Origin of the sequence: Prosthecobacter sp. (assembly GCF_044222565.1) — a bacterium.
Classification (GTDB): Bacteria; Verrucomicrobiota; Verrucomicrobiia; order Verrucomicrobiales; family Verrucomicrobiaceae; genus Prosthecobacter.
In genome coordinates this window covers 1-115,343 of sequence record NZ_JBGANA010000002.1, presented here as the reverse complement: position 1 = coordinate 115,343, position 115,343 = coordinate 1, and the positions used below count along the sequence as shown (strand labels likewise).

Below are 115,343 nucleotides of genomic sequence, written 5' to 3'. Positions count from 1 at the left end.
ACACGCTTCCAGAGGCGGTTGGCGATCACGGTGGTGAAGCGCGGATTCGCCGGACTGGTCATCCAGCGCGCGTAAGCCTGCAGCGGCGTCTCACCCGGCTGGGTGATGCACTCGTGTCCCATCATCGTCTTCGGCTCCACGAGGGACTTCGGCTTGGCGTCCGTGTACTGGTAGTCATGCGGCAGAGAGGGCTTGCGGTCACGGCTGCTCACCGAGGTGTAGCGCAGGTTGTCACGCACATCATTCATCGCTTCCTGATAGCCACGCTGCTCCTTGCGGAGGCTTTGGCGTGCTTCTTCGCGCTTTTTGTTCACTTCCTTCATCTCCGCCTCGTAGCTCTTGTAGGCGGCGGCGTACTCTTTCTGCAGCTTTTCACGCTCCTCGGCAGGCATCTTGCCGTTGACGTTCGGACGCTGAGGCTTCTGCGGCTCCTTGATGGAGGCACGCACTGCGTTTTCCTTTTCGCGCAGCAAATCGCTCACGCCTGACATGGTGTCGCCGCCGTAATCCTGCGTCTGCACACCATAGGTGTAGGCCGCCATTTGGTAGAATTGCATCTGCGACCATTTGTCGAACGGATGGTTGTGGCACTGCGCGCACTCGATGCGCGTGCCAAGAAACACACGCACCGTGTTGGCCATGTTGTCCAGCGGCATGCCGCGGTCACGCATGTAGTAGCCGATGGCGCCGTTGTCCCAGGCCTTCCCCTGCGCGGCGACCATTTCCCGCACGAACTGGTCGTAGGGCTGGTTTTTGCGAAGACTGTCTTTGACGAAGTTTGCGTACGCCGCCCCCGTGATGCCACCCGTCTGGTTGCCGTTTGAGGTCACGCGCAGCACATCCGCCCAGTAGTTGAAGAAATGCTGCACATAGGCTTCCGAGCCAAGCAGCTTGTCGATCAGCCTGGCGCGCTTGTCTGCATCTTTGGAATTCAGGAAGTCCTCGGTTTCACGCGTGGTTGGAATGCGTCCGATGATGTCCAGGTAAATGCGACGGACAAAGGTGTTGTCGTCGGTCTGTGGGTTGCCCTGAAGTTTGTTAGCCGCCCAGTCTTTGGCCAGAAGCGCATCGATCTGCCTGGCGGCAGCAGTGGTGGTTATTTTGCCCTCTGCCAGTGCAGAAGATTGCAAAACCAACGCGAGGAGGGGGAAGGCGTAGAGTTTCTTCATGATCGAATAAACGCGCCAGAAAAAGCTAGTTTTTCACAATCTCCGCATAATCATGCAGATTTCCCGCCTAGATGGCACGATTTAAGCCCTTTTCTGCTGGCAAGGTGAAAGGACTAATAAGCGCAATGCGCCCGGCTCAAGCCCGCCTTCTGCTCCATCAGGCAGGCTCCCGCCTCTTCAGCGTGACCTGGGCGATTCCTTTTCGCAGGGTACCCACGTTGAAGTTCACCATCAGCCCTGACTTGAAATGCCCCAGCCTCACCTTTGACTCCAGTTCCTGCTCTTCCAGCTTCGTGATCTCGTTTTGTGAACGAACCAGCAGCAGCAGAGAGTCTCCCACCACAAAGTCCAGCCGCGTGGCGGTCTGAATGCTGCGCCCATGGTAGGTGAACTCGAGCGGCACGTTGCGGCTGAAATCAAACTCCAGCTCCCGCAGTTCGACGGCCAGGCATTCTTCATACGCATCGCGAGTCAGTCCCGGACCCAGGGCGCGGTGCACATTCATGCAGGCGCCAATGACCAGATGGGGCAGATCAACGGCATTCATGGCGCGGTGGGCTGCAGCGTGTCTTCCCCCAGGATGCCGTAGATCTCCGCCGTGGTGCTCTGGTGGTGGGTGGTGAGCCAGCGGTCCATCGCTGCGGCCAGACGCGCCTTCACCTCAGGGAAGCGCAGCTTCACATCACGCTCGCAGTGCGGATCTTCCCGCAGGTCAAACAGGCGCTCGATCGAGTGCTTCACTCCAGGCGTCCGGACGTACTTGAAGCGTTCCGTGCGTACGCAGTGCTCTTTGGTCTGCAGCACCGCATCCTGAAACTTGTCCTTGAGGACAAAGTGAAAATCAAAGTCGGGATCGATGAACGTGGTTTCATCCATGGGCGGGATAAAGAGCGGCTCCTCGCCGGGAATGGTGCGGCGGAAGAAGAGATAGCTGGTCTCCCCAAAGTAGGCCAGATCCAGGCTCTTCTTTTCCCCGCGGATGAGCGGGGCCAGGCTGGTGCCTTCAAAGCGCGGTTGCGCCGGCGCTCCGATGAGGTCCAGCAATGTTGGCGCAAAATCCAGCGTGCGCGCGAGCTGCGGATGACGCTGCGGCTTGTCCAGTCCGGGCACATGCAGGATCGCCGGCACGTGGTTGGCCTGGTCCCCACCATTGAAGGTGGTGCCATGTCCAAAGGTGCAGTTAGGCTCAAAGAGATCGTCTCCATGATCTCCGGTGATCAGGATGATCGTGTCATCCATCAGCCCCTGCTTTTCCAGTTCAGCCACCACGCGCCCCACGGAATCATCAAACATCCGCACACAGCCGTCATAAAGCGCGGTGATCTGCTCCACCTCATGGCGCGGCAGCTTGCTCCATTTTTCATTGATGTCCGTCCCCCCGATGAACTGGTCCACGTTCAGCGCCAGTTCATGCTTGTGCTGGCCGTCATACTTGGGGTCCGTCCACAGCTTTGCGTAATGCGTAGGCGTCTTGTACGGCAGATGCGTGCAGGAGTAGTAGCCGAAGAGCAGGAACGGCTTGCGGTCCGCCGCCCGTTGTTTGAGCCGGTCGATGACCTGATCGGTGACCACCTCCGGCGTCATGTAGTTGGCAAAAGACTTGAGCTTCGGAAACAGCATGTGGCCCACGCGGTTGTCAAAAAACAGCGGCAGTATCTGGTGATGCAGAAAGACCACCTCGCTCATGTACACGCGGAAGTTGTCGAAATCGGAGACAATGATGCTCTGGAAGCCCATCGGCAGCTCATTGAAGCCGCAGGCGCACCAGTCCCCGATCACGGCCGTGTCATAGCCCTGGCGCAGAAGTTCAGTTCCGAGCGCAGGCGCCTCCTGATTGGCCTGGTTCACCATCGCACGGTTGGGAAACATGTGCCGAACGCCATGCGTGTGCGGATACTGCGAGGAATACATGCTGGTGAGCGACTCCAGCGTCGAGGCGATGGGTGTCAGGCAGCGCTCAAAATTCACTCCTTTTGCTGCGATACGGTCGATGTTGGGAGAAGTCGGGCGGTGGTACCCGTTGCAGGACAGGTGGTCCGCACGCAGCGAGTCCGAGCCCAGGATAACAATGTTTTTGGGCCTCTTTCTGCCACCTGCAAGCGCCTCCACATCCGGCGAACGGTTCACCCCGTAGCCGCTTACGGCCAGCAGCACCAGCATGCTCACCGCCGCCACACTGAACAACAGCGGCCGCGCCGCATGGGCAAACCAGCGCCGGAGCTCAAAAAGGTAAAAGCCGGAGGCCGCGACAACGGCCGTCAGCGGAAACACCTGCGTGATCACCGCATGCACCACATCCTGCACGCCCGTGCCGCATACGCGGCCCAGCGCATCATACCAGCCTAGCAGATAGCTGTAGTCGCCGAAATACGGCTTCTCCAGCATCAGCTTGAAAATGAAAAAGCCATAGAGCAGCCCCGCAAACAACAGCGTGCGCCACACCACCCCCCAGCGCTCAAAGCTCCGCACCTTGCCCCACAGACGCACCAGCGGGTAGATCAGCACGACATAACCTGCCGCCACCAGCAGGTAGCCCTTCAGCACCACGAGATTGCTCCACACCAGGTACCACCAGTGGTGCTGCATCGCCACCTCGGAGAACCGGTTGTTAAACCCGTCCGAACTGGCTGCAAAGCTCAGCAGCGCACTGAGATACCACGCCAGCAGCGTGCCGAAAACGGTCAGCGCGACTATCTTAAGTATGTGGCGGCGTTTCAGAACGGGTGTTGGCATGAAAGTTGAGGGCACAGCATACGCTGCATCTGCCGCTACTCCAACCACTTATCTGATCAGCTCCGATTCCTTGAAACGCCCCCTTGCTCCCTGGATCATGGCGGCAGTTGCTCCGGTGCGGGCAGCTTGCCGCTCATGACGTCCACCCGCGCACCCACCTTCACCCACTTGCAAAGCTCAATGATGTCCGCCGAAGCCATGCGGATGCAGCCGTAGGATGCCGGCGTCATCAGCCTGGACTCCTCCGGCGTGCCGTGAATGTAGATCGCCCGCTCCAGCGCGTGTTCATTCCGCCGCTCCATGCCGCGCAGCCGCAGCACCCGCGTCACGATGGGGTCCCTCCCGGGCGCATTCACCGGAACAATCTCTCCCGTGGCCTCACAAGATTTCAGCTTTGCCCCAGCGGGCAGCCCCTGCCCCGCAATCTCCACAATTTCCAGCCTGCCCAACGGAGTCATGTGGGTTCCTCGCTTGTCGCCCGTCCCAAATCGCGAAGTGCTCACGGGATACTGCCGCCTGGGTTGACCGCCTTCAAAGGTCACCATCATCTGCTGTGCCACGCTGACCACCAGCCGCTGTGTCACAGGCGGTATGCCTGGTGCCGCCGCAGTGGCTGACGATTTCCTGCCATGCCCGCACGCCACCAGCGCGAATGCCAGCCATGCCAGGCACCAGGGCGCGAAGTGTCGTTTCACAGCGGCAGCCTCTTCCATCAAGGTTTTGGCAGCCGCATACCCGTAGTCCGTTCGTGGGGGTAATAGCGCTCGGTGTGAGATCGCCTGTGCCCTATGGGATCGATCGTGCGCCAGAAATCGTCCATGTGGGTCCGTGACTCCGCTCCACACCCCGGCAGCAGCAGGCAGCTCCCCAGCAAAAGTTTCCATCGACGCATCATGTTCATTCCCAAGCACTCTGAGGCAGGCCCCGCAGAGTTCAAGCCATTGGTTCTTCCAGCGTCTTCAAAGCGACACCCCGCGCTTCCAGGGCAGAAAGTCATCCTGCCCCAGCGCGACCGCTTTCGGCACATACTCGCCGCTTGCCGTTGCGATGACCATTTCAAGCATCTCCTCGCCCATCTGCTCCACGGTCTTTGCCCCCGTGATGATCGGCCCGGTGTCGAAGTCGATGATGTCCGGCATGCGTTTCGCAAGGTTACTGTTGGTGGAGATCTTCAATGTGGGGCAGACAGGGTTGCCAGTGGGGGTGCCCAGGCCGGTGGTGAAGAGCATCATATTGCAGCCGCCACCCGCCAGAGCGGTGGTGCTTTCCACATCATTCCCAGGTGTGCAGTACAGCGTGAGTCCGCCGTGTTTGCGAATCGGCTCGGCGTAGTCCAGCACATCCACAATAGGGCTGGTGCCGCCTTTCTTGGCTGCGCCAGCGGACTTGATGCCATCGGTCACCAGGCCGTCGCGGATGTTTCCCGGGCTGGGATTGGCATCGAAGCCGGAGCCGCAGGCCTGCGCCGCACCTTCATAGGCACGCATGAGGCCTACAAATTTATCCGCCAGCGCGGCGCTGACGCAGCGGTCGCTGAGGCTTTGCTCCACACCGCAGAGCTCGGGAAATTCGCTGAGCACAGGGGCACCGCCGAGCGCAGCCAGGAGATCGGCCGTGTGGCCGATGGCAGGATTGGCCGAGATGCCAGAAAAGCCGTCGCTTCCCCCGCACTCCACGGCCATGATGAGATTGCTCAGCGCGCAGGGTTCACGCGTCTGCTCATTGGCTGCGGCCAGATGCAGGAAAGTGTCGCGGATGGCATTCGCCATCATGTCGCGTTCGGATTTGCTCTTTTGCTGTTCGTAAATGAGGAGGGGCTTTTCCAATTTGGGATAGAGCGCCGCCATCTCACTTTCCAGCAGACTGACCTGGGCGTGCTGGCAGCCGAGGCTGAGCACCGTGGCACCGGCGACGTTTGAACTGTGGATGTAGCCAGCCAGCAGGCGGCACAGTGCCTGCGCATCCTGCCGCGTGCCGCCGCAGCCCAGTCCATGCTCCAGGAACTTCACACCATCGATGTTCTTAAACACCCGCGCCGCAGTTGCAGAAGTCTCCTCCTCCAACATGGCGGCCTCGATTTGTGCACGAGAAGCCCCTTCGCGGTGCAGCTGCACCAGCCGGTGCGCGAAACGCTCATAGGGCGAAGTCTTGCCATAGCCGAGGCTGCGCGTCAGGGCCTCGCGCATGAAAGCGAGGTTGCGATTTTCGCAGAAAACGAGAGGGATGACGAGCCAGTAGTTCGCCGTGCCGGCGGGGCCCTGTGCGCGTTTGAAGCCGTTAAACGTGCGCCCCTGCCACTTCGAGACGTCCGGGGGCGTCCACACATACTCACTCTGCTTGCCGCTGAACGCCGAGGTGGCGTGCACAATGTTGTGCGTATGAATCAGCGCTCCCTCGGCAATCGGCTGTGTGGCCCGCCCCACGGTGACTCCATACATCGTGACGAGATCTCCCACCGCAAAGGAATGCGCGGCAAACTTCTGCTTGGCAGGGATCTTTTCCCGCAGGGTCCAGGTGTGCCCGTTCAAGGAAAGTGCGGTGCCTGCGGAGAGATCTGCGAGGGCGACGATGGCGTCGTCAGCAGGATGAACTTGGAGGATGGAGGCCATGGTTGGGCAGGGATAAAGCGGACGGGAAGGAAGGGAAGGCAGAATTTTGAACTTTGCTCTTTCCTTCAGACCGGGTTAGATCGGAAATATGCTCGAAATCAACAATCTCTCCCACGTCGTTCCCGGAAAAGGCAAGGAACCTCTGCGCGTGCTGGAACAAGTCAGCTTCATGGCGCCCGGTGGTCATGTGCTGGCGGTGATCGGGCCCTCCGGCAGTGGCAAGACCACACTGCTGCGCATCCTTGCAGGCCTCACCGAGCCTGAGGCGGGCACCATCACCTACGGCAAGCGGGACCTCATCAAACAGCCGCTTTATGCCAACCAGCTCGGCTGGGTCCCGGCCGGAGACGACAATCTCATTGAACACCTGACCGTGCGCGAAAACCTCATCAGCGCCGCCATGCTGCGCGGCGCCGGACGCACGCGCGACGAAGTGCTCTCCCGCGTGTCCCATGTGCTGGTCACCGTGGGTCTGGAGAACATCGCCACCGAGCGCACCTCCGCTCTCGCGCTGCCTCAGCGCCGCCGCCTGAAGCTGGGGCTTGCACTCGTGGCCGATCCCGTGGTCGTGCTGTGCGATGACTTTACCGTGGGGCTGGATGTGCGCAGCGAGCGGGAATTTGAAGCTCTGCTCAAGATGGTGTCCACCGACCGCCCCGACCGCATCGTGATCCACGCCACCGACTCGCTGGCCAATCTGGGGGCCTATGACACCGTGGTGGTGATGCATGAAGGCTACGTCACCTTCCATGGTCCCGCACGTGCCGTTCCTCACTACTTCACCGTGCCGACGTATGATGAGGTGTATGCCCGGCTTGCCAAGCGCCCGGCACAGCGCTGGGGCGACTCCTGGATGAAGCACCGGGACGCTTACTACGCCGCTTTCAAGCTCGGCGGCGGCACCGCCGAAAAACTTTCCGCCGCTGAGGAAGACCCCGGCGATGAAGACCGCACCATCATCATGAAGCAAAAAGGCGGTGCTGACGAAGAGGCCAATAAAGTGGTCGAAGCCGAAGCACGCCCCATCATACCGCTGCCGGGCGTCTTCAGCCAGGCCCAGCATCTTGTGAAACGCCGCTGGTCCCTGCTGCGCCGCACGCCGCGCGAGTGGATCGTGCATGCCTCGCTTCTCGTGGGTGGTCCCGGGGTGACCGCCCTGCTGCTGCTGCCCAATTTGAAAACACTCAAGGAAATGCGCTCCGCCGGCGCTGCAGCGGACGTGCTCTGGCCGGCGTCCTACACCGTCTCAATGGTCGTGCTCATCCAGATTCTGCTGGTGATGTTCATGGCGCTGCGCCTCGGTGCACGTGAGATCGCCGCATGGCGCGCCGTGTATGAACGCGAGCGCATCGGCGGAGTCAGACCGGCCGCATGGTTGATCGGCACCCTTCTTTTCATGCTGCCCATCATTCTGGTGCAAAGTGTGTCGATGGAGATGTTCCTCGACATCATCTCCGGCGGACTCCCTGGCACAGGCCCCGCCAAGCTGCTGCTCCCCGCTCTTTCCGGTGCCGCATTTGCCTCCATCTGCCTGGGCATTTCCGCCAACTCCGGCAGCAAGGAGCGCGCCCACAGCCTCTCCCTCACCGTTCTCTGCGCCAACGTACTTCTCTGCGGCGCTCTGCTCGGCTTCCCGAAGATCCTGGGCCAGGTGGTTCACCCTTTCATCACGGCACATTACGGCTGGTCCGGCATCATCGACTCGATGGAAAAGACCGCCTACTTCGCCCCGATCGACAAGCTGGTGAAAACCTGGTTCGCCACCCCCGACCTCGCGATGATCATGCTCGCAGTGCACTTCTTCGTCGGCCTGCTGATGGCCTTCGTGGGCCTGCGCCGGAGGGTGTAATGTGATGCGGGCGCTCCTGCCCGCAACGAACGACCCACAACACTCGTATTGCGGGCAGGAGTGCCCCCATCACTGATAGCCCCAGCACCATGCTCAATTTCGTCCGTTTCAAGCACGCCCGCTTTTCCGCACGCTTTCCCGACACCTTCCGCTACTCCCGTTCCCATTACTGGATGGCTCCCGTGGAAGGAGAGACAAATCTGTGGCGTGTCGGCTTCACCAAATTCGCCACCCGCATGCTGGGCGAGCTCGTCGATTGCGAATGGAAGCCCGGCGATGGCGGCAAGGTGTCCCCCGGCGACAACATCGGCTGGGTCGAAGGCTTCAAGGCCGCATCCGACGTCTATTGCGTGATGAACGGCGCCTTTGCCGGCGGAAATCCTGAACTGAAGGTGGATGCCTGCGTCGTGCGGAGTGATCCTTATGAACAGGGCTGGCTGTACGCCGTGCGCGGAGAGCCCGAGCCCGAAAGCATGGACGTTCACGGCTACATCGAACTCCTCAGCGGCACCATCCAGCGCATGGCGGAAGAGGGGCATGGGGAAGAGGGAGCGGGAGAAGAATGAAGAGATACTCACCTTTAACGGTCGGACTTCAGGGCGATGAAGTCGGTGGTGTCAGGAAGGCGGTATGATTATGGAACCGCCGGTGAAACCACGGGAGAGTTATAGCTCACCACCTTGACAGTTACCTAATCGCTTCCATTATCCGGAGCACCATGAGACTCCGGAACCTTTTTCTCCTGGCGGCAATTTTCTTTGTGGGAATGCTCGTATGGCACTTTGCTTCCCACGAAAACCACCTCCTCCGTCAGAGGTCCCCCGGAGAACCTGATAAACACGCCCGCCCCCGGAGCCGTCCTTCTGCACCATCAGCTTCGGATGCATTGGCGGCCGCACCTGCAGCGACACCAGATCGCCGGTTTCCCATCGAACGAAGGGACTCGCAAGATGTCGTGGAGAGAACGCTGGCGGATGCGCAGCTGCTGCAGGAACGGGTGCTTCCTGGAAGTGCTCCAGGCCGCTGGAAAAGAGAGCGACTCATGCGCTCCAATGCGCAGACAAGACTGCTCCACATTAAAGAAGAGTGGGAGAACCCAGCCGCCGGAGGAGGACAATGGGTGAACCGAGGCAGGGACATCTACCTGGCCGACCAGCTCATCATCAAAGTCAGGCCAGGAACGAGCACCGAGCACCTCAACTCCGCGCTTGCGGAGAGAGGCATCTCGGTTCTACAGCCGGTTTCCACCGAACTCTTTACCGTGCGCCTCTCTGCGAGTGATTTGGACGCTCTGCAAAAGGGCATGGACACCCTGAATGCCATGGCTCCTCTGGTGGAAAGCGCCGAACCCGACGGCGTGGGTTTCGGCTCGGGAATTCCGAATGATCCGAGCTTCTCCACCCAGTGGGGAAATCACAACACCGGCCAGTCAGGCGGAACGGTTGACGCCGATTTGGATGCCCCGGAGTTCTGGGACATTCTGGAGGGCACGCCAGGAAGGGTGATCGCCGTATTGGACTCGGGACTTAACATGACCCATCCGGACCTTCTCAACGTAGCCTGGACCAATCCAGGCGAAATTGCTGGTGATGGCATTGACAATGATTCGAGCGGGCGGGTCGATGACGTGACCGGCTGGGATTTCGTAAACAACGACAATGATCCGACGGATGACCACGGGCACGGCTCCAATGTCTCGGGAATCATCGCCGCGAAACGCAACAATTCCGTCGGTATAGCAGGCATGCTCAGTGGCGTGAAGATCATCGTCTGCAAGATACTCAATTCGAGCAACAGCGGTCTGACATCCAACTTGATCGCCGCCACCACCTACGCCCGCCTGCGTGGGGTGCCAGTGATGAACATGTCACTGCAAAACTATCCGTTTAGCTCTTCGCTGAACACGGAGTTCACCACATGCCAGAACGCCGGAATCCTGCTGTGCATTTGCGCGGGCAATCAGGGCGTGAACAATGACACCACTCCAAACTATCCCAGCAGCTACGCGCATGCTAACATCATTGCCGTTGGCAATCATGACAGGACGGATGTCAGATGGTCAGGGACTTCCAACCCCTCCAACTATGGCGCCGCGAGCGTGGATCTTTTCGCTCCGGGTCGTGAGATCAACGGACCCATTCTCGGCACGTCCTACTCTCTTTACACCGGCACATCCCAGGCAACGCCTTATGTGACGGCCGTTGCCACGGCGATCAAGCACCTGAACCCTTCTTGGAATGCCACTGAAATCAAAAATTGCATCCTTTCGTCTGCCGTCGCTCTACCGGCCTACAATGGCATTTGTACGACCGGAGCCCGGTTGAACGCTGTGGCAGCCGTCTCCTATGCAGTGCGGCAGCTGCCTCTGGCAGACACTGATGGAGACGGCTTTTCCAATTTGATCGAATATGCCGCAGGCACGCGCATGGACTCGGCCGTCGTTCGTCCGCAGATTTCGGTGACCACCACGGGAGGCTATTTCAAAGCAGGGATCGCCTTCACTCAGCGGCCGGATGTTTCTTTTGAGATCCAGCGGTCCACGGACCTCAGTTCCTGGCTGACAAGCGGCATCTCAAGCTTCAGCACAAGCACCACTATATCTGGCGGGGTCCCCGCCGATGGCTCACTCGGAACATTTCTCCGAGTGAGAGCGGTGCCTTCTCCGTGAACGCAGACTCACCTACTTCCCAAGAAGAAACGCCAGCAAATCCGCCATCTGCTCCTTATTGATCGCAGCCTCAAGCCCCACCGGCATCAGTGTGTGGTCCAGAGATTTCATTTCTTTGATCGCACTGCGCTGGATCGTCTCCTTCGCTCCGCCCATCATGGCGAGCACGACGGCATCGCCGGTTTCGCTTTGGACCAGCCCGGAGAGCGTGCGGCCGTCCTTGGTTTCGACGGTGTAGGCGCTCCAACGGGCTTCAAACATGCGGTTGGGATCAAGGATGTCGGAGAGCAGGCCTTCCGGGGGCTTCACCTTCACATCGGACAGCGGCGGCCCCACATCCACACCAAGGCTGCCGTGCTTGTGGCAGGTGACACAGATGGTGGCAAAGACCTGCTGACCTTTCTTGGAATTCCCCTTCATCGTGGTGGCCACCATGTAATCCTGCACGACCTTCGCGCGGTCGCTGCTGGCCTCGCCAAAGAGTTTCTTGGCAAGCGCAGGCATCTCGCCCGTGCCGCGCTGATAGCGCCAGCGCGTCTCCACGTCCACCCAGGCGGTGGGAAACTCACCCTTCTCCATGCGCTTGAAAAGTTCCAGCGCACTGGTCGCATTGCCGGTAAGGATGGGCACAAGGTCGCGCTTCAACGCAGGACCTGCTTTGGGCAGCATTTCATAGATGAACGGAGCCGTGGTGGTCACGGGATATTTTTTCAGCAGTGCGAGCGCTGAGAGTGCCAGCTCCGGAGGTTGGTTGGTACTGAGCAGGGACTTGATGACGGGCTGCACGGCATCCCATTTGCGGCTGGCCAGCAGAGGCATCACCGAAAGCCGCTGCTCGAGCGGCGCCTTGGCATCGGCGATGATTTCGTCGATCTCAGACTGAAGCGTGGCGATTTCTTTGGCGGCGTCTTCGTGGCCTTTCGGCAGCTTGGCCAGCCCCTGCAGCAGAGCGGGCTTCCACCAAAGCAGTTTGCCAGGTTCTTTTTGCAGAAGGGTGAGAAGCGCGGTCACGTCGTCAGCCTCCGCATCGGCCACCGCACCCAGCGTGAAGCTGCGAATGGTCGTGGTACGCGTTTCAGAAAACGTTTTGAAATAATCCCCGCCAAGGGAGCTGAGGACGCGCCCCATCTGTTTGCTCGCGGATGAAGCGGCCATTTTCGCCATCCAGGGGTCTTCCGGATTCTTGGTGATGAGTGCGGCGAGTTCCTTGGCATCTGAGATATTTTGAGCTTTGAGAAAGGCCACACGCTCGGGGTGCTCCGCCGGAACCTCGCCCCAGCCGGTCTCGGGAATGGCGTGATATTTTCCCGGAGTCTTGGCGACGAGCTTCTTCGTCCCCTTCGGAACCACCCGCCAGATGCGCCCCTCGTTCTCCCCCTGCCGCATGTCATGGGTCTTCACAAACTCTTCCGGGAAGAAACGTGCGTGATCGATCCAGCGGCGGTAGATATCACAAACGTAAATTGCCCCATCAGGCCCCGTGGTAAAGTTCACCGGGCGGGACCATTCATCACTGCTGCGGAAGAATTCCGTGCGATCCCCCACACGCGTGGCCTTCAGGCTCGCACCGTTGGGAGCGATCTTGTAACGCGTGACAAGCTGACCCGTCGGGTCCGGCACGAAGACATTGTTTTTCAGCTCCGGCATGAGATCCCCACGATACACACCCAGACCGGAACAAGCGGTGTTGGTGCCGGCATGGGCGTCCGCGGTGGTGTGGGTGATCTGCAGAGGAAAGACACGTGTGTCCGCACCAAAGGGGGCGATGTCTTCGTAGTTCTGCGTGATGCCCGCGTGCGGATTGCGCAGCATGGCCTCGTGGGGCATGACAGTAAACATGAGCGGATTGCGGTTGGAGCAGTAGAAGTGGTGCCCCCAGTCATCAAAGGCACCGCCATACTGCCCCTTGCCGCCCGTGGGCGTGATCTTGTCCGTCTTCGGGTCCCATTTGAAATTGCTGCCCGGGATGTTCACCACATCGGCGGGCTTGTCGGCGGGATAGATTTCACGCGCATCAAGGCCATTGTTGAAATGCACACAGCCATCAAGGCCCCAGCGCGGAGCACTCACCTGAAGCTGGGCATGCTTGGGATTGAAGCCTTTGATGAGGGACTTGATCTCATCGGCCTTGCCATCGCCATCCGTGTCTTTGAGAAACAGAATCTGCGAGCGGGTGGTGGCGATAAGGCCGCCATTGTATGGCAACAGGCCTTGGACGTTGTCCATGTGATCGGCAAAGGTCACCGCCTTGTCCATGCGCCCGTCGCCATCTACATCGGTGAGCAGTTGAATGCGGGAGAGCCATGGATCCCCAGCTACAGGGGGGCCGAGCGGATAGTCGCGCATGTCCGCCACATACATGCGGCCCTGCGCGTCCCAGGTGCATTCCACGGGATCGAGCACAAGGGGCTCAGCCGCGACGAGCTGCACCTCATAGTTTCCATCGAGCTGGATTCGCTTCAGCGACTCCTCAGGAGACAGTGCTTTGTCCTGGCCATCTCGCACAGCTCCGATGTCGCTGCCGCCGCTCGCCTGGATGGCGCTCCACTTTTCCTTGAACTCACCCAGCGGATACAATTCATACCGCCGCACAAGCATCTCTGCGCCTTCGGTCTGCAGCAGGATTTTGCCTTCGGCGGGCTTGCAGTCGAAGGCCTCGTTCACCATCGCCCCATTCACAAAATATTGCAGCGTGTCTCCTTTGGCGATGACCTCCAGGCGGTTCCACTCGCCGGAGGGAGACTCCACATCTTCCCTGCCCCGGAAACCCACCTTGTCCGCCCAGTCCACATCACGGTGTTTCCAGTTGATGCGCCCCTTGGTCACCGTCTGCCGCGGCTCGCCCTTCTTCCAGATCTTCTCCTTGTCGCGGTCAAGAGTGTACTCTGAGGACAGTGAAGTGGTCAGCTCCGTGCCATCAGCCAGCTTCGGAGAAAGCACGAGGATATCGCCCACACCGCCCTCGATGATCTGCGCCTCGATGCTGGCCATCCAGGTGTCGCTGTATGCGCCATGCGGTCCGTAGGCATGCAGCAGGATGCCGTTGTCCTTGGCAGCTTTTTCGCGTTTGCCCCAGGTCTTGGTGCCCCACTTGAACTCGATCACAAGATGGTAGTCCCGGAAGTTCTCCTTCGTGGCCACATAGCCGTACCCGCGGCCGCTGATGTGAAAGGTGCCGTCTTTGTCAAAGGTCCAGATGTCCTTGGGCTCGTCATGAAAGTCCGCCTTGGGATTGACGTGATACTCCACATTGCCGGATTTGATGACGTCCAGCAGGTTGATCTTCTCTTTGACGGATTCTGCAGCTGGAAGCAGGCCGGCAGAACAGATCGAGAGCACGGACAGTAGGGACAGGATGCGCATAAAATGGATACGGCGAAAGTGAGACAACCATTACGGCACCTCCGAGCACGATGCAGACACGAATGAGCCCAAACGTGGTGCTTTTGTGACCCCTGTCTCCGCTGCCCCCTCAGGAAAGCTTGTTGCGGAAATCCGCATACCCAAACCGCCGCACCACGCGATACTCTTTCGACGCCGGATCGTAGATGGCGATGTCCGGATGCGGCACGCCGTTGAATGTGGTCGTCTTCACCATGGTGTAGTGCGCCATGTCGGCAAACACGAGGCGCTTCCCGACGTGCAGCGGCTCAGGAAAGGAAAAGCCCTGCAGCACATCCCCCGCCAGACAGGAGGTGCCGCCCATCTTGTACTCATACGGATGCTCGCCCGGCATGCCTGCTCCAAAAATATAGGGCCGGTACGGCATCTCCAGCGTGTCCGGCATGTGCGCCGTGGCGGAGATGTCCAGAATGGCCGTGGGCACCGGTGCCTCGATGATGTCCTGCACCTCCGCGATGAGGTAGCCAGTGTTCAGGCCCGCAGCCTCGCCAGGCTCAATGTAAACGTCCTTGCCCCATTTCTCACGGAAGGTGCGCAGCACACGGATCAGAAGATCCACATCGTAGTCTTTGCGGGTAATGTGGTGGCCTCCGCCCATGTTCACCCACTGCACCTGTTTGAGCAGCTTGGGGAAACGCCGCTCCACCGCGGCCACGGTGCGCTCCAGCACATCGCTGTCCTGTTCGCACAAGGCATGAAAATGCAGCCCCTCGATGCCCGTGAGGTCTTCATCATCCAGAAGCTCAGAGCGAATACCCAGACGGCAGCCCGGCGAGCAGGGATCATACAAAGACACCTCCACCTCTGAATGCTCCGGATTCACGCGAATCCCCGGACTCGGCGCATGCCCCGTGGCCGCCTTTGCAGCATCCAGCATGGGCTTGAACTTCCGAAACTGCGCCAGCGAATTAAAGCTCAGGTGGTGCGAGATCGGGATGATCTGCTCCATCTCGTGCGCCTTGAAGGCCGGAGAGTACACATGCACCTCCTTGCCAAATTCCTGCGCCAGCAGCGCCTCGTTCAGCCCGCTCGCGCAGCAGCCGCTGAGGTACTCCTTCATGATCGGAAACACGCTGAACATGGAAAACCCCTTCAGCGCCAGCAGCACGCGTGCGCCGGACTCGCTCTGCACGTGCGCCAGCTTTTCCATGTTCCTCCGCAGCAGTGCCACATCCACCACATAGGCGGGCGTCTCGATGGCGTAGATGTCGAACGCCGGAAACGGCTGCTCGTAAACGTGGGGAGGAGTGAAGTCAGTGGATGCCATGTAGGACGGAAAAAAGGGGTCAAAAACTCAGCGCTGTACCTTGGCGTCTCCGCCCTCAGCCAGTTTCTGCACTTCCGGGAAAGTCGCCATGCTGGTGTCTCCCGGCGTCGTCATCGCCAGCGCCCCATGAGCGGCGCCGTAGTCCACCGCTTTCTGCGCATCGTTTTCCACCAGCAGGCCGTGGATGAGGCCGGCCACAAAGCTGTCTCCCGCGCCGATGCGGTCCATGATGTCAAAGCGCGGGTAGTTGCGGCTGCGATGAAAGCTGCCCTTGTGCCAGCAGAGCGCGCCCCAGTCGTTCACGTTCGCCGTATGCACCCGGCGCAGCGTCGCGGCGATCGTGTGCAGATTCGGATACTGCGCCGCCAGCTTTTCCATCATTGGCCTCAGCTTGGCGTCCTCAGCGGCAAAGATGTCATTCGGGTCCGTGGACGTTGAGGAGGAGACGGGCGGCTCATCACTCAGCACGCCGATCATCACATTCACATACGGCGCCAGCTGCCTGTTCAGCGCCTGCGATCCCGCAAAGCCGCCGCGCTCCTGCCACAGCGAGGGCCGGTAGTTCAGGTCGTAGCTAACCGTCACACCATGCTTTTTCGCAGCCTCGCAGGCCTGGATGGTCACTTCTGCGGTGGATTCGGAGAGGCCCGCAAAGATGCCGCCCGTGTGCAGCCATTTGCAGCCAAGGGTGCCAAAGAGGTAGTCGAAATCAAAATCTCCCGGCTTGATCTGCGAAGCCGCGCTGTGGCCGCGGTCCACGCTGCCCTTCGCCCCGCGCACGCCAAAGCCGCGCTCCGTGAAGTTGATGGGATTGCGCACGCGCTTGCCCATGCCGTCATACGGCACCCATTTGATGAGGGAGCTGTCCACCCCGCCCTGCAAAATGAGGTCTTCAATGAGACGGCCGATTTCGTTGTCGGCAAAGGCGGTGAGAATGCCCGCTTTCAGGCCAAAGCAGCGCCGCGCACCGCGTGCCACATTGTATTCTCCGCCGCCCTCCCAGGCGGTGAACTGGCGGGAGGTGCGCACGCGTCCCTCACCGGGATCAAGGCGCAGAAGGACTTCACCGAGGGACAGCAGATCGTAGGCGGGATTGGCAGGCATGGGGCGCTAGATATGAAGCGCGACAGCGCAGTGGCAAACAACTCCTCACTGGAAAATGCGACGGCGGCAGATAAGCATGCGCACCACCATGAGCTCTCGCATCCTGACCACCCTCGCTCTTCTATCTGCCTCTCTTCACTCCGCAGACACCTACTTCCCTCCCCCGGACAGCGCGGGCGGCTGGCGCGAGGCCAAAACGGAAAAGGAATGCCGCGACCTCGCCGGCATGGACCTCAGCAAGATCGAGCCCGCCTATACGCTCTCCGAGCGCGCCACCGCCCACGGCGGCCTCCTCGTGGTGCACAAGGGCTACCTCGTTTTCGAAAAATATTTCGGCCGCGCCAGTCGCAACTGCAATCCCGACATGGCCTCCACCGGCAAGGCCTTCTGCAGCATCGCCTGCGGCATCATGCTGCACGAGTTCAAAGACAAGATCCCCCAGGGCCTCGACACCAAGGTCTTCACCGAGCAGTACCTGCCCGAGGCCTTTCCCCTCAATGATCCGCGCAAGGCGGACATCACCCTCGGCCAGCTCCTCTGCATGACCGGCGGCTACTGGGGCGAAGGCCAGACCCCCAGCGGCTATGTGAAAGGCGATCCCAAAACCCGCCCGCTGAAGCCGGTGCCCGGCCAGAACATCAAGGACCTCGACAAGTCCTCCCTCAATGTCCCGCTGTGGATCGAGCCGGGTGGGGGCTACTCCTACTCCTCCCCTTCCCCGCACATCGCCAGCATCGTGCTCCGTCACGTCACCGGCATGGAGCTGAAGGACTACATCGACGCACGCCTCGCCAAGCCCCAGGGCTGGGGCGCCTGGGACTACTGCCTGCACCGCGGCGACTTCGTGATGCCCCACGCCAACGGCGCCGGCAGCACCGCCCTGCATGCCACAGACGCCCTGCGCATGGGCTACTGCCTCGCCCACGGCGGCAAGTGGAAGGACCAGCAGCTCGTGCCTGCCGACTACATCAAAAAATGCCAGACCTGGAGCCCCTACAATGCGCACACGCCCTTCTCCCTCCAGTTTGAGCACAACGAAGACGGCCACGTCGCTGGTGTGCCCAAGGACGCCTTCTGGAAATCCGGCGCCGGCGGCTTCTGTCTCTACATCGTCCCCTCCCTCGATCTCGTCATCTACAAGCTCGGCGGCAAAGACGGCCAGTACGACCCCAAGCTCACCCTCATCCCCCAGCCCGAGCAAAACCACGACCGCGACACCTGGCAGCCCAAGCTCGGCAACGGCTTCGACGAACCCGGCGGCGTCGCCAATCTGAGCCGCGTACTGTCCGCCGTGTGCGCAGCGGTGCGCCTCGAATAACCCAGCGCGAAGTGGTCCGCACTCTCCGAGTGCGGTTCCGGTTCCCCTCACAGCCCCCAAACCGCATATGGAATGGGCGCACCACTCCACGCTGGATTTGCTACGCCTCCTCAGCTTTTCGATCTTGATGCCGGATGAAAAAACAAAACCAACTCGCTGGTATCACCCGCCCAAAGCCTCCAGCGCGGCGTGGTCCGCACTCTCCGAGTGCGGAGTCCGGCACCCCAGGCCACGTTTGGAATGTCCCAATCGCTCCACGCTGAAACAGCCATGCCACCTCAGTTCTTCGATCCTCATGCAGGAGTGACGATCACCCATGGTCATCTCCCACACTGGGATCAGGCAGGAGCGACATACTTCATCACCTGGCGCACAGCAGATTCCCTTCCCAAGGCCGTCTGGGAGCAGTGGAGAACTGAGCGCGATGCCTGGCTGCTGGAGCATGGCATTGATCCCAGGCAGAAAGACTGGCGGCGCCTCGTTGAGGATCTGCCCGAAACTGCCCGCCATGATTTCCGCCAGTTCACCACCCGTCTTGAAGCCGAGGCCGACGCCTGTCACGGCGCTTGCGTCCTGCGCCGTCCAGACCTGCGCCAGATCGTCACCGATGCCCTGCAATTCTTCGACGGCCAGCGTTACACACTGGGTGCCTTCGTGGTGATGCCGAATCACATTCACCTCCTCGTCAGCGGCATGGCCCGGGATGCCATGCTCGCCCAGGTGGAATCCTGGAAACGCTGGACCTCCAGACACATCAATGCAGCCCTGCGTCAACGCGGCCGATTCTGGCAGGATGAAAGCTTTGACCACCTCGTGCGCAACGAGGCTGCCTTCATGAAATTTCGCCGCTACATCGCCGAAAACCCGTGCAAGGCCGGCCTGAAGGACACAGAGTTCACGCATGGGCAAAAAACCGCCTGAAACCCATCGCGGCGTGGTCCGCACTCTCCGAGTGCGGCCTCCGGACTCTAGACCGCACATGGAATGTGCGGACCACTCCATGATTGACAGATTCGAGCCGCCACGCCTGTTCTCTGTCTCCCGCCCATGAAGTCCCGCTCGCTCCTCGTGCTCCTCTCCCTCGCCACCTGCGCACTTGCCGCCGACAAGCCCTCCAAGCCCAAGGCACCCGAGGCCCCCGCCACGCCCTCCCCCTGGGGTGACTTCGTCGAAAAGGACTTCCCCTTCTTCAGCAGCGTCCTCGATGCCCGCGAAGTCGGCGAAGGCTTCCCCAAGGACAACCTCACGCCCCGCGGCATCATCCTCAATCTCGGCCACAATCTCTGGGCCTGCTTTGACACCGACCTTCTCCGCATCGCCTGCATCTGGGAAGGCGAAGCCAGCAAGCCACCCGTCACGCCCGAGGCACTCGCTCCGGGTTCGTACCATGTGGCAGGGCAGAAGACAAAGGACGGGCAAGATTTCCTGCCAAAGCCGGTGGGCAAGGTGTGGCTGGCGAATGGAATCTATCCCGGCTGGCAGGTGGGGGAGAAGCCGAGCTTTACGGATCCGCGTGAGGCGACACCGAGTGCGGAGGAGGTGGGGAGAGGGCCGCTGCAGCCGAGCGCCAGCACACATTTCGATAGTATAGATTACAGCAAAGCCAACTTGCTCACTAGTGTGGGGCTGAACTACACCATTGATGACGTAAAAATCACCGAATCATTCGCAACAGCTGGAGGAGAGAGGATCTTGCCTTGGCTACATGCAAGAGAATTTGAGGTATCTCCTCATGACAAGCCATTGCTACTGCTGTTGGGACATACCAGGGAGACTACCGAAAAGGAACTGGCCACTTCTTGTATTAGCGTCTCCATGCCAAAACTGAAGGTGGTCCGGGATAAAGACGGCAGTTTGTATCTTCCGATACCAGCTTCGTCGACCAAGCAGAGCTTCTATGTGAGCACTTTTGTAAAAGACGAATCCACGTCTGTTCTTCCCTTGCAATTGACATCGGGCCCTGACTTGAAGCCAGTCCTCACCACCACCGCCACCCTCTCCACCAAACCCGACGCCTACGTCATCGACGAAATCCCGCTCCCTCTCGACAACCCATGGAAGCGCAACGTCCGCCTTGCCGATCTCGCTTTCTTCAATGACCAGGGCGATGCCGCAGGCGTCACCTTCGATGGCGATGTGTGGCTCATCTCCGGCCTCAAAGGCGACTTGGAAAAGGTGACTTGGAAGCGCTTTGCCAGCGGCCTGCACGAGCCCATGAGCATCGTCGTGCGCGGCAGCGACATTCTTGTTTTTGACCGCAACGGCATCTGGAAGCTCGTCGATACGAACAACGACAAGGAGTGCGACCGCTATGAGATGTTCTGCAATCTCTTCGCGCAGACCGCCGAGACGCGCGAGTTCCCCAACTCCATGAAGCTCGGCCCCAAAGGCGAACTCTACATCTCCAAAGGCGGCCAGGAAGGCACCACCTATGGCAAGCACAACGGCACCGTCATCAAAGTGGCACCCGACGGCAAATCCATCGAGGTCATTGGCTACGGCCTGCGCCAGCCCTTCATCGGCGTCAATCCGAAAACCGGCCTCGTCACCGCCAGCGACCAGCAGGGCAACTACGTCCCCTCCACCCCGCTGCACATCATCTCAGACCACCACTTCTACGGCCACCTCCCCACCATCGCGCCCAAGGAGAAGTACCCCGAGACCATCACGGAGCCCCTCACCTGGCTGCCGCATCCGGTGAACCCCAGTGGCGTCACCCAGACCTGGCTCATCGGCGCCAAAATGGGCCCCGTGAACGACGAGCTCATCCACATCGGCTACAACCGTCCCGAGCTCTTCCGCGTGCTCATGAACTCCCACTTTGAAAAGCCGCAGGCCGCCGTGGTCAGCTTCAGCCGCAACTTCGACTTCCCCACGCTCAATGCCGTTGTCAATCCCGCCGATGGCCAGCTCTACGTGGTCGGCTTCCAGGTCTGGGGCACTGTCGTCAAAAAAATCAGCGGCCTCGCTCGCGTGCGCTACACCGACAAGCCCCGCGTCCTTATCAAAGAAATCACCCCAACCGACAAAGGCCTGCTCCTGCGCTTCAATGCAAAGCTCGACCCCGCACTGGCCACCAACCCCGACAGCTTCAACGGCGAGCGCTGGAACTACAAACGCACCTTCGACTACGGCTCCCCGCATCTGAAACTCGACGGCAGCAGCGGCCAGGAGTGGATGACGCCCAGCAGCGCCTACCTCAGCAAGGATGGCATGAGCGTGCTCGTCGGCTTCCCCGAGATGAAAGCTGGCGTACACCAGATGCGCATCGGCTGGGGCCTGAAAAGCGCCGACGGCCTTAAAGCCGAAAACACCGCCTACTTCACCCCCTGGGAGCTGCTGACCTTTGATGCGAAGAAAGAAGGCTTCGATGAAAACCTCAAGGTGGACCTCACGCCACGCAAAGCCGCCGCCGTGGCCACCACCAAAGCCACCGCCGAAGAAGGCGAACGCCTCTACCAGATGTTTGGCTGCATGGCCTGCCACAGCACTGACGGCACCCTCGTCGGCAAAGTCGGCCCCAGCTGGAAAGGCCTCTACGGCAGCGAGCGAGAAATCGCCAAAGGCGAGAAAGGCAAGTTCAAGGCCGACGAAGCCTACATCCGCGAATCCATCCTCACCCCCAGCGCCAAAGTCGTGAAAGGCTTCGAAAAATTCGACACCGGCATGCCCATCTACTCCGGCATCTTGAATGATGGCCAAATCGAGAGCCTGATCTTGTACATCAAGAGCCTGAGGTAATTCCACGATCTGTGGAAAACAGGTCTATAACCAACCACCCGAACTTCAAACAGACTGCGCATGCTGGATCGTCGGATGGTTGTGGCGACAGCCCGCCCGTCTGCGAGCGTGCCGCAAGCACTTTGGCGTGAGAACATCCTCGCAGTCGGCCGGTTTGGCGAATGGATCATTGAAGCTTTGGAGCGCCCTCGACGCCAAACACAGCCAACCTACGGCCGGAACGGTTGATCACAACAACAGACCCGTTTTCAAGGGCACGTGGCATAAGCCCCGTAGCACAAACGTCCCGATTGCTGCCCTCTCCTCTCACTTCGGCCGCTTCATCTCAAACATGTCCTGCGTGCGGCAGTACCAGTTCGGACTCTGCATTCGGCCGATCGGATGGTAGTTCCCCGGCTTCACGAGCCAACTCTCAGGATCCAGAATGCCATCGCGCACATGCACGCGCAGTACTTCGCCGATGATGAGCCGGTTGTCGCCGATCTCGATAATGCTGTGGCTACGGCACTCGAAGCTAGCAGGCGCTTCCGCGATGCGCGGCGGCTTGACCACACTGCTCGGCAGCGCAGTCAGCCCGGCATGCAGCAGTTCGTTTTCACCCGGCGGCAGCGTGGCCGCGCAAAGGTTCATCTTTTCGGCCAGCGCTTCGTCCACCAAGTTCACGACAAACTCATGGGTCAGGCGGATGTTTCGCGCCGTGTCCTTCGGCACTCCTGGGGCGCGGTCTCCAGGACACAGACCGACGATGGGCGGCGAATCCCCCAGCACGTTGAAGAAGCTGAACGGCGCCGCATTCACGCGCCCTTCGGGATCAACGGTGGTCGTCAGCGCAATCGGGCGCGGTGTGACGAGTCCGGCGAGGATCATGTAGGCGTCTTCGCGCAGGGGGCCTGTGAGATCGAGTTCCATGGGACTAAAGAATGGTTACGACGCAGCCTCCGCGCGGTATGCCTTTGCCAGCAACGTCACCGGCTGGGTAACCTCCTGGCAGGGATGATCGCCACATGAGCGAAGCCCGTTGACGATTTGCAAATGACATCCCGGATTGCTCGTGGCCACGACAGGGGCGTTCGCCTGCCGCAGATTTGCCACTTTGCGGTCCAGCAGCTTCTTGCTCTGCTCCGGCTGCGTGATGTTGTAGATGCCCGCGCTGCCGCAGCACCAGTTCGACTCCGGCAGTTCCTTGAACTTAAGCCCCGGAATGCTGGCGAGGATTTGACGCGGTTGGGACACAACCTTCTGGCCGTGGCACAGATGGCAGCTTTCGTGATACGTCACCTCCTCCACTCCGGCACCCACCGTGGGTTTGCGGAAGCGGATCTGCACCAGCCATTCGTGGATGTCCTTCACCTTGCTGTCCCACTGCCTCGCCTTGGCTGCGTAGAAAGGATCGTCATGCAGCAGATGGCCGTAGGTCTTCAAATGCGAGCCACAGCCGCCCGCGTTGGTGATAATCGCATCCAGCGACTCCAGATCAAAGCTGTCGATCTGCCTACGCGCCAGTTCACGCGCCAGTTCGAGTTCCCCATTGTGAGCATGCAGCGAGCCGCAGCAGCTCTGCGCACGCGGCGTGATGACCTCACAGCCATTCGCCAGCAGCACATCCGCAGTATCACGGTTGATGTTCGAGAACGCGAGATCCTGGATGCACCCTGTCAGCAGTCCGACGCGGTAGCCCCGGTCCACCTTGGGGCGCTCATCCGGCAGGATGAGATCGTCCGAAAACTGCTCCGCAATCTGCGGCGTCTGCGGTTCCAGCTTCGCCAGAGAGGGCGGCATGAGACCAAAGAAGCGCATCTTGCGCATCAGCCTGTCCAGCCCGGTGCTTTGATACACCCGCAGCACATGCCCGATCGCACGCAGCAGCCACGGCCGCATGAAGATTACATTGAGCGAAAGCCAGCGCCAAAAGCCCCTCTGCATGCCGTCATTCACCTGCGCCTGCTCCACTTCAGCACGCGCTGTTTCAAACAGCTCCGCATAATTCACACCCGCCGGGCAGGCCGTCTGGCAGGCCAGGCAGCCGAGGCAGTAGTACATCTCGTCCGAGAGCGCCTTGGAAACTTCCAACTCACCATCCGCCACGGCCCGCATGAGCGAGATGCGGCCACGCGGGCTGTTGCGCTCCATTTTAGTCTCCACGTAGGTGGGGCAAGTGGGCAGGCACATGCCGCAGTGCATGCACTGCTGCAGCACGGAGTAGTCGAGGGATTGAAGAAGATTGGCAGATGACATGATCAGTTCCTCGCGTCAAAAATCTTCCCCGGATTCAGCAGTCCCTGCGGATCCAGCGCCTGCTTGATGCTGCGCATCAGTTCATAGCTTCCCTCGCCAAGCTGGCGTTTGAGAAAGGCCTTTTTCGCCAGCCCCACGCCATGCTCTCCGGTCACGGTGCCGCCGAGGCGGATGGTCTCATCCACAATCTCCTCCAGCGCCACCTCAATGCGGTGCATCTCTTCGTGGTCACGTTCATTCGTGAGAAAGGTCGGATGCAGATTGCCATCGCCCAGATGGCCGAAGGTGCCGATCTGCAGCTTGTGTTTCTTAGCCACGTTGTCGATGAAGGCCACCATCGCCGCGAGTTCGCTGCGCGGCACGGTCACGTCTTCGAGGATCGTGGTCGGGCGCACACGGGCCAGCGCGGAGAAGGCATTGCGACGTGCAGCTGCGAGCTTGGCACCTTCAGCCTCATCCGCAGCAGCACGCACATCGCGCGCACCGTTGGCCTTCGCCAGTGCCATCATCTGCGCGGCTTCTTCCTCGACCACCACGGGGTGCCCGTCCGTCTCCATCAGGACCAGCGCCTCCACATCCGTGGGCAGGCCGATCTTCGCGTAATCCTCCACACACTGCACCGTCACACGGTCCAGAAACTCCAGCGTGCAGGGAATGATCTTCGCCGCGATGATCGCGGAAATCGTCTTTGCCGCAGCGTCCATCGAATCATACAGCGCCAGCATCGTCTTGCGAGCCTTCGGCCGCGGCAGCACTTTCAGAATGACTTCGGTGATGATGCCCAGCGTGCCCTCGCTGCCGATGAAGAGGTCCTTCATCGAATAACCTGCCACATCTTTGACGCACTTGTTGCCAAGGAAGGTCAGGGTGCCGTCTGGCAGCACCACTTCGAGGCCCATCACATAATCGCGCGTGACGCCATACTTCAGCCCGCGCAGGCCGCCGGAATTTTCCGCCACATTGCCACCGATGGTGGAGATCTTCATCGAGCCCGGATCAGGCGGATAAAACAGGCCGACCTTCGCACAGGCATCGTCAATTTCCTTCGTGATCACCCCGCTTTGCGCCCGCAGCGTGAGATTTTTCTCATCCACTTCCACGAGCTTGTCCATCTTCACCAGACAGATCACCAGGCAGCCATCCAGCGGCACGCTGCCGCCGCTCAATCCAGTGCCCGAGCCTCGCGTCACGACGGGGATGTTGTTCCTGCGGGCAAGCTGCACGCACTCAGAAACCTCCTCGGCCGTCAGCGGAAAAACAACCGCGCCGGGACGCTGCTTGAGGGCGGCAGTCCCATCGAAACTGTAGGGCACAATATCCTCTGCTGCGGTAAGCACCCTATCAGGCGATAAGATTTGGTTCAGAGACTGAATAAGATTGGCTTCAATTTTGTTCACAAAGCGCATTCTGGCGAGATCGTGCTAGAGCGTCAACGCGGGCTGTGGTTCATTATCACCTCATGAAATTCAATCAGCTCATTCGTTTCACCCCCCTTTACCAAAGCCGCGTCTGGGGTGGCCGCCGCATGGAGACGCTGCTGGGCGCCATGCTGCCAGATGCCACCACCCCCTTTGGTGAGGCCTGGGCCGTGTCTGACCGTCCTGAGGCCCAGAGCGTGACAGCAGACGGCCTTTCCCTTCATGATCTGTGGACGAACCATCGTGAGGAAGTCTTTGGCAAGGCACTGGTCCCATCCGCCAGCCCCACCTTTCCGTTGCTGATGAAAATCCTCGATGCCTGTGACGATCTTTCCATCCAGGTGCATCCGCCGGCTTCCATGGCGGAGGCGCTGAACGGTGAACCCAAGACCGAAATGTGGTTCATCGCCCATGCCGATCCAGGCGCGAAGATCTATGCCGGCTTGAAGGCAGGCAAGACGGAGGCGGACTTCGAAGCCGCGCTGCAAAACGGCACCGTGGCCGATGTGGTCCACGTCATCGAAGCACGCACCGGCGACTGCCTCTTCATCCCCAGCGGCCGCGTGCATGCCATCGGCGCAGGCCTGCTGATCTATGAGATCCAGCAGAACAGCGACACCACCTACCGCGTCTTTGACTGGAACCGTGTGGGTCTGGATGGCAAACCCCGCGCGCTGCACGTGCAGGAGTCCATGCAGAGCATCGATTTCAGCGACTTTACCCCAGGCGTGCAGAAGATCGAGAACAACGGCACCCTGGTGAAATGCGATTACTTCGACGTCCGGCTGCTCAGCGGCTCAAAGCAGGCCGGAGTTCCAGGAGAAAGCCTCACCATTGCCGTCGTCAGTGGCAAGATCACCCTCGGCGGCACCACCCTCAAAGCGGGAGACTTCGCCCTGGTGCCTGCCTGTCTGGGCACCGCAGCACGGCTCGTAAAGCCAGCCGACGCCACCTGCCAGTGGCTCGAGGTCCGCGTGCCCGCCGTGAAACCCCCAGGCGTTTCCGCCCGCCCTCTGACTACTGCTGTGCTGCAGGCGCAGCTTTTTTAACCTCCGGAGCAGGCTCTGCTGCCTTATCGGTTTCAGCTCCAGGCGCCGCAGCCTTTTTCACTTCAGCCGCAGGCACCTCGGCTTTTTTCGTCTCGGCAGCAGGTGCCGGGGCCTTCTTCTCCTCTGGCGTTGTCGCATTCGGCTTCGTCGCAGGCTTTTCCACCTTTTTCCCTTCTGGATCCTTCGGAGTGTTCGGAATGGCAATGTACTTGGCCTTCTCTGGGTCCATCCGCTCCAGCTCGCCTTGCGGAGCGACTGGCAGCTTCTTCTCCGGCACCACAGGCTTAGGACTTACTTCAGCCGCTGGGGACACAGCCTTCGGCTCAGCCTTTGGTTCTTCTTTACCGCAGGCGACGAGCAGCAGGGCGAGGAGGCAGAGGGATTTTTTCATACACTGCGAATGGACACCGAACGCGCGTGCGCATCAAGCCCCTCAACTGCGCTGATTGCGCTGACGACGGGATCAGACTTGGCGCAGCTTTCGCGATCCAGACGAATGATGCTCGTCCGGCGCTGAAACATGTCTGCCGTGATGCCTGGGAAGGATTTTCCAGAGCCGCCCGTGGGCAGCGTGTGGCTCGGTCCCGCCAGGAAATCACCCACGGCCACCGGGGAGTGATTTCCCAGGAAAATCGCGCCCGCCGTGCGGATCAGCGGCAAAATGGCCTCCTCCCGCGTGGTGATCAGCGTGAGATGCTCCGGCGCGAAGTCATTGGCCAGTCGGGCCCCCTCTTCCAGGCTCGGCACCTGCATGAGGAAGACGCCTTTTTCCAGCACCGGAGCCAGCTGCGCCTGGCGGCTGAGCGTGGCGGACTGCTCTTTGACTTGCGCGATCACGGCATCCAGCAGCGCCTCGTCATCGGTGATGAACCCTGCCATGCTGTCCTTCCCGTGCTCAGCCTGCGCCAAAATATCGGCAGCAATGAAGGCCGGATTCCCCGACTTGTCCGCGAGTATCAGCACCTCGCTCGGCCCGGGCAGCAGATCAATCGACACCACGCCAAAGCTCTGGCGCTTGGCCTCCACCACATAGCTGTTCCCAGGACCGAAAATCTTCACCACCGGACGAATCGTTTCCGTTCCAAACGCAAGCGCCGCAATCGCCTGCGATCCACCGATTTTATAAACCTCAGTGGCCCCCGCCAGCTTCAGCGCCGCCAGCAGCCCTGGATTGACCGTGCCATCCCTCCCACACGGCGTGCAAACGACGATCTCCGGCACACCTGCCGCCGCAGCGATGGCCACGGTCATGATGGAGGTGGAAACCAGCGGTGCCGTGCCCCCAGGCACATAGCAGCCCACGCGCTCGAACGGGTGATACACCTCCCCGACCTCTGCCCCTTGCTCATTTTGAAAAGTCCACCCCTGCCGCATGCTGCGCTGAGCAAAGGCCGTCACATTCCGATGGGAAGCTTCCAGCGCGCTCTTAAAGGTGGCATCAGCCGTCTCCCAGGCAGCATCCAGCTCCGCCTGCGGCACGCGCATCTGAGAGGCGCTGAGCCTGGCTCCGTCAAACTTCTCCGTGAGCTCCAGCACCGCCGCATCCCCAAGCTCACGCACCGCCTTGATCACACCCGACACAACCTCCCGCACAGCATCGCTGGCCTCGGCACGGCGGTTCAGGGCGGCAGATGCGGCAGGGTAGTCGGAATCAGTGTGGCGGATGATTTTCATCGAGTTTGGGGGAGGGAGACATGCAGTCAAGAGGTCAAGCAGTCAAGAGGTGCACGCACGCCCAAATCGTTCGCGTCCGCCTTTTCGCACTCAGCTTGCCCTTCGTAGCTTTAGCGGAGAATGGGGCATGCATCCAAACTCTCCGCTCCACAAAAAAACCCCACCTCAGTCCCCATCACCATCACCCCCGCCATCAGAATCCCAGCTCTCCTCACCATGGAATTCCTCGGACCGCCCGTCACCATAGGCATCATCCGGCTCATTGCATGGGCGATTGCTGCGGCTGGCCCGCGAACTCGCATTCCGCTGCTCATGCCAGTACGCGGCGGCGGCAATCACCGCCATGAAGCCGATGACAACGAGCAGAGACATAAGGCGATCCGCCTCCGCGATTACGGCACAACTTCACCCGAGCCTGTGTACACCCACTTCGCCACACGACCGTTTTTAATGCGGGCCTGGGCTTCCGTTTCAAACTTTCCGAACATCGTCTGGGTCTCGTACTTCACGTTCACCGTCCAGTACTCGGTGCCGTCGATTTTCTCCTGCGCAGGATCGCCCCAGGACTTGACGTTGTCGGGCTTGATCTCGGTGACTTCGCCGGCCTTCATGCTGGCAAGCAGCATGGGGTAGGTGCCGTCGGCATCCTTCACAGGCTTGTCATTGCTGCTGCCGCCACCACCACCCGTCGTGCCGGCCGGAGAGTTTGCCCGACGCTCAGCCGCAGCCAGACGATACTCATGCGCTTTGCGGGCATTCTCCGTCTGCACCACTTTGACCTGTTCATACGCAGCAGAAAAGACCTCTTTGAAGTCCGTGTCATCCATAGCGACCTGCCCGCGCATGGGGGAGCCTGCCGAGGCTCCCACCACGAGGTTCGGCCCCTCCTGCCCCATCACAAACACCTTCGCTCCCGACTTGAACGTGGAGGCCGCTGTGGCTTTGCCCATCTGCATCTTGATCTCGAGATCCTTCTTGATGGTCACCTGCTTCGGGGTGTTGAAGAATCCCTTCGGCACCGCCGCCCAATTCTGCGTGAGTTCGTCCACGGGCGGGAAAACCGGGGCTACAAACGCGTTCGGGTCCACGGGCGGGGGCTCCGGAAGCTTCGGCATCTCGGGTTTGGGCTCCTCAGGCTTCATTTCCGGCTTCGGCTCTGGTTTGGGCTCCGCCATCACCACCACAGGCTCTTTCTTCTCCACGGGCTTTGGCTTCGGCGGCGGAGCTACCACCACTTCAGGCTTCGGCTCCTCCACTTTCGGCACATGCTTGGTGTACTTCATGGCATCGGCGAGAGGCGGGTACACATACTCGTAGGAGATGTAACCGACAGCGAGGGCCAGGACGATGACGATGAGGGGTTTCATGGTAGATGGAGTGTAGGATACGGGGCGGCGATAATCAACCGCCCTCATGCACCATTCTGGAAACGGCCCAGCCGGGATTTTCTTGGGCTTGATCTCCCCCCTCCCACGCGGTCTCTGTAAAGCATGCCTGAAGACGTGATCCGCGTGCGTGGCGCACGGCAGCACAACCTCCAAAACATCGACGTGGACATCCCGCGCCACCAGCTCGTCGTCCTCACCGGCGTCAGCGGCAGCGGCAAGTCCTCCCTCGCCTTTGACACCCTCTTTGCCGAGGGCCAGCGCCGCTACGTACAGAGCCTTTCCGCCTACGCCCGCCAGTTTCTCGGCCAGATGGAAAAGCCGGACGTCGATTTCATCGAAGGCCTCTCCCCTGCGGTGGCAATTGAACAGGTTCATTCGAACCCCAATCCCCGCAGCACCATCGCCACCGTCACGGAGATTTACGACTACCTCCGCGTCCTCTATGCCGTGGCCGGCCAGCCCTACGACCCCGGCACCGGCGAAAAACTCCACCGCAGCACCCCGCCGGAGATCGCCGACAAAGTCCTCGCCCTCGGCGAAGGCACCCGCGTCGTCGTCCTCTCCCCCCAGCCCCCCGCCACCGGCGCGGACACCCGCACCCTCTTTGAAAAACTCAAGCGCCAAGGCTTCGTCCGCGTCCGCCTGAACGGCACCGTCGTCGAACTCGAAGACACCCTCAAACTGGAAGAAGCAGAGCAGCACCAGGTGCAGATCGTCATCGACCGACTCGTCGTCCGCTCCGACTCCCGCCAGCGCCTCATGGAGGCCATCGAAAGCTCCCTCCACTGGAACGACCGCGAGGTGCAGTTCCTCGTGAACCTCGACGGCAGCGAGGAGATCCTCAGCTACACCACCGCCTTTGCCAATCCCCGCACCGGCTACACCATCGAGCGCCTCACCCCGCAGCACTTCTCTTTCAATACCCATCTCGGCGCCTGTCCCGCCTGCGAAGGTACCGGCACCACCCCCACGCCCGACGCCACCCTCCTCGTCCCCGACGAAACTAAATCGCTCAAAGACGGCGCCATCAAAGCCTGGTGGGCACGCCACCCCAAGGTGAAGATGATCTTCAATCAAAGCGTCGAGGCCCTGGCCAAACATTTCGGCGCTGCGCTGGACCTCCCCTTTCAGGACCTCCCGTCCGACTTCAAGCACGCCCTCTTCCACGGCACAGGCAGCGAGGCCATCAGCACCGGCTGGCAAAAAGCAGGCAACAAACGCAGCCTCGCCAAGCCCTTCGAAGGCCTCCTCCCCGAGATCGCCCGCCTCTACGCCAGCGCCGAAAGCGATGCCCTCCGCTCCGCCCTCTCCCGCCTCATGAACGCGCAACCCTGCGCGGTCTGCTCCGGCATGCGCCTCAAGCCCGAATCGCTGGCGGTCAAACTCAGTTCCAACTTTAAACTTCAAACTTTAAACTTGGAACTTGGCTCCGATTTAAACATCCACGACTTCACGGCCCTCCAGGTACGCGACGCCCTCCAATGGATCCGCGACCTCGAAGTTACCGAGCAGCAAAAAATCTACGTCGGCGAACTCCAGCGCGAGATCGGCAAGCGCATCGAATTCCTCGAGCAAGTCGGCCTCGGCTACCTCGCGCTCAATCGCGAGAGCGGTACCCTCTCCGGCGGTGAAATGCAGCGCATCCGCCTCGCCTCACAAATCGGTGCCGGGTTGGCAGGCGTCCTCTACGTCCTCGACGAGCCCAGCATCGGCCTCCACCCGCGCGACAACGAGCGCCTCATCCAAACCCTCCTCCGCCTGCGCGATTTGGGCAACACCGTCCTCGTCGTGGAGCATGACGAAGCCACCATGCGCGCCGCCGATCACATCATCGAGCTCGGCCCAGGCGCAGGCACCCACGGTGGAAAAATCACCGCCCAAGGCACGCCCGCAGAAATCGCTGCAAACCCAAACTCCATCACCGGCGGCTACCTCAGCGGCAAAAAACGCATCGAAGCCAAGGCGCTTCCGCAAACACTTCTCACCGAGACCCGCGCTCCCACCACCGGCCACTCTTTGACGATCCACGGCGCGACGGAACACAACCTGCGCAATGTCACCGCCGCCTTCCCCCTCGGCGCCTTCACCTGCGTCACCGGCCCTTCCGGCAGTGGCAAATCGACCCTCGTCGATGACATCCTCATGCGCGCCCTACGCCGCCATTTCTACGACGCCAAGGAGATCCCCGGCGCTCACGAAAAAATCACCGGCCTGGAGCACATCGACAAAGTCGTCGTCATCGACCAGTCCCCCATCGGCCGCAGTCCACGCTCCAATCCCGCCACCTACACCGGCGCCTTCGGCCCCATCCGCGATCTCTTCGCGCAGCTCCCGCTTGCCCGCATGCGCGGCTACGACTCCGGCCGCTTCAGCTTCAACACCCCCGGCGGCCGCTGCGAAAAATGCGAAGGAGACGGCCTCATCAAGATCGACATGCACTTCCTCGCCGATGTCTATGTCACCTGCGAATCCTGCAAAGGCCGCCGCTATGGCGCGGAGACCTTGGAGATCACCTTCAAAGGCAAAAACATCGCCGATGTCCTCGATATGACCGTCAGTGAAGCCGTACGCTTCTTTGACCGCAGCACCACCATCGGCCCCAAGCTCCGCACCCTCGAAGAAACCGGCCTCGGCTACATCAAGCTTGGCCAGAGCGGTGCCTCTCTTTCCGGCGGCGAGGCGCAGCGCATCAAGCTCAGCGCCGAACTCGCCAAGCGCAGCACCGGCCGCACCCTCTACGTCCTCGACGAGCCCACCACCGGCCTCCACAGCGCCGACATCCAGACCCTCCTCGGCGTCCTCCTCCGCCTCCGCGATGCCGGCAACACCCTCATCGTCATCGAGCACCACACCGACGTCATCCGCTGCGCCGACTGGATCATCGACCTCGGCCCCGGCGGCGGCACAGAAGGCGGCTACATCCTCGCCACAGGAACGCCAAAGCAGATCGCGTCGAATGAAAAGAGTGTCACCGGGAGATTTCTCCGCCAGGAGCATTCAAGATGAACAGATAGTTTTCACTACCATGGCCAACTCCCCCTATTTGCTAGCCAGTCACGATTCTCAACCCGCCGGATACACGTCCGATGGCGAAACCAACTATGACTTTGCGAAGGAAGTCATATCCGACGGGGGCAAATATCAACTGCCTATCTTTTGGTTAAGCCTTTTTACACTCGAGGATGTTCGCGTTCATCACATCGACGACAACACCACGGTTTTAACGCTGGTCTGCCGCAAAAACATTGCTCTTCAAAACCTCGAAAAACACCGGCCTGGAATTCTCGAAATGTTTCCCGGCTATACGGCTCACTGGGACTCCTGGGAACAGTTCGCACAGAATGCATCGGCCTCCTATTTCAAGGTAGATGCCACCGAACTTTGGGACCTTGATCCCGAATCCTTCGACTCCATGCTTTCTTCTGCTGTGCGTTGGTTTGAGTCCCGTGAGGACTCCGACTTCGAACAGTTGCTCTCGCTTGGCGCTCTAAACTACAACGCAGAGCTTCGTTCTGCGACCTTGGGAAACTCTCCTGTCACAGGCGAAAACCTCTACGGCTACCGCATCCGCACATCACCGCCTCCGCTGCCGGGGCAGCTCCCACCGCCACTGCCGCAGCAGCCCCCAAAACCGTAAGCGGAAACACACGCGGGTTTCCCGCGGACAGCCTTTGCACAGAATTCGTCGATTCGACCGCCTCTACTTCAGCACCCTCACCGCCGGTTTCCCCATGCACATCGGCGGCTCCTCAATCCCCAGCCCCGCCGAAAGCGTCGGCGCGAGATCCGTAATCGAAAACTCATCCGCATACCTTCCCGCCTTAAACGGTGCGCCATAGAAGATGATCGGGATGTGCGTGTCATACGAAAACGGCGAGCCATGTGTCGTCCCCGTCGCTGCCTTGCCCGTCCCCGAAATCATCCACGGCTTCAGGATCAGCACCGCGTCGCCGCTGCGCTCTCCATTGAACCCATTGGCGATCCGCTGGCCGATCACGCCCGGCGCGCGGCCTTCCAGCAACTGGTCGCGGCCATACACCGCGTGAAACACTTCCTTCGATAGCGCCCACTCGCGGATGAAGGCCGTTAGTGCCTCTGGCTGCACCTTGTTCGTCTCCAGCACCGCGTGATCATAATAGAGATTCCCCTCCACCAGCTTCGGCTTCAGGCTTCCCTTCGCAGATAGAAAGTACCGCCCCGCGCCGAAGCGCTCCGCCACCTTCCCCTGCAGTTCCACCAGCATGTCCGAAACATTGGGGCGGCTGCCGTCCAGGCCCTGCTCCTTCGCATTTTCAGGATTAGGCGCCACACCATGATCCGCCGTCAGCACCATCACCATATTCGCCAGCCCAATCTTCTTGTCCAGATACGCAAACAGCTCCTTGAGCTGCCGGTCCAGCCGTAGCGTGATGTCCTGCACCTCCTGCGAATACGGCCCAAATTTGTGCCCGCAGTAGTCGATGGATGAAAAAGACACGCACAGCAGATCCGGCCTGTCTCCCTGCCCCAGCCCTTCCCCCTCGATCGCCGCCTTCGCAAACTCCGCCAGCAACTGATTGCCAAACGGCGTCGAAAGAATCGGCTCATATCCATCCGCCTCCTCCTTGATCACCTTGTGCGGAAAGGTGCTGCCATTCTCGCCCGCGAGGTGGCCCTCTCCCGCCGCCTCATCCGGCACCGGGTACTGCTTCTCATCCAGCAGCCGCTCCCACGTCTGCCCCACAAACGCATCGGGCCGCTTGCTGTCATTAAAAGCCTTCACCCACGCCGGCAGTTCGCTCCGATAATAAGTGCTAGTGATGAAATTCCCCGTAGCCGCCTCAAACCAGTACGCCCCCGTGGGCTTTTTCCCCGCGGGCAAAATCGCACCTCGATCCTTCACCGAAATACCCACCACCTTGCTGCCCCAGTGCAGCCGCATCTGATCCGCCACCGTGGCCCCGATAAAGTTGCGTGGCGACCTCTGCCCTTCCTTTGCATCCGTTCCCACGCCCTTCACGTCATCATCTTCGACGCAGTACATCATCTCGCCCGTGCGCTTGTCGAACCAGTCATTGGCGATGACGCCGTGCATCATCGGCGAGCTGCCGCTGAAAAAGCTCGCATGCCCCGGTGCCGTGATGGTGGGATAATAATTGTACTGCGCATACGTCATGAAAGCGCCCTTGTCCGTCAGCTCGCGGAATCCGCCCTCCACAAACTGCGAATGAAAGCGGTCCAGGTAGTCATAGCGCAGCTGGTCCACCAAGATCGCCACAACCAGCTTCGGAGCCTTCGGCGGCGCAGCCTGCAGGCCAGCGGCGCACATCATGACAAAAGCAGCTAGAAAAGTCGGTGTGGAAAACTTCATGGTGAAAAGAGAACCACCTCAACGCCCGCTACGCCACCGGAGTTTCAGCCATATCCCATCTCCCTGTCTCTCCTTCTCTTTGTCTGAATGTCTGATTGTCTGATTGTCTCCCCTACTCCCCGCTTGAACTCCCGCACAACCACCGCCATTCAAGCCGCGTAAATTCACCTCGAATGCCCCCTCCCGTCCCCACCCAGCTCGCAGCCCTTGTGCGCGGTATCTCCAAAAGCTTTGGCGATGGTGGATCGCGACTCCAGGTGCTCAAGGAGATCGACCTCGAAGTACGCCGTGGAGACATCACCATGCTCGTCGGCCCCTCGGGCTGTGGCAAGACCACACTCATCAGCATCATCGCCGGCACCCTGCATGCGGATGCAGGCGAGCTCCACGTCTTCGGCCATGACCTGCGCAAGATGTCCGCCGCAGCCATCACGCGCTTTCGCGCCAAACACATCGGCTTCATCTTCCAGTCTTTCAATCTCATCCCCACCCTCACCTGCGCGGAGAATGTCAGCGTCCCCCTTCTCATCCAGGGAGTCTCCGCCTCAAAGGCTGAAAAGCGCGCCCGCGAAGTCCTCGATCAAGTCGGCCTCGCAGATCGCTTCAAGCACCGCCCCTCTCAGCTATCCGGCGGCCAGCAGCAGCGCGTCGCCATCGCCCGCGCCCTCGTTCACGACCCCCAGCTCATCATCTGCGACGAACCCACCGCCGCGCTCGATGCCAAAAACGGCCACGTCGTCATGGAACTCTTCGAAAACGTCGCCCGCGGCAAGGACCGCGCCGTCCTCATTGTCACCCACGACAACCGCATTTTCCACCACGCCAACCGCATCGCCAGCATGGACGACGGCCGTGTCGTCGAAATTCACGACGTCGATGCTGACAATCCGCCGCCCGAGCATCTCAAACACGTCGAGCGTCTCTAAAAGTTGCCCAGTTGCGCCGCAACTGGACCCTTCTTCAATCGGGCCACACCACAACCTGACCACCTTCCCTCCCGCGAAAACGATCGCGCCACCCTGCCTGGAAATTTTCAATTCCAAGTTTTCAGTTCTCAGTTTTCAGTTTTCAGATCCTTCCGATTTCGTTTCCTCCCCCGGCGTCCCCTCCTCCTTCGCAGCCTTCATGTCCGGCAGTGAATCCAGGTACAGCGCCTCCACCTTCTCCCGCGCCCACGGCGTCCTTCTCAAAAACGTCAGGCTCGACTTGATGCTTGGGTGCCAGTTAAAGCAGTTGATCGGGATCATTCGTCCCAGCATCTCCCACCCGTAATGTTCGACGAGCTGCGTCACCATCATCTGGAGCGTGATGCCATGGAGCGGATTCTTGGGGCCTGCGGCGTGCATGATGAAGTTGATGTGAATTTACTTTTCCTTCACTTTGCCCGCTTTCGCGTCTTTGACCATCTCAGACTGCGCTTTCGCATCCAGGGCCTTCACTTTCACATAGGTGCCGTCGAAATAGGCGCGTGCTCCATGATAATAGCTGGTGTTCGCCCCGGTGATTTCGAGCTTCCTGTTGCGGTAAATGAAACTGAGGTTCGTCTCATCAGTCTTGTCCTTGTCTTCCCCTTTGTCGCTGTACCATCCGATGGGGGCATTCCAAACGGCGTCACCCGATATCTCTCCACCATGTGAAGTCGGCCCACGCACGACCGAGATCGAGAAATACAGATGCCCGTCTTTCTCCTCCAGTTCCACTCGCCCGCCTCTGCTGTCAGAATAAACACCGCTGATGGTGTCATCCTTCCAATCGTGGATCAGCCCCTTCAGCCACTCGGTGCGCTCATCTTCCAAACCCGCCGCCGCCTGCAGATACTCCGGCGCATCCAGAGGCAGATCATCCTGCCCATCTGCACCGGTAAACATAGGCGAGCGTGCCAGATAATCCCGATATTCCACCCACGCCCGCTGGTCATCCTTGAGCTTGCTAAACTCCGCCTCCGGCAGCTTTTGCTTCGCCGCCGCCCACGCCTCGTTCAGTGCACGGTCCGCCCTTTCATACAGGGCTTTCGCCTTCTTGGCGCTCAGCTGCTTCTCCTGCGCCTGCGCGGTACAGCAGACCACGGCGGCCAGCATCACGGTGAAAAATGAAATCGCGCTTTTCATGTGGCATCAGACTAGCTGCGGGCACCGGGCATGTCCACGGCCCGCCATCTCTAATTTTGACATCTTGACCATCAGCATGCCCCGAGTTTTTGCCTCAGTCTTCACATCTTGCCAAGCAAGTTTTCACCTCTAGCCTCCGCCCTTTTTCATCTTCATGAATCTCTACGATCAATTCACCCAGTGGATCGGCAGCTTGAACGCGCAGCAGGTCGCCGACTGGCTGCGCCATTTGGACTGGAACCGCGTCGTACCGGAAGTCATCGGCAAGTCCATTGGCTTCCTTCTCGGCTTCTTCGCCAGTTGGTTCCTCCTCTTTCGCCGCCATCTCAAGGCCCTCGACCGGCTCCGCCGTGGCGACTCGGATGACGTCCTCTTCCAGGCCCATTTCCTCGTCCCCGTACCCGGCTCGGACAAATACACCCTCATCTTCCGCAACTTGGTGCCCAGCACCACCGTGAACGATCTCTATGACAACCCTGCCGCGCGCAAGATCGTGCGCGAGCTCGCGGACATCACCACCCTGCGCAAGCCCGTGCTCCGCACCGAAGGCGTCCTCGGCTTCGAGATCCTCAACGACGCCTTCAACCACATCTCCGGCCACCTCGCCATCACACCCTTCCCGCGCGAGACCTGGTTCTTTGCCATGACCTGCGAGGACCGCCAGGTCGTCCGCCGCAAATGCATCCGCTGCTTCCTCGTCCGCCCCGCCGAGCTCGAGCGCTTCGCCAGCTGGCGCTGGTGCCGTGACAACATCGTCTGCGAGCAGCCCTGGCACTGGTACCGCATCGTGGCCCTCCATCAGCTTGCCACTGTCTGGCAGGAGGAGGAAAAAGCTGCGCAAAACCCCAATCCAAAAACGCAGGGAATGCCGCTCGTGGACAAGCATGCCACCCACCGCCGCATCCGTCCTATGTCCGTCGGTATCTACACCAATGAAAAGCCGGTGGGCACCACCGTTCACATCAACTGGTCCGCTCAGGAGTGGGAACTCAAAAAGCTCGGCCTCGATCTCAACGCCGCTGGCTCTTGAGCCGCCGGAGCCCCACGGCCAGTGCCGCGGCCAGCCCTAGCCCGCCGCCCCAGTACAAACGAGACTTGTCAGACAGAGCCACCGGCTGCGGTGCGCTCTGTCCTTCAATTTTCACCGTCTGCGGCAGAAGATCAGCGATCTGGCTCAGCTCTGGCAGTTGCTGTCCGGGCATCGCCTGCGCCTTCACCATCGCTTTCCAGTCCGTCGCCATCACCAGATCCACGCCCGGATTCTGCTCCTTCACCTGGCACGAGCAGGAGCCGATGAGGAACTGTGCGGCGCGGTCCACCGTCTCCACCTTGATGCCCTTGCCCACCAGCGCATAAAGCACCCGCCCCTGCCCGAAAATCGGAAACGCCATCGGCTCCTTCAGGCTGCGCAGATCAGGCTCGCTCGCCAGCAGCATGGCAATGAAGGCGCTCTCTGCCGCGTCATCGCGTTTCACATGCAATGTCGAAAACTCCAGGCGCAGCCCTTCATCAGGGAGGGACACCAGGCCGTTCTTCACGTCCTGCTGGTCCAGCTTTGGCAGTTCCATCACGCTGCTCAGGTATTCCAGGCGCTCCTCCAGAAATCGCGCCGCCTCCGCGTCCTTCGCCGCATCGCCGCACTCTAGCAGCACCCACACGGCGCTCTCGCCATTGCCCAGCCGCTCCGCGATCTGCTGCCGCGCCGGCGAATCCACCAGCAGCTTTGCATTCGCCTCGCTGTAATCAGCCGACCAGATCACCTCATCATTCCGCATTGTCAGCGGCTGCCGCAGCTCGATCCGCTTCTCCGCGCCCACCGTGACCTTGAAGTTCCCCTCCAGCGTCACCCCATGCGGAAGGGTTACCCGGTACGGATCCGCCGCCCAATGCTCCAGCGCATATCGAAACACCGGCACGGAGCAGGCCAGCGCGGCGGTGGTGGAAAATAGGAGAATGGCGGCAAGGCGGCGCAGCATGGGCACCCGCACATTACGCTGCGCTTTGGATGAATTCGCATCCCACCTGCGTTTTAGTGCGATCATGCGACCGCTTTTTCTTCTCCTCGCTCTCCTTTCCACCGCCCGCGCCGACTGGCCCACCTACCTGCACGATGCCTCCCGTGTCGGCGCCACCACCGAGAATCTCCCGCTGCCGCTGCATTCCGCATGGACCTTTGAGTCCCCCACCCCTCCCCAGATGGCCTGGGCGGGTGAAGACGGCCGTGTCTTTGAAAATCACGTGACGCTGAACCGCATCCGCTTTGATGAAGTGTTTCACGTCGCCATTAGCGGCGGGAAGATCTTCTTCGGCTCCTCCGTCGATGGCCGTGTGATCTGCCGGGATCTCGTCACCGGCCAGGAGGAGTGGTCCTTCTTCACCGATGGCCCCGTGCGCCTCGCCCCCGCCATTGCAGACGGAAAAGTCTATGTCGGTTCCGATGACGGACATGCCTACTGCCTGGACGCGAAGACTGGCAAGGCCGTGTGGAAGCTCCGCGCCGGTCCGCACGATGAGCGCATCCTCGCCCGTGGCCGCATGATCTCACGCTGGCCCGTGCGCACCGGTTTGCTCATCGACGGCGGCATCGCCTACTTCGGCGCGGGCGTGTTTCCACATGAAAAAATCTTCCTCTACGCGGTCGAGGCCGCCACGGGAAAGATCATCTGGAAGAATGACGCGATCAGCGAGAAGGACGCCGGACGCAATGATCTCTCGCCTCAAGGCTACCTGCTCGCCACCAAGGACATTCTCTTTGTTCCCTCCGGCAGATCATTGGCCGTCTCCATCGATCGCAAAACCGGCGAGCTCATCGCCAAACCCGAACCCGGCTGGCGCGGCGATGCCGGCGGCCCCATCGGCGGCACCCAGGCATTTCTGGCCGATGATCAAATCTACGCCGTGGGCGAGCACCACATTCTCGCGCTGGATCAGGAGAAGCAGAAGTCCGGCTACGCCTGGTTCGCCGGCACGCAGATGACCCTGGCCGGAGACATGGGCTACATGGCCAACGGCACCAAAATCATCGCCGTGGACCGCTCGAAGCATGCCGAGGGCACGCGCATCCGTCACGGGCACGAGGCCGCCATCGCCAAGATCGGTGCCGCACTGAAAAAGGATCCCGCGGTCGCCGCGGCCAAAAAGCTCCAGACCGCCGAAAGCGCTGCCCGCAAGGTGAAGGACGACCCAGCGGCCTTTGCCAAAGCCCAGGCTGAGCTCGCCGCCATCGCCGAAAAATATGAGCCGCTCCGCATCGCCTACAAGGCGAAGCAGGATGAGATCGCCAGGCTGAAGGCCGAACTCGCCACCCTCACCGACGCCGGCATGAAATGGTCGCTCGAGACACCTCATCAGTCCGCACTCATCATCGCCGGCAAAACCGTCATCGCCGGCGGCAAGGGCGAAGTGATCGCCATCGAAGCCGAAACCGGCAAACAAGTCTGGAAGGCCGCTGTGGATGGCGAGGCACGCGGCCTCGCTGCTTCAGACGGACATCTCGTCGTCAGCACCACCACCGGCCGCGTTTACGTCTTCGGTCAAAAGCCAGCCGAAGTGCTCGCTGAAAAGAAGCCAAATGATTTTCCCTCGGACAAAGCCCATGCCGAAGCTGCCGAGGCCATCTTGAAACAAACCGGCGTCACCAAAGGCTTCTGCATCGTCCTTGGGAATGACCAGTGCCGCCTCGCCTACGAGCTCGCCAAACGTTCCGACCTCGTGATCTTCGGCGTGGATGAGGATGAAAAGAAGGTCGCCGCCGCGCGCCGGGAGCTGCTGCCCACCGGCCTCTACGGCCCACGCATCACCGTGGACCATCTCGACCTCGCCGTGATGCCGTTTTCAAACTACTGCGCCAATCTCATCGTGAGCGACAGCCTGGAGCCTCTCGGCGTTCCGGCGGATGTGGCCATGCATCTGAAGCCCGTCGGCGGCAAGTTTTGCTTCAAGGCCACGCCGAAGACCACCGCCTGGCTGGCTGAAACAAAACTGACGGACGAGAAAGCCACACTCACAAACGCCGGTGGCTGGAGCGTGCTCACTCGCGCCAGCCTGCCCGGCGCCAGCTCCTGGTCCCACCAGTATGGCAATGCAGCAAACACCTCCAGCACGGACGACCAACGCATCAAAGGCGGCCTCAGCGTTCTCTGGTATGGCGATCCCGGCCCTGGCAAAGTCGTCAATCGCCACGATGGAGCCGTGGGGCCCGTCTCGGTCAATGGCCGCCTCTTTGTGCAAGGGGAGGACAGCGTCATGGCCTACGACGCCTACAATGGCCAGTTCCTCTGGGAAACGATGAACCCCGGAGCCATGCGCATCGGCGTGTACAATGCCCGCGAACCCGGCAACATGGCCGCCAGCGATGACTACCTCTTCATGCTCATCGAGGATGAGTGCATTCAGTTTGATGCCGCCACGGGCAAGATCGTGCGCACCCTGAAAATCCCCGGCGCCGGCAGCAAGAAAGACCTGCAGTGGGGCTACATCGCCGTTCAGGACGGCCTGCTCTACGGCACCGAAACCGAACGCGTGGAGAAGGCCTCGGAAGTCGCCCGCCGTGGCAAGACCGGCTCCATCTCCACCGACCGCATCTTTGCCTACGATGTGAAAACCGGCGCACTGAAATGGACGCACCAGGGCAAGCACATCTCCCACGTCAGCATCGCCATCGGAGACGGCCGCCTCTTCTTCATCGATGCCTCGCTCACTCCAGAGCAGCGCGCACTCATGCTCGCGCAGGACAAGACCGAGCTCGCCAAGCTCACCGGCAAAGAGCGTGAACTCGCCGAGGACCGCCAGAAGAATCACGACCTGCGCATGGCCGTGGCGCTGAATGCCGCCACCGGCGAGCAGCAGTGGGCCAAGCCCGTGGATGTCACCGATTGCAGCGAGATCGGCATAGGAGGCGGTGCTTTGACTCTCATGTATCACAACGGCCACCTCGTGCTCGGCGGTGCCAATGCCAACGGCCACTACTGGGAGCAGTTCCTCAGCGGTGAGTTCAAACGCCGCCGCCTCGTCGTGCTGGACGCCAACAAAGGCGACAAGCTCTGGGCCAAGGACGCCAACTACCGCCACCGCCCCGTCGTGGTGGACAACGAAATCATCGCCGAACCCTGGAGCTACGACCTTTACACCGGCGCGCAAAAAACCCGCAAGCATCCCCTCACCGGCGAAGAGTCTGCCTGGATGTTTGCCCGCCCCGGCCACCACTGCGGCGCCATCTCCGCCACGCCAAACATGATGTTCTTCCGTTCGAAATTCACCGCCTTCTATGATCGCGATACCGACAGCGGCACCGAGCATTTCGCCGGCCATCGTCTCGGCTGCTGGATCAACACCATTCCTGCCAACGGCCTCGTCATGATTCCCGAGGCCAGCGCGGGCTGCGTCTGCCTCTTCTCCATCGCCAGCACCGTCGTGTTTGAGCCTCGCGAGGACCGGATGAACTGGGGCGTGTACAGCGCCGAAGGCCCCTCCCTGCCCGTGCAGCACATGGCCTTGAATCTCGGTGCACCGGGAGACCGCCGCGATGCCCACGGCAAGCTCTGGCTCGGCTACCCTCGTCCAGCCAGCCGCGCCGGCATCGATCTCCCGCTCGACTGCAAACCGCAGTACACCAGCAAAACCGGCGGCGCCTTTGCCCTCAGTTCCGAGAGCCATGCCATCTCAGGCCATGACACGCCCTGGATCTTCACCAGCGGCCTGCGCGGTCTGACCCGGCTCGAAATCCCCGTCCTCGCCAAAGGCCAGCCATCCGCCACCTACACCGTGAAGCTCATGTTTGCTGCCATGGCGGAGGATCAGCCCGGCCAGCGTGTCTTCGACATCAAGCTCGGCGGCAAAACCGTGCTGAAGGCTTTCGATCCCGCCACACGCAAGGGCGCCATCGTCGAGCAGTTTGAAAACATCCCCGCCACCGACAATCTCGTGGTGGAGCTCATTCCTGCATCCCCCGATTGCGCACCCATCCTCAACGGCATCGAAATCCTGCGGACCAATGCCAAGGAAATCACCGCGGGCGTCGCTCAGAGGTAATTCCGCGTCGCAGTTCTGTCTTCCGCTTCCCTTCCCCGTGCCATGAAATACCTTGCCCTGCTCGCACTCATCTCCTCCGCCGCCGCTGCGGAAACCCGCGACACCGTGTTCAAAAAGAGCATCGAGGAGATGTTCCCTAACCTCGTCGAGATCCGGCGCGACATCCACATGCACCCGGAGCTGCCGAATGAGGAAGTCCGCACTTCAAAGCTCGTGGCAGACCGCCTCAGAGAACTCGGCTTCACCGACATCAAAACCGGCGTGGCCAAGCACGGCATCGTCGCCCTGCTCAAAGGCACTCAGGACGGCCCCTGCGTGGCCGTGCGTGCGGACATGGACGCGCTTCCCATCAAGGAACTCCGCAGCGTCCCCTACCGCTCGCAGAATCCCGGCGTCATGCACGCCTGCGGACACGATGTCCACGTCACCTGCGCCCTCGGTGTGGCGGAGCTGCTTTCCAAGCATCGCGATCAGATCAAAGGCAGCGTGAAGTTCCTCTTCCAGCCCGCCGAGGAGGCCATGCCCGCAACCTTCGTCGGCGACTGGGGTGCCAAGCTCATGGTCGCCGAAGGCGCGATGGAGAACCCAAAACCCGCCGCAGTCTTCGGCCTCCACACCACCGCCCTCGTGCAGCCCGCCAGCAGCACCGATGACCAGGCGCATTACCTCAAGGCCGGCCAGATCGGCTACACCCCGCTCATCGACAACGCCAACAGCGACCGCTTCCACATCACCATCCGCGGCAAGATGGCGCACGGCTCCGCCCCGCACAAAGGCGTGGACGCCATCGCCATCTCTGCCGAAGCCATCATGGCCCTGCAGATGATCAAGAGCCGCCAGACGAACACACGCCAGCCCCTCGTCATCAGCATCGGCACCATCAGCGGCGGCGACCGCGAAAACATCATCGCGGAAAAAGTCGAGCTCGGCGGCACGGTCCGCACCTACGATGCCGATTTCCGTGATGGCATCATCGTTCAGATGGAGCGCATCCTCAAAGGCATCACCGAAGCCCACGGCGCCACCTATGAAATGGAGTACCGCAAAACCTACCCCAGCATTCACAATGATCAGAAACTGGTGGATGCCACCCTCCCCGTCTTCAAACGCATCGTCGGCGAGAAGAACGTCATTCAACTCACCCCGGGCATGGGCGGAGAAGACTTCAGCTTCTTCGCCCAGGTCTGCCCCGGCTTCTACTTCCGGCTCGGCGTCGCCAACGAGGAAAAAGGCTTCACCTACGGCGGCCACACCCCCATGTACGACTGCGACGAAGAAAGCATCAAAACCGGCGTCGCCGTCATGGCCGCCGCCGTGTGCGATTTTCTGGACGCCCGAAAATGAAGTGGGGAACGGAGCCCTCCACGCCTTCGTCAAGAGCCGCGTTTGGCGCGCAGCACGTTTTCGATTTCCCCTAGCGGCAGGCAGTTCACCACATCCTTCCGCGTCAGCCAGCCTTTCCGCGCCGCCTTGATCCCATAGATCACCGCCTGCAGCCCGTGCGTGCTATGTGCATCCGGATTGATGCTGCACTTCACACCCTTCTCCTTCGCCAGCCGCCACCAGCGCCAGTCCATGTCCAGCCTCCACGCGCTCGCATTCAGCTCAATGATCGTTCCCGTCTCCGCCGCAGCATCGATCACCGCCGCGATGTTTACATTGTAAGCCGGGCGCTGCAGCAGCAGCCGCCCCGTCACATGCCCCAGCATCGTCACATGCGGATTTTCAATCGCGCGGATGATCCTCTTCGTCATCTCCGCCTCTGGCAGGTTGAAGACATTGTGCACAGACGCCACCACGTAGTCGAGCTGGCCCATGATCTCATCGCTGAAGTCCAGGCTGCCATCCTTCAAAATATCCACCTCGCTGCCCGCAAAGATGCGAAAGCCCTCTTCCTTCATCTCCACATTCAGCGCCTTGATCTCCTCGATCTGCGCCAGCAGCCGCTTCTCATCCAGCCCGTTCGCCTGAAAGGACGACTTGCTGTGATCCGCGATTCCCAGGTATTGCAGCCCTAGATCATGCGCCGCATCAGCCATCTCCCGCAGCGTCGCACCGCCATCGCTCGCCGTCGTATGGTTATGAAAAACACCCCGCAAATTCTCCAGCTGAATCAGCCGAGGCAGCCCGCCATGCTCCGCCGCATCGATCTCTCCTTTGTTCTCGCGCAGCTCAGGATCGATAAAATCCAGGTCCAGCGCGCGATATAGCTCCGTCTCATCATGGATCGGCGGGATCACCGGCGCATCCTCACGCTCCGCGGTGAAGCCATATTCATTCAGCGACCACCCGCGCGCCAGCGCCCGCTGTCGTATCGCCACATTGTGCTCCTTGCTTCCAGTAAAATACGCCAGAGCAAACGGGAACTCCATGCTGGAAACCGCACGCAGATCGCACTGCAAACCATGCGTCACATGCACACTCGCCTTCGTAGGCCCTTTGGCGATCACATCCACCACCAGCGGCAGTTTTACAAAATCTTCGATCACCTCCTCCGGCTTCCTGGTTGAAACAAGAAAGTCCAGATCATGCACCGTCTCCTTCCCGCGCCTGAAGCTGCCGCACACCTCGGCATGCGACACATTCGGGTGCTGGCGCAGCGCCTCCAGAATCTCCTGCACCAGCGGGTGCGCCTGATCCTGGCGAAACTCGGAGGCATGCTGCTCGCGGAAGGCGATGCTCTCCAGAATCTTCTCCACCGTCTTGCCGCCAAAGCCCGCCAGCTTCGCCGCCTCCCCGCTCTCGCACGCGCGCTTCAGGTCCGCGATGGAGGACACGCCCAGCTCCGCATGCAGCGCCGCCACCTTCTTCGGCCCCAGGCCCTGCAGGTTGAAGAGCTCAAACAGCGTCTCAGGAAACTCCGCCTTCAGCTTCTCATAAAACTCCAGCTTCCCCGTCGTCGCCATTTCATGCAGCTTGTCCCGCAGCGCCTCGCCCAGCCCCTTGATGCCCGCCAGCTTGTTCTCCGCCGCCATCTGCATGATGTCCCCACTGTAGCTCTCCACGATCTCCGCCCCTGTCCGGTAAGCACGCACCTTGAAGGTGTTTTCTCCTTTCAGCTCAAGCAGGAGGGCGATGCGTTCAAAGATGGTGGTGGCGTCTTCACGGGTCATGCCCTTACCATGGCGTGAGTTGCCGCGAGGTGAAGCACGAAAAACACCCCCTTACGCTTCCTCGTTGCCGCCCACTTTTTTCTCCAGCGCCTTCAAACGCCGCAAAGCTTCCGGCATCTTCGCCATCGCAATCCACTGGCGCTTCGCCTGCTTGTCGGACGCAGCGGGGTAGCCCAGTACGGTTTCACGCGGGGCGATGTCGCGCATCACGCCCGATTTGGCACCGACGGTGGCCTGCGCACCGAGCTTGAGATGTCCGGCGATGCCCGACTGGGAGGCAATGACCACGTAGTCGGACAGCACGGTGCTGCCCGCAAATCCCACCTGGCCCATGATGAGGCAGTGCTTCCCCATGACCACGTTGTGGGCCACATGCACCAGATTGTCGATCTTCGTCCCCTGCCCGATCACCGTGGAGCCCAGCGCCCCGCGATCGATGGAGGTGTTGGAGCCGATCTCCACGTCGTCATGAATGACGACGTTCCCCACTTGCTGCATTTTCCGGTGCCGCCCCTGATCAAACACATAGCCGTAGCCGTCTGAACCAATGCTCGTCCCCGCATGAATGCTGACGCGGTTGCCCACCTGCGTCCTGGCATACAGCACCACGTTGGGATGCAGGCAGACATCATCTCCCACTCCGCTGTCACGCCCGATGTGGTTGCCCCCCATGAGCACCGTATTTTTGCCCACAGAAACACCCGCGCCAATGACGCAGTGTGGACCGATGCAGGCTGAAGCATCGATCTTTGCCGTGGGATCCACCACCGCGCTGGCATGAATGCCGGCGGCGTGCGCTTCAGGCGGAAAAAACAGTGGCAGCACCTTGGCGATGGCCACGCGGGCATCTTTGACGCGGATCAGCGTTTTCGTTGCCGAGACAAAACCCGCAGGCACCAGGATGGCGCTTGCCTCGCTGGCCTCGGCAGCAGCGAGGTAGGCCGGCTTTTCGGCAAAGGCAAGGTCTCCGGCCAATGCGCCGTCCGCGGGCGCTATGCCAGTGAGCACCACGGATCCATCCCCCACCACTTCTCCACCGATCTGCTCTGCTAGTTGGGCTGCGGTGTACATGGGGTATGATCGGTCAGTTCAGATTACTCTGGGAGCGGTACCATGCGTTGCAGCTCGACATCCCAGACCTTGAGACGCAGGCAGCGGAGGATGTCCCGGGGGCTCAGCGTGGTGACCTTCGGCTTTTGCAGTTCCGGCATCGCCTTGAGCACCTCCGGCAGCCGATAAAACGGGATGCGCGCATTCAGATGATGAATGTGGTGGTAGCCGATGTTGGCCGAAAACCACGCCATGAGCCTGCTGGTTTTCATGTAGCTGGAGGATTCCAAAGCCGCGCGCTCGTAGGTCCAGCCCGCCTTGTCATAAAAGGCCACGTCAGGAAAATTGTGCTGCGCATAAAACAGGTAGGAACCGATCGCATACGTGATGAAGTGCGGGACGACCTGCACCAGCAGCCACGCCTGCCAGCCGGCAAAGTGCACCAGCGCTGTGGCAATGCCCGCATGCACCAGGAGTGCGAGCAGGCAGTCAAGATGCTGCCGGGGTTTCATCACAAACGGGCGCAGGCACATGCCATGCAAAAACACAAAGAGGTAGCCAAACAGGATCGTCACCGGATGCCTCATGAAAAGGTAGATCAACCGCGCCGATTTGGACGCCTTCAGGTAGTGGTCCTTCGTCATGATCGGGAAGGAGCCGATGTGCGATCCCTTGATCTTCGAATTGTGATTGTGATGATGATTGTGCGAGCTGCGCCAGATGCTGCTGGGACTCAGCGCGAGAATGCCAAAGCCACGCATGAGCCATTCCGCAATCTTGGAGGTGGGCAGAATGGCATTGTGCTGCTGGTCATGATAAATGACAAACAAACGCAAAAGCAGCAGTCCGGAGAGAACGCTCAGAGCCAGCTTTACCAGAAGGATGGGGACAACGAGAGTTCCGGCGATCACTGCCAGCCAGAGGGTGGCCGTGGAAAGAATGCACCACCAGCTTTTGGCGGTGTTGTCCACAGCGTACGGCTTGGTGGCCAGGATAAGCTCTGGGCCCGTCCTGCTTCTGCCGCCAAGAATGATGGAATCGGCGAGAGCCAGGCCACTAGTCATGTAAAGGATACACAACCTCTCATTGGCTGAAAAGCAAGCCTTCTCTCCTTCGTTCTCAGCATATTGCCGGGCATGTTGATAGCCACTAAAATCCAACATCGCCTGTCGTAGGCCTGACGCCTACCCTCACAGGAGGTCACGCGCGGCGTTGCAGCCGGGAGCTAAGGGCCGCAAAGATGAACGTGCTCGCGATCAGCAGAGTGCTGAGCGCATTGATCACCGGCAGGCTCCGGCTCGTCCTCATCATGCTCGCCACGCGCAGCGGCAGCGTCGTCGTCCCCGGCCCGGAGACAAAAAAAGTGATCACATAATCATCGATCGAAAGCGTGAAGGCCAGCAGCCCTCCCGCCAGCACCCCGGGCAGCAGCAGCGGCAGCAGCACCTTTTGGATCGCCTTCGCCCGCGTCGCACCCAGATCCCGCGCCGCATCCAGCAGCGTGAAGTCAAAGTCCTGCAGGCGGCCCAGCACCACCATCGTCACAAAGCTCAGGCAGAAAGTCACATGCGCGATCCAGATCGTCAGCAGCCCAGTCTCCACCCCCGTGAGCACAAACAGCGCCAGCAGCGACATGCCCATGAGAATGTCCGGCATCACCAGCGGCAGGGTGATCAGCATGTGGTGCACCTCCTGCAGCCCGGATCGAAACCGGTGCAGCGCATAGGCCGCCAGCGTACCAAGAACCATCGCCGCCAGCGAAGCCGAGACCGCGATCTTCAGCGTGATCCACAGCGACTCCCACACCTCCCCCGCAGCCCATAGTTTTTCATACCACTGCGTGGTAAAGCCCTCCCACTCACCGCCAAACCGCGAGGCATTGAAGGAGTTCACCACCAGCACCACCAGCGGTGCAAACAAAAACAGGATCACGCAGCCCGTGATGAATCCCGGCAGCCTGGAGCGCTTCATCTCTGCTCCTTTCTCCCAAACTGCTGCCACAGCACGATGATCAGCATCGGCACCAGCACCGCCAGCATCAGCCCTCCCGCCAGCGCGCTCGCATGGGGCAGATTGCGGTCTGAAAACACCCGCTGCGCGATTTTGCTGCCCAGCATTTCATCCGACGTCCCCCCCACCATCTGCGGGATCACATACTGCCCCAGGCAGCACACAAACACCATCACACCCGCCGAGATCATGCCCCGGCGCACCCCCGGCACAAACACCTTCGCGAACGCCCGCCAAGGTCCCGCGCCGAGATCCCGCGCCGCATCCAGCAGGCCAAAATCAAACTTCTCCGCCGCGGCATACAGCGGCAGGATCGCAAACGGCAGCTGCGTGTAAATGAGCACCACCAGCACCGTCCCCGCATGGTTCAGCAGCATCGCGTTTTCAGGCGCCAGATGCAGCGCCACCAGCATCTTCGTCAGCGGCCCCTCAGGATGCAGCAGGGACTTCCACGCAAAAATTCGGATCAGGAAGTTCGAAAGAAACGGGATCACCACCAGCAGCAGCAGCACCTGCCGCATGCGTGGCCCGCACCGCGCCATTTGAAAGGCCATCGGCAGCGCCAGCGCCAGGCATGCCGCAGTCGTCATTCCGCTGAGCCAGACGGTGCGCCACAGGATCGGCAGGTAGGCCGGATCCTGCACTTCCTTCAGCGTGGCCAGCGTCCACCCCGCACCCACCCCGCCCTGCAGATCCGCCGGGCGAAACGCGGTCACCACCACCAGAGCCGCCGGCACCACAAAGAACACCGCCAGCCACGCCAGTGACGGCAGCGTGATCAGCCACTGTTTGGAAGCCTTGTGCTCCTCGCTCATGCGCCCCCCTCCAGCCTCACCACGCGCCCTTCATCCGGGTGAAAACTCATCCACACCTCCGCGCCACGCGCGGGATCGATGTCCCCTCCGCTGAAGCGGCTGCGCTGCATCTGCGCCAGAATGCTGTGCTCCCCGGCGCGCACCCGGTACCGCGTGTGCGACCCAAAGTACGCCACATCCTCCACCACCCCAGGAAACGCGTTCACCCGTTCCCCGCTCTGCGGCCGGCTCAGCGTGAGGCTGATCTTTTCAGGCCGCACCATGATGCGCATCGCCCGGCTCGAGGACGCCGCTCCATTGCTTTGCACCAGCGGGCAGCCCAGCCCTTCGATCATCACCCGCACATAGCCCTCATGCTGCAGTTCCACCGCCATCCCATTGAAGAAATTGGCATCGCCAATGAAGGACGCCACAAAGCTGCTGCGTGGCGTCTCATACAGATTCTCCGGCGAGTCCACCTGCTCCACCTTCCCCGCATTCATCACCGCGATGCGGTTGCTCAGGCTCATCGCCTCGCCCTGGTCATGCGTCACATAAATGAAGGTCGTGCCCACCTGCTCGTGGATCGTGTTCAGCTCCATCAGCATGTGCTGCCTCAGCTTCAAATCCAGCGCTGCCAGCGGCTCATCCAGCAGCAGCACCTGCGGCCGGTTCACCAGCGCACGGGCTATCGCCACCCGCTGCCGCTGCCCGCCGCTCAGCTGCGCCGGGCGCTTCTTCGCATGTTCGCTCAGCCGCACCAGCTCCAGCATGCGGTCCACCCCGCTGCGGATCTCCTCCTTTGGCCTCCGGCTCATGCGCAGCCCGAAGGCCACATTCTCCCACACGCTCAGGTGCGGAAAGAGCGCATAGTTTTGAAACACCGTGTTCACCGGCCGCTGCTCCGGCGGCAGCGCAGCGATGTCCTGCCCCCCCAGCAAAATCCGCCCCCGGTCAGGTTTCTCAAATCCGGCGATCATCCGCAGCAGCGTCGTCTTCCCGCAGCCGCTCGGTCCCAGCAGCGAAAAGGCCTCCCCCTGCCCAACCGTCAATGTCACGTCATCCACGGCGCGCTGGGTGCCGAAGGATTTGGTAATGCGGTCGATAACAAGAAAATCGTCCATGCAGGAGTCAGGCCGGTACTCTAAACTGCAAACATTGCATGTGGCAAGAAGCTTGCGGTATTCGATGGAACGGGCCAAGCTTCCCGGAATGTCCTCCCGTTTCGAAATCCTGCGTCCTCTCGAAGAAGACACCGCCAGCAAGCTCCTGCTCGTCCGCGACAACAAGCGCGGCGACGAACTCCGCCTGCGCCGTTTCAAAACCAAGAAGCAGGAGGAGATCGACGGCCTCCAGGAGCTTTTCCGCCAGCTTGCCCCCCTGCAGGATCCGCATCTGGACCGCATTATTGACTTCGGTGCAGACAAGGATGGCTTCTATTCCATCGTCGCCGGCCCGTTGCCGGGAAAAACGCTGAGCGAAGTGCTCGAAGGCGGCCCCCTCACTGAAAAGGAGTTTGAAGCCGTGGCCACCCAGCTTCTGGATGTGCTCTCAGTCTTGCATGAGGAGGCCATCGTTCACGGCAGCATCCGCCCGGACTACGTGCGTATCTCGGGAAAATCCGCTGCCGACTGGAATATCACTCTTCATGGTTTCGGCCAGGGCTTCGCCGGTCGGAACGACAGCAAAGAAGAGCAGATCCGCTCCTACCGCTGCACCGCACCCGAGCAGTGGCAGGACGGCACCACGCGCCGCCGCACCGACGTCTATTCCCTCGGCTGCGTTCTTTATGAAGCCCTCACCGCCAGGCCTCCGTTCGATGCCCGCGTGCTGAAAGAACTCCGCGGCAAGCACCTTGGCCACGACCTCGCCCCCCTGCAAAAGCTCGCCTCCCACGTCCCCCCCTGGATGTGCTCCTGGGTCATGTATCTCATGGCCGTGGATCCCGAGCAGCGCCCCCGCAAAGCCGCTGCCGCCCGCGACCTCTTCCAGCGCCGCGAAGCCCCCGCTTTGTCGGAGCCTTCCGCCGCCCGTGCGGAATCCGCGCCCCCCGCTGCCCCGACCGCAACGCCGGCTCCTGTCGCCACGCATCCGCAGACCAATCTCATCCAGCCGCAAATGTCCGCTCCCGTCATGCTGCCCAATCCGCAGCTCGGCGCGCGCAATGCGACCTCCAGCACCATTCCCATCAATCCCGGCCCTCACGTCGCCCCCAGCAAGCCCGCCAAGCGCCCCAGCTCCGTTGTCACTCCCGCCCCGCGCAAAACCCCGGCGCCGCCTCCGGCCAAGTCTCTCGTCCCAGCTGCAAAGAATCTCAAACCCATGATCATTGCCGGAGCATCCGTCCTCCTGCTGCTCGTGACATTCATGATCACCCGCTGCGGCAAAGAGTCCGCGCCCGCCAAGACACCTCCTGCTCAAAAGAAGCGCTGAGCTGGACATTCCTCTTCAGAGCCTCGCCCTCTGCAAAAGAATGAAGCAGGCATTTCTTCCTGCTTCACCCTCTCCAACCTCCTCACACCTCTCCTCAAATCGAATTGAGGAAATCAATCAGTTGCTGCACCTGCTGCTTGGTCAGCTTCAGGTAGCGCTCCTTCGCCACCTTCCCCTCGCCATCGTGCGCCTTGATCGCTTCATCGATCGTCGCCGCACGTCCGTCATGGAGATACGGCGCACTGGCACGCAGTCCCCACAGGGGCGCCGTCTTGATGTCCCGCACATCCGCCGTTCCTTGGGCGATGCCGTCTCCCAGCGTTCCCATGTCATGCAGCAGCAGGTCGGAGAACAGCCACACCTCCTGCCTGTCCAGCGCCAGGATCTTGTTCGGTCCGGTCATCATCAGAGGCACGTGGCACACCGCGCAGCCCGTGTTTTGAAACACGTTTCTTCCCATCCCGGCTGAACTGGTCAGTGGCAGCCGTGGCGGCGCGCCCAGGTAGCGCATGAAATCCGCCACCCTGTCGATGTCTCCCCTGCCCGTCGCCGGATCCACCACATCCTCCGGATCCACCACCGTGTCATACTGCGCCAGCAGTTGCTGGTTGCCGTTCGGTGCGTTCTCCACTGGAAACAGACGGCTCGTGATGCCCATCTCGTTCAGATACGCGTCTCCGGCGAAGCTCAGCAGCGTCGCCTGCTGCGCCTTCCAGCCAAACCGACCGATCAGTGTTTTCCCTGTCGCCGCGTCCGCCACTTTGGAGACCTTCCCCTGCGCACCGTCCAAAGGCGAACGCTTCACATTGCGCAGGATTTGATCATCCGGGATCGCTTCGATCAATCCCAGGCCAAACAGCGGCGTCGAGTTGCGATGCGCCACCACATTCGCCTCAGGCGGCACCACCTCATGCAGCACGGCATTGATCTCCATCTCCTGCTGCAGAGATCCCCCCAGCGACGTCAGCGGATCAAACACCCCGTTCGTCGTCCGGCCAAATCGCGTCACATTGATCGGCCCCGCACCGCCTGTGGCCGGCGCGCTGTGGCACGTCACGCATGAGTTGCGGTTAAAGATCGGCCCCAGTCCGCCAGCCTCGGTTTCCGCATCTTCAAAATCTTCTTTGCCATCCAGAAACACCGCCATCTGCGCCTTCGTCAATCCGGGCAAAGGATCGCCAAACTGCGGGGGCTTCATCGCATTGGGTGGTGCCGCGGGTGCATGCGGCGGATGCTGGGTACGGTGGGACGGATGCCTGGGCGGCTGTTGCGCCGCGGCATAACCCCCGAAGGACCATGCCGCTGCAAACGTTAGATAGGTGGTGAGACGGATCGCTTTCATGACAAGATTGGGTTGCCTGCAGTCACGCTCTTGCGTGATCTCGTTGACCCAAAAAATCCCGCCGCACGGAAATCGTTACCCCTTTGTTTCATCTTTTTTCATTTTTTCATCATGACGCTCAAACTCATCCTCAAGTACCTCCTCAGCGCCGGCATCATCACCCTCGTCAGCGAATTAGTGAAGCGCAGCGACAAGCTCGGCGCCCTCCTCGCCGCGCTTCCCTTCGTCAGCATCATCACACTCCTTTGGGTGCATCATGAAAGCGCCCCCGAGGTGCGCGCGCAAAAGACCGCGGACCACATGTATTACATTTTCTGGTATGTCCTGCCAACCCTGCCCATGTTCCTCCTCTTCCCCGCCTTCCAGCGCTGGTGGGGGTTCTACGGCGCCCTCGGCGGCAGCGCCGTCCTCACCCTCATCCTCTTCGCCCTCCTCCGCACCATCACCGCCCGCTTCGGCCTCATGCTATAAATGCCCTCTCTGAAATCATAAATCAAAAATCGTAAATCATAAATCATAAATCATCAATGAACACCACCCCTCACTGCCGCTGGGGCATCCTCGGCGCCGCCTTCATCGCTCGTAAGAACTGGCAGGCCATCCGCGATGCCGGCAACGCCACTCTTGTCGCCGTCGCCAGTCGCGATCTCTCCCGCGCCCAGGCCTTCATCGACGAATGCCAGTCCAGTGCGCCGCATCCGGTCCTGCCCCAGGCTATGGACGATTACGCCGCACTGCTCGCACGCGCCGACATCGACGCCGTTTACATCCCTCTCCCCACCGGCCTGCGCAAAGAATGGGTCATCCGTGCCGCACAGGCCGGCAAACATGTTCTCGTGGAGAAACCCGTCGGCGTCCATGCCGCTGATGTCGCAGAGATCATCGCCGCCTGTGAAAAGCACCACGTCCAGTTCATGGACGGCGTCATGTTCATGCACGGCCAGCGCCTGAGGCGTCTGCGTTCAGTCATCGATCAAGACGTCGGCCAGGTCCGCCACATCGCCACGCAGTTCAGCTTCAGAGGCGATGACGAATTTCAGCGCAGCAACATCCGCGCTCACGGCCACCTCGAACCTCTCGGCGCCCTTGGCGATCTCGGCTGGTACTGCCTTCGCTTCACCCTCTGGGCCATGAACTACGCCACGCCCGTCCATGTTACCGGTCGCATTCATTCCGAAACTCAGCAGACCTCCGATTCACCACCCGTGCCTCTCGAATTCTCCGGCTCCCTGACCTTCGCCGACGGAGCCAGCGCCTCCTTCTACTGCTCCTTCACGACCAGCAATGCTCAGTGGGCCATCGTCAGTGGCGAAAAAGGCCTCCTCCAAGTTTCAGACTTCGTCCTGCCCTTCTCAGGCCCACAGACCAAGTTCAGCCTTACGCGCTCCCAGTTCGTCCTCGACCGTTGCCAGGCCCACATGCATGAAGGCCGCGAAGTCACCACTCTCGACGAACCCAGCAACAACGCCCCCGGCTCCCAAGAGTCTGGCCTCTTCCGCACCTTCTCCACCCTCGCCCTCTCCGGAAAAATCGACCCCCACTGGCCCCACATCAGCCTCCTCACCCAACGCGTCCTCGACGCCTGCCTCACCTCAGCAAGAGCCAACTCCGAAATGATCCACTTGGACAAGTGAAGCTTCGGCAATTTACAATTCTCAGTTTTCAGTTCCCAGTTTTCCGTTCAGTCCTCGGCACCGCAGCATGACTTGTACCATGCGCAGTTGAATATAGGTCTGAACTTCAGACCGCTGCTGAGGCCGCTGGTATGAATGAAAATGGCAGCTCGGCGGAGCCTTTCGGGACCAGGATGGTCCCGCTCCTGCCAGAGCGTCGCCACGCGCATGCTTTGGAGGAGAGGGATCATCTTGATCCCTCAACGCTGCGCGATCACCCGGCGTCCCGTGTTGCTGCAAGCCCATGATGGACAGGCAGAGAACTGTTCTCAACTGTCTGTAGAACTTGCGCAGGCCCCACCACCGCCTCGATCACAAATCCAGCACCTTGTCCATCCTCTTCGCCACGTCCGCCAGATACTCCCAGTCCCCCGCCTTCACCTCAGCCGCCGCCCATCCGCTGTAATTGATCTTCGCCAGCTCCGCCCGCACCGCAGCCCAGTTGATGCTCCCTTCCCCCAGCGGCTTGTCAAAGCCCTTGCGCATCCCTTCGTTCATGGCCCGCTCCAGATCATACTCCTTCACATCCAGCTTCACGCTGCGTTTCCCCAGCACTTGCGCCCAGTGCTCCGCCACGCCCCAGCGCATCATGTTGCCGATGTCAAAATGCACCTGCACCCAGGGGCTGCCAACCTCATCAATGAACCGCGCCATGTCATAGGCGCTGATGAGAAAGGTGTTCCAAACGTTCTCGATCAAGATGCGCACGCCCTGCTTCTCCGCATGCGGCGCCGCCTCCTTCATGCGCGCCACCGCCGCATCCCAGGTCTTTTGCAGCGGCTGCTCCTGCGGATACGCCAGCACCACCAGCATCGAATCTCCCCCGATCTTCTTCGTCAAATCGATCCCCGCCTCCAGCCCCTCGCTGCGCCCGCCCACCGTCCCGTCAATGATCAGCCCGCTCTCCTTGCTCGCGGCCACCCACTCCTCCGCATTTTCCTCCGTCACATGCCCGAAGAGCAGGCTCGGCTCCACGCCCTCATAGCCGCAGGCCCGCAGCTTTTTAAACGCCTCCACCAGCGTCATGTCCTTCGCCGCCTTCTGCGCCATGCTCCACTTCAGCGACTTGCGGATCTTGCCCGTGAACTGCCCCCCGCTTGCACTCGTGGCTGAGGCCAGCAGTGATGCACTCATTGCCGTGGTATGTTGCAGAAAATGGCGGCGGTTCATGCAATCACGCTGCCAGAAAATCCCCCACACTGTCGAGACATAAATATCCTCTCAATGCCGCGGCCCAGTTCGATCCCGCTTACACCACCACCCCCAAAGCCGCCAGCGTCTTCAGCACAATGGGTTCCCCAGGTTGAAGTTTGTCCCTCTCCTCAAACAACAGCCGCGTCACTTTCTCATACCCCGGCAACTTTCCCGTGCGACGTTGCGCCAGCAGGCGCACATAGCGCACCGCACGGTCAATGAGCTTGTTGTTGCTCGGCTTCACATACGTCATGAGGTTGTCCAGATACCTTCCCAGGCGGCCCATCACGAGCGTGGAGTGCATGTTGATCAGCATCTTGAGCATCAGATGCGCTTGGAATTCGTGTATGCCCGTCAGGTCGATCCGCTCCTTCAGCCCGTCAAACTCCCACACCATCTCCCCCGCCCCGCCTCCGATATTGAACAGAAGATGCTCGGCCTCTTGCGTTCGCACACGACGGCGTTCGGTCAGTTGCGCAGAGAAATCATAAGACGCCAGCACCTCCGCTCCTGCCACATGCCGCACATCCGGCCACTCCAGAGTACGCGGCTCCCTGCGCAGCAGCGCATTCCACGCCGCATGCGCTTCCGGCTGCTCAGGCATCAGAAAATGGCACCACGACGCCTGCGCCGCCCGATCATCCTGCTTTTCAAACGGCAGCAGGCTGAAGGTCGGCGCACGCTCCGTCGTATCCGTCACCACCGTGATGCCATAGTGTGGGCTCGTATAAAACACAAAGGCTCCGCGCTCATATACCGCCGCCTCATGCTCGACAAACGGCACCATAAACTGCCCGTCACAATGCGCCGCATGCCGCAGCATCTGCAGCACCTCAGCAGGTGCGTTTTCAGGATCATGCTGATGCATGAACGCAAAGCCGATGGCCGCCATCAGCACCGTGCTCGCCTGCATCCGTGTACTTCCGGAGACTGCCATTGCCCCCACGGACAGGTTCAGCTTGTGGATCGCAGGATTTTCAATCACCCGCTTGGACCGCGCCGCCACCCTGATCAGCTGTTCGTCCGGATTGCAATACAGAAACCACGGGTGGTTCCGCGAGATCTCCGCCGCACGCTCCGCCGCACCAATCACAAACGGCGTCTCGCCGCCCTCCGTCGTCGCCAGCAGCAGATCCCCATCCTCAAAACCCAGCTCCTCCAGCTGCCGCGCTCCATACTCCGGATGATCCTCAAAAGTCTCGATCGCCTTGATCAGCGCCAGATCACCACCGGCCATGAACGCCACCACACGCTCAGGATCGGCCACAGGCAGCACTCCCATCCGGCAGAAGACCTCGATGCTCAGGGACAGCCGCCCCGTGGCACCGCAACCACAGAGAAACACCCGCCGGCCAGCCGCCAGTGTGGCCGCGATCGTTCGCGCCAGGTCCGCCAGCGGTGCGGACTTCGCCGCAAATTCGCGCAGCGCCATCACATCCACCTGATGCATCAGCTTGATCGCTTCACCCACATCCGTTTTCGCCATCTGCGACAACGAGGTGGTGAACGGGTGCTGCGCCTCCGTATCCAGCGCTCCGAGCTGATAGTCGGTCGCCACCTTCAGAAATTCGTCCGCGGCATTCATGCGATAAGGATTCGACTGAAGTAAGTCGCTGGATGTTCACATGTGACGCTTTTGCTCATAGACTCAAAAATAATCACGCCCCCCTCAAACCGAGCCACGTAGCAAATTCGGAGCCATTCGCTCCCCACGAAACGCACATTCGGCGCAAAACTGTCATTAAGTCCGGCAGCACTCTCCAGGAAAGAGTGTTCCGATCAAAACCGCTTTTCACCAGCAGGGCTTACGCGACCTGCCTCTTGAGCATCACTGTTTGCTTGCTTTCAGAAATCACCGCCATCATTGAAAACCAAACGGCAGGCACCGATGCTGTGATCAAGGCACCGCATTGGATCAATCACTTCATAACGCAGGGAAAGCTCGTATTCCCAATATTGAGAATGTATCGAGATCCGGACGTCGGCGGCAAAGGAAATCACTCCACTTTTCAAACTTCATGGTGAAGTCAGCGCAGCCTTTCACACTCCGCACCACTTTCCCATCTTGCACCCTGCGGCCTTCGTTTCACTATGCATGGAAACTCGCATGATGGAATTCGCATTGTTCAGGCTGCCCGATGGGCGGGCATGGCTGGGAGAAGGCCCCTTCACCGCGCTGGCCTCCGCGCCGGCAGCGGGAGGTGCCTTCTATGTCAATGACTTCGACCTCAAGGACTCCAAGCCCTGGAAAGTCCCTGCGCGGCTGCATCAGATCACGGCTGAAAACCTCGCTTCCACCCTCCACTTCAATGGCGCTCAGAAGCCCCAGATCCAGTGGGCCAAGCCCGCCACCGAGTGGTTTAAGATGGCTTTCCGCCGCATCCGCCGTGAGGTCCTCTCCAAGCGCATCGAAAAAATGGTCCCCGTCCTCACAGAGGTCGGCACGCTGACCGCAGGCGATCCAAAGCTCCTTCTCAGTTCCGTCATGCGCGCCCCCGCAAACATGTGGGGCTACGCACACGTGCAGGACGGCGGTGGCTTCCTCGGCGCCACCCCCGAGCTGCTCTTCAAGGTCCACGGCCAGCACCTTGAAACGATGGCCCTGGCAGGCACCGCCAAACCCGGCAATCAGGACGCCTTCCTCACCGACGTGAAAGAGATCGAGGAGCACGAAATCGTCGTGCGCTACCTCACTCAGCAGCTGCAGGCTCTCGGCACAGTTACCCGCGATCCCCGCACCCTTTGCCAGACCTCCGGCCTCGTGCATTTCCAGTCAAAATTGAGCGTGCAGTTAAAAGACGCCGCCGATCCCGCCCAGCTCGTCCCTCTCCTCCATCCCACCCCTGCGGTCGGCTGCCTGCCACGCGATGCCGAAGCCCTGGAAAAACTGCGCGAATACCGCCAGCAGCTCAAGGTCCCCGGCTTCTTCGGCGCCCCCTTTGGCTTCGCCGAAGCCGGTGGCACCACGCACATCATTGTCGCCATTCGCGGCATCTGCTGGCAGGGAGATCAGATCAGCCTTCCTTCCGGCTGCGGCATTGTCGGCGGCAGCGCTTTCGACCACGAGTGGCGCGAGTTGCGCCTCAAGCGCGAAGCCGTGCTGCGCCTTCTGGCCCTTCAATCATGACGCAGGCCCAGCTCATCCATCAGACCCTCCACACCCTCGCCTACCTCGGCGTGCGTGAGGTCTGTGTCGCCGCCGGCGCTCGCAATGCCCCGCTGGTCTCATGCCTGCTCGCCAGCTCCAACGTCAAGATTTGGAACTTCTTTGAAGAACGCAGCGCCGCCTTCTTCGCCCTCGGCCGCATCATGGCAGACCGCCAGCCCGTCGCAGTTCTGACCACGTCCGGCACCGCCGCTGCGGAGCTCCTGCCTGCCACCATCGAAGCACACTATCAAAATCTGCCGCTGATCCTCGTCACGGCAGACCGCCCCAAAAGCTACCGTGGCAGCGGCGCCCCCCAGGCCATCGAGCAGGCTGGTTTGTTCGGCGTCTATGCCACCATCGTCGGCGACTGGGATGCCAAGGACGAATCCCCCCATGAAGGCCACTGCTCGGACGGCCCCATGCATCTCAACGTCTGCCTCGATGAGCCGCTGGACACCAATGTGTCCGGCATCGATTTTTCCAGCGCCACCATGCCAGCCACCCCGGAGGAGGCACCGTCCTTTGAGCTGCAGTGCGACCTCGTCCTCGCCGCCGGCCTGTCCCCTGCGGATGCCACCGTCGTCGCCCCCATCCTTGCCGCCCTTGGCGCTCCCATCATCGCCGAGGCCACCGCCAATCTGCATGGCTTCCCCGAGTTGCAGCCTCTGCTCATCCCTGGCGGTGAGCAGGCACTGCAGTCCGCGCGTCCCTCCCACGTCCTGCGCATCGGCGCCGTGCCCTCGTGGCGCTGGTGGCGGGATCTCGAATCCCTGACAAAGGTCAAAGTCACCCACATCACCCGCACGGGCTTCAGCGGCCTCGCCCGCACCGAAAACGTTCAGACGCTCCCCTGGGCTTGCATTCACAGCATCCAGCTCTCCCCTCTAGAAACCACCTGCGGCATCCTGCGTTTCGAGCCGGACTTGAACAAATTTCCCCAATCTGAGCCCGCCTGGGTCGGCAAGATCGCCAGCATCATTCCCGCAGGTTCCCGCGTCTTTCTCGGCAACAGCCTCCCCATCCGCGAATTCAATCTCGTCCTGCAATCCGCCAAACCCGGTGTCGAGTTCTTCTCCAATCGTGGCGCCAACGGCATCGACGGCCTCACCTCCACCTTTCTCGGCACCAGCGCCATGCACAAAGGCGAGTCCTGGCTCATCCTCGGAGATCTCAGCGCTCTTTACGATCTCGCCGCGCCGTGGATCATCTCTCAGCTAGATCACCCGCGCTTGCGCATTGTCATCATCAACAACGGCGGCGGCAAAGTCATCGAAAACCGCCATACCATGAGCTTCGAGCCTTGGGCACAGCTCTGGGGCATGGAGTATCACCTGACCGAGGACGTCAGTGACCTCGAAGACCTCCTGCCCATGCCCATCGTCATCGAAATCCGTCCCGATGCTTTGGAAACGGAAGCCTTCTGGAAAGACTGGCAGCGCCCGGTGATCAGGCCACGATGAAGTCGCGGAATGCCGTGATGATCACCACCACCGAGCACGCGCCGGCGTCTGGAAAACCAATGCACGCCTCGCCCAGCGTCTTCGCCCGGCCAAACTTCGCCACCATCGCCTTGCTCGCTTCCTTGCCCGCCTCCGCCGCAGCGGCCACCGCAGTAGCGGCCTCGGGCAGAGTCTGACCCGCCACCTCGGCCGCTTTCACGGCAGCCGGCTCCATCGCATCCACACAAGTCTTGTCGCCCACCGCAGCACCTCCGCGCTGCTTCACACCATCCACACCCGCCTGGAGAAACGCCGCGAGTCCCGCCGCATCAAAAGCTTCCTTGCCATTGAGCGCCTTCCCGCCATTGCGGAAAAAGGTGCCAAAGATCGCGCCGCTCGCGCCGCCCATGCTGCTCATCATCGCCATGCCCACGGTCGAAAACGCCTTCTCAATGCTCTCCACCTCAGGCGTCGCATTCAGCTTCTCGATCGCCGCGCGCATCCCGCGCTCCATTCCCATGCCATGGTCTCCATCCCCCAGATCACGGTCCGCCTGGGACAGCATCGGCTCCGCCGCGATGATGCGCTCGCAGGCGAGAATGAGCATGGCTTTGACTTCGTCTTTGGAAAGGTTGGCTTTGGACATGGGACCGCGATTGTTGGCGCACGCGCGAGGATGTCAAACGCGCAATCCGCCTCCGCCGCCTCATTTGCGCTTCTTCTCCACCGGCTGGGACAGCTTTCGGACGGCATCCTCGGAGCCTGTCACACGCACCCGAATGCGCTTCATCAACGGTAGCACCTCATCAATGGGTTTGCCGTTGACGGTATCATTAAAGGCCGCCGCCGGAATGCCCGTCAGCTTCTCAAAAAGATAAAGCTCGGCCTCTTCAAAGCCACCCATGTCGTCACCGCTCGGGCGCTGCCCGGGTTTCCAATCCACCTTGACCGTGGCGTACGCTTTTTGAGTCTCCCCATCATCCTTGGGTGTGGCGATCATCTCTTTGATTTCAAATCCCTCACGATGGTAAATCCTCAGCACAATGTCTGAGTCATCCCGTGTGACCTGCCAATAATCGTTCTCCGGATCATAGGCGTCGTCATGCCACGTAGCCACATGCACCGGCAGTCCTTTCTCCCACCTGTGGTAGTTGGTCTCTCCCCACCAGGATTTCCGCTTCGAGTCTCTAAAGGTGAGAAAGTAACCTGCACGCGCCTGCGGAGGATACCTCGACGAAAAAACATCCAACAGCTTCGGCAGAGCTTCTCCCTTGCTTAATTTGATGATGGCGTATCCGAGGCTGTACCCGTCATCATTAAAATTGACAAGAAGTTCCGGCACGCGATCTCCATCCAGATCCACCAGCTTGTAGGGATTTTCGGGCGGTTTGGGATGGATGTTATAATACTCAGGGAAATCCTCCTCTTCTCTCCCCTTTGGAATCCAGACAGGCACGACATTCCAGATGGAAAGTATCTCCCACTTTCCTTCGGCCCGCGCCGCCAGCGCCAGTCCTGCCAGCCCACTTGCTTCCACAAAAGCTAGGCTCCGCCCATCCGCGAAGCAGTCTCCAATCAAAACAGCGTAACCATCGCACACTTGAAATTCGACGCCCTTGGCTGCAGCAGGCAACCTCGCTTTACCCAAAGCATCCATCACCTGCACCTCCACCCCTTGGCGATCTCCCGCAGAAAGAGGAGGCATGGGTCGAGGAAACCACTGCCCCCTCACAGCCGTCCCAAACAAGAGACAGCATGCGGCATAAATCCATCCACGCAAAGGCATGCAGGCATTCCACCATTAACGCGCCCTGATGGCAAGCACCAAGCAAACATCGTCTATGTGTTCTGATAAATCTCCCGCCTCGCCAATCTACCCCTCAGCCCTCTTGTCCGCCCTCCGCAGCCGGTCCGCCATCCCCTTCATCACGTGCAGCGCAAACTGCGGCATCTCATCCACCATGAACAGGAAGTGATGCCGGTTCACCGGCAGCAGCTTGCAATCACTCCTTGCCACCGCGTCCGCCGAACGCAGGGAGTCCTCGATGAGCGAGATCTCGCCAAAGAATCCCTCCGGTCCCACGGTTTCCACAATTTTGCCGTTCAGCACGATGTCCACCTCCCCGCTTTGCACCACATACATCTCCCCGGACTCGTCGCCTTTGCTGAAAATCGGCGTCCCTTGCAGGACGGTCCGCACATTGGCTGGGCTGGCAAAGATCTCGGGGAGTTTCATGGTGTTCAGGAAGGTTACAGTTTGGTGTACCCCACGCTTTCGCAGGGCATGTCCCAAAGTTTTTTCAGCTCCGCATCCAGCTTGGTGATGCTGAAGCTCACGCCCGCCATTTCCTGGCAGGTGACGATGTTGTCCACGATCGTCTGGTGAATCTTGATGCCGCGTGCATCAAGGATCGGCTTCGCACCCCGCAGCAAAATAAGCAGCTCCATCATGTGCGTGGAGCCCAGGCTGTTGATGAAAAACACGATCTCATCTCCCGCTCCCAGCGCCAGATCATCGGCAAACAGCAGATCAAGAATCTTCGCCGCCAGTTCATCGGCGGTGCACATCGGGATCAGGCCCACTCCTTTTTCTCCGTGAATCCCCATGCCGAGGCCGATCACGTCGTCCGCCAGTTCAAACGTCGGCTTGCCCGTCGCAGGAATGCTGCCCGGTTTCGTGGACACGCCAACCGTGCGCGTGTTGTCACAGGCCTTCTGTGCGATGCGCGCCAGCTCATCCAGAGAGTCCACCGTCTGCGCTGCCGCACCTGCGATCTTCGTGATCGGCACCAGCCCTGCCACACCGCGGCGGTTGCGCTTCATGTCCGGAGGCGCAGAGCACACATCATCAGCGATGATGACGGTTTTCACAGTGATGCCCTCGTCCGCGGCCAGTTCCGCACCGATGTCAAAGTTCATCACGTCTCCGGCGTAGTTGCCGTACAGAAACAATACGCCCTTGCCACGGTTCACCGCCTGCGCGGCTTCCAGCACGATGTCCGGCGGCGGTGCCGCAAAGATCTCGCCCACCGCGGCCCCATCCGCCATGCCCTTGCCCACCAGACCGTGGTAGATCGGCTCATGACCAGCACCACCACCCACCAGCAGCGCCGGTGCGTCCGGACGCAGGTCGTTCATTACGATCGAGCGCGTGCCCACGCGGCGCGCTTTGCCATCATAGGCCAGCACGAGTCCTTCAAAAAGCTCGTCGGCGCACTTCAGCGGGTCGTTGATGATTTTCTTGGCAGGATTGGCGTGGCTCATGGTGTGATCTTAAAAGGGTTGGGAAAAGAGCCGCCAGTTTTACGGAGTGCACCGAGGCTGTCAAAGCCGATTGCCAGCCTCTCCGCCCCCTCGGCGCCCCGCCATGGAGGAGTCCGGCATTTGAAACGCATTCTCAATGACGTGGATCTTCGGCCTCTCCCCCTCGATCAGCAGCACCTCGGCGATGTCGAAACGAAACTTGATGCTCGGGTTTCCCAGCAGTCGCAGCCAGTCCATCGCTCCACGCTGGATGAGGCGCTGCTTGTCCGGCCCCACCGCATCCGCCGGCCGTCCGAAGGCGCTGCTGGTGCGCGACTTCACCTCCACAAAGGTCAGCACGTCCTTGTGCCTCGCCACGATGTCCACCTCGCCCCGGTTCGGCCCGCGGTAGTTGCGGTACAGCACCTTCCGGCCATGCTTGGACAGCCAGCGCGCGGCAAGGTGCTCTCCGATGTTGCCGATCTCGTTGCGCCCCATCCTTCGGCCGGCAAGACGGCGCTTGAACAAGGCCTGCCGCCGCGCCCTCCACCAAATCGCCACCGTCCGCAGCCTCACATCCCCCGTCACGCGCCGCCGCAGCCAGCGCCACCACACTGCTGACCGCCCTCTGCGCCGCCTCATATCAGATCCAGCTCGAGTTGCGCCACCGGTCCGAAGCTGCGTCGATGATGCGGACACGGACCATGCAGCTTCAAAGCCGCCAGATGCCCCGGCGTAGGGTACCCTTTGTGAATTTCAAATCCATACTGGGGGTGCTTCCGCGCCATCTCCACCATCAACCGGTCCCGCGTCACCTTCGCGATGATGCTCGCCGCCGCAATGGAATAGCTCAGGCTGTCCCCCTTAACCAAAGCAACGTGATGCAACGGAAAGCGCTTCACCGGCTTCCCGTCGATCAGCGCCGCATCCGGTGCCGGGCTCAGCCCCAGCGCGGCACGTCGCATCCCCTCCCATGTGGCTTGCAAGATATTGATGCGGTCGATTTCATCCGGCTCGATGCTCACACAGTGCCAGCGGATGCGCACATCCCCGGTGATCTCCTCATACAGGCGTTCGCGTTTCACTTCACTGAGCTGCTTGGAATCATTCAGCACCTCGTGCTCGAAATCATCAGGCAGCACCACCGCAGCCACACACACCGGCCCCGCCAGCGGCCCCCGCCCTGCCTCATCAATCCCAGCCACAATCCGAAAGCCCGCGGCCCTCAGCTGGTTTTCATGGTCAATCGTTGGCATGATAAAAAACAGAGAACAGAGAACAACGAACACGTAACAATAATCACGGCTTCACATCGATCGGCAAAGTCACCTTCGCAGGCGCGCCGCCGTCAGGAGCCTCCCACCGCAGCACCTCGGTCCCAGGACTGCCAGGATCTTTGGAGATCGTGTACACACGCAGCTTCAGCGAGGCCTTCTCACCCTCCGGCCTTTGCACCGGTTTGATGTTCAGCGTGATCTCATTGTGCCCCTTCACCAGCCCGCCGATGAGGATCTGCTGATCCAGCGCATCCACCGCAGGATCATACTTGGTCCCGTTCATGGTGATGGTCGTTTCATATCCGAAGCTCTGCAGTTTGTAGCCCGCTTTAAAGTCAGGCACACGGCACAGCGGCGGCAGTGTTGGCACGCTGCCCGGCGGAGTGTATTCAGGGCTGTCGAGAAAGTCCGGGCGCTTTCCCGCACGCAGTTCCTTCAGCACATCGGGCGCTCCATCCAGCCGGGAGATGCGGTTGCTGTCGTATTTCCACACACCTTTCTCTCGGAAAAATTTCAGCTTCAGCAGGTTCTCTTTCACCAGCTCCTTGTCCTGCCCCAGATCCACCTTGCCAAAATACACCAGGTGCGCCGTGTCTCCCGCCGCCTGCGCCTCCAGCAGCCGCAGCCCGTTCAGCACGGGTGGTTGCACCTCGGACGCAAACACAGCATCCGGAAACGGCAGGCGCTCGCTTACCACTGAATTACGGATCACCGTCTGCCGGTAAAGGCTGATGCTCGACGCCCATGCGTTGGCATCTTTGCGCAGCATCGCATCTCTCCACTTGAGGTACGCTTTCTCCAGAGCCACCCGCAGTTCGCCATCACCCTCCTGCCCAAACGCAGGCAAGCCGATGAAAAAGAGGGCGGATCCGAGGAAAAACAGAAGGATTTGGCGCATGGCGGGCACTCTAAAATGAAGAACAAGGCCAAGTTTCACTCAAAAACAACCGCTCATCATCATTTTATGATTAGCATCCCGGTAAATTTGCTGTGATAGTTTTTATTCAGAGTAAAACCATTTGCCGATTTGGTGATTCTGGCAAACGTCAACTTTTCTTTCCCCCCACACATGGAGTCACACAGCGAAGGTCAGCCCAGAACACCCCCGATTGATCGCAATCGGGAGTTGCTGAAGACCGCCCGAGAAGAAATCTACAAGACCGTCGGTGGTGTGAACCTCTCGGCCTACATTTGGGAACCCGAAATGGACAAGGCTCCAGCGTACCCAAAATCGGTCGCAGCTTTCTTCTTCAGCAGTGGCTGGGACAATGGCCAAGTCGCGCAGTTCGCTCCCCATTGCGTCTATTTCGCTTCGCGTGGCATGACCACCATTTGCTTTGATTACCGCGTCGCCACTCGTCATGGCACCGGCCCCGTCGAAGCCATGGCAGATGCCCGTTCTGCCATCCGCTGGATCCGCATGAACGCCGTCGAGCTCGGCATCAATCCTGGCAAGATCGTCGGCGTCGGCGGCTCCGGTGGCGGCCACGCCATTGCTTCCTCCGCCATCCTCAGCGGTTTTGACGATCCCTCGGACGCGCTCGATTGCAGCCCGGCTCCAAACGCCATCGTCCTGTTCAATCCGGTGATGGACACCTATTCCAAGTACGCCTTCGGTCGCGACCGCTGGCCGGACCAGGCCACCTGCAAGGCTGCGGACCTCATCCGCGCCATCCGCCCCGGACTGCCGCCCATGCTCATCATGCACGGCACCGCGGACCGTGTCGTTCCCTTTGACGGCTCTTATGAGTTCGCCCGCAAATCCAGCAAGAAGAAGAATCTCTGCCGCCTGATCGAGTTCGAAGGCCAGGGCCACGGCTTCTTCAATTTCAACCTCTCTTTCGAGATGTATGAGGCCACCCTCATGGCCATGGACGAGCTCTTCGTCGAACTCGGCTTCCTTGAGCCCGACCCCGAAGCGGGCCTGGGCAAAGTCGAATAGCCCGCGGACAGCGGGAATGCTCCAGTCCAAAATCCCAATGACGAATTTCCGCTCCCACGCCGTTTCGTCATTGGAATACTTGTGCATTCTCCAGCCGTTTTGATCCCGTCATCCGTTTACAGTTCCAACCACTGCCGCACCACCATGCTCCGCTCTCTCCTTCTCGCAGCCCTCGTCTCCACCGCGCATGCCGCCACCTGGCCGCAGGACAGCAGCGATCTCAAGCCTGACCCCAAGGCCGAGTTCGGCCAGCTTTCGAATGGCGTCCGCTACGTCATCCTCCCGCATGATGAGCCGCCCGGTCGCGCCAGCATCCGCCTTTACATGGATGTCGGCTCCCTCATGGAGCAGGACGACCAGCAGGGCATGGCCCACTACCTTGAGCACATGGCCTTCAATGGCTCCCGTCATTTCAAAGGCGGCGAGATGGTCGAGTACTTCCAGCGCCTCGGCATGGGCTTCGGCGGAGACACCAATGCCCACACCTCCTTCAAGGAGACCGTGTACATGCTCGAGCTTCCCAAGATTGACCCGAGCTACATTGCCGAAGGCCTCCAGCTTTTCCGCGATGACCTTGACGGCATGCTGCTCAACGAAAACGAGATCGACAAGGAGCGCGGCATCATCCTCAGCGAAAAACTGAGCCGAGACTCCATCGACTACCGCACCATGAAGGCCGGCTACAAGTTCGCCATGCCTGAGTCCATTCTCCCGGACCGCATGCCCATCGGCACGGAGGAAATGATCAAATCCATGAAGCGCCCGCGCTTTGTGGAATTCTACGAAAAGTACTACACTCCCAAACGCGCCACCATCGTTGCCGTCGGCGATTTCAAAGACACCACCGCCCTCAAAGCCGAGATCGAAAAGCACTTCGTTGATGCCAAGCCAAAGCACGGCGATGCCGAAGACCCAAATCTCGGCAAGGTCACCTCCGGCTACGGCATCATCGCCAAGCTCCACACCGAAATGCAGGCAGAGGCCCTCACCATCTCCGTGGAAATACCCCGCCAAGCCAAGAACAAGCCCGACAACTCCGCCTCCCGCCGCGAAAAAACCATCCGCGATCTCGCTGACATGATGATCAATCAGCGTCTCTCCAAACTCGCCAAGGCCGAAGGCGCCCCCTTCATCAATGCTGAAAGCTACAGCTACGAATACCTTGAGTTCGTCAGCGTGAACGGCATTCAGGCCCAGTGCGATCCCAAGAACTGGAAGCCCACCCTCACCCTGCTCGAAACCGAACTTCGCCGCGCCATCCAGCACGGCTTCACTGAGGCCGAATTCGAAGAGGCCAAAGCCACCGTTCTCAAAGGTGCCAAGCTCCGCGCTGACCAGGCAGACAGCCGTAAGTCTCGCGATCTCGCCAGCGGCCTCGTCAGCATCATCGCCAGCAAGAAAGTCTTCACCCATCCCGCCGACGACCTCGCCCGTATTTCCACCGTCCTTGCCAGCCTCAAAAAGGAAGACAGCCACGCCGCACTCGTGGAAGACTGGAAGGGCGATGACGTGCAGCTCTTCATGGGCGGTAATCTCAAGCTCGAAGGCGATGCCGCCGCACAGATCATCGAAACCTTCAAGGCCAGCCGTGCCCAGCCCGTGGCCGCTCCGGAAAAGGAAGAAGCCGCCATCTTCGCCTACACGGGCTTCGGCGCTCCCGGCAAAGTTGCCACCCGCTCCGAGGCCAAGGACCTCGAAATCTTCCAGGCCGTCTTTGAAAACAAAGTGCGCTTCAACTTCAAGCACACCGAGTTCGAAAAAGGCACCATTCGTGTGCTCGTCAATTTCGGCGGCGGCAAGCTCAGCACTCCCGCGAACAAGCCCGGCATCATCCCCTTCGCCCAGAGCACCTTCCAGCTCGGTGGCCTGGAAAAACACGGTGTCGATGACATCCGCCGCATCTTCGCCAGCCGCACCGTCGGCAGCGATTTCTCCGTCGGTGACGAAGCCTTCCTGCTCAGCGGCCGCACCACCCCGGCGGATCTCGACGCCCAGCTCCAGCTCCTCACCGCCTACCTCGTCGCCCCCGGTTACCGTGAAGAAGCCGCACGTCAGTTTGAGAAGAGCATCGATCCTCTCTACACCCAGCTCAAGCACACCGCCGAAGGCGTCATGAACAACGAGGTCGTCTCCTTCATGCACTCCGGAGATCCCCGCTGGGGCTTCCCGAAAGAGGAAGAACTTCGCAAGCGCACCCTCGCCGAAGTCAAAGCCTGGCTCACCCCCGCCCTGACGCAGGACTATCTCGAAGTCTCTGTACTCGGAGACATCGATGCCGAAACCGCCCTCGCCGCCGTCGCCAAAACCCTCGGTGCCCTGCCCGCCCGTGCCGACAAAAAACCCGCTTACGCTAAGGAGCGCGCTGTCGAATTCCCGAAGGCTCCGGCCAGCGAGACTTTCAGCTTCGACACAGAGATCCCCAAGGCCATCGCCACCATTTACTGGCCTACCGCGGACATGAGCAACATCCAGCGCACCCGCCGCCTCACCGTCCTCGGCTCCGTCCTCGATGACCGCCTGCGCATCAAGGTCCGCGAAGAACTCGGAGACACCTACAGCCCCGCCTGCTACCACGTGGCCAATGACACCTTCACTGGCTACGGCTACATGACCACCATGATCGAGTGCAAGCCAGAGCTCGCCACATCTCTCACAAAACTCGTCACCGAAATCGGCGACAAGCTCTCCGCCGGCCCCATCACTGACGATGAATTCGACCGCGCCATGAAGCCCATGCTCACCCAGCTTGAGCAGATGCGCCGTGACAACCGCTACTGGTCCATGAACGTCCTCCGCTGCTCCCAGGAGCATCCCGAGCGCCTCGACTGGGCCCGCACCTTTGTCACCGACTTCTCCGGCATCAAAAAAGAAGAGCTCGAGGCCCTCGCCAAAGAATACCTGCCCGCCGCCCGCGCCGTCAGCGCCGGCATCATCCCCATCACAAAAAAGGAAGATTCCAAAGAACAGCCCAAGGCAGAGGCCAAAGCCCCAGCCAAAGCGAAGAAAAAGTCCAAGAAGTAACCGCCTCCTCCACCCATCCCCCCTACTATCAACCAGCCCGCACATCTCCTGTGCGGGCTGTTTTTTTTCTGATCGTGATACAGGCAGCCTGCCTGCGGTTCGGAAATCCCAAAAAGCCCCCCATCATTCATCATTCATCAGCCTCCCCCTCAGCTTCCTCACCTCTCCTTCCACATCCCCCGCCATCAAAAACGCCGAAACCACCACCACCCGCCTCGCCCCCGCGGCCACGATCTCATCCAGCCGCTCCGCATTCACCCCGCCGATGCAAAAAATCGGCAGCGCCACCCGCCGGTGCACTTCCGCCACATCTTCCAGGCCAATCGGCACATAGTCCGGCTTCGTCCCCGTCGCATAAAGCGGCCCAAAGCCAATGTAGTCCGCCCCTTCCGCCTGCGCCGCCACCGCCTGCGCCAGACTGTGCGTCGATTTGCCAACAAAGCACTCCGGCCCCACCACCGCACGCGCCTTCGCCACCGCATCGTCATCCTGCCCCACGTGCACCCCCTCGCTGCCCACCGCCGCGGCGATCTCCAGATGATCATTGATCACCAGCGGCACCCCATGCCCTCGCGTAATCGGCAGCATCAGCCTCGCCAGCCTCTCGATCTCCGGCTTGCCCATCCTCTTCGCCCGCAGCTGCAGCACATCCACACCACCCGCACACAGTCGATCCGTCATGTGTTCGACGTTTTCCGCCGTGACATAACCAAGGTCAACAATCCCGTAGAGCCGTGCGTCCTGAATGCGTTTCATCCCCACCCGATGCCCGCTCTGCCGCCCAAGCGCAAGCCCGCGTATCTCCCGCCTACTTCTTCAGCCTTTTCAGGCAAGTCGGCTCGGACCAGTTCCAAAACTGCGGCTCCAGCAGCTTCGCATAATTCGCCGTCGTGGATTCCAGATGACTGTGCGCCCCGTCCTTGTCCGGCTTCACCACGCCTTTCAGCTGCCCAGCCTTGATCGCCGCCGCGACCGCGTCGTGGTCGATCATCCAGCTGTACAGCACGCCTTCTTCTGCTTCACGCATCAGAAACAGCGACGCTCCCGCCCTCTTCCCCCCGCGCTCCCGCGCCACTGCGAACAGCAGCTTCACCTTCTCGCCCGCCACTGCGCGCCGGAGTTTAAACTCAATGGGCTTGTCATCCTTCTTTCCCGGTTCGCTCACCACCATCACACCTGCCGCCGTATCCACGACCGTGAACTTCATTTCGTCGTCATCGTTCACTGCTTCCCACGCGCCGTCCCAGTCCTTCGCGTTCAGCACCGCAGGCTTGAGTCCGAAGTCATCATCCACCGTCGTCTCCGGACAAGCCGTCAGCAGACTGGCAAGAAAGGCGGCGGCAAGGCCGCGAAAAAACGTTTTCATCAGGGTCGTGTCGGTGCAGGAGGATTGACTGGCGGGGCCAGTTGATCTCGCAACCCGCCAGTACCTGGCGGCAGCGTGAGAGACACCCCGCGCCCGCGTTGTTCGTCGTTGTCCACAGGAGGCGCCACCGCAGGCGGTGCCGGGGCCGGTGCCACCGGAATGGCCTTCGGCACACTCGGCTCCACCACCACACCAGCCTTGGGCGGAACGGCAGAAGCCTTCAAAGGCGCCACCGCATCCACCGGTGCGGGCGGGTGCTTCTTCTGCCAGAGCGCAGAACCGGAAAGATGCGCACACATCGCTCCCAGCACCATCGATCCGCTCAGAAACACCGCCGCCTTCAGCCAGATCGGCACCACTTCCCGCGCAATCAGGTGCGCAGGCAGCGTCGGCGGCGCACTCGCGGCCGCCCGGGCCCAGTCCGGTGCTTCAGGGGGCGAGGGCTCCCCGCCGTTTCGGAACAGCAGTTCAGCAAAACCGATCGTCGGTTCATCGCCACTCGTTGCACCGCCCGAAGTCAGGGCGATGGGCGACCTCACAGACTCAGAGCCAAGCGGAGCCACAAGCTCGCGCTTCACACCCGTCTTCGTCACCGGAATCGTTCTCGCACGCGCCTTCACGCCCAGCTCCACCACAGGCTCCACTGCCACCGCTCGCACAGGCTCGCTCGGTTTCGCCAGATCATAGTGTTGAATGATCCGCGCATACCTCGCCAGAAAATCACTTCGTTGCGAAGGCTTGGACTCAGCCACTTTCGCGATCTCATCATCCAGCAGTCGCGCCACCGTCTCCCGTTCCCGCGCGCCACCTTCCGGCTCCGCGTTCACTCCCAGGGGAGTTTCGAGTCCCAGCAAAAATTTGCACAGCGCCGCCAGCCACCCGCCATGCCACACCGTCGTGCTGCTCCCTTTTGCTGGGGGCAGCAGCACCGCTGGGTCCGTTCCACGCCCGGACATCGAGGCCAGCGTCGGATGCGCCCTTACGATCAGGTTAAACGCAGGCCACTCATTCAGCTTGGACACCAGCAGCTTCGTGCTGCGCGAGTCCTCACGCGCAAAACCCGTCAGCAGAAAAATATCCTCCAGCCTCAGCTTGCTCACCGGCAGCGTGGAGTTGTCCAGTTGCGTCAGCGCCGTGTCCAGCCCCGCCAGCACCAGATAGGCCTCCTGCACATCCAGGTAATGCCTCTCGCGCATCACCTCCCCCAAGCTGATGCCCTCCGCCACTTCTTCGGCCAGGCACGTGATGTCATCAGACTCGTTCACCAGCGCCAGTGTGATCAGGCTCGGGTTGTCACGCTGCTTCGTGATCTTGTAAGCCGCGCCGTCCACCTCCTTCACCCGCGCATTCGAGATGCGTGACGGCGGCACCTGCTCGATCAGCACGCTGCGCCCCGTTTTTGTCAGCGTGCCTCGCATGCTGTAGGGGTTCGCCATGTCCAGCCGCTGGCTTTGAATGCGCACCAGATTCACCAGTCCGCGTGCTACTTCCTGGTAGCTCGCCAGCAGCGGCGCCAGCAGTGCCCGCGGCTTCTGCGTCGTGGGAATTTCCCCGGAAAGCTGCTCAGGCGCCAGCTTTTTCAAGCCAGCGCGCAGTTCGCGCATCGCTGCTATCACGCCCACTCCCGCACTTGAAAGGCACGCATTCAGCAGCTCCGCAAAATCCGCCGCCACCAGCATGTGGTCCGGCAGCGTCCCCCCCTGCTCCACCAGAAACGTCCGCAAAAACTTCGCCTGCTTTTCAAAGCTCGTCTTCAGCGCTCTCTTCTTGCCCGCGCTGTTGTCGATCACTCGGAAATCCGCCGCCAGCACCTGCACCGTCTGCGGCGCAGTCTGCACCACTCTCAGGCTGTCCAGAGGCGACTCCGTCAGATACTCCCCCCGCTCGCAAACCGCCACCGCAGTCTCCAGCGCACGGCAGGCGATCATGATCGCCAGCCAGCCCGGAATGTCATTTTGCCGCGCCAGATACGGCCGCAGCGTTTCTCCATCCACATTGCTCGTGATGTAAAACGGGTTCCCCTCGTCCTCGCCAAACTCGATCATCCGCGCCAGCGCCGGATGCCCGCGCTTTTGCAGCCCCTTGCACGCCTCCTCAAACCCCGCCCGGTTCGCCAGCGGTTCCAGCAGCACATGGCAGTGCACATACTCCATCCGCTCCAGATCAAACGCCAGCACGGCCACCTGCTCGGAATTGCGGACCAGCTCGACGTTGTTGCCGTCGGCGTCCTGAACGATTTGATAGTGCCTGAATTGACTCGGCTCCGACATAGGGGGCTCTAATGGGGGGGAAAGATTCGCAGACTATCCTGCCAAGCGGCAGATGTTCAAGCCAGCGTTTACACCCCGCTAAAGAACAATTGCCGTGCCTAAGCTTGCCTGAAATGGGCGTTATGCGCAAATATTTCGCTATGCATCGCCTGCCCCCCCTCCTCACGGTCCTGGCACTGATTTTTCATCTCACCTCCCACGCCCAGGAACCTGCAAGGGAGGACTCGCCGCCCAAAATCCGTGTTTCCCTGCTGAAGGAGGCACCCGTCATTGATCCCGCACGCCAGGCAGAACTGATCACCTGGCTCTCCACTTTTCAGGAGACAATCTACCGCATGCGCATTCGCGACTACCTGCAGGTGGTGGACTGGGACGCCCTGATCGAGGCCAGCCTCGCCGGTGAAGACACCCAGCCCTCGGATGCCACCAAGCTCAAAATGAAACGAGGTCTCATCCTCACCAACGAACGCATGTTTCCCGTCATCCGTCCCGTCTTCCAGTTCCAGGATGCCGAAATCCGCCGCATCGATCTCGACGGTGACAAGGCGTTGATCATCGCGCGAGTTCATGATGAGGATAATGCGGAAAGCAAAGTGCGCTGGTGGCTGCGCCGCCGTGGCGAGAAGTGGATGCTCACCGATTTCGAAAACATCAGTGTCAGCATTCGTCTCTCCTCCGCCTTGCAGATGGGCATGCAGGCCGCCGCTTCCAAGGAGGGCCTCAAGATGGAAAACTCGGCGAAATTTGCCCAAATGGGCATCGCCCTGCAGGATGGTGATCTCGACAAGGCTTTGTCACTCGTCAAGGAGCTGGAAGCCGTCAAGCTCCCCGCTGTGCTGGGCGAAGTGTTTCTATTGTCCAAGGTGGCTGTTCTGTCCCAGTTCGATGACAAAAAGGAGGAACTCGACAAAGCCCTCACCGATCTGGAAAAAATCGCTCCGACCTCTCCAGTGCTCCTCATGATGCGCACCGCCTTCTGCTACGAAGCAGAGGACTACAAAAACACGGTCGCCTGGGGTAGGAAACTCGGTGCTTCCATCGGCCACGATGAAGACACCTGGTCGATGATGGCAGATGCCTTCATTGAACTTAAGGAGGGCAATGAACTCCTGGCCACCGCCGAAGGCTGGGCCGCCGATTATCCCAACTCCGTCGAGGCCCTGTGGACGCTTTGGGGGGCGCTGCCCGAAGACCAGCGCGAAGCCAGAATCAAGCCGCTCCTCGAACAGATCACCCCGGCGGAAGAACCTCTGACGGAGTTCGCCACCAATGCCAGCGTTGAAGAAGACGCCGCCGCTTTCAAGCTCGTGCTCAGCGTCATGCAGTCACGCAAACTCCCGCCGGACACAGTGAAGGAATACCAGTCCGAATACCAGGAGCTGCTGGATGCCCAGAAAAAGGCTTCCAAGGACAAAAAGTAACACGCCTCACGACGGCGGCTTCCACGCCGCGATCGAATCCGGCGACTTCGACTTCATGCCCAGCCGCTGCGTCGTAAACTCATCCGGCAGCAGAATCTCCGTTGCCGAGCCGAAATTCAGCGCCCCCATAAAGTGCGTCTCCGTCCGCTCCGCAGATTCTGCCAGCCACGCAAACGCGCGGTGATACAGGCTCAGAAATGCATCCACATACGGCGCGATGCACTCGGACGCCAGCGAGGCCATCTTCAATCCGATGCCGCGCATGCTCGCCGCATCCACCAGGGTCATCGAAACTCCCGGCATTTCCGGCAGCGGCATCGGCAGCAGGTGCTTGTTTAGCGCCACCGCTTTGCCGTCATCCGTGAATGGAAACGGCGCGCCGTCCATCGTCGCCATGATCTGCCGCACCAGGTTGAGCATCTTCGGCACCACCGACTGCAGCGCCGTCAGAAACGTGCTCGGGTCATCCACATTCGCAAATTTCGCGCCCAGAGTTTGAAACGCAAAAAACGTCGTCAGCAGTTCACGGAAAGACGGCAGCGCACCCGTCATCGCCTCATAGATCGTCACCCACGCCGGCAGGTCGCGCCGCCGCGCCTTCAGCCACTCGCTCAGCTCCTCCGGCTCGCTCCACCACAGCATGCCCAGCGCCGCGGCAAAGCGGCATTCCAATACTCTTTCCCGCTCCTGCAGCGGCCCCTCCATGTGCTCCATCACCATCCGCTGGCACGCAGCTTCCGCTCGCAGAGAGGTTGCACTGGAGTCCGCCGTGCCAAACTGCATGCGTGAAACCGTGAAACCCGCCAGGCTCAGCGTTGCCGCCGCTTCCAGATCGCGCCGCCGCTGCCATGCCTGGTTCCATTCCTGCAGCGCCACCTTGAATTGCGGCCCCCATACCATGATTTCCTCGCGCACCCGCAGGATCTCCCGCTTCAGGTCCGCCATTCCGGTGGACGTCGTCGGTGTGCTGCCCAGCCCGCACATCGCCCGCTCCGGATGCGCCAGTCCTCCGAAGTAGCGCCGGATCACCAGCAGCGCCTCTTCCTCGCGCCGGTTTTGATGGATCACCTCCTCGTCCGCCACCATGCGGTGCTCGTGCAGGTTCAGCCCCAGCTCATGCTGATAGTAAAAATAGGTCACCTGCCGGGACAGATCCACAAACTGCCGCATCACCGCCGCCGCTGGCTGCTGGTGCGAGAGATAAGCCACCAGCGCAGCCCCCTTCACCGCCTCTCCTTCCGCCTTCATTTCCCCGCCTGCTTCTCCAGATTCCGCACGTGCCATGGCCCGCGCCTTCGCCTCCGTGGCCACATGCCGCGCCATCAGCAGCGAGAGATTTTCCGGCAGCCGATGCTGAATGATGCCGCGCTGGATTTCCTGCTCCGCCGCATGCCATGCCGCCCCCAGCAGGGCCAGCTTGCGCTGCATCCTCCCATACATCGCCTCACCAATCACATTCTCGCCGCTCCTCTCCGCCGCGCGCTGGATCAGCCACAGCGTCACCATGCTCACCAGCCGCGAAGCCAGCGCAAAAAAGATGAACGGGATCTTCGCCGCCCACATCCACCCGCAGATCAGCCTCCGCCCCTGCTTATGCCACTCAGACTCCCGCCGCGGCTTCTCGCTCAGATGCATCTCCCACTGGTCGCGCTCCATCGCCGCACGGAAAAACCACGCGTTCATCTCCCGCACCGCATGCACAAAGATCGTCCCCAGGCCGCCGGCGTTGTGGCTCAGTTCATGCGCCAGCAGCCCGCTCAGCTCCCGTGCGGTGATCACGGACACCACCGGCAGCCCCACGTGCAGCATCGTCTTTCCGGTGAGTATCCCAGTCAGTCCGCCGAACATCGTGCTCCGGACAGAGATCGACGTGTCCAGCCACACCTGCTCCGGTGGCTGCGCCCGCAGGTGCCAGCACAGCATGTGGATCAGTTCAAACAGCTGCGGCTGTGTCGCCGCGCTCACCTGCACCGCCACCTTCGGGCACTTCGGCCTCGGCAGCAGCGGCCTCAGCATGAACACCCACGTCACTCCCATGAAGGCAAACTTCACCAGTTCCAGGATGATGACCCACTGAAAGATCCCTGCATGCGCCATTCTTCCGGTGATGAGATAGACCCGCCAGCCCATCCAAAGCAACAGCCCCCCCACCAGCGCCACATAGCAAAACTGCAGCGCCAGCGAAAGCATCGCCGAAATCACCAGCAGCCCAAAATGCAACGGCCCCCGCCAGGGTGCTATCCGCACTGGCTTTTCGAGGGGTGGGGGATGGGAGTTTGCAGACATGGGCGGCCCGTGCCGTCAAATCGACAGCCCAGAGCCACATAATTAACCCCGTTTAATATGGTTATTCTAGTTAATTATTGGCATTTAGACCAGCTTTAGACCCGGCCTAGGACAAGTCCGCCCCCTATCCCCGCTTGCGTCACTTTTTCTCCGGCATCGCATTGATCCACTCCCGCATCAGATCCAGCTCCGCCGCCGTGACAAACGGCCCCTCCTTTTTAGGCGGCATTTCCTTGTAGTGAATCAGCTCGATGAGCAGGCTCTTCTTCGCATTCCCTGGCTTCAGCGCAGGCCCCGTATCGCCGCCGAGGTGCAGCGCCTCCATCGTCCTCATGTCCAGCTTGCCTCCCTTTCGTTTGGCCCCGTGGCAGCGAATGCATTTCTCCTCAAAAATCGGCAGGATGTCCTTCTGAAAATCCGGCGCTTCAGCCCACGCCATCCCCTCGGCAAGGCCACCTGTCAGCAGCCCGCCCAAAAGGAGGTGAAATCGCATCCGCATGCCCGGTCCGTCTCTACGCCTGTCCCACCACGTTCACAAAGCAGTGCACGTGCGGCAGCACCCGGTAGTTCCACACAAAGCCCGGCCCTTCGATGCGCCACGCATCCCAGCGGTCATTCCCTTTCTCCGCATTGTCCTTGTAGAAGGCCAGCCGCAGCTTCTCCATCCCGCCATTCGTCTTGATCAGTTGCATCACCTCGTCCCCGTCTTCCTTGCGGAAGGGATCCAGCAGCTTGCGCATCACCCCTGCCACGTGGGTACGCTGGGATTCATCCAGCTCACCATACCCCACTCCCGTCGCCGGCTTTTCCACCAGCTTCGCCTTCAGTGCTCCCACACCATCTCCCGGCGAACCCACGATCACCGCCTGCTTCTGCTGTGCCTCATTCAGCACTTCAAATACACTCATCACCTCACGCGTCTGATCATTGTACACGTTCACGTCGCTGTGCCCGTTTGCCGAGTGGCCGTAATACATCGGCCCGCCAAACGCCGTGTTCGGCTGCGAATTCCCATCGCAGCGCAGCGTCAGGTGATGTCCCGCAAACACCCATGAGAATGGATCTTTGCCCGAAGGATCGCCAAAGATCGCGATGCCGTTTCCTTCAAACGATCCGCTGCTGTCCCACTTGCCGTGGCGGCTGATCCGGTCATACGCCTCATCGCCAGAAAGAATCGCCCGGAATGTCTTCTCGATCAGCTCCTGCTGCGGCTTTGTGAACTGCTCGCCCAGCTTCTTGCCCAGCGGTGCCGCGTTATGCGTCTTCAGACGTGTCGGCATCCCGTCCGTCATGTGATCCCACGGCCGCACCATCGCCGTTTTCTGCTCAGCCGACAGCGTCGCAAACAGCTCCCGGATCATGTCCTCAGCGGGCTTCACCGTGCGCGGCGCTTCAGCCGGAGCCGCACGCAGCGCACCGCCGCCCATCATGCCCACCGCGCCACCCGCCATCACCCGCATGAAATCACGCCGTCCCCAGCTCAAGCTCTGCCGCTCGCTCCCACCCTCCGCGCATTCAGGACAAACAGCATCATTCGAGGCATCGGTTGGAAGGTACGCGTTCATAGGCCTTCCATAACAAACTTCGCCCCTCACTTCTTTCCTAACCCATCCCTCAAACCAACAGGCAATCGCCCCACCCAACGCCGCTTACAGTCCGGCTTAAGCAGGAATTCTGTTCCGTAACTCCTCCTTCGAAACCACTAGCGCTCTTCAAACAATTCATTCGGCGATTCACGAAAAACCTTCACCATCAATCCCAACCTCCCCTCCGGAAAAAAATTTTTTACCCATAATTTTTTTACCCTTTCTCCGGCTCGCCGCCACCCTGCCCCTCCCAAATAACAGCATCTCCAAGTTTCCGACCATCCCCTTTGCCAAAAGCTCCCGCCCAGCCCTTCCACTCACAATCCAACCTCCTCAGGCTCAATCACACCTCCCCAACCACCCCCAGCAAGTTGCCCGCTTCACTCCCGTTTACCTGCCATGAAGGCCCTCCGCTTCCTCATCGCGCTTCTCACCCTCGGCTCATCCGCCCTCGCCTCCACCAGGCCTCCCAATCTCGTCTTCATCCTCACCGACAACCAAGGCGCATGGACCCTCGGTTGCTACGGCAATCCCGACATCCGCACCCCTCACATCGACCAGCTCGCCGCCGAAGGCATCCGCTTCACCCACGCCCTCAGCAGCAATCCCGTCTGCTCCCCCACCCGCGCCACCTTTCTCACCGGCCTCATCCCCTCCCAGCACGGCCTCCACTCCTTCCTCGATCCCAAGTTCATGATGGGCCCTGAGGCGTACAACACACTTCAAGAATTCACCTCTCTCGGCGAAGTCCTCCGCGATGCCGGCTACACCTGCGGCCTCAGCGGCAAATGGCACCTCGGCGCCAACATGACCCCCAGCGAAGGCTTCACCACCTGGACCACCAAGCCCGATGGCAGCACCATCGAATTCTATGATCAAAAGATCATCGAAAACGGCCAGCTCCGCGTCGAACCCGGCTACACCACCGACCTCTGGACCCGCAAAGGCATCGAGTTCATCCAGGCCAACAAAGACCGCCCCTTCTTCCTCTACCTCGCCTACAACGGCCCCTACTCCCTCGGCAAGCTCATGCTCAAAGAGGCCAAAAACCGCCACGCCTCCTACTACGCAGACAAGCCTCTCCACTCCTTCCCACGCGACGCCATGCACCCCTGGCAGCACGACAACAAAGCCTTCCACAACACCGATGCCGCACGCCGCCGCATGGCCAGCGAAGTCAGCGGCGTCGACGATGGCGTCGGCGAAATCATTGCCGCTCTCAAAGCCAACGGCCTCGATGAAAACACGCTGGTAGTTTATGCCAGCGACCAAGGCTGGATGGGCGGCCAGAACGGCATGTGGGGCATGGGCGACCACTTCCGCCCCATCGGCGCGCACGAACTGATGATGCAGATCCCCTTCATCTTCCGCCACCCCGGCACCATCCCGCCCGCACAAACCTGCGACGCCCTCGTCAGCAACTACGACTTCATGCCCAGCGTCCTCTCCCACCTCGGCCTCGCCTCCAAAATGCCACAGTCCCCCAAATCCCCCGGCCGCGACTTCTCCCCCGCCCTCCGCGGCCAGCCCCTCACCGCTTGGGACAACACCATCTTCTACGAAATGGAAACCACCCGCGCCATCCGCACCGCCCGCTGGAAATACATCTCCCGCCACCCCTCCGGCCCCCACGAACTCTACGACATGCAGTCCGACCCCCAGGAACGCTTCAACCAATACCACCAGCCCGGCACCGAAACCATCACCGCCGATCTCTCCAAACAACTCGACACCTTCTTCACCCACTACGCCGATCCCAAATACGACATCTGGAAAGGCGGCACCTCCAAGGCGAAGCGTCACACAAACTGAAGTCTCCGTGATTGCACCCAACGGCATTTACCCTTTATTTCCTCCGCCATGACCATGACATTTGATATTCCGTCTGATGTTCAAGCCAGCGTTTCCAACATTCCCGGACTAGGTACGTGGGTCACCTTGTATCTGCGGCATGAAGCTGAGCTGGAAAAAGTTCGTCAGCAGCGCCACAGCGCGGAAGCTCGGGCCATTGCGGAACGCGCTCTGCAACAGGCCGAGAATGACCAGCTCACGGGCTTCGATTGGGACGCGTCTTTTGCAGAGCTTCAGCGCCACCACCAGGCCATCACAGAAAAGCTCTAAATGGCCTCTGTCCTACGCGTTGTTCTCGACACCAACGTGCTGCTCGCGGCAAAGCGCAGCAACCATCCCACCAGTCCCAACGTCGAAATCCTCTCGAGCTGGCAGAGCCGTGAATTCGCCTTTCTCTACAGTCTGGACACACTCGCGGAGTATGCCGAAAGCTTCTCGAACATGGCATCCCCGCCACGGAAGCGGAGGCATTTATCCGGCTGCTCGCCCGCCATGGCCAGGCTGTCCCCATTGTCTTTTTTCATTTCCGCCACTACCCGGTGGATGCGGATGACGTCATGTTTCTCCTATGTGCGATCAATGGCAGCGCCTCCCATCTTGTCAGCTACGACGACCACCTGCTCTCGTTAAAGTATTTTTTATCTGACTGAACTTACCATCTGCGAACCGCTTGAATTTCTGGCGGTCTGCCGCTCACCTTAGCGTCTTTTCAAACGGCGGCTGCCTTTTTGTAAACCTCCAGCCCCAGCATTCTCAGGCACCGTTGCCCATACCACGCGTAGGCAAACATCACGCCCCCAAAGTAGCCCATCGCAATGGTTAGCAGCACATTGGCCGTGGTCATCCCATGGGCCAGCAGGCTCCACGTCATGATAGCCGCTGCCCAGCCGCGCCGCCCGGCTTCTCGAACAGCCTTCGGCGTCACCTCTGCATGCGCCTGCTTGAAAGTGCGAAAGGTGAAAAAAAAGTAATACTTCTCCAAAAACTGCCTCTGCCTCTCAACCGTTTCCGGACTGCCAAAACGGAAAAACAAATACGTGATCGCAGCCCACGCATAAAGACTGGACACGCTGACTGCAACTCCCAGGAGATAGTTCATGCCCCCAGACTACACGAAGAACCGCCACGTTGTCGAGCAGGTGCGCAAACCTAGGTGGCACCAAAACCGTGGGCTGGAAGCCTCTAAGCGATTACTCGATATACACCAGTCTGACAGCCACGAATGACGCCACAGACAGAGCGAAGAAATACATCACGCTGCCGCTCAACACCATCCCATTGGGATCCTCCAACACTCACTTCCCCTCAAATCTCTTCCTCAGCTCATTGAAATACCGCCGCACCTGCTCCCTCCTCGCAGGCGGCAGAGCCGCTTCATCCAGCGCTGCCTCTTCCGCCTGAATCGCATCCAGCGCCGTCTGCGTCGCACTGCGTGTGGACTGCTCCGTGCGCGCTCCGCCTTCCACACTGCGCACCGTGCTCTGCCCCTCGCTGCCCTGCTGCGCACGCACCACGCTTTGATTGTCCGTCTTCTGCTTCTCTGTCGGTGTGTTGTTCAGATCCGCCTTGCCAGTTCCCGGCTTTAAACCACTGCCCGGCATCACCATCAGCGGCCCCTCAGGATTCGGCGGCGCACCCTCGCCTGAAACAATCATCGTCGGCGGATTCTCACCCGGTTTGCCTCCCCCAGGAATCGGTGCCAGCAGCATCGGCTGACCGTCACCTGGCTGGCCTTCTTTCCCTTGCTGTCCCGGTTGCCCCTGCCCCATGCTCATCATCGGCTGATTCTGTCCCTGCCCCTGACCGCCCTGCGGCTGCTGCATTTGGTTCTGCTGTCCCGGCGACTGGCCCGCACCCGGCGGATTGAGCATCTGCTGCCCGTTCTGCACCTGCCCCGTCTGCGGCGCATTGTTCTGCCCTTGCTGATCAGACTCTCCCGCCTGGCTCATCTGCTGCATCGTCCCATTGCCCCCCTCCTGCTGCCCCGCGATGTTGCTGCCCGAATCTCTCAGCTGCTGCGCCAGTTGCTGCAGTTCCTTGCGCGACTGCTCACGCAGCCCCATCTCGCGCATCTTGTCCGCCAGCTTTTGGAATTCCTCGCCCGCACCCGCCGGTTGCCCCTGCTGCATCTGATCACCCGCCGCCAGCACGTTCTGACCCACCGTCCGTTTACGATCCTCTTCATCCGAATGCTGCTGCACATCGGCCAGCGCATCCTTCATGCGCTCTTTCACCTCCGCGCTGATCTGCGGTACTTTGAGCTGGCTCGCCAGCGCTTCAGCCGCCTTCGCCGCAGCCTGCGCATTCTTTGCCGCCACCGCGTCGCCCAGGTCTGACGTGTCCGCATGCTGCCTCAGCGCCTCCACCAGTTTGTCTGAAGCCCACGGTTCCTTTCCGTTGCCCAGTTCCTCCGCCAGCTTCTCCGCCTCACGCGCACGCTTCTCCAGCTCCGCCAGCACATCACGCGCATCCTTGCCTTCCGCCTTCGCCAGATTAGACGCCGTCTTTTGCAGCTTCTCCTTCAGATCCTCCACCTTCTTCTCCTCCTCGTCCTTCAGCCCTGCCAGCTTCTTCTTTTCCCAGTCCGTCTGCGCCAGCTTCTTCGCTTCCTCCGCCGCCTTGCGCGTCATTTCCTCATCCATCATCACCACCTGCGAAGGCGGAGCCGTCACCATGCTGATCAAACTCCCCAAGATCGCAATGCACAGCGGCACCGCCAGCCATCGATCCGGCCGCAGCGGCAGATCCTTTTTCAAACCCGGCAGCGCCTTCGCCAAAACTTCACGCTGCACCTCCACATGCGCACGCGCCGCCTCACCCTCCTCCGCATGCTGCTCAAACCACCACGCCGAAGCAAACGCCTCACGCCTTCCCGCCGCCTCATCCCACAGCGCCAGCGCACTAAACTCCCCCGGCCTCCGCCACCACACATACCCAAGACAACCCGCCAGCCACAAAATCACCCCCACCCACGCAGACGGCACACTTGCCCCCCTCAACGTCCCCAGCACCAGCAGCGCCATCACCAGAGATGCCGGCACCAGCGTCATTCTCAGCACCGCCAGCCACCTCCGCAGCGCCACCCACACCTGCACACGCTGTGCCACAGGCGCAAAAGCCAGGTCAGTAGAAGCAGCCATCTCACTCATCCCTCCCACTACACCCCAAAACACCTCCCAATCCAAGTACTTTGCCACCACCCCACCAACTCTTCCTCCCCCTCTTCCTCCTACTCCTCTTCCCTCAAAAAGCGCCCTCTCCCGTCCTCGCCTCCCAAATCATAAATCAAAAATCGTAAATCATAAATTCCCTCCGTCCGCTCAATCCCTCGCCTTCAGCACCCCCACCATGTCCAGCTTCTTCAGCATCCGGCTCACCACCAGAAACGACGCACACGAAGCCAGCACCACCACCACCACCGCCATCGTGTAAGTAAACAAACTGATCTGCAGCGGCAGCCGCACCGTCTCCGTCCGCACCTTCTCAATGATCAAAATCGCCAGCCCTCTCCCAAACAGCAGCCCCACCGGCAGCGCCGTCCCGATCAAAAGCATCAGCTCCCCCAGCAGCACCCCCGCGATCTCCCTCTGCGAAAACCCGATCACCCTCAGCGTCGCCAGATCCCGGCTCCGCTCTGACAGCGCGATCCGCGCACTGTTATACACCACCCCAAACGCCACGATGATCGCCAGCACCAGATACAGCTTTCGCAAAATCCCAATGCTCTGCCCCGTCGTGCTGCGGAAAGCTTCCAGCTGATCCTTCTTCACCAGCGTCACCGCCATTCGCGGCGTGTCCTTCACCGTCCGCATAAACTCACCCCACCGCGCCTCATCCACCGCCAGATACGCCCCGCTCACCGTATCCCCCTCCTGCATCAGCCGGTGCAGCGCCTCCAGATCCATGAACGCCGAGATCCCTGCAAAATCCTCGATGAATCCCCGGATCGGCACCCCCAGCGTCGCACGCTGTCCCTCCAGCGCCTCCACCTGCACCACATCCCCAATCCGCGCATCCAGGATCTTCCCCAGCTGCGCAGACATCACGATCCCCTCTTCCGGCAGTACAATCCTCCGCCGCTGCGCATCCAGCAGCCGGTTCAGGTCCGCATCCCGCGGCAGCCCCGTCACCGCGATCTTTCGCGAGTGGTGCCCGTAGCGGATGCGCGACTGCACCACCCGCACCGGCTCCGCCACCTGCACCCCCGGCAGTTGCTCCAGATTGTGCAGAGCATCCCCAGATCCCGGCTCCGAGAAAAACACCACCACATCCTGCCGCTGCACATCATTCCACTGATACGTCAGCATGTAGTCCACACTGTCCGCCATCGATCCCGGCAGCACCATCAGCCCCGTCGCCAGCGCCAGGCCAAACACTGTAAACAAAGACTGCATCGGCCTCCGCTCGATGTTCCTCAGCGCCATCCTCGCCGCCGGCCCGCTTCCCCGCGTCAGCCCCAGCCGCTCCAGCATCGAAGGCTTGAAATCCGCCGGCGGTTCCGGCCTCATCGCCTCCGCAGGCGGCAGCTTCACCGCCATCCACACCACACTAAAAATGCCAAGCAGACAGGCCCCCGTGCTCACCATCAGCGCCACCCCCAGCGCACTGTAGTCCATGCGAAACTTCAGCGCCGGAAAGCGGAAAAACAGATCATAAATGCTCAGCAGCCCTCCTCCCATCCAACGTCCCACCAGCCCGCCCGTCAGCGTGCCAATCACCACAATGATAAACGCATAGTTCAGGTAATGCCTCCCCACCTGCCATGAGGAGTACCCCAGCGCTTTCAGCTGTGCGATCTGCTCCCGTTGCAGCCTTACCAGCCGCGCCAGCACGGCGTTCACCATGAAGGCCGCCACGCTCAGAAACACCACCGGATACGCCACCGAAAGCGCCCGCACCACCCGCAGCTCATCATCCAGCCGCTGCGCGCTGTTATGCTCCCGCCGCGTATACGCACCCTGCGCCCCATAGTCCAGCAGCAGCCGGTCCATCTCCGTCATCACCGGCCCCGCCAGCGCCCCCGGAGAAAGATCCACGCAGATATCATTAAACGCACCGTCCAAATTATACGGCACCGCGATCGCCTGGTAGTTCATCCAAAACACCCCATACCGCTTGTTATCCGGCAGTGTCTGCCCCGGCCTCGCCTCAAACACAAACTCCGGCGAAAGTCCGATCCCGCACACAATGATCGTATCCCGGTGCCCGTTGATGATCGCCACCACGCTGTCGCCAATTTGCAGCTTGTTCGCCAGCGCAAACGACTCGCTCACCACCGCCTGCTGCCGCTCATCTGCCAGCGGCATCCTCCCCTGCCGCAAAAACACCCGGTTCAGCGTCTGCGTCCGCCCCTCCGGCAGAGACACCAGATGCGCAGACGCAGGCTCCGTCATCCCCTCCAGGTCCAGCGTCGCATCCACCACCACCCGCGCCTCCACCGCCGCCACCCCCTGGATCTCCCCGATCCTCTCCGCCACCGAAAGCGGCGCACGCTTCAGAGACGCAAACACATCCGCCAGCCGGTACCGCTGGTAATACGCATCCCGCGTGCTCTCCAGCGTCAAGAGAATGCTCCGCGTCATGATCATCATCGCCAGCCCGCACGCCATCACCAGACTCACCGCCACGATCTGCCCCTTCATGCGCCCAAGGTCGCGGAAAAGCTTCAAATCAAGTGGCGTGATCATGCGTCGTTCTCAGGAGGAGAAAAAAACATACCCCTCATTCCCCACCATGCAGCCCCCAGCCGCACCTTCCCACTCAAAAACACATTTCCCAAAAATCCCCGTCCCTTCATAAATCCTCCCCACATACCCCATCCATCCGCCCATCCCCCCTCGCTTCCTCCGGCCAAAATCTTCCTACCCCCAACCTTTCCACCTCACCTCCGGTCCCTCTTTGCGCCCCCCCATCCGTCCCCCCTCTGACCGCCTCACCGCCTCAGTCTCCCTGTCCACCCATCCCCACCAATCTTCCTCCTCCTCTTCCTCTCACTCCTCCTCCCTTCTTTGCGTCTCTTTGCGCCTTTTTGCGGCTCCCCCACCACTCCATCCCCTGCCTCCACCGCCCTCACCTCCAAATCATAAATCAAAAATCATAAATCATAAATCCCCTTCCCTCTCAATCCCTCGCCTTCAGCACTCCCACCAGGTCCAGCTTGTTCAGCATCAGGCTCACCATCGTAAAAGACGCCCCCGCCGCACCCAGCACCACCAGCACCGCGTGCGCATACGTGCTCGGGTGCACCACCTGCGGCAGCCGCACCGTCTCATTGCTCACCATCTTCAGCACATACATCGCCAGCCCGCTCCCGAAAATCAGTCCCACCGGCAGCGCCACCACCACCAGCAGCGTCAGCTCCCCCAGCAGCACCCCCGCGATCTCCCGCTTCGTCAGCCCCACCACCCGCAGCGTCGCCAGGTCACGCCCACGCTCAGACAGCGCTATCCGCGCGCTGTTGTACACCACCCCGAACGCCACGATCACCGCCAGCCACAGAAACACCTCCCGCAGCATCCCGATGCTCTGCCCCGTCGAAGCCCGAAACGCCGCCAGCTGATCCTTCTTCGCACTCGCAAACTCGATCTTCGGCTGCTTCTTCACCTCGCTCATAAAGTCATCCCAGCGGTTCTCATCCACCCTCAAAAAAGCACTCGTCATCGTCTCGCTCTCCCTCAGGTGCAGCCTCACCGCATCGATGTCCATGTACACCGCCATCCCGTAAAAGTCAGACATAAAGCCACGCACCGCCAGCTCCCGCGTCTCACACCGCCCCTCCAGCGCACGCACCTGCACCCGGTCACCAATCTTCACCCCCAGCACCTCACCCAGCTTTTGGGACACCACCACCCCCTCCGTCGGCAGCACGATCGGCCGCCCCTCCATGTCCCGCGGGTTGATCAGTTTGCTCCCCTGCGCAAATCCCAGGATGTACAGCCGCCTCGTATGGTGCCCGCTGCTCACACGCGCCAGAAATCCCCGCACCGGCTCCACCAGCCCCACCCCCGGCAGATGTTCCAGATCATGCCTCGTTCCCCGTGAAGCCGGATCCCGAAAACTCACGATCACACTCTGCCGGAAGTGGTCATTCCACTGATACGTCAGCAGCTCATCCACACTGTCCGCCAGCGCCCCCGGCAGCACCAGCAGCCCCGTCGCCAGCGCCAGCCCCACCACCGTAAATCCCGCCTGCCACGGCCGCCGTTCGATGTTCCTCAGCGCCATCCTCACCACCAGGCTCATTCCCCGCGTCACCCCCAGCCTCTCCAGCAGCGAAGGCTTGAAATCCGTCGGCGGCTCCGGCCTCATCGCCTCCGCCGGAGACAGCTTCACCGCCTGCCACACCGCCCCCGCCACCCCCAGCACCGCCGCCAGCACACTCACCACCACCCCCATCACCAGCGCCACCCGGTCCATCACAAACGGCAGCTCAGGAAAATGAAACAGATGGGCATACACCCGCAGCATCACCTCACCCAGCCTCCATCCCGCAAACACCCCCACCGTGCACCCCAGCACCACGATCACCAGCGCATAGTTCAGGTAGTGCCTCCCCACCTGCCCAGACGTATACCCCAGCGCCTTCATCTGCGCGATCTGCTCCCGCTGCAGCCTCACCAGCCTCGAGATCACCGAGTTCACCATAAACGCCGCCACACACAAAAACACCGCAGGATACGCCAGCGCCAGCGCCCCCACAATTCTGAGCTCATCCCCCAGCCTCTTCGAGCTCGGGTGATCCTTCAGCGCATACGCCCCCGGCGCCCCAAACAGCGCCAGCACCCGGTCCACCTCCCCGATCACCCCCTCCGCATCCGTCCCCGGCGCCAGGTCCATGCACACATTATTAAACGCCCCGTCCAGGTCAAACGCCACCGCCAGCGACTGGTACCGCATCCAGAACACCCCGTAATGCCGGTTGTCCGGCAGCGTCTGCCCCGGCGCCGCCTCAAACACAAACTCCGGTGAAAGCCCGATCCCGCAGATCTCCAGATGGTCCCGGTGCCCGTTCAGGATCGCCGTCAGCCGGTCCCCGATCCGCAGCCCATGCGCCGTCGCAAACGCCTCGCTCACCACCGCCTCCCGCTGCGCGCTCAGCAGCGGCAGCCTCCCCCGCCGCAGAAACACCTGGTTCAGATTCTGCCTCCCATCATCCGGCAGGGACACCAGGTGCGCCTTCACCGGCTCATGCACCCCCTCCATGTCCAGCAGCGCCTCCTCCACCACCCTCAGCTCCACCGTCGCCACCCCCGGAATGCTCCCCAGCCGGTGCCTCAGAGACAGCGGCGCACTCCTCACACTCCCAAAAACATCCGGCATCCGGAACTGCTGGTAATACCCATCCCTCGTGCTCTCCAGGCTCAGGATGATGCTCTGCGTCACGATCATCATCGCCATCCCGCACGCCATCACCAGGCTCACCATCAGCACCTGCCCCTTCATCCCGCCCATGTCACGGATCAGCTTGCGCTCAAGAGTGGAGATCATTCGAAATAAAAAGACAGCAGCTGCACACAAAAAAAGAGAACCCCACACGTTCCCCGCCCACCCACCGGATGCAACGTAAACGATCACCTCGATTCCGCCCCGCCCTCAAAAAATCGACCCATCCGCTCCCCGGCATCACAGCACATCGCAATCACCCAGGCACAGCCCCACTCCTCAACCCCAAGTCCCATCCTTCCGTCCTTAACAGCTCGCCATCACGTCATCACACCGCACCCCACCAATTGACAATTCCCCCACCCGTCGAAATTCCCACCACTCATGCCCACCCGCGACCCACAGCGCGAAGACGACCCGCCTGCACGCTCAGATTCGCTCGTCCCCGGAGACACTCCCGCATCCACTCCCACAGACTGGACCGATGACGAACCCGCCGCGCTTTCCTTTCTCCACAGCTGCACCATCGGCAGCCGGCAGACGCCCGCCCCAGTCGCCCTCTCCGCCTATCAGCGGCTCGAGCGCGCACTGACCGCCGCGCACCTGAAATCCTCCGCGCAAAAAGCCGCCGCAGGCAAGGCCTACCACTCCATAGCCCGCGCCTTGCACGAAGCCCAGACTCAGCAGCCGCACTCAGATTTCGCCCACGCCGCCGCAAACGCCTACCAGCGCGCCCTCGACCTCCACTTCCACGAAGACGGCATCCACCTCAGTCTCGGAAACCTCTGCCGCGATTTCCTCGACCAGCCCAAGCGCGCAGAGCAGTGCTACCTCCGCGCCATCGAGCAAGCCCCCATGCGGCCCACCCCGCACATCGGCCTTGGAGACCTGTATCATCTCCAGCTCCACGAACACGCTCTCGCCGAGACCCATTACCTCCGCGCCATAGCACTCGATGCCACCTACTGGTATCCCCACCGCCAGCTCGCCGATCTCTATCAGCGCCACCTCCAGCAGTACACTCTCGCAGAGACCCACTACCTCCGCGCCCTCGAGCTCTCATCGCACCATGTCTGGACGCACTGCGGCCTCGGCCGCCTCTACCACTATCACCTGCACCAGTACGCCCGCGCCGAGGCATGCTACCTCCGCGCCATCGAACTCGACCCCCGGCTCGCCTTTCCCCACCGCGAACTTGGCAACCTCTGCCACTACCACCTCCGCCAGCCCGCACGCGCCTGGGAGTGCTACCTCCGTGCCCTCACACTCCATCCCCAGGATGACTACGCACTCCGCACCCTCGGCACACTTTACCAGGACTACCTATCCCAGCCGCATTCCGCCGCAGACTACTACCACCAAGCCATCGCCGCCGCCCCCGGAAATCCCCGCGCCTACATTGCCCTCGCCCACCACCACGAAACTGCCGGCCGCTGGGAGCAGGCCACCACCCTCACTCAGCAAGCCCTCGCCCTCGATCCCCACTACGCCGCCGCCCACCGCAGCCTCGCCTGGCTCGCCCTCCGCAGTCAAAACGCCCTTCCCCAAGCCCGCCACTGGTCCGCCCAAGCCGACGCCGACGCCAGACGAGAAGCAACTGCAAAACAAGACGCAAACACATCCGCAAACAACGGCTCCACCTCCGCAGAAAGCCAGACCAGCAACGCCCTCCTCCACATCGCCCTCGCCACCTGGACTGCCGACTGGCCCCTGGCGCACACCCTTTGGTCCCAATGGATCAGCAACATGCCACCGCACCAGGAGTGGATCCCCTGGCAAAACCGCGACCGCATCGCAGCCATCTTCCGCCGCGCCCATCTCACCGGCCAACTGCAGCCCTACCTCCACGCCCTCCCGCCTGCACACCCCAGCTGGCCCCCCTTCGCCCAAGCGCTCCAAACCCATCTCCAAACACCCCCCATCCTCCCCAACCCCACCCCGGTCCCGTCCAAGAGTCCACCAGACCCCCACACCACCGAATTCCTCCACCTCCTCCAAACCCCCGATCCACCCCCAGTCGCTGCCACAGCTCCAGCCTCCGCACCTCGCTAGAGACACCACGTCCAAAAAACTCCTTCCGCCGCTTTAAAACAATTCTCAAAAGATCGTCACTTTGACCGGTGAGCGAAGCGGCCTCAGTGGCAAGACGGAAGCCTGCCAGTCATGGGTGCTGCGGAGAGACGGCTCGATGGCGCCGAGGTAGTCCCAGAAAGCCTGGCAGATTTCATCAGCGATCCATCGGGACGGGCGGCGTGGAGTGCGGCAGCGAGTGCTTCTGGTGTACTGACTCCATCAGCGAGGAGAGAGTCTGCGACATCGAGGAAGGCGGCGCGGCGGTCTTTCGGGAGTCCGACCTGTTGAGAAGCAGGCGCGCTGAGAACCTGACCCGGTGTGTTATCTTCAGGAGAAAAAGTAGAACTACTCGTCGAGCCAGTCGGCGTTAACGATGCTGAAGGCGCGCTGTTGGATAGCGTCGCGTATTTCAGCCCGTTCGTCGTCTGAGAGACCTGGCTGTTCGAGTCTCTGCTTGAGCTGCTCGATTGTGTCGTCTGGCTCTTCCATACGACTCCGGACATAGCTTCGATATGTGGAGTCGGCAAGCCGGTAATCATGCGCTCGTAGTGCACGCCATCTGCCGATAAGGTCACGGGCTTGCCAAGAATCTCTTTGGCCTGTGCGGCTGGGATGATAGGCACGCCCATCTTGCGGGCAATATGCTCTGGAGCGTCTGAAAGCTCCGCAAAATACCCCTCCTTTGAAAGGTATTCCTTGAAGAGTCGCTTCCATTCTGCTTTCCCCACATCACTGCGATCGGTCCCAGTGAAGGACAGTTTGAAGCCATGGGGCGTTGTCTTCCATGAAAATACCGCCACAGGAATGCCAGTGGCCACATCCCACGTTTCTGGCTGTTTGAGAAGATCTGCAGCGGTGGCGAACTGCATGCCAATGTCACCGTAAGATTTTTGATAAATTTCGAATACCACCTTGGAAACGGGGTCATGGTGCAAATAAGTGACAAAATGACCGGCCGTCTTTGCGCCCTCACTCCCTCACAAAATCCCGCTTATCATACAGCTTCGGGTCCGGCATCGGATCTCGTCGTGAGGCTTTGACACGCTCGAGTATCTGGGAAAACACCCCCTTCTCCGTGAACCACTGAATCTAATATTTTCCTGCCCTTTTTCCGCCTTCAGATGATCAGCACCCGCAAAACCGACGATCCAAAGTCTCTAACCCACGGCCACTCACTCCACGATAACTGGCCCAATACTCCTCAGCTGATCACCATTGCGATCAAGCCCCGCTTTCCGCGTATTCTGTGTGTTCTGTAGGCAAGTCATTCTGAACCATCGGGGCTGGCCACGAAATTGCGGCCATCCATTCCCCTCACTTCCCCGCACCGGTGCCGCCCTCTCCCCCGCCTTCCTGAAAAACATCAGATGCTGCCACGGCAGCCCGTCAAACTCACGCACCAGCTTGAACCCGTTCACATTCATCTCCTTGTTGATTTGAGCCTTGCTCATCTTGTGCTCAGGCTTGATCGGCACACTTGCATCTTCAGCACGGATCTCCACCAGCACGAGTTGCCCAAACGACAGCGTCACGCCCGAAGTCGGCACCGTAGCCACCCGTTGAGATCGGAGGCGCAACTTTCATTGCGTTCTTAGGACTTCCCGATGGGATTCCACACCCTCTGAAACCCAAAGCCCTCGAAGTCCTTCACATTGGCTGTGGCGAATTCGGAGACGCCAAACGCTCGCAGGCAAAGCGCCGTGCGGGTATCGTAGATCCGGCGGCGGGCGATGCCAGGTGTTGCCACTTGCTGCCAGAGATCAGCGTGAACCTCCCGGCTGGTGGGTGGAAAGCCAAGGATCTTCCAGCGCGGATGCTGGCGGTAGCTTTGGATGACACTCACCGCATCAGGCGCTGAAAGAGGCTTCTTCAACACGGTTGGATTGCGAAGCAGCAGATAGAATTCGGTAAGGACAAACTCACTCAGCGCCACGTTCTCGCTTCCCGAAATGGACGTGATGAACGCCAGTGCCCTGTCGTGCTCAGGGGCTGCTTCGCTGTAGGCGTACAGCAGGAGGTTGGTATCAATCGAAAGCATGGCACGTGTTGGAAATCAGGCTAGCCGCGGATCGCCATCGTCGAATGCGGCATCTCGGAGCTGGGCTGCGCTTAAGCCTTTCCAACCGACCTTTCCGGATGTTGGCGGTGTCCAGGCTGTGCTCTGCAGCTCAGGAGCCTCCGGATAGACCTGCAGCAACAGCTCGGCGCCACGTCGGAACGTCTCCGCCAGGGACCATTCGCGCTGCTTGGCGAAACTGCGAAGTTCACGAAACAATTCCTCGGGAACCTGAATCTGAGTCTTGGTCATGCCTGTGATTATCCAGCTCCATCGATTTGATGTCAAGACGACTTCCTCACCTCTGCGCATCCTCCGGACTATTTTGCAGGAGCAGGCACCGGCATCGCCACTCCGGCCCCCTTCCCCGCCTTCCCGAAAAACATCAGATGCTGCCACGGCAGCCCGTCAAACTCACGCACCAGCTTGAACCCGTTCACATTCATCTCCTTGTTGATCTGAGCCTTGCTCATCTTGTGCTCAGGCTTGATCGGCACGCTCTCGTCCTCAGCCCGAAACTCGCACAGCACCAGTTGCCCTTCCGGCTTCAGCGCCGCGCGCATCCCCGCCAGCATCTGCACCGGATGGCTGAACTCGTGATACACGTCCACCAGCAGAATCATGTCGCAAGAGTTCGGCGGCAGCTTCGGGTCATGATACAGCCCGTTGATCGGCACGATATTCTTCACGCCGTTGCGCTCGATGTTCGCCTTCAGCATCTCGATCATCTCCGGCTGCACATCCACCGCAAACACCTTCCCCGTCTCGCCCACCATCTGCGCCAGCGGCAGCGTGTGGAAACCGTTCCCGCAGCCCATGTCACACACCGTCATGCCCGGCTTCACCCGCAGTTGCTCCCGCATCATGAGCGGACCCTCCTCCTCGTTCCTCACCGCCCGCATCAGCCACTCCGCCCCCTTCCAGTGCATCGTCCTCGCAATCACCCGCCCCTCATACTCCGTAAGCCCCGGCGGCACCTCCTCCCCGGAAAGATTCAAAACAGCAAGAAAGAGAAACGTGAAGAGCAGGCGCATGGCGAAACACAATCAACGCCACAATCCCTTAAATCTCAGCGCTTTTCTAACCTCCCTCCAAGTAATTTTGAGCCCCGCAGCCTTCCACCATCCCACCTCTAAAATCTTTCTTTACCTCATTTTTCTGCCCTCGCCTTCCGTCTCTCCCCCAACCCCACAACCCGCCACGCCCCTGCTTCGCCCCAAAGAAGCGCTGAATAAATCAACGTCGCACAAAATGAAAAATCGCAGATCCCTGATTCAGAAGGTATTCTCGGCGGTCTTCTAATCTCTGCGTTGTAAGATCAGCGTCCCCCTAAAGACTTTTGCAGACTCGCGCTGGAAATCTCAGGTCACCTCCGTATCCTCTCCGCTCATGACTCGTCGTCTCATCGCCCGCCTTCTGCTGCCCCTCCTCGGAGTCGCCAGCATTGCCGTGCTCAGTGCCCAGCAGGCGCCACCACCACCCCCCGCCGAGCGTACCCCGGAAAAGAACCCCATTCCAGAAGACGTCGTGGGAGACGAACACGTCCGCGAGGAATTCGGCGTCAACCAGTTTACCACCCCGTCCATCCGCAAGCTCTTCGACATGCTCAACAATGTCGGCAAGCTTCGCTTTGACGACCTCAAACGCCCCTTCACCGACAAAACACCCGCCGACCGCGTCATCGTCGCCATGGGCCTCGGCACCCTCATCGCAGACGGCTTCCTCATCGTCCAGTGCGAGCGCGTTGAGGAAATGGAAGCGGTCGGCCGCGCCATGATCAAATACGGCAAGGCCCTCGGAGCTGGCAGCCGCATGAACAAGCACACCGGCAGCCTCTTCGAGTACAGCCTCAAAGGCAACTGGCAGGATCTCCGCGTCGAACTCGCCAAAACCCAGGCAGACGTCGAAGCCGAAATGGTCCAGCTCCGCGACGTGGACATCGCCCACCTCATCAGCCTCGGCGGCTGGCTCCGCGCCCTCGAAATCGCCACCAAAAGCATCAGCGACAACTACGCAGAAGAAAAGACCCGCCAGCTCACCCGCCGCGACATCGCCGAGTACTACATGATGAGCCTCGACAGCCTGCACCCCAGCATCATGAAGAACCCTTCGCTGCAGCAGCTCCGCAAAGGCCTTGAAGAAATGCTTCCCCTGCTCGATGTGCCAGAAGGCAAAGCCCTCACCCAGGAAGAGGTGAAGACACTCCACCAAAAAGCCTCCACTCTCTGCCACATCATCACAGACAAGATGAACGGCTGAAGTCAGCTCCGCTTCGTATCCCCCATCTCATGGCCAATCTCACCCCGCAACAGCGTCAGCTCGTCGAACAATGGGCCGCTGAAGGCGCCAATCTCAATCAAATCCAGGACCGCCTGCGCGCCGAGTGCGCCACCACCCTCACCTACATGGAGACCCGGCTCCTTATCATGGAGCTCGGCGTTAAAATCCAGGATAAGCCCCGCGAAGCCCCGCCGGAGCCCAAACCTGAGCCCGTTATTGCCGAATCCGACACACAACTCGACGAAACTTCGGACCCTTCAGCCCCCCTTCCCCAAAGCGCTCTGAAAGTCTCCGTGGACGAATCCCCCCCTCCCGGAGCCATCATCAGCGGCCGCGCCACCTTCAGCGATGGCGTTACCGTTCAATGGTTTATGGACGAACAAGGTCGTTTTGGCATGCGCGGCCCCGCCCCCGGCTACCAGCCCCCCGCCGCAGACATCCCCTCTTTCCAGGCAGAACTCGACCACATCCTCCAGCTCCGCGGCTTCTAAATCGCTGAATATCAGCCATTTGCCCCATGCTTCTTATCATCGACAACTACGACTCCTTTACCTACAACCTCGTCCAATACTTCGGCGAGATGGGAGCCGTCATGGAAATCCGCCGCAACGATCAAGTCACTCTGGATGAGATAAGTAAGCTCAACCCAGACCACATTTGCATCTCCCCCGGCCCCTGCACCCCCAAGGAAGCCGGCATCAGCTGCGCCGTCATCGAACGCTTCGGCAAATCCACCCCCCTCCTCGGCGTCTGCCTCGGCCATCAAGCCATCGGCCACGTCTTCGGCGGCAATGTCGTCCGCGCCGGCCGCCTCATGCACGGCAAGACCTCCCTGATCAATCACCAGGGAGAATCCGTCTTCAAAGGTCTCCCCCAGCCCTTTGAAGCCACCCGTTACCACTCCCTGCTAGTCAAACGCGACACCCTCCCCGACTGCCTCGCCATCACCGCCACCGCCAGCGATGACGAGTCCGAGATCATGGGCCTCCGCCACAAAGAACTCCCCATCCACGGCGTCCAGTTTCACCCCGAGTCGATTCTCACCCAAGACGGCAAAAAGCTCCTGAAGAACTTCCTGGAGATGTAACGCAGGCTGAAGTGGGTCCATGAACGACGAGGAACATCTCCGCCGCTTCGAGGATCACTCCCTGCCACGTGAACAGTGGACACACCGCGCCCATCTGAAGGTCGCCTACCTTTATTTGCAGCGCCTTTCCTTTCCTGACGCCTTGGCGCAACTGCGTGCGGGCATCAAGGCTTACAACGCTGCAAAAGGCATACAAGACACTCCCACGGGTGGCTATCACGAGACAATGACGCGGGTCTGGCTTCAGCTTGTTTACACCGCCTTGAGCCAGTTCGGCCCGGCAGAAAGCGCCGATGCATTTTTCGACGCCCAGCACCAGCTTGCGAGCAAACGCACTCCGTTGCTCTTCTATTCGCACGATCTCATCATGTCTCCCGAGGCCAGATGCTCATTTGTTGTACCTGATCTGGCGCCACTGCCTATCCCCTTGGACACCTCTGACCTTGGATGAAAGCCTTCCCCTGAATGGATGGAGGTGGTGTTTGCTCGTGTTTGGACATCGCGGCACCAAAATTAGACACGCCGTCATCGCGAACGCCCAAAGCAGAAAACGCCCTCCCTGTCGGCATGCCAGCAGGATAAGACACAAAACAAACAAAAACAGGCACAGGCGGCTGGCGTTGGTTCATCCAGCGTCCTCACCCTTATGCACCGGTTTTTTGTTTTTCTCCTGCTCTTCCCTGCGCTGCTCGTGGCGGCTCCCACTTTGCCGGCAGATCATGCGGTGCGGATGGAGCGGGGACTGAAGTTGTTTCAGGAGGAAGTGGCGGGGCTGCTGAAAGAGCACTGCCTGCGCTGCCATGGGGGCGAAAAGGTGAAAAGCGGGCTGGATATGGCGACGCGAGAGGAATTGTTACGCGGGGGCGCGCATGGCACGGTGGTGGTGCCGTTTGATGCGGCGGGCAGCGTGCTGGTAGAGCAGATCAATCATGCGAAGGAGCCACACATGCCGGATGATCGGCCGAAGCTCTCGGCGGAGGTGATCGCGAAGATCACGGCGTGGATCAACGATGGTGCACCGTATGCGGAGCCGCTGGTGGCGGGAAAGAAGCCGAAGCGGGATGCGTCGGTGGTGACGAATGAGGACCGGCAATGGTGGTCATTTCTACCGTTGGCTAAGGTGAAGGCGAATTCCATTGATGAGCTGCTGCTGAAGCATGCGAAGGGGATGAAGTTTAATCCGCCGGCGGACAAGGCGACGCTGGTGCGCAGGCTGTACCTGGACCTGACGGGGCTGCCGCCGCCGGAGGGGGCGGATGAGGGCGATTTAAATGAGATCGCCGACAAGCTGCTGGCGTCTCCGCGTTATGGCGAGCGCTGGGCGCGGCACTGGCTGGATGTGGCGCGCTTTGCGGAGAGCACGGGCTTTGAGCAGGACTACGACCGGCCGTTTGCGTTTCATTATCGCGACTTTGTGATCAAGGCGCTGAACCAGGACATGCCATACGATACGTTTGTGAAATGGCAGCTCGCGGGGGATGAGTATGAGCCGCAAAATCCGCTGGCGCTGGCTGCTACGGGCTTTCTGGGGGCGGGGGTGTTTCCCTCGCAGATCACGGCGAATGAGGTGGAGCGCACGCGCTACGATGCGATGGACGACATGCTGAGCACGACGGGCGGTGCGATGCTGGGACTGACGGTGGGCTGCGCGCGCTGCCATGACCATAAGTTTGATCCGCTGCCGATGCGCGACTACTACCAGATGCTGAGCACTTTTACGACGACGACGCGCAGCAACGTGGATGTGTGGCCAGACCGTGTGACCTCGGCGGTGACGGTGATGGCAAAGGACAAGAGCACGCCGCTGCAGGCGGGTGCCACGCGCATGATGATCTGCGGTGAGGGCTACGATCCCATCGTGATGCACACGCAGGGCGGGCCGTTTTTTGAAAAGACGTACTTCCTGAAACGCGGCAGCACGGACATGAAGGATGGCGAGGCGCAGCAGGGCTTTATGCAGGCGCTCTCGACACCTGGCGATGCGAAGCGCTGGCAGTGGCAGCCGCCGGCGGGGGCGAAGTATTCGGGGAGGAGGCGCACCCTTTCCAACTGGATCACGGATGTGGATAAAGGCGCAGGGGCGTTGCTGGCGCGGGTGATCGTGAACCGGCTGTGGCAGCACCATTTTGGCACGGGCCTAGTGGCGACGCCGAATGATTTTGGCAAGACGGGCACGGCGCCCTCGCAGCCGGAGCTGCTGGACTGGCTGGCGAGAAAACTGATCGCGAATGGGTGGCAGTTGAAACCGGTGCACCGGCTGATTGTGAACTCGCAGGCGTACCGGCAAAGCACGCAGCGCAGTGTGGAAAAGGAGGCGGCTGATCCGGCGAATGCGCTGTGCATGCGGCGCGTGCCGCAGCGGCTGGAGGCGGAGGCGATCCGTGACTCCATGCTGGCGGTGAGCGGCACGCTGGATGAGACGATGTTTGGCCCTGGGACACGCGATGAGAACAGCAAGCGGCGCAGCATTTACTTCACCATCAAGCGCAGTGTGCTGATGGGCAGCATGGTGGCCTTTGATCTGCCGGAGCCGCTGGTGAGCCAGGGCAGCCGCCCGACGACCACCGTGGCACCGCAGGCGCTGATCCTCATGAACAGCCCGCAGGCACGCACGTGGGCGGAGGGGCTGGCCAAACGCATCGCGAGTGCGGGAGATGTGAAGCAGCAGATCGTGAAAGCTTATGCTATTTGCTTTCACCGTGCGCCGAAGGCGGAGGAGCTGGCCCAAGGACTGGCCTTTATTCAAAGCGGAGGCACGGCGGCGGACTACTGCCAGGTGCTGCTGAGCCTGAATGAAATGGTGTACGTGAACTGAACCCCGGATGACTGACAACATGAACACATTTCCACCCCTTTCCCGCCGCCATCTGCTGCAACGCGCTGGCGGTGGCTTTGGCATGCTGGCTGCAGCGGCGATGCTGGACCGTGAAGGACGCGCGGCAGCTTCGCTGAATCCCTTTGCGCCGAAACAGCCGATGCACATGGGCAAGGCGAAGTCGATCATCTGGATTTTCACCAATGGCGGGCCTTCGCAGGTGGATACGTGGGACTACAAGCCAGAGCTGAAGAAGCGCGACGGCAAGGTGCTGGATGGCTTTGATCCGAAGACGGGCTTTTTCCCTGGCTCGGTGGGGCCGCTGATGGCGTCGCCGTTTGAGTGGAAGCAGCATGGGCAAAGCGGCACGTGGGCGAGCGAGATCTTTCCGAAGACGGCGATGCATGTGGACAAGATGTGCTTCATCCACTCGTGCTGGACGGGCTCCAACAATCACTCGCCTGCGCTCTTCATGATGAACACGGGTGCCACGCGCATGGGCTACCCCTGTGTGGGCTCGTGGGTGAACTATGGCCTGGGCAGCGAGAGCGATTCCCTGCCCTCGTTTGTGGTGATGAGTGATCCGCTGAATCGAGGCCTGCCCAAAGGAAGCGCGGCGAACTGGGGAGCGGGATTTCTACCGAGCATTTATCAAGGCACCTGGCTGAAGCCGAAGGGGGCACCGATTGAGAACTTGGCGGTGCCAGCCTCACTGACGACGAAGCGGCAGCGTGCGCAATTGGATCTGCTCGCGCAGCTGAATCGCGGTGCACTGGCGGAGTCGCCGATCGAGAGTGAGTTGAATGCGCGCATCGAGAGCTTCGAGCTGGCCTACCGCATGCAGACGGCTGCGCCGGAGGCCTTTGATGTGAAGGGCGAGCCGGAGCACATCCAGAAGCTCTACGGCTTGAACGAGAAGCACTGCGGCCACTTCGCCGCGCAGTGTCTCACCGCGCGTCGCATGGTGGAGCGCGGTGTGCGCTTCATCCAGATCTACTCCGGCGGCATGGAGAACCAGCAGAGCTGGGACGGTCACAATGACATCGCGGGGAATCATCGCGGCTTTGCGCTTGAGAGCGACCAACCCGTGGCGGCGCTCATCGCCGATCTGGAGCAGCGTGGGCTGCTGGATCAGACGCTCATCATCTGGGGCGGTGAATTCGGTCGCCTGCCCATCTCCCAAAAAGCCGCGAAGCCGGGGCGTGATCACAACCCGCATGCGTTCACCGTGTGGATGTGTGGAGGCGGCGTGAAGGGCGGCTACCACCACGGCGAGAGCGACGAGATCGGCTTCAAGGCGGCGATGGATAAAGTGAGTGTGCATGACCTGCATGCGACGATCCTCGCTGCGGCGGGCTTAGATCATGAGCGGCTGACATTTAAGTTTCAGGGGCTGGATCAGAGGCTCACGGGCGTGGAAAATCCGAAGGTGGTGACGAAGGTTTTTGGGTGAGGTAGCAGCACGTCACGCCCGCCCATACTTTGCACGCTCCGCTTTGCGGATGAACTTGTCCGCATCAGGCATGCCGGGGACTTTCAAGTTGGGGCCGTCCCAGTCGATGTTCTTTTGCAGGCGCAGGGCGACGATGCCGGAGAGACCGATTTCGGTGAGGTGGCCGCCGAGATCGAAGTCGGCAAAAACTTTGGGCCCGCCCTGGATGGCGTCGATCCATTCGTCGATGTGGCCTTTCACGCGTGGCAGCGTGATGGGAATCTTCTTGGCGGCGGGATGATTGTCCGCGCCGGTGAATTTCGCATCGATGTTGAGCTTGATGTAGCAGTCGGAGTTCCACAGGCCGCTCTGGAGCTGGCCTTGATCGCCGATGAGCAGGCAGCCGGTGCGCGGCAGACTGCCAAAGGTGCCGATGAGCGGAGCCGTGACGTCGGCAGGTGGCAGATCACCGCCAGTGTAGAAGTGCAGGCGAACAGGACCGCGCCCATCACGCGCAGCGAAATGAAAATGCACCGTGCAGGCTGAGGCAAAGCTCTCCTTGCCCAGTCCGGTACCGGTGATCTCGATGCGCGTCGGATAGTCGAGGTTCAGGGCACGCACGGGCATGTTGAAGCCGTGGCAGCAGAAGTCGCCGAGCGAGCCGTTGCCAAAGTCATACCAACCACGCCACTTGGCGGGATGGTAGATGCCCGCCTTGTAGCCACGCTCAGGCGCCGTGCCGAGCCAGAAGTCCCAGTCAAGCGTGGCGGGAATGGGATCTCCGCCCGCAGGACGCTCCTCGCCACTGGGCCAGCTATGCGTGGGATGCCAGACGTGGATGTCGCTGATGGCACCAAAGAAGCCTGCAGCGATCAGCTCCATGCTGCGGCGCAGATTCGGCGAGGCACTGCCTTGATTGCCCGTCTGCGTGATCACCTTCGCTGTGCGTGACATCTCGCGCAGCTCGCGTGCCTCCGCGATGGTGTGCGTGAGCGGCTTCTCGCAGTACACGTGTTTGCCGGCCTGCATGACGGCGCGGCAGATGGGTGCGTGCCAGTGGTCGGGCGTAGCGATGACGATGGCATCGAGCGACCTCTCCTTTTCAAGAAGCACGCGGTAGTCGCTATACATTGCTGCGTCTGCCACGCCTTCGCCGCGGCGTTTCTTGGAGCTTTCGATCTGCGCCGCATCCACATCGCAAAGAGCACCGACGTTGTGGCCGAGTTGCAGGATCTTTGCCACATGCCCCTGGATCTGCCCGCCCATGCCGATGAAGCCGACCTTGAGCTTGCTCGTCGTCTGGCCGCGCAGCAGCCCGGAGGGCAGAATGAGCGTGGAGGCCGCGGCGGCGGTGGTCTTCAGAAACGAGCGGCGAGCGGTTGTGGTCGTGGGGTTCATGGCGGCTGGGAGGCAATCTATAAGCCGACACCCGGCCCAATGTTGCATTTAGCATGTTCAGGGGTGCCTGAAGCGAGCCTGATCGAGCGGAGGATGGGAAGGCTGCTTTAACAAATCGCCCGTGATGGCTGGCTCCGCACTGTTTTCAAAAAGAACCGATGTGTTACGTGCAAATCGTTCGAGCCGTTTTATCTCCAACCAAATGAATCGACTTTGCTTCACCGCTCTTTTCTTCGCCTTCGCCGCCTTCCAATTACCGACTGAAAGCAGGGCGGCTGATCTCATTCGCGTGGCGTGTGTGGGTGACAGCATCACCGAGGGCATCGGCACTCAGAATCCGAAGAAAGACAGCTACCCGGCGAAATTGCAGGAGACTCTGGGAGCGAATTTCACCGTACAAAACTTTGGCGTGGGTGGACGCACGATGCTGAGGAAAGCGGATCCATTCGATCATCATCCTGCACTCAGCTCCAGCCCGAATGTAGTCATCATCGCTCTCGGAACCAATGATTCCAAGACCGCCATCTGGTCCGTCCGTAAAAACGAATTTATCGGCGACTACGTGGCCATGATCAAAGAGTTCCAGGCACTGCCGAGCCACCCCCAAATCTATGCCTGCCTGCCGCCGCCCGCGTTTCCCGGCAACTGGGGCATCACCGAAGACGTGATCCGCGACGAAGTTATCCCGGCCATCAAGCAGGCCGCGCAGATGGCGGGAATTGGGTTGATCGATCTGCACACACCGTTGCTGGAAAACAAAACTTGGTTTCCTGACACGGTTCATCCCAACGGCGAAGGAGCACAGCGGATTGCTGAACTGGTGGGGGCGGCGATCCAGGCAAAGTAAAGCAGTGGAGCGAAGCAAGAAATGAGGAGAGGGATCATCTCGATCCCTCTACGCGCCGTTTTCACTCAACTCTTCCAAAATGGGGGATCAAGATGATCCCCCTCCTGGACTTGTCTTACGACACCAGCGGCAGCAGCTTCCCGAGGAGATCGCTGATCTTCACACGCTCCTGCTCATTGCTGTCGCGATGGCGCAGGGTCACGGTGTCGAGGAGTTCGGGGCCTTTTTCGCCGCAGGTTTCGAAGTCGATGGTGACGCCGAAGGGGGTGCCTGCTTCGTCCTGACGGGCGTAGCGGCGGCCGATGGAGGCGGTCTCGTCGTAGAAGCAGTTCATGTGCTTCTTGAGGAGGGCATAGACTTCGCGGGCCTTGGCGACGAGCTCGGGCTTGTTCTTGAGCAGCGGGAAGACGCCGACCTTGATAGGAGCGACGCGCGGATGCAGGCGGAGAACGGTGATGATCTCCTTCTTGCCCTTGTCATCCACCTTCTCGGTTTCGGAGAAGGCCTTGGCAATGACGGCGAGCGCCATGCGGTCGAGACCGGCGGAGGGCTCGATGACGTGGGGGACGTAGTTGCCTTTGAAGAGACGCTCGAACCAGGCACGCACGGCGGCCTCGGGCATCGGCTCGCCCTTGGTCTTCGCGGCTTCGGCTGCGAGGCGCTTCTGAATGAGGGCTTCCTTCTGCTCGTCGGTGAGCTTCGCAGCAGCGGTCTTGAGTTCTTCGTCGAAGATTTCCTGGGACTTGGTGCTGGCGGTTTGATGCGCGGACAAATCGAAGTCGCCACGAGCGGCGATGCCTTCGAGTTCTTCGGTGCCGAAGGGGAATTCGCAAAGGATGTCCACGCAGGCGCGGGCGTAATGGGCGAGGTCTTCCGGCGTCTGCCAGTAGTACTCGAGCACATCGCCGAGGCCGATGCCTTCGTAGAATTTGGTGCGCTGATCGACCCAGTAGCGGTGCCACATCTGCCAGCCCCAGTTGGGCTTGGGCTCGCTGAGGTCGGCACCTTCACTCCAGGCGGCGACTTCGCCACTGATGATCTCAACGGCTTCGTCGGGCTTGATGAAGAACTCGAGCTCCATCTGCTCAAATTCGCGGCTGCGGAAGGTGAAGTTCTTCGGTGTGACTTCGTTGCGGAAGGCCTTGCCGATCTGGCCGATGCCGAAAGGCACCTTCATGCGGCTGGAGTCATAGACGTTTTTGAACTGCGCGAAGATGGCCTGCGCGGTTTCGGGGCGCAGATAGGTGACGTCCGCCTCGGTCGCGGTGGGGCCGAGGTAGGTCTTGAGCATGAGATTGAAGGGACGTGCCTCGCCGAGAGCACCTCCGGTTTCCGGGTGGAAGTCGATGGTGTGCTCCAGGGTGTCGCCTTTGGCTTCGTCGAGGAGCTCGATCTCCTCCACCTTGCCAGCGGCTTCACCGGCATTGGAGGCGATGAGGGTGCGCACGCGCTTGCGCAGGCTTTCGATGTGCTCGCCTTTTTTCATGAGCACGGCGATGGGGCGGGCGAGCTTCCAGCCGGTGGGTGATTTAGCACCGCTGTAGTTCATGACGACGCCGTCCTGCGGCTCTACATGGTCCGCACGCACGCGCTTATTGGTGAGCGAGCACTCACGCATGAGGTCGGCGAAGGTGTCCACGTGGCCGCTGGCCTTCCAGATGGCGGGATTCATGAGGATGCTGGCGTCCAGGCCGAGGACGTCTTCGCGCTCACGGGTCATGGTGTTCCACCAGACGTTGCGCAGGTTGCGCTTGAGTTCGGCACCGAGGGGGCCGTAGTCCCAGACGCCGCCGCAGCCGCCGTAGATTTCGCTGCTTTGAAAGATGAAGCCGCGGCGCTTGCAGAGGGAAACGATCTTTTCCATTTGCGCGATGGCTGCTTTGGGGTCGGCTGACATGGTGGGTATTACGATTGGATGTTGGGGGGCTGCCGAATGACTGGATTGCCACCGGCAAGGGGGTGCGAAAGGAGCACTGGCGTAACGAAGGTGCAACGCATTTCCAAGGGGGCCAACGCGCCGCCTATCCTACTCGTCCCCATTCCTCCAAGGGTGTCAGGCGCGCAATGATCGAGGACGAGTTCGATAGGAGGACGATCACGATGAATGCGCTATTCCCACAGCTTGCCATCTCTCAACCACTCGCGCACCATTCCGCGAAATGCTGCCACGGCGGGATCATCCCCTTCCTTGGCCCAGACCATCACGAGCGGGATGGTTTGCTGCGGCTTGAGGGGAATGAGCGTCAGATTTTTGCTGGCGGTGCTCTCCGGCACCACACCCACCCCGGCCCCTGACTCCACGTACTGCAGGACCGTGCCGATGAGGCTGGGCATGTGCTTTACACGGGGGGCGAAGCCCGCTGCCTGACAGGCGGCCTGTATGGCATCGTGAGAGCCTGCGCCCTCACGCCGGGCCAGGATGATCAGCGGCTCTCCGGCCAGCTTTTTCCAAGGCAGTGAATTCAGCCGGGCCCAGGGATGATCCAGCGGCACGGCGGCGCAGAATTTTTCCTCCCGCAACAGGAGCGTCTGCAGGCCCAGCGCATCATGCGCGAGCACGGGCCGTGTCAGGCCAACTGAGAGCCGCCCCTTTGACACCATCTCCCACACGCGTTCCGGGGTGCGCTCCTCCAGGATCACCGTCACGCGCGGGTAGCGTCTGCCATACTCCTTGAGCAGGCGTGAGAGGAACGGACGCGTGGGCGGTCCGATGTAGCCCAGGCGCAGCTCCCCTTCTTCGCCCTTGGCAGTGCGATGCACACGACGCAGTGCCTCGTCCAGCCGCTCCAGGATGAGGCCGGTCTCATGCAAAAGCACCGCGCCCGCAGGCGTGAGACGAGGCGAGCGGCGCTCGCGCTCGATGAGCTGTGCGCCCAGCTCGCGCTCCAGTTCCTGCACTGCACGACTCAGCGCCGGCTGGGCGATGCGAAGACGCCGTGCCGCACGCGAGAAGCTCAGCTCCTCCGCCACAGCCTGAAAGTATTTCAAATGTCGCAGTTCCATGGGGAAAACACATTATACCGAATCGGCATCAAAGGCATAGCGAAACTCTATTTTCGTTACTGCGGAATCGGAATGAAAAGTGATGCCATCCCCATGAACAACGTCTCACTCGCCGTACAATTCTTCCTCCAGATCGCCGTCATCCTGCTGGCCTGCAGGGTGGTGGGAGCCATCGCGGCGCGCTTTGGCCAGCCCCAGGTGGTGGCGGAGATGATCACCGGCGTGCTGCTAGGTCCCTCGCTCTTTGGCCTGCTGGCTCCGGAGTGGCAGCAGTGGCTCTTCCCATGGGACAAGGCGCAGAAGCTCCGCGACACCTCCTGCTATCTCTTTCCCGCCTCGCAGCTCGGGCTGGCACTGTACATGTTCATCGTCGGCATGGAGTTTCGCATGGACATCGTCAGCAGGCGGCTCAAGAGCAGCGTGGCCGTCTCCATTGCAGGCATGGTGACGCCATTCCTGCTTGGCGCAGGCCTGGCCTGGGTGCTCTACCACCACACGGAGCTCTTCCCGAAAAAGACCTCTCTCACCGAGGCCATGCTCTTCCTGGGGGCATCCATGTGCATCACCGCCTTCCCCATGCTGGCGCGCATCATTCACTTCAAAGGACTGACAGGCACCACCATGGGCACCGTGGCCATCGGCGCGGGTGCCATTGACGACGCCACCGCGTGGATCCTCCTGGCCGTGGTGCTCGCCAGCTTTGAGCACAACATCGGCCACGCACTTTACAACATCGGCGGCGCGCTGGGCTTTGTCACCGTGGCGCTGTTCATCATCCGCCCGCTGCTGGCGCGCCTCTCCCACCTGCTGATTGAAAAAGACAAGCTCAGCGACGCGGGGCTCGTTATCGGTTTGGCGATGATGTCTCTCGGCGCCTGGTTCACCGACATGGTCGGTCTGCACGCGGTGTTTGGTGCCTTCATTATGGGCGCAGCGATGCCGCGTGGCATCATGGTGCGCGATCTCTGCGCCCGCATCCAGCCGCTGGCCGTGGCGCTGCTGCTGCCGCTCTTCTTCACCTACTCCGGCCTGAACACCAAAATCGGCCTGCTCAACACCTGGTACCTCTGGGGCATGTGCCTGGCCGTCCTGGCCGCTGCGGTGCTGGGCAAGTGGATGGCCTGCACGCTGGCCGCACGCGCCACGGGCATCTCCGGCCGCGAGGCCATGGGCATCGGCATTCTCATGAACGCCCGCGGACTCATGGAGCTGATCATCATCAACATCGGCCTTCAGCGCGGCATCATTTCCGAGGGGCTGTTTGCCACGCTCGTGATCATGGCCGTCGTCACCACGCTTATGGCCTCGCCCATCTTCGAGCGTCTCGTGGGCTCCGGCACTTACAAGCCCGAACCTGAGCCGGATGCGGAGCCTCAGCTGAGCGTGTAGTCCATCGCTGTGCCGAGTCCGCACGGATGAGGTCATTGCTTGCGCCCAAGACTGGCCAGATTTCATCCTGCGGCAGGGGCGGCTCACGCCGCCAGCAGCGGCTCGCCGTAGGGCAGGTCATCCGGCAGCGGCACAAACTCGCGGATCTGGCTCCAGAGCACGCTGAAGTCCTTGTTTACATCGCCGGAGAGGCAGTCGGTGATGGCGCCTCCGGCATCGGGGAAGCGCTTGATGACCTCCCGGAAGGAAAAGTCGGGATTGTAGAAGGCATAGACGAGCTTGCGCATGTTCTCCACTCCCTGACGGATGGTGGCGCCGTATTCCGTGAAACGTTCGGGGGAAAGATCGCCATCGAGCAGGCCCTGGTGTATGGTTTCGGCAGAAAGCACGCCACACTTCAGCGCAAGCATGACGCCGCTGCTGAAGACGGGGTCAAGGAATGCAAAAGAGTCTCCCACCAGCAGGAGCCCCGGCCCGGCACAATGACGCGCATGATGCGAGTACTCGCTGGTGAGGCGGTATTCACCATTCGAGACACCCGTGCCCAGATGCTCCTTAATCCACTGGTTTTCCTCCACCTCGCGGTTGAAGATTTCCTTCGGATCCTTCACGCCGCCACGGGTGAGGTATTTGCCTTCGGCCACCACGCCAACGCTGACCATGTCATCGTGCTGAGGGATGTGCCAGAACCAGCCCTTGTCCGGGATGTAGGCCACCATGGTCTGGCCTTCGTCGATGCCGGGTTCGCGGGCGGAGCCTTTGTAGTACGTCCACACAGCCACCTTGTTCAGGTAAGGATCGCGCATGCGCCAGCCGTTCCGCGTGGCGGTAAAGGCCTCCTTGCCGGTGCAGTCCAGCGTAATCTTGGCCTGGTATTCGGAGACGTTGCCGTCCTTGTCCTTCGCGCGCGCGCCGGCCACGCGGCCGTCCTCCCTGATCAGTTCCAGCACGGTGGTTTCTTCCTTCACTTCCGCGCCTTTCTCGCGTGCGTTATCCAGCAGCATCTGGTCGAACTCGGAGCGCAGCACCTGCCAGGTTTGCGCCACGCTTTCGCGGTCATAGCGGTTGAAGAAATAGAAGGGCTGCGAGGCTTTGCCATTCGGCTGCACGAAGGCCACGCTGTACTTCCTCACAAAGTGGGACTGCTTCATCTTCGGAATCATGCCCAGCCGCTGCAACGGCCCGAAGGTGAAGGGAATGAGCGATTCGCCGATGTGGTAGCGTGGAAATTTTTCGCGCTCGAGGATGAGCACCTTGTGGCCGTATTCGGCCAGGATGGCCGCTGCACTGGACCCAGCGGGTCCGGCACCGATGATAAGCGCGTCGTAGTTCATGAATGGAGCGCCCGCTGGCGCAGCCATTCAATACGCACCCGACATGCATAACTAAAATCGCATTTGGTTATCGTTTTAATGCCGTTTCAGCATGACGCACCCTTTATAACCAGCCAGCATGGATGCCATGCTGAAAGTCTATTTTCGTCTTGCTGAAGCATGAAGGAGACGTGGATTTCATGCGCCTCTCTCTGCTCCTGCCTCTTTTAGTGCTCCTGGCCTCCCGCGCCTGCGGCGAAGGTATCGCCGATCAGTTGAAATGGAACTTTCAGGCGCGCACCCGCGCGGAGACGCGCAACAACACTTACGACTTCGACTCCAGCCGCAACTCGGTGACGGACGACACCTTTCTGCTGATGCGGGTGCGGCTGGGGGTGGAGTGGCAGCCGGAGGACTGGATCAAGATCGCCGTGCAAGGGCAGGACGTGCGGGAGGCGTTTTCAAAGCGCGTCAATGTGCCGCTGCAAAACGGTGCAGAGGGAGATGACACCTTTGACCTGCGACTGGCCAGCATCGAGCTAGGACGTGCGAAAGGGCTGAGCGTGAAGATGGGCCGGCAGGTGCTGAGCTATGGAGACGAGCGCCTCGTGGGTCCGCTGGAGTGGCAAAACTTCAGCCGCACCTTTGACGCAGTGAAGCTGCACTACCAGGCGCCGACATGGTGGCTGGACGCCTTCACCTCCAGCGTGGTGCGCATCCGCCGCTCACAGTTCAATCTCTCTGACTGGGTTGACGACGCGGCCACGCGCAATCAGTTCTTCAGCGGCCTGTATTTCAGCAGCCAGTTCCTGCCGTTTCAGGCGACGGATCTGTATGCCTTCCACTTGCATGAGGAAACCGCGACCGGCACGTCCAACTTCGTCACGCTGGGCACGCGGCACAAAGGAGATCCCACCAAACTGAAGGGCTGGGATTACTCGGTGGAACTCGTCGGGCAGGTGGGGCAGGTCAGCGGCAAATCTCTCACCGCCTACGCGTACCATCTGGAGGGCGGCTACAACTGGCTCAAGCACCCATGGAAGCCTCGGCTCGCACTCGAATACAGCGCGGGCAGCGGCGACAGCGACCCGAATGACGGCCAAAACCACACGTTTCAAAATCTCTTCCCCACGAATCATCCGCCGTATGGCTTCATGGACACCTTCTCCTGGCAGAACATGCAGAACGTGGTGCTGCGCATGGCTGCACAGCCACACCCGAAGGTGAAGACGACGCTGGATTTTCACTCCTTCTGGCTGACCACCACGGGAGACGCGTGGTACCGTGCCAACGGGACGACGCGGGTCCGCGCGATCAATCCAAATGCGAACAGCCACGCCGGGTGCGAGCTGGACTTTACCATCAATGCAAAGCTAACGCCGCACCTGGACATGCTGTTTGGCTACTCGCACTTCTTTGCCGGCGCGTATCTGGCAGCGACCGGACCGAGTGATGATGCGGACTTTGCATACTGGATGCTGACGCTGAACTATTGAGCGCACAGGGAAGGTGCCGATCGGGCAATTTTTTCGTGTATTTCATGGGGTTCGTGGGCCACACCATGGGTGTCCATGTCCAACCCTGCCACGCTTCCCATCTTTGAACTCCGCAAGACCTTCACCGCCGCTCTGCTGGATCCGGCGCTGCCGAATCTTTTGATCAAAGCACCAACGGGGTCTGGCAAATCCACGCAGATACCGCAGTTTGTTCTCGACTCTGGCCTGCTGCCGGAGGGAAAGCGTTGCATTGTGCTGCAGCCTCGGCGCATCGCCGCGCGCATGCTGGCGCAGCGTGTGGCGCGGGAGCGGAATGCACGGCTGGGTGGCGAGGTGGGCTATCAGGTGCGCTTTGAGAATATCACCAGCAAGGAAACGCGGCTGAGCTATGTGACGGAGGGCGTGATGCTGCGGCAGATGCTGGAGGATCCGCAACTGGAGCGTGTGGGCTGCATTGTGATCGATGAATTTCATGAGCGGCATCTGGATGGCGATCTGGTGCTCGCTTTTGCACGGCAGCTTCAGCGGACGCGGCGGCCGGATTTGAAGATCGTGGTCATGTCTGCCACGCTGGTGTCGGGGCCGCTGGTGGAGTTTATGCAGCCTTCGAAGCTGCTGGAATCGGAAGGGCGCACGTTTCCCGTGGAGGTACGGTATCAGGCGCCGCTGCAACTGAAGACGGGATATCCGGAGCCGATCTGGGACCAGGCGGCGCGTGCCTGCGAGGAGCTGGCGCTTTCGCCAGGATTTTCGGGTGACATGCTGGTCTTCATGCCGGGCGGGCATGAGATCAGGAAGACCATTGCGGCGATTCAGGGGCGCAGCTTTGCGCGTGGTCGCCGCGTTGTGCCGCTGCATGGGGAACTGACGCCGCAGGATCAAGATGCGGCAGTGACGCCGGGCGAGCAGCCGAAGATCATCGTGAGTACGAACGTGGCGGAAACTTCGCTGACGATTGAAGGTGTGCGCGCCGTGGTGGATGGCGGGCTGGCGCGCACGGCCTCGTATGATCCGCGCCGTGGCATCAACACGCTCACGGTGCAGAAGATCAGCCGCGCCTCGGCGGAGCAGCGTGCAGGACGCGCGGGGCGTCTGGGGCCGGGTATCGCGGTGCGACTGTGGACGCAGAGGGAGCATCTGCTGCGGCCAGAGAGCGAACTGCCTGAGGTGCAGCGGCTGGATTTGAGCGAGGCATTCCTCGCGCTGCGAGTGCTTTCACGTGAGCCGTTTGACTGGTTTGAAGCGCCGACACCGGCCTCGGCGGCGCGTGCGGAGAATCTGCTGCATGACCTGGGGGCGATCGATCATGAAGGGCGAATCACGGGGCTGGGAAGACAGATGAGCCGGTTTCCGCTGCATCCGCGTTTTGCGCGCATGCTGCTGGCGGCAGCGCAGTTTGGATGTTTGCGTGAAGCAACGCTGTGTGCGGCGGCTTCGCAGGGGCGGGACATTTTGCTGGTGGGGAAAAACAATGCTTCGCATAAAAACGAAGACCTGTGGGAGCACGATGATGTGACGGAGTTTCAGGCAATCTTGCGTGCTTTTGCGAGAGCGGACGCGCTGGGCTTCAATGCCGACGAGTGCGCGCGTTACGGCATTCACGCGAACGCTTCCCGCGAGGCGGCGAGGAGTGCGGACCAGTTTTTGCAACTGGCGAAGCGCTCCGGTTTGCCGATCAATGATGAGGTGGCAGATCCGGCGGCGCTGGCGAAGATGCTGCTCGCGGCGTTCAGTGATCATCTCGGAGTGGAGACGAGCACTGGCAGTCGTATTTACCGTCTTGCGGGTGGTTACAGCGGGCATTTGGGAAAGGATGCGCACATCCGCCCGCCGCGGCTGATCGTCGCCTCTGAAATCGTGGAGGTGCAGGGCAAGGCGCTGACGGTGCAGCTGAACAACTGCACGCGCATTGAGGAAGAGTGGCTGAGGGAGTTGTTTCCTGAGGATTTCACCACGGGCAACCGCGCCACTTATGATGCGGTGAACCGCCGGGTAATGAATCTGGAGGAGGTGCGCTTTCGCAGTCTGGTTCTCAGCAGCCGCGAGCGGGGAGAGCCGGATGAATCGACGGCAGCAAGTTTGCTCGCGGCCGAAGTGATTGCAGGGCGGCTGCAACTCACGAACTGGAACGAAAAAGTGGAGCAGTGGATCACTCGCGTGAACTGCCTTGCCAAGTGGATGCCGGATTTGGAAATCCCGGCCATCGGTGAGGAGGACCGGCATTTGATCATCGAGCAGGTGTGCACCGGCGCCATCGCGTACCGTCAGCTCAAGGACAAAGACATCTTCCCTGCCCTGCACCAGTGGCTGAGCCATTCGCAGCGCGAGATGCTGGACAAGTATGCGCCTGAACGCTACGCGCTGAAGAACGGCAAAACCGCCCGCATTGTGTACGATGAGAAGCAGCCGCCGAGTGTGAGCGCGGTGCTGCAGCACATGTATGACGTGAACGAAAACCCCAAGGTGGCTGCGGGGCGCATCAGTGTGACGGTGCACCTGCTATCGCCGGCACAGAGGCCGATCCAGACGACGGGAGATATCGGCCGTTTTTGGAGGGAGGGTTATCCGGCGGTGAAGGCACAGCTGCGCGGGAGGTATCCGAAGCATGAGTGGCGGTGAAAAGTGAATGAATCCTTCACGGCACGATCAACACCCGTGTGCCGTTGCGGACGAGGTCGTGGAGCTGGAGGAGGTCGGCTTTTCGCAAGCTAAGGCAGCCCCAAGTGAGGTGGTGGGGGCCGTCTGGCCAGTCGGCGACCCAGCCGTGGATGCCGACGCCATCGCCGAGCGGGGTGCCGCGGGGGGACATGGTGCCTTGGTGGGCTGCGGAGGTGATGGCGACGTGCTGCTTCTGGGTGATGCGGTTTTCGCTGAGGGCGGTGCGAGCATCGTAGGCGTTGGGGTAGTTGAGACGAAGCCAGGCGGCGCCGAGATAGGCGCCATAGGTACCATCGAAGGGGCCTTTGGATTTTTGGGTGATGCGGTATTCGCCCACGGGGGTGCGGTTGTCGCCATCGGTGGTTTTGCGCTGTCGGCCGTCTTGGCCCAGGGCGATGGGGAGGGTGAGTGAGAGCTTGCCTTTTTCGCAGACGTGGAGCTGGTAGGTGTGCTTGATGGCGATGATCAGGCGGTCTTCTTTGGCGGGTATAAGCAGGTGCCTGTGGGTGCGGATGAATTGGGAAACGCTCATGGGCCAGGTGGCGGCTTCGGCGTAACGGAGATGATGCAGGGTGATGGTGAGGTGCGCGGGAGTGTCGTTTAAACCAGGGGCGATTTTGGCGATGCGCTGGCGACGCTTCACGACATCACCGGATTTGAGAGTGGCGTCGTGGATGCCGGTATAGATGACGAGGAGGTGCTGGGGCTGGCCGTTTTCGAGGTAGCGGTACTCGAGCCAGAGTTCGTTGTCTTTGACTTCGGTGACGGTACCGGCTGCGAGGGTGTGGACGGGTTGGTTGGCGGTGCCGATGCCAGTCCATGTTTCGTGGGACTCAAGGGCGAGGGCATCAATGATGTTTTCATTGACGGTCCATTTTTTATAGCGGCGCTGAGTGGAGGCGTCGGTGTAGCTAGCGGTGCCGTCGGGACCGCCGACGGGGAAATCGAAGCCATCGGCGAGGTCTGGGGAGAGGAATGGGGTGAGGTCCTGGGCTGGCAGGGTGCAGGTGAGGAGGAGGGAAAGCAGAAGGCGTAAAGTCATGCGTTCATTTGCTGCAGACATCTGATCTCACACCCTGCCTCGTGGCAGATGTGTACGTAGCACAGGCTCTTCATCGGGAGCAAATTCATCCACCCGTTCTAGCAAAAAAAAGCTTTGGTTAGCAAGCGACGAGTGTTGCCAAATTTGAATCCTTTGGATTCAATGCTCCCCGGCAAAGCGATCCTGCTGAAGTTCATGAAAAACTGGTTCTCCAAACTGATTGGCTCAAAAGGCCCCACGCCTATTAAATCCGCCCCGGAAAAGGCCGCTCGATTTGGCCAGCTTTTGAGCAGCTTCGAAGAGAACATGGAAGGGAAAAACATGTTTGGAGCCTTTGATGAACAGGCCTACGAACAGTTTAAACCCGGATACCGAAGTTAAGCAGCGTTTTTGAGATCTGTGTCTGGAGAGGGCAATTGGTCGGGAGGCTGCTTCGGCGAAGTTCGTTTTTGCCACTCCAATATTTTATCCATCAAGGGTTTGTGCTTCTCGCTGCCTCCC

Annotated in this window: 92 protein-coding genes and 1 pseudogene (1 of these 93 running past the window's edge); 37 read left to right on the top strand and 56 right to left on the bottom strand. The window is 60.8% G+C overall.

Annotated features, from left to right (window positions below):
- The 5 genes from ACILSR_RS02800 to ACILSR_RS02780 all read right to left on the bottom strand — a co-directional run.
- On the bottom strand, positions 1 to 1,169 hold the beginning of the coding sequence (locus ACILSR_RS02800) for a DUF1549 domain-containing protein (protein ID WP_395748205.1). It extends 1,327 nt beyond the left edge of the window; the window shows 1,169 of its 2,496 coding nt (coding positions 1-1,169); the start codon lies at positions 1,167 to 1,169; the stop codon falls past the left edge of the window.
- A gap of 157 nt (positions 1,170 to 1,326) precedes the next feature.
- Entirely contained in the window at positions 1,327 to 1,716 is a 390-nt protein-coding gene (locus ACILSR_RS02795) for a GxxExxY protein (RefSeq protein ID WP_395748204.1), read from the bottom strand.
- Positions 1,713 to 3,902, bottom strand: coding sequence for a sulfatase-like hydrolase/transferase (locus ACILSR_RS02790; RefSeq protein WP_395748203.1), 2,190 nt, complete (start codon positions 3,900 to 3,902; stop codon positions 1,713 to 1,715). The genes ACILSR_RS02795 and ACILSR_RS02790 overlap by 4 nt, the downstream gene beginning before the upstream one ends.
- Positions 3,903 to 3,997: 95 nt before the next feature.
- Positions 3,998 to 4,597, bottom strand: coding sequence for a L,D-transpeptidase (locus ACILSR_RS02785; RefSeq protein ID WP_395748202.1), 600 nt, complete (start codon positions 4,595 to 4,597; stop codon positions 3,998 to 4,000).
- A 264-nt stretch (positions 4,598 to 4,861) separates the two neighbouring features.
- Positions 4,862 to 6,511, bottom strand: coding sequence for a UxaA family hydrolase (locus ACILSR_RS02780; protein ID WP_395748201.1), 1,650 nt, complete (start codon positions 6,509 to 6,511; stop codon positions 4,862 to 4,864).
- A gap of 88 nt (positions 6,512 to 6,599) precedes the next feature.
- Between ACILSR_RS02780 and ACILSR_RS02775 the strand changes: the two genes are divergently transcribed.
- The 3 genes from ACILSR_RS02775 (at position 6,600) to ACILSR_RS02765 (ending at position 11,028) form a co-directional block, all read left to right on the top strand.
- Positions 6,600 to 8,360 (top strand): ATP-binding cassette domain-containing protein, encoded by a 1,761-nt coding sequence (locus tag ACILSR_RS02775; protein WP_395748200.1) that lies wholly within the window; start codon positions 6,600 to 6,602, stop codon positions 8,358 to 8,360.
- An 89-nt stretch (positions 8,361 to 8,449) separates the two neighbouring features.
- A complete protein-coding gene (locus ACILSR_RS02770) occupies positions 8,450 to 8,926 on the top strand; it encodes a glycine cleavage system protein H (protein ID WP_395748199.1) in 477 nt (158 codons plus the stop codon).
- Positions 8,927 to 9,402: 476 nt separating this feature from the next.
- Positions 9,403 to 11,028: a S8 family peptidase gene (locus tag ACILSR_RS02765; protein WP_395748198.1), complete on the top strand. Its 1,626-nt coding sequence runs from the start codon at positions 9,403 to 9,405 to the stop codon at positions 11,026 to 11,028.
- A gap of 12 nt (positions 11,029 to 11,040) precedes the next feature.
- Here the strand turns inward: ACILSR_RS02765 and ACILSR_RS02760 are convergent, their stop codons facing one another.
- The 3 genes from ACILSR_RS02760 to ACILSR_RS02750 all read right to left on the bottom strand — a co-directional run bounded on the left by ACILSR_RS02760 (position 11,041) and on the right by ACILSR_RS02750 (position 16,801).
- Positions 11,041 to 14,367: a PVC-type heme-binding CxxCH protein gene (locus tag ACILSR_RS02760; RefSeq protein ID WP_395748197.1), complete on the bottom strand. Its 3,327-nt coding sequence runs from the start codon at positions 14,365 to 14,367 to the stop codon at positions 11,041 to 11,043.
- Positions 14,368 to 14,500: 133 nt separating this feature from the next.
- On the bottom strand, positions 14,501 to 15,697 hold the full coding sequence (gene nspC / locus ACILSR_RS02755) for a carboxynorspermidine decarboxylase (RefSeq protein ID WP_395748196.1): 1,197 nt from the start codon (positions 15,695 to 15,697) through the stop codon (positions 14,501 to 14,503).
- A gap of 27 nt (positions 15,698 to 15,724) precedes the next feature.
- On the bottom strand, positions 15,725 to 16,801 hold the full coding sequence (locus ACILSR_RS02750; protein WP_395748195.1) for a sugar kinase: 1,077 nt from the start codon (positions 16,799 to 16,801) through the stop codon (positions 15,725 to 15,727).
- A gap of 88 nt (positions 16,802 to 16,889) precedes the next feature.
- On the opposite strand from ACILSR_RS02750, the gene ACILSR_RS02745 reads away from it, so the two are divergent.
- The 3 genes from ACILSR_RS02745 to ACILSR_RS02735 all read left to right on the top strand — a co-directional run bounded on the left by ACILSR_RS02745 (position 16,890) and on the right by ACILSR_RS02735 (position 21,860).
- Complete coding sequence (locus ACILSR_RS02745) at positions 16,890 to 18,119, top strand: serine hydrolase domain-containing protein (protein WP_395748194.1); 1,230 nt, start codon at positions 16,890 to 16,892, stop codon at positions 18,117 to 18,119.
- Between the two features lie 270 nt (positions 18,120 to 18,389).
- Positions 18,390 to 19,040, top strand: a complete 651-nt coding sequence (locus tag ACILSR_RS02740; RefSeq protein ID WP_395748193.1) for a transposase — start codon at positions 18,390 to 18,392, stop codon at positions 19,038 to 19,040.
- Between the two features lie 126 nt (positions 19,041 to 19,166).
- The gene (locus ACILSR_RS02735) at positions 19,167 to 21,860 is read left to right on the top strand and encodes a DUF6797 domain-containing protein (protein ID WP_395748192.1); all 2,694 of its coding nucleotides are present in this window, start codon (positions 19,167 to 19,169) and stop codon (positions 21,858 to 21,860) included.
- A gap of 306 nt (positions 21,861 to 22,166) precedes the next feature.
- Here the strand turns inward: ACILSR_RS02735 and ACILSR_RS02730 are convergent, their stop codons facing one another.
- The 3 genes from ACILSR_RS02730 to ACILSR_RS02720 are packed head-to-tail and all read right to left on the bottom strand — an operon-like array spanning position 22,167 to position 25,501.
- The gene (locus ACILSR_RS02730) at positions 22,167 to 22,769 is read right to left on the bottom strand and encodes a flavin reductase family protein (protein ID WP_395748191.1); all 603 of its coding nucleotides are present in this window, start codon (positions 22,767 to 22,769) and stop codon (positions 22,167 to 22,169) included.
- A 15-nt stretch (positions 22,770 to 22,784) separates the two neighbouring features.
- Positions 22,785 to 24,095 carry a (Fe-S)-binding protein gene (locus ACILSR_RS02725; RefSeq protein WP_395748190.1) on the bottom strand — a complete coding sequence of 437 codons (1,311 nt, stop codon included), beginning with the start codon at positions 24,093 to 24,095 and terminating at the stop codon, positions 22,785 to 22,787.
- Between the two features lie 2 nt (positions 24,096 to 24,097).
- The gene (locus ACILSR_RS02720; protein WP_395748189.1) at positions 24,098 to 25,501 is read right to left on the bottom strand and encodes an FAD-binding oxidoreductase; all 1,404 of its coding nucleotides are present in this window, start codon (positions 25,499 to 25,501) and stop codon (positions 24,098 to 24,100) included.
- A 53-nt stretch (positions 25,502 to 25,554) separates the two neighbouring features.
- Between ACILSR_RS02720 and ACILSR_RS02715 the strand changes: the two genes are divergently transcribed.
- Positions 25,555 to 26,562, top strand: coding sequence for a type I phosphomannose isomerase catalytic subunit (locus ACILSR_RS02715; protein ID WP_395748188.1), 1,008 nt, complete (start codon positions 25,555 to 25,557; stop codon positions 26,560 to 26,562).
- Here the strand turns inward: ACILSR_RS02715 and ACILSR_RS02710 are convergent.
- The 4 genes from ACILSR_RS02710 to ACILSR_RS02695 all read right to left on the bottom strand — a co-directional run bounded on the left by ACILSR_RS02710 (position 26,531) and on the right by ACILSR_RS02695 (position 29,603).
- Entirely contained in the window at positions 26,531 to 26,953 is a 423-nt protein-coding gene (locus tag ACILSR_RS02710; protein WP_395748187.1) for a hypothetical protein, read from the bottom strand. The two genes, ACILSR_RS02715 and ACILSR_RS02710, sit on opposite strands and share 32 nt — an antisense overlap.
- On the bottom strand, positions 26,950 to 28,236 hold the full coding sequence (hisD, locus tag ACILSR_RS02705) for a histidinol dehydrogenase (protein WP_395748186.1): 1,287 nt from the start codon (positions 28,234 to 28,236) through the stop codon (positions 26,950 to 26,952). Before hisD ends, ACILSR_RS02710 begins: the two co-directional genes overlap by 4 nt.
- 165 nt (positions 28,237 to 28,401) lie before the next feature.
- The gene (locus tag ACILSR_RS02700) at positions 28,402 to 28,608 is read right to left on the bottom strand and encodes a hypothetical protein (RefSeq protein WP_395748185.1); all 207 of its coding nucleotides are present in this window, start codon (positions 28,606 to 28,608) and stop codon (positions 28,402 to 28,404) included.
- A 20-nt stretch (positions 28,609 to 28,628) separates the two neighbouring features.
- Positions 28,629 to 29,603, bottom strand: a complete 975-nt coding sequence (locus tag ACILSR_RS02695) for a hypothetical protein (RefSeq protein WP_395748184.1) — start codon at positions 29,601 to 29,603, stop codon at positions 28,629 to 28,631.
- Between the two features lie 123 nt (positions 29,604 to 29,726).
- Between ACILSR_RS02695 and uvrA the strand changes: the two genes are divergently transcribed.
- Together uvrA and ACILSR_RS02685 are read left to right on the top strand one after the other, a co-directional pair.
- Positions 29,727 to 32,630: an excinuclease ABC subunit UvrA gene (uvrA, locus tag ACILSR_RS02690; RefSeq protein WP_395748183.1), complete on the top strand. Its 2,904-nt coding sequence runs from the start codon at positions 29,727 to 29,729 to the stop codon at positions 32,628 to 32,630.
- Between the two features lie 19 nt (positions 32,631 to 32,649).
- Positions 32,650 to 33,261, top strand: a complete 612-nt coding sequence (locus ACILSR_RS02685; RefSeq protein ID WP_395748182.1) for a hypothetical protein — start codon at positions 32,650 to 32,652, stop codon at positions 33,259 to 33,261.
- Between the two features lie 63 nt (positions 33,262 to 33,324).
- Here the strand turns inward: ACILSR_RS02685 and ACILSR_RS02680 are convergent, their stop codons facing one another.
- Positions 33,325 to 34,974 (bottom strand): alkaline phosphatase family protein, encoded by a 1,650-nt coding sequence (locus tag ACILSR_RS02680; protein ID WP_395748181.1) that lies wholly within the window; start codon positions 34,972 to 34,974, stop codon positions 33,325 to 33,327.
- 173 nt (positions 34,975 to 35,147) lie between these two features.
- Here ACILSR_RS02680 and ACILSR_RS02675 point away from each other — a divergent pair, with 173 nt between their 5' ends.
- Positions 35,148 to 35,900: an ABC transporter ATP-binding protein gene (locus tag ACILSR_RS02675; RefSeq protein WP_395748180.1), complete on the top strand. Its 753-nt coding sequence runs from the start codon at positions 35,148 to 35,150 to the stop codon at positions 35,898 to 35,900.
- A 135-nt stretch (positions 35,901 to 36,035) separates the two neighbouring features.
- On the opposite strand, the gene ACILSR_RS02670 is transcribed toward ACILSR_RS02675, so the two are convergent.
- Positions 36,036 to 36,320, bottom strand: coding sequence for a VF530 family DNA-binding protein (locus ACILSR_RS02670; RefSeq protein ID WP_395748179.1), 285 nt, complete (start codon positions 36,318 to 36,320; stop codon positions 36,036 to 36,038).
- A gap of 18 nt (positions 36,321 to 36,338) precedes the next feature.
- The gene (locus tag ACILSR_RS02665; RefSeq protein WP_395748178.1) at positions 36,339 to 37,082 is read right to left on the bottom strand and encodes a lysozyme inhibitor LprI family protein; all 744 of its coding nucleotides are present in this window, start codon (positions 37,080 to 37,082) and stop codon (positions 36,339 to 36,341) included.
- A gap of 154 nt (positions 37,083 to 37,236) precedes the next feature.
- On the opposite strand from ACILSR_RS02665, the gene ACILSR_RS02660 reads away from it, so the two are divergent.
- On the top strand, positions 37,237 to 38,112 hold the full coding sequence (locus ACILSR_RS02660) for a hypothetical protein (protein WP_395748177.1): 876 nt from the start codon (positions 37,237 to 37,239) through the stop codon (positions 38,110 to 38,112).
- Here ACILSR_RS02660 and ACILSR_RS02655 read toward each other — a convergent pair.
- Complete coding sequence (locus ACILSR_RS02655) at positions 38,093 to 39,124, bottom strand: hypothetical protein (protein ID WP_395748176.1); 1,032 nt, start codon at positions 39,122 to 39,124, stop codon at positions 38,093 to 38,095. The two genes, ACILSR_RS02660 and ACILSR_RS02655, sit on opposite strands and share 20 nt — an antisense overlap.
- On the opposite strand from ACILSR_RS02655, the gene ACILSR_RS02650 reads away from it, so the two are divergent.
- Together ACILSR_RS02650 and ACILSR_RS02645 are read left to right on the top strand one after the other, a co-directional pair.
- A complete protein-coding gene (locus ACILSR_RS02650; RefSeq protein ID WP_395748175.1) occupies positions 39,123 to 43,112 on the top strand; it encodes a PQQ-binding-like beta-propeller repeat protein in 3,990 nt (1,329 codons plus the stop codon). The two genes, ACILSR_RS02655 and ACILSR_RS02650, sit on opposite strands and share 2 nt — an antisense overlap.
- Positions 43,113 to 43,154: 42 nt before the next feature.
- The gene (locus tag ACILSR_RS02645; RefSeq protein WP_395748174.1) at positions 43,155 to 44,456 is read left to right on the top strand and encodes a M20 family metallopeptidase; all 1,302 of its coding nucleotides are present in this window, start codon (positions 43,155 to 43,157) and stop codon (positions 44,454 to 44,456) included.
- Between the two features lie 29 nt (positions 44,457 to 44,485).
- Here ACILSR_RS02645 and polX read toward each other — a convergent pair whose 3' ends face one another.
- The 6 genes from polX to ACILSR_RS02615 form a co-directional block, all read right to left on the bottom strand.
- On the bottom strand, positions 44,486 to 46,225 hold the full coding sequence (gene polX / locus ACILSR_RS02640) for a DNA polymerase/3'-5' exonuclease PolX (protein WP_395748173.1): 1,740 nt from the start codon (positions 46,223 to 46,225) through the stop codon (positions 44,486 to 44,488).
- 51 nt (positions 46,226 to 46,276) lie between these two features.
- Positions 46,277 to 47,296 carry a UDP-3-O-(3-hydroxymyristoyl)glucosamine N-acyltransferase gene (gene lpxD / locus ACILSR_RS02635; RefSeq protein WP_395748172.1) on the bottom strand — a complete coding sequence of 340 codons (1,020 nt, stop codon included), beginning with the start codon at positions 47,294 to 47,296 and terminating at the stop codon, positions 46,277 to 46,279.
- 23 nt (positions 47,297 to 47,319) lie between these two features.
- A complete protein-coding gene (locus ACILSR_RS02630) occupies positions 47,320 to 48,339 on the bottom strand; it encodes a fatty acid desaturase family protein (protein WP_395748171.1) in 1,020 nt (339 codons plus the stop codon).
- Between the two features lie 136 nt (positions 48,340 to 48,475).
- Entirely contained in the window at positions 48,476 to 49,246 is a 771-nt protein-coding gene (locus ACILSR_RS02625) for an ABC transporter permease (protein WP_395748170.1), read from the bottom strand.
- Entirely contained in the window at positions 49,243 to 50,100 is an 858-nt protein-coding gene (locus ACILSR_RS02620) for an ABC transporter permease (protein ID WP_395748169.1), read from the bottom strand. Before ACILSR_RS02620 ends, ACILSR_RS02625 begins: the two co-directional genes overlap by 4 nt.
- Positions 50,097 to 51,203, bottom strand: coding sequence for an ABC transporter ATP-binding protein (locus ACILSR_RS02615; protein WP_395748168.1), 1,107 nt, complete (start codon positions 51,201 to 51,203; stop codon positions 50,097 to 50,099). The genes ACILSR_RS02620 and ACILSR_RS02615 overlap by 4 nt, the downstream gene beginning before the upstream one ends.
- An 88-nt stretch (positions 51,204 to 51,291) precedes the next feature.
- Here ACILSR_RS02615 and ACILSR_RS02610 point away from each other — a divergent pair, with 88 nt between their 5' ends.
- A complete protein-coding gene (locus tag ACILSR_RS02610) occupies positions 51,292 to 52,512 on the top strand; it encodes a serine/threonine protein kinase (protein WP_395748167.1) in 1,221 nt (406 codons plus the stop codon).
- 94 nt (positions 52,513 to 52,606) lie between these two features.
- On the opposite strand, the gene ACILSR_RS02605 is transcribed toward ACILSR_RS02610, so the two are convergent.
- Positions 52,607 to 53,854, bottom strand: a complete 1,248-nt coding sequence (locus ACILSR_RS02605; RefSeq protein WP_395748166.1) for a di-heme oxidoredictase family protein — start codon at positions 53,852 to 53,854, stop codon at positions 52,607 to 52,609.
- Positions 53,855 to 53,965: 111 nt separating this feature from the next.
- On the opposite strand from ACILSR_RS02605, the gene ACILSR_RS02600 reads away from it, so the two are divergent.
- Positions 53,966 to 54,325, top strand: a complete 360-nt coding sequence (locus tag ACILSR_RS02600) for a DUF3147 family protein (RefSeq protein ID WP_395748165.1) — start codon at positions 53,966 to 53,968, stop codon at positions 54,323 to 54,325.
- Between the two features lie 56 nt (positions 54,326 to 54,381).
- Positions 54,382 to 55,488 carry a Gfo/Idh/MocA family protein gene (locus tag ACILSR_RS02595; RefSeq protein WP_395748164.1) on the top strand — a complete coding sequence of 369 codons (1,107 nt, stop codon included), beginning with the start codon at positions 54,382 to 54,384 and terminating at the stop codon, positions 55,486 to 55,488.
- Between the two features lie 351 nt (positions 55,489 to 55,839).
- Here the strand turns inward: ACILSR_RS02595 and ACILSR_RS02590 are convergent, their stop codons facing one another.
- The gene (locus ACILSR_RS02590; RefSeq protein ID WP_395748163.1) at positions 55,840 to 56,697 is read right to left on the bottom strand and encodes a sugar phosphate isomerase/epimerase family protein; all 858 of its coding nucleotides are present in this window, start codon (positions 56,695 to 56,697) and stop codon (positions 55,840 to 55,842) included.
- A 79-nt stretch (positions 56,698 to 56,776) separates the two neighbouring features.
- Positions 56,777 to 58,306 (bottom strand): SIS domain-containing protein, encoded by a 1,530-nt coding sequence (locus tag ACILSR_RS02585; protein ID WP_395748162.1) that lies wholly within the window; start codon positions 58,304 to 58,306, stop codon positions 56,777 to 56,779.
- 236 nt (positions 58,307 to 58,542) lie between these two features.
- On the opposite strand from ACILSR_RS02585, the gene ACILSR_RS02580 reads away from it, so the two are divergent.
- The 3 genes from ACILSR_RS02580 (at position 58,543) to menD (ending at position 61,329) form a co-directional block, all read left to right on the top strand.
- Positions 58,543 to 58,746 carry a hypothetical protein gene (locus ACILSR_RS02580; protein ID WP_395748161.1) on the top strand — a complete coding sequence of 68 codons (204 nt, stop codon included), beginning with the start codon at positions 58,543 to 58,545 and terminating at the stop codon, positions 58,744 to 58,746.
- Positions 58,747 to 58,828: 82 nt separating this feature from the next.
- On the top strand, positions 58,829 to 59,848 hold the full coding sequence (locus ACILSR_RS02575) for a chorismate-binding protein (protein ID WP_395748160.1): 1,020 nt from the start codon (positions 58,829 to 58,831) through the stop codon (positions 59,846 to 59,848).
- Positions 59,845 to 61,329, top strand: a complete 1,485-nt coding sequence (gene menD / locus ACILSR_RS02570; protein ID WP_395748159.1) for a 2-succinyl-5-enolpyruvyl-6-hydroxy-3-cyclohexene-1-carboxylic-acid synthase — start codon at positions 59,845 to 59,847, stop codon at positions 61,327 to 61,329. The genes ACILSR_RS02575 and menD overlap by 4 nt, the downstream gene beginning before the upstream one ends.
- Here menD and dhaL read toward each other — a convergent pair.
- From dhaL to ACILSR_RS02535, 7 genes are all read right to left on the bottom strand, one after another.
- Positions 61,316 to 61,954 carry a dihydroxyacetone kinase subunit DhaL gene (dhaL, locus tag ACILSR_RS02565; protein WP_395748158.1) on the bottom strand — a complete coding sequence of 213 codons (639 nt, stop codon included), beginning with the start codon at positions 61,952 to 61,954 and terminating at the stop codon, positions 61,316 to 61,318. The two genes, menD and dhaL, sit on opposite strands and share 14 nt — an antisense overlap.
- A gap of 60 nt (positions 61,955 to 62,014) precedes the next feature.
- The gene (locus tag ACILSR_RS02560) at positions 62,015 to 62,968 is read right to left on the bottom strand and encodes a hypothetical protein (protein WP_395748157.1); all 954 of its coding nucleotides are present in this window, start codon (positions 62,966 to 62,968) and stop codon (positions 62,015 to 62,017) included.
- 213 nt (positions 62,969 to 63,181) lie between these two features.
- On the bottom strand, positions 63,182 to 63,544 hold the full coding sequence (locus ACILSR_RS02555) for a Crp/Fnr family transcriptional regulator (RefSeq protein WP_395748156.1): 363 nt from the start codon (positions 63,542 to 63,544) through the stop codon (positions 63,182 to 63,184).
- Positions 63,545 to 63,558: 14 nt separating this feature from the next.
- A complete protein-coding gene (locus tag ACILSR_RS02550; RefSeq protein ID WP_395748155.1) occupies positions 63,559 to 64,572 on the bottom strand; it encodes a dihydroxyacetone kinase subunit DhaK in 1,014 nt (337 codons plus the stop codon).
- A gap of 60 nt (positions 64,573 to 64,632) precedes the next feature.
- The gene (locus ACILSR_RS02545; RefSeq protein WP_395748154.1) at positions 64,633 to 65,193 is read right to left on the bottom strand and encodes a YraN family protein; all 561 of its coding nucleotides are present in this window, start codon (positions 65,191 to 65,193) and stop codon (positions 64,633 to 64,635) included.
- Positions 65,190 to 65,807, bottom strand: coding sequence for a ribonuclease HII (locus tag ACILSR_RS02540; protein ID WP_395748153.1), 618 nt, complete (start codon positions 65,805 to 65,807; stop codon positions 65,190 to 65,192). Before ACILSR_RS02540 ends, ACILSR_RS02545 begins: the two co-directional genes overlap by 4 nt.
- Before the next feature lie 43 nt (positions 65,808 to 65,850).
- A complete protein-coding gene (locus ACILSR_RS02535) occupies positions 65,851 to 66,726 on the bottom strand; it encodes a hypothetical protein (protein ID WP_395748152.1) in 876 nt (291 codons plus the stop codon).
- 171 nt (positions 66,727 to 66,897) lie between these two features.
- Here ACILSR_RS02535 and ACILSR_RS02530 point away from each other — a divergent pair, with 171 nt between their 5' ends.
- Both ACILSR_RS02530 and ACILSR_RS02525 read left to right on the top strand, forming a co-directional pair.
- Positions 66,898 to 67,770 carry an alpha/beta hydrolase gene (locus ACILSR_RS02530; RefSeq protein ID WP_395748151.1) on the top strand — a complete coding sequence of 291 codons (873 nt, stop codon included), beginning with the start codon at positions 66,898 to 66,900 and terminating at the stop codon, positions 67,768 to 67,770.
- A 144-nt stretch (positions 67,771 to 67,914) separates the two neighbouring features.
- Complete coding sequence (locus tag ACILSR_RS02525; protein ID WP_395748150.1) at positions 67,915 to 70,791, top strand: M16 family metallopeptidase; 2,877 nt, start codon at positions 67,915 to 67,917, stop codon at positions 70,789 to 70,791.
- Positions 70,792 to 70,914: 123 nt separating this feature from the next.
- Here the strand turns inward: ACILSR_RS02525 and thiE are convergent, their stop codons facing one another.
- The 3 genes from thiE to ACILSR_RS02510 are packed head-to-tail and all read right to left on the bottom strand — an operon-like array spanning position 70,915 to position 74,427.
- Entirely contained in the window at positions 70,915 to 71,547 is a 633-nt protein-coding gene (gene thiE / locus ACILSR_RS02520; RefSeq protein ID WP_395748149.1) for a thiamine phosphate synthase, read from the bottom strand.
- Between the two features lie 52 nt (positions 71,548 to 71,599).
- On the bottom strand, positions 71,600 to 72,157 hold the full coding sequence (locus tag ACILSR_RS02515) for a hypothetical protein (protein ID WP_395748148.1): 558 nt from the start codon (positions 72,155 to 72,157) through the stop codon (positions 71,600 to 71,602).
- Positions 72,157 to 74,427, bottom strand: a complete 2,271-nt coding sequence (locus tag ACILSR_RS02510) for a hypothetical protein (protein WP_395748147.1) — start codon at positions 74,425 to 74,427, stop codon at positions 72,157 to 72,159. The genes ACILSR_RS02515 and ACILSR_RS02510 overlap by 1 nt, the downstream gene beginning before the upstream one ends.
- 140 nt (positions 74,428 to 74,567) lie before the next feature.
- Here ACILSR_RS02510 and ACILSR_RS02505 point away from each other — a divergent pair, with 140 nt between their 5' ends.
- A complete protein-coding gene (locus ACILSR_RS02505; RefSeq protein WP_395748146.1) occupies positions 74,568 to 75,848 on the top strand; it encodes a hypothetical protein in 1,281 nt (426 codons plus the stop codon).
- Positions 75,849 to 75,854: 6 nt separating this feature from the next.
- Here the strand turns inward: ACILSR_RS02505 and ACILSR_RS02500 are convergent, their stop codons facing one another.
- The 3 genes from ACILSR_RS02500 to ACILSR_RS02490 all read right to left on the bottom strand — a co-directional run bounded on the left by ACILSR_RS02500 (position 75,855) and on the right by ACILSR_RS02490 (position 79,699).
- On the bottom strand, positions 75,855 to 78,134 hold the full coding sequence (locus ACILSR_RS02500) for a M48 family metallopeptidase (protein WP_395748145.1): 2,280 nt from the start codon (positions 78,132 to 78,134) through the stop codon (positions 75,855 to 75,857).
- 139 nt (positions 78,135 to 78,273) lie between these two features.
- Positions 78,274 to 78,633: a c-type cytochrome domain-containing protein gene (locus ACILSR_RS02495; protein WP_395748144.1), complete on the bottom strand. Its 360-nt coding sequence runs from the start codon at positions 78,631 to 78,633 to the stop codon at positions 78,274 to 78,276.
- 13 nt (positions 78,634 to 78,646) lie between these two features.
- A complete protein-coding gene (locus ACILSR_RS02490; protein WP_395748143.1) occupies positions 78,647 to 79,699 on the bottom strand; it encodes a DUF3500 domain-containing protein in 1,053 nt (350 codons plus the stop codon).
- A 420-nt stretch (positions 79,700 to 80,119) separates the two neighbouring features.
- On the opposite strand from ACILSR_RS02490, the gene ACILSR_RS02485 reads away from it, so the two are divergent.
- The 3 genes and pseudogenes from ACILSR_RS02485 to ACILSR_RS02475 all read left to right on the top strand — a co-directional run.
- The gene (locus tag ACILSR_RS02485) at positions 80,120 to 81,532 is read left to right on the top strand and encodes a sulfatase (protein WP_395748142.1); all 1,413 of its coding nucleotides are present in this window, start codon (positions 80,120 to 80,122) and stop codon (positions 81,530 to 81,532) included.
- A gap of 48 nt (positions 81,533 to 81,580) precedes the next feature.
- Entirely contained in the window at positions 81,581 to 81,841 is a 261-nt protein-coding gene (locus ACILSR_RS02480; RefSeq protein WP_395748141.1) for a hypothetical protein, read from the top strand.
- Positions 81,842 to 81,958, top strand: a pseudogene (locus ACILSR_RS02475) (hypothetical protein); the annotation flags it as partial.
- Between the two features lie 8 nt (positions 81,959 to 81,966).
- Here the strand turns inward: ACILSR_RS02475 and ACILSR_RS02470 are convergent.
- The 5 genes from ACILSR_RS02470 to ACILSR_RS02450 form a co-directional block, all read right to left on the bottom strand.
- A complete protein-coding gene (locus tag ACILSR_RS02470) occupies positions 81,967 to 82,095 on the bottom strand; it encodes a hypothetical protein (RefSeq protein ID WP_395748528.1) in 129 nt (42 codons plus the stop codon).
- A 185-nt stretch (positions 82,096 to 82,280) separates the two neighbouring features.
- Positions 82,281 to 82,670 carry a hypothetical protein gene (locus tag ACILSR_RS02465; RefSeq protein WP_395748140.1) on the bottom strand — a complete coding sequence of 130 codons (390 nt, stop codon included), beginning with the start codon at positions 82,668 to 82,670 and terminating at the stop codon, positions 82,281 to 82,283.
- A gap of 196 nt (positions 82,671 to 82,866) precedes the next feature.
- A complete protein-coding gene (locus ACILSR_RS02460; RefSeq protein ID WP_395748139.1) occupies positions 82,867 to 84,711 on the bottom strand; it encodes a hypothetical protein in 1,845 nt (614 codons plus the stop codon).
- A gap of 180 nt (positions 84,712 to 84,891) precedes the next feature.
- Positions 84,892 to 87,258, bottom strand: a complete 2,367-nt coding sequence (locus tag ACILSR_RS02455; RefSeq protein WP_395748138.1) for an ABC transporter permease — start codon at positions 87,256 to 87,258, stop codon at positions 84,892 to 84,894.
- Between the two features lie 433 nt (positions 87,259 to 87,691).
- On the bottom strand, positions 87,692 to 90,058 hold the full coding sequence (locus ACILSR_RS02450; RefSeq protein ID WP_395748137.1) for an ABC transporter permease: 2,367 nt from the start codon (positions 90,056 to 90,058) through the stop codon (positions 87,692 to 87,694).
- Between the two features lie 279 nt (positions 90,059 to 90,337).
- Between ACILSR_RS02450 and ACILSR_RS02445 the strand changes: the two genes are divergently transcribed.
- The gene (locus ACILSR_RS02445; protein ID WP_395748136.1) at positions 90,338 to 92,005 is read left to right on the top strand and encodes a tetratricopeptide repeat protein; all 1,668 of its coding nucleotides are present in this window, start codon (positions 90,338 to 90,340) and stop codon (positions 92,003 to 92,005) included.
- A gap of 83 nt (positions 92,006 to 92,088) precedes the next feature.
- On the opposite strand, the gene ACILSR_RS02440 is transcribed toward ACILSR_RS02445, so the two are convergent.
- The 5 genes from ACILSR_RS02440 to ACILSR_RS02420 all read right to left on the bottom strand — a co-directional run bounded on the left by ACILSR_RS02440 (position 92,089) and on the right by ACILSR_RS02420 (position 95,116).
- Positions 92,089 to 92,895 carry a hypothetical protein gene (locus ACILSR_RS02440; RefSeq protein WP_395748135.1) on the bottom strand — a complete coding sequence of 269 codons (807 nt, stop codon included), beginning with the start codon at positions 92,893 to 92,895 and terminating at the stop codon, positions 92,089 to 92,091.
- A gap of 303 nt (positions 92,896 to 93,198) precedes the next feature.
- Entirely contained in the window at positions 93,199 to 93,558 is a 360-nt protein-coding gene (locus ACILSR_RS02435) for a hypothetical protein (RefSeq protein WP_395748134.1), read from the bottom strand.
- 59 nt (positions 93,559 to 93,617) lie between these two features.
- Positions 93,618 to 94,064 carry a TA system VapC family ribonuclease toxin gene (locus ACILSR_RS02430; RefSeq protein ID WP_395748133.1) on the bottom strand — a complete coding sequence of 149 codons (447 nt, stop codon included), beginning with the start codon at positions 94,062 to 94,064 and terminating at the stop codon, positions 93,618 to 93,620.
- Between the two features lie 15 nt (positions 94,065 to 94,079).
- Positions 94,080 to 94,334: an antitoxin gene (locus tag ACILSR_RS02425; RefSeq protein WP_395748132.1), complete on the bottom strand. Its 255-nt coding sequence runs from the start codon at positions 94,332 to 94,334 to the stop codon at positions 94,080 to 94,082.
- 68 nt (positions 94,335 to 94,402) lie between these two features.
- Entirely contained in the window at positions 94,403 to 95,116 is a 714-nt protein-coding gene (locus tag ACILSR_RS02420) for a class I SAM-dependent methyltransferase (protein WP_395748131.1), read from the bottom strand.
- Positions 95,117 to 95,471: 355 nt separating this feature from the next.
- Here ACILSR_RS02420 and ACILSR_RS02415 point away from each other — a divergent pair, with 355 nt between their 5' ends.
- The 6 genes from ACILSR_RS02415 (at position 95,472) to ACILSR_RS02390 (ending at position 101,717) form a co-directional block, all read left to right on the top strand.
- Positions 95,472 to 96,341 (top strand): hypothetical protein, encoded by an 870-nt coding sequence (locus tag ACILSR_RS02415; RefSeq protein WP_395748130.1) that lies wholly within the window; start codon positions 95,472 to 95,474, stop codon positions 96,339 to 96,341.
- A 29-nt stretch (positions 96,342 to 96,370) separates the two neighbouring features.
- Positions 96,371 to 96,853, top strand: coding sequence for a hypothetical protein (locus ACILSR_RS02410; protein ID WP_395748129.1), 483 nt, complete (start codon positions 96,371 to 96,373; stop codon positions 96,851 to 96,853).
- A 26-nt stretch (positions 96,854 to 96,879) separates the two neighbouring features.
- Positions 96,880 to 97,449 carry an anthranilate synthase component II gene (locus ACILSR_RS02405; RefSeq protein ID WP_395748128.1) on the top strand — a complete coding sequence of 190 codons (570 nt, stop codon included), beginning with the start codon at positions 96,880 to 96,882 and terminating at the stop codon, positions 97,447 to 97,449.
- Between the two features lie 19 nt (positions 97,450 to 97,468).
- Positions 97,469 to 97,900, top strand: coding sequence for a hypothetical protein (locus tag ACILSR_RS02400; RefSeq protein ID WP_395748127.1), 432 nt, complete (start codon positions 97,469 to 97,471; stop codon positions 97,898 to 97,900).
- A gap of 195 nt (positions 97,901 to 98,095) precedes the next feature.
- Positions 98,096 to 100,264, top strand: a complete 2,169-nt coding sequence (locus ACILSR_RS02395; protein ID WP_395748126.1) for a PSD1 and planctomycete cytochrome C domain-containing protein — start codon at positions 98,096 to 98,098, stop codon at positions 100,262 to 100,264.
- Between the two features lie 19 nt (positions 100,265 to 100,283).
- A complete protein-coding gene (locus ACILSR_RS02390) occupies positions 100,284 to 101,717 on the top strand; it encodes a DUF1501 domain-containing protein (RefSeq protein ID WP_395748125.1) in 1,434 nt (477 codons plus the stop codon).
- A 12-nt stretch (positions 101,718 to 101,729) separates the two neighbouring features.
- Here the strand turns inward: ACILSR_RS02390 and ACILSR_RS02385 are convergent, their stop codons facing one another.
- Positions 101,730 to 103,094 carry a Gfo/Idh/MocA family protein gene (locus tag ACILSR_RS02385; protein ID WP_395748124.1) on the bottom strand — a complete coding sequence of 455 codons (1,365 nt, stop codon included), beginning with the start codon at positions 103,092 to 103,094 and terminating at the stop codon, positions 101,730 to 101,732.
- 124 nt (positions 103,095 to 103,218) lie between these two features.
- Here ACILSR_RS02385 and ACILSR_RS02380 point away from each other — a divergent pair, with 124 nt between their 5' ends.
- Positions 103,219 to 103,941, top strand: a complete 723-nt coding sequence (locus ACILSR_RS02380) for a GDSL-type esterase/lipase family protein (protein WP_395748123.1) — start codon at positions 103,219 to 103,221, stop codon at positions 103,939 to 103,941.
- A gap of 115 nt (positions 103,942 to 104,056) precedes the next feature.
- Here ACILSR_RS02380 and ACILSR_RS02375 read toward each other — a convergent pair whose 3' ends face one another.
- Together ACILSR_RS02375 and ACILSR_RS02370 are read right to left on the bottom strand one after the other, a co-directional pair.
- Positions 104,057 to 105,838, bottom strand: coding sequence for a glycine--tRNA ligase (locus ACILSR_RS02375; RefSeq protein WP_395748122.1), 1,782 nt, complete (start codon positions 105,836 to 105,838; stop codon positions 104,057 to 104,059).
- Between the two features lie 212 nt (positions 105,839 to 106,050).
- Positions 106,051 to 106,944 (bottom strand): LysR family transcriptional regulator, encoded by an 894-nt coding sequence (locus tag ACILSR_RS02370; RefSeq protein ID WP_395748121.1) that lies wholly within the window; start codon positions 106,942 to 106,944, stop codon positions 106,051 to 106,053.
- A 93-nt stretch (positions 106,945 to 107,037) separates the two neighbouring features.
- Here ACILSR_RS02370 and ACILSR_RS02365 point away from each other — a divergent pair, with 93 nt between their 5' ends.
- Positions 107,038 to 108,333 carry a cation:proton antiporter gene (locus tag ACILSR_RS02365; protein WP_395748120.1) on the top strand — a complete coding sequence of 432 codons (1,296 nt, stop codon included), beginning with the start codon at positions 107,038 to 107,040 and terminating at the stop codon, positions 108,331 to 108,333.
- An 83-nt stretch (positions 108,334 to 108,416) separates the two neighbouring features.
- Here the strand turns inward: ACILSR_RS02365 and ACILSR_RS02360 are convergent, their stop codons facing one another.
- Complete coding sequence (locus ACILSR_RS02360; RefSeq protein WP_395748119.1) at positions 108,417 to 109,667, bottom strand: NAD(P)/FAD-dependent oxidoreductase; 1,251 nt, start codon at positions 109,665 to 109,667, stop codon at positions 108,417 to 108,419.
- Between the two features lie 149 nt (positions 109,668 to 109,816).
- Here ACILSR_RS02360 and ACILSR_RS02355 point away from each other — a divergent pair, with 149 nt between their 5' ends.
- Together ACILSR_RS02355 and hrpB are read left to right on the top strand one after the other, a co-directional pair.
- Positions 109,817 to 111,142, top strand: a complete 1,326-nt coding sequence (locus ACILSR_RS02355; protein WP_395748118.1) for an alginate export family protein — start codon at positions 109,817 to 109,819, stop codon at positions 111,140 to 111,142.
- Positions 111,143 to 111,217: 75 nt separating this feature from the next.
- Entirely contained in the window at positions 111,218 to 113,761 is a 2,544-nt protein-coding gene (gene hrpB, locus ACILSR_RS02350) for an ATP-dependent helicase HrpB (RefSeq protein WP_395748117.1), read from the top strand.
- A 16-nt stretch (positions 113,762 to 113,777) separates the two neighbouring features.
- On the opposite strand, the gene ACILSR_RS02345 is transcribed toward hrpB, so the two are convergent.
- On the bottom strand, positions 113,778 to 114,842 hold the full coding sequence (locus ACILSR_RS02345; protein WP_395748116.1) for a L,D-transpeptidase family protein: 1,065 nt from the start codon (positions 114,840 to 114,842) through the stop codon (positions 113,778 to 113,780).
- 162 nt (positions 114,843 to 115,004) lie between these two features.
- Between ACILSR_RS02345 and ACILSR_RS02340 the strand changes: the two genes are divergently transcribed.
- Positions 115,005 to 115,223 (top strand): hypothetical protein, encoded by a 219-nt coding sequence (locus ACILSR_RS02340; RefSeq protein WP_395748115.1) that lies wholly within the window; start codon positions 115,005 to 115,007, stop codon positions 115,221 to 115,223.
- The last annotated feature ends 120 nt before the right edge of the window (positions 115,224 to 115,343 follow it).

Bases quoted from the DNA above. Each gene is read 5' to 3' on its own strand.
- ACILSR_RS02795 (WP_395748204.1), bottom strand. From the start codon at position 1,716: ATGAATGCCGTTGATCTGCCCCATCTGGTCATTGGCGCCTGCATGAAT.
- ACILSR_RS02790 (WP_395748203.1), bottom strand. From the start codon at position 3,902: ATGCCAACACCCGTTCTGAAACGCCGCCACATACTTAAGATAGTCGCG.
- ACILSR_RS02780 (WP_395748201.1), bottom strand. From the start codon at position 6,511: ATGGCCTCCATCCTCCAAGTTCATCCTGCTGACGACGCCATCGTCGCC.
- ACILSR_RS02775 (WP_395748200.1), top strand. From the start codon at position 6,600: ATGCTCGAAATCAACAATCTCTCCCACGTCGTTCCCGGAAAAGGCAAG.
- ACILSR_RS02770 (WP_395748199.1), top strand. From the start codon at position 8,450: ATGCTCAATTTCGTCCGTTTCAAGCACGCCCGCTTTTCCGCACGCTTT.
- ACILSR_RS02765 (WP_395748198.1), top strand. From the start codon at position 9,403: ATGCGCTCCAATGCGCAGACAAGACTGCTCCACATTAAAGAAGAGTGG.
- nspC (WP_395748196.1), bottom strand. From the start codon at position 15,697: ATGGCATCCACTGACTTCACTCCTCCCCACGTTTACGAGCAGCCGTTT.
- ACILSR_RS02750 (WP_395748195.1), bottom strand. From the start codon at position 16,801: ATGCCTGCCAATCCCGCCTACGATCTGCTGTCCCTCGGTGAAGTCCTT.
- ACILSR_RS02745 (WP_395748194.1), top strand. From the start codon at position 16,890: ATGAGCTCTCGCATCCTGACCACCCTCGCTCTTCTATCTGCCTCTCTT.
- ACILSR_RS02740 (WP_395748193.1), top strand. From the start codon at position 18,390: ATGCCACCTCAGTTCTTCGATCCTCATGCAGGAGTGACGATCACCCAT.
- ACILSR_RS02735 (WP_395748192.1), top strand. From the start codon at position 19,167: ATGAAGTCCCGCTCGCTCCTCGTGCTCCTCTCCCTCGCCACCTGCGCA.
- ACILSR_RS02730 (WP_395748191.1), bottom strand. From the start codon at position 22,769: ATGGAACTCGATCTCACAGGCCCCCTGCGCGAAGACGCCTACATGATC.
- ACILSR_RS02725 (WP_395748190.1), bottom strand. From the start codon at position 24,095: ATGTCATCTGCCAATCTTCTTCAATCCCTCGACTACTCCGTGCTGCAG.
- ACILSR_RS02720 (WP_395748189.1), bottom strand. From the start codon at position 25,501: ATGCGCTTTGTGAACAAAATTGAAGCCAATCTTATTCAGTCTCTGAAC.
- ACILSR_RS02715 (WP_395748188.1), top strand. From the start codon at position 25,555: ATGAAATTCAATCAGCTCATTCGTTTCACCCCCCTTTACCAAAGCCGC.
- ACILSR_RS02710 (WP_395748187.1), bottom strand. From the start codon at position 26,953: ATGAAAAAATCCCTCTGCCTCCTCGCCCTGCTGCTCGTCGCCTGCGGT.
- hisD (WP_395748186.1), bottom strand. From the start codon at position 28,236: ATGAAAATCATCCGCCACACTGATTCCGACTACCCTGCCGCATCTGCC.
- ACILSR_RS02700 (WP_395748185.1), bottom strand. From the start codon at position 28,608: ATGTCTCTGCTCGTTGTCATCGGCTTCATGGCGGTGATTGCCGCCGCC.
- ACILSR_RS02695 (WP_395748184.1), bottom strand. From the start codon at position 29,603: ATGAAACCCCTCATCGTCATCGTCCTGGCCCTCGCTGTCGGTTACATC.
- uvrA (WP_395748183.1), top strand. From the start codon at position 29,727: ATGCCTGAAGACGTGATCCGCGTGCGTGGCGCACGGCAGCACAACCTC.
- ACILSR_RS02685 (WP_395748182.1), top strand. From the start codon at position 32,650: ATGGCCAACTCCCCCTATTTGCTAGCCAGTCACGATTCTCAACCCGCC.
- ACILSR_RS02680 (WP_395748181.1), bottom strand. From the start codon at position 34,974: ATGAAGTTTTCCACACCGACTTTTCTAGCTGCTTTTGTCATGATGTGC.
- ACILSR_RS02675 (WP_395748180.1), top strand. From the start codon at position 35,148: ATGCCCCCTCCCGTCCCCACCCAGCTCGCAGCCCTTGTGCGCGGTATC.
- ACILSR_RS02670 (WP_395748179.1), bottom strand. From the start codon at position 36,320: ATGCACGCCGCAGGCCCCAAGAATCCGCTCCATGGCATCACGCTCCAG.
- ACILSR_RS02665 (WP_395748178.1), bottom strand. From the start codon at position 37,082: ATGAAAAGCGCGATTTCATTTTTCACCGTGATGCTGGCCGCCGTGGTC.
- ACILSR_RS02660 (WP_395748177.1), top strand. From the start codon at position 37,237: ATGAATCTCTACGATCAATTCACCCAGTGGATCGGCAGCTTGAACGCG.
- ACILSR_RS02650 (WP_395748175.1), top strand. From the start codon at position 39,123: ATGCGACCGCTTTTTCTTCTCCTCGCTCTCCTTTCCACCGCCCGCGCC.
- ACILSR_RS02655 (WP_395748176.1), bottom strand. From the start codon at position 39,124: ATGATCGCACTAAAACGCAGGTGGGATGCGAATTCATCCAAAGCGCAG.
- ACILSR_RS02645 (WP_395748174.1), top strand. From the start codon at position 43,155: ATGAAATACCTTGCCCTGCTCGCACTCATCTCCTCCGCCGCCGCTGCG.
- polX (WP_395748173.1), bottom strand. From the start codon at position 46,225: ATGACCCGTGAAGACGCCACCACCATCTTTGAACGCATCGCCCTCCTG.
- lpxD (WP_395748172.1), bottom strand. From the start codon at position 47,296: ATGTACACCGCAGCCCAACTAGCAGAGCAGATCGGTGGAGAAGTGGTG.
- ACILSR_RS02630 (WP_395748171.1), bottom strand. From the start codon at position 48,339: ATGACTAGTGGCCTGGCTCTCGCCGATTCCATCATTCTTGGCGGCAGA.
- ACILSR_RS02625 (WP_395748170.1), bottom strand. From the start codon at position 49,246: ATGAAGCGCTCCAGGCTGCCGGGATTCATCACGGGCTGCGTGATCCTG.
- ACILSR_RS02620 (WP_395748169.1), bottom strand. From the start codon at position 50,100: ATGAGCGAGGAGCACAAGGCTTCCAAACAGTGGCTGATCACGCTGCCG.
- ACILSR_RS02615 (WP_395748168.1), bottom strand. From the start codon at position 51,203: ATGGACGATTTTCTTGTTATCGACCGCATTACCAAATCCTTCGGCACC.
- ACILSR_RS02610 (WP_395748167.1), top strand. From the start codon at position 51,292: ATGTCCTCCCGTTTCGAAATCCTGCGTCCTCTCGAAGAAGACACCGCC.
- ACILSR_RS02605 (WP_395748166.1), bottom strand. From the start codon at position 53,854: ATGAAAGCGATCCGTCTCACCACCTATCTAACGTTTGCAGCGGCATGG.
- ACILSR_RS02600 (WP_395748165.1), top strand. From the start codon at position 53,966: ATGACGCTCAAACTCATCCTCAAGTACCTCCTCAGCGCCGGCATCATC.
- ACILSR_RS02595 (WP_395748164.1), top strand. From the start codon at position 54,382: ATGAACACCACCCCTCACTGCCGCTGGGGCATCCTCGGCGCCGCCTTC.
- ACILSR_RS02590 (WP_395748163.1), bottom strand. From the start codon at position 56,697: ATGAACCGCCGCCATTTTCTGCAACATACCACGGCAATGAGTGCATCA.
- ACILSR_RS02585 (WP_395748162.1), bottom strand. From the start codon at position 58,306: ATGAATGCCGCGGACGAATTTCTGAAGGTGGCGACCGACTATCAGCTC.
- ACILSR_RS02575 (WP_395748160.1), top strand. From the start codon at position 58,829: ATGATGGAATTCGCATTGTTCAGGCTGCCCGATGGGCGGGCATGGCTG.
- menD (WP_395748159.1), top strand. From the start codon at position 59,845: ATGACGCAGGCCCAGCTCATCCATCAGACCCTCCACACCCTCGCCTAC.
- dhaL (WP_395748158.1), bottom strand. From the start codon at position 61,954: ATGTCCAAAGCCAACCTTTCCAAAGACGAAGTCAAAGCCATGCTCATT.
- ACILSR_RS02555 (WP_395748156.1), bottom strand. From the start codon at position 63,544: ATGAAACTCCCCGAGATCTTTGCCAGCCCAGCCAATGTGCGGACCGTC.
- ACILSR_RS02550 (WP_395748155.1), bottom strand. From the start codon at position 64,572: ATGAGCCACGCCAATCCTGCCAAGAAAATCATCAACGACCCGCTGAAG.
- ACILSR_RS02545 (WP_395748154.1), bottom strand. From the start codon at position 65,193: ATGAGGCGGCGCAGAGGGCGGTCAGCAGTGTGGTGGCGCTGGCTGCGG.
- ACILSR_RS02540 (WP_395748153.1), bottom strand. From the start codon at position 65,807: ATGCCAACGATTGACCATGAAAACCAGCTGAGGGCCGCGGGCTTTCGG.
- ACILSR_RS02535 (WP_395748152.1), bottom strand. From the start codon at position 66,726: ATGCGCCAAATCCTTCTGTTTTTCCTCGGATCCGCCCTCTTTTTCATC.
- ACILSR_RS02530 (WP_395748151.1), top strand. From the start codon at position 66,898: ATGGAGTCACACAGCGAAGGTCAGCCCAGAACACCCCCGATTGATCGC.
- ACILSR_RS02525 (WP_395748150.1), top strand. From the start codon at position 67,915: ATGCTCCGCTCTCTCCTTCTCGCAGCCCTCGTCTCCACCGCGCATGCC.
- thiE (WP_395748149.1), bottom strand. From the start codon at position 71,547: ATGAAACGCATTCAGGACGCACGGCTCTACGGGATTGTTGACCTTGGT.
- ACILSR_RS02515 (WP_395748148.1), bottom strand. From the start codon at position 72,157: ATGAAAACGTTTTTTCGCGGCCTTGCCGCCGCCTTTCTTGCCAGTCTG.
- ACILSR_RS02510 (WP_395748147.1), bottom strand. From the start codon at position 74,427: ATGTCGGAGCCGAGTCAATTCAGGCACTATCAAATCGTTCAGGACGCC.
- ACILSR_RS02505 (WP_395748146.1), top strand. From the start codon at position 74,568: ATGCATCGCCTGCCCCCCCTCCTCACGGTCCTGGCACTGATTTTTCAT.
- ACILSR_RS02500 (WP_395748145.1), bottom strand. From the start codon at position 78,134: ATGTCTGCAAACTCCCATCCCCCACCCCTCGAAAAGCCAGTGCGGATA.
- ACILSR_RS02495 (WP_395748144.1), bottom strand. From the start codon at position 78,633: ATGCGGATGCGATTTCACCTCCTTTTGGGCGGGCTGCTGACAGGTGGC.
- ACILSR_RS02490 (WP_395748143.1), bottom strand. From the start codon at position 79,699: ATGAACGCGTACCTTCCAACCGATGCCTCGAATGATGCTGTTTGTCCT.
- ACILSR_RS02485 (WP_395748142.1), top strand. From the start codon at position 80,120: ATGAAGGCCCTCCGCTTCCTCATCGCGCTTCTCACCCTCGGCTCATCC.
- ACILSR_RS02480 (WP_395748141.1), top strand. From the start codon at position 81,581: ATGACCATGACATTTGATATTCCGTCTGATGTTCAAGCCAGCGTTTCC.
- ACILSR_RS02470 (WP_395748528.1), bottom strand. From the start codon at position 82,095: ATGAAAAAAGACAATGGGGACAGCCTGGCCATGGCGGGCGAGCAGCCG.
- ACILSR_RS02465 (WP_395748140.1), bottom strand. From the start codon at position 82,670: ATGAACTATCTCCTGGGAGTTGCAGTCAGCGTGTCCAGTCTTTATGCG.
- ACILSR_RS02460 (WP_395748139.1), bottom strand. From the start codon at position 84,711: ATGGCTGCTTCTACTGACCTGGCTTTTGCGCCTGTGGCACAGCGTGTG.
- ACILSR_RS02455 (WP_395748138.1), bottom strand. From the start codon at position 87,258: ATGATCACGCCACTTGATTTGAAGCTTTTCCGCGACCTTGGGCGCATG.
- ACILSR_RS02450 (WP_395748137.1), bottom strand. From the start codon at position 90,058: ATGATCTCCACTCTTGAGCGCAAGCTGATCCGTGACATGGGCGGGATG.
- ACILSR_RS02445 (WP_395748136.1), top strand. From the start codon at position 90,338: ATGCCCACCCGCGACCCACAGCGCGAAGACGACCCGCCTGCACGCTCA.
- ACILSR_RS02440 (WP_395748135.1), bottom strand. From the start codon at position 92,895: ATGCAGTTCGCCACCGCTGCAGATCTTCTCAAACAGCCAGAAACGTGG.
- ACILSR_RS02430 (WP_395748133.1), bottom strand. From the start codon at position 94,064: ATGCTTTCGATTGATACCAACCTCCTGCTGTACGCCTACAGCGAAGCA.
- ACILSR_RS02425 (WP_395748132.1), bottom strand. From the start codon at position 94,334: ATGACCAAGACTCAGATTCAGGTTCCCGAGGAATTGTTTCGTGAACTT.
- ACILSR_RS02420 (WP_395748131.1), bottom strand. From the start codon at position 95,116: ATGCGCCTGCTCTTCACGTTTCTCTTTCTTGCTGTTTTGAATCTTTCC.
- ACILSR_RS02415 (WP_395748130.1), top strand. From the start codon at position 95,472: ATGACTCGTCGTCTCATCGCCCGCCTTCTGCTGCCCCTCCTCGGAGTC.
- ACILSR_RS02410 (WP_395748129.1), top strand. From the start codon at position 96,371: ATGGCCAATCTCACCCCGCAACAGCGTCAGCTCGTCGAACAATGGGCC.
- ACILSR_RS02405 (WP_395748128.1), top strand. From the start codon at position 96,880: ATGCTTCTTATCATCGACAACTACGACTCCTTTACCTACAACCTCGTC.
- ACILSR_RS02400 (WP_395748127.1), top strand. From the start codon at position 97,469: ATGAACGACGAGGAACATCTCCGCCGCTTCGAGGATCACTCCCTGCCA.
- ACILSR_RS02395 (WP_395748126.1), top strand. From the start codon at position 98,096: ATGCACCGGTTTTTTGTTTTTCTCCTGCTCTTCCCTGCGCTGCTCGTG.
- ACILSR_RS02390 (WP_395748125.1), top strand. From the start codon at position 100,284: ATGAACACATTTCCACCCCTTTCCCGCCGCCATCTGCTGCAACGCGCT.
- ACILSR_RS02385 (WP_395748124.1), bottom strand. From the start codon at position 103,094: ATGAACCCCACGACCACAACCGCTCGCCGCTCGTTTCTGAAGACCACC.
- ACILSR_RS02380 (WP_395748123.1), top strand. From the start codon at position 103,219: ATGGCTGGCTCCGCACTGTTTTCAAAAAGAACCGATGTGTTACGTGCA.
- ACILSR_RS02375 (WP_395748122.1), bottom strand. From the start codon at position 105,838: ATGTCAGCCGACCCCAAAGCAGCCATCGCGCAAATGGAAAAGATCGTT.
- ACILSR_RS02370 (WP_395748121.1), bottom strand. From the start codon at position 106,944: ATGGAACTGCGACATTTGAAATACTTTCAGGCTGTGGCGGAGGAGCTG.
- ACILSR_RS02365 (WP_395748120.1), top strand. From the start codon at position 107,038: ATGAACAACGTCTCACTCGCCGTACAATTCTTCCTCCAGATCGCCGTC.
- ACILSR_RS02360 (WP_395748119.1), bottom strand. From the start codon at position 109,667: ATGAACTACGACGCGCTTATCATCGGTGCCGGACCCGCTGGGTCCAGT.
- hrpB (WP_395748117.1), top strand. From the start codon at position 111,218: ATGTCCAACCCTGCCACGCTTCCCATCTTTGAACTCCGCAAGACCTTC.
- ACILSR_RS02345 (WP_395748116.1), bottom strand. From the start codon at position 114,842: ATGACTTTACGCCTTCTGCTTTCCCTCCTCCTCACCTGCACCCTGCCA.
- ACILSR_RS02340 (WP_395748115.1), top strand. From the start codon at position 115,005: ATGCTCCCCGGCAAAGCGATCCTGCTGAAGTTCATGAAAAACTGGTTC.